Annotated in this window: 108 protein-coding genes, 5 tRNA genes and 1 other RNA gene; 85 read left to right on the plus strand and 29 right to left on the minus strand. The window is 48.5% G+C overall.

Annotated elements, in window-relative coordinates:
- Positions 1-74 precede the first annotated feature (74 nt).
- Both H6570_18140 and H6570_18145 read left to right on the plus strand, forming a co-directional pair.
- Entirely contained in the window at positions 75-1,898 is a 1,824-nt protein-coding gene (locus H6570_18140) for a right-handed parallel beta-helix repeat-containing protein (protein ID MCB9321210.1), read from the plus strand.
- Positions 1,899-2,001: 103 nt separating this feature from the next.
- A complete protein-coding gene (locus H6570_18145; GenBank protein MCB9321211.1) occupies positions 2,002-5,427 on the plus strand; it encodes a HEAT repeat domain-containing protein in 3,426 nt (1,141 codons plus the stop codon).
- A gap of 813 nt (positions 5,428-6,240) precedes the next feature.
- Here the strand turns inward: H6570_18145 and H6570_18150 are convergent.
- Positions 6,241-8,283, minus strand: coding sequence for a carbohydrate binding family 9 domain-containing protein (locus H6570_18150; GenBank protein MCB9321212.1), 2,043 nt, complete (start codon positions 8,281-8,283; stop codon positions 6,241-6,243).
- Between the two features lie 734 nt (positions 8,284-9,017).
- Between H6570_18150 and H6570_18155 the strand changes: the two genes are divergently transcribed.
- Positions 9,018-9,413, plus strand: a complete 396-nt coding sequence (locus H6570_18155; GenBank protein MCB9321213.1) for a hypothetical protein — start codon at positions 9,018-9,020, stop codon at positions 9,411-9,413.
- A gap of 1 nt (position 9,414) precedes the next feature.
- Here H6570_18155 and H6570_18160 read toward each other — a convergent pair whose 3' ends face one another.
- A complete protein-coding gene (locus H6570_18160; GenBank protein MCB9321214.1) occupies positions 9,415-10,092 on the minus strand; it encodes a hypothetical protein in 678 nt (225 codons plus the stop codon).
- A gap of 115 nt (positions 10,093-10,207) precedes the next feature.
- Here H6570_18160 and H6570_18165 point away from each other — a divergent pair, with 115 nt between their 5' ends.
- From H6570_18165 to H6570_18190, 6 genes are all read left to right on the plus strand, one after another.
- Entirely contained in the window at positions 10,208-11,407 is a 1,200-nt protein-coding gene (locus tag H6570_18165; protein MCB9321215.1) for an MFS transporter, read from the plus strand.
- Between the two features lie 63 nt (positions 11,408-11,470).
- Positions 11,471-11,818 carry a hypothetical protein gene (locus tag H6570_18170; GenBank protein MCB9321216.1) on the plus strand — a complete coding sequence of 116 codons (348 nt, stop codon included), beginning with the start codon at positions 11,471-11,473 and terminating at the stop codon, positions 11,816-11,818.
- 63 nt (positions 11,819-11,881) lie between these two features.
- Positions 11,882-12,679, plus strand: coding sequence for a hypothetical protein (locus H6570_18175; GenBank protein MCB9321217.1), 798 nt, complete (start codon positions 11,882-11,884; stop codon positions 12,677-12,679).
- A gap of 3 nt (positions 12,680-12,682) precedes the next feature.
- Entirely contained in the window at positions 12,683-14,515 is a 1,833-nt protein-coding gene (locus H6570_18180; protein MCB9321218.1) for a hypothetical protein, read from the plus strand.
- A 29-nt stretch (positions 14,516-14,544) separates the two neighbouring features.
- Entirely contained in the window at positions 14,545-14,694 is a 150-nt protein-coding gene (locus H6570_18185) for a hypothetical protein (protein MCB9321219.1), read from the plus strand.
- Positions 14,695-14,704: 10 nt separating this feature from the next.
- Entirely contained in the window at positions 14,705-15,070 is a 366-nt protein-coding gene (locus H6570_18190; GenBank protein MCB9321220.1) for a hypothetical protein, read from the plus strand.
- Between the two features lie 22 nt (positions 15,071-15,092).
- Here H6570_18190 and H6570_18195 read toward each other — a convergent pair whose 3' ends face one another.
- The 4 genes from H6570_18195 to H6570_18210 form a co-directional block, all read right to left on the minus strand.
- Positions 15,093-16,478 (minus strand): oxidoreductase, encoded by a 1,386-nt coding sequence (locus tag H6570_18195; protein ID MCB9321221.1) that lies wholly within the window; start codon positions 16,476-16,478, stop codon positions 15,093-15,095.
- A gap of 162 nt (positions 16,479-16,640) precedes the next feature.
- Positions 16,641-18,014, minus strand: coding sequence for a Gfo/Idh/MocA family oxidoreductase (locus H6570_18200; protein MCB9321222.1), 1,374 nt, complete (start codon positions 18,012-18,014; stop codon positions 16,641-16,643).
- 40 nt (positions 18,015-18,054) lie between these two features.
- Positions 18,055-18,918 carry a ThuA domain-containing protein gene (locus H6570_18205; protein ID MCB9321223.1) on the minus strand — a complete coding sequence of 288 codons (864 nt, stop codon included), beginning with the start codon at positions 18,916-18,918 and terminating at the stop codon, positions 18,055-18,057.
- Positions 18,919-19,013: 95 nt separating this feature from the next.
- Positions 19,014-19,553: a hypothetical protein gene (locus H6570_18210; protein MCB9321224.1), complete on the minus strand. Its 540-nt coding sequence runs from the start codon at positions 19,551-19,553 to the stop codon at positions 19,014-19,016.
- A 176-nt stretch (positions 19,554-19,729) separates the two neighbouring features.
- On the opposite strand from H6570_18210, the gene H6570_18215 reads away from it, so the two are divergent.
- Together H6570_18215 and H6570_18220 are read left to right on the plus strand one after the other, a co-directional pair.
- Positions 19,730-21,274, plus strand: a complete 1,545-nt coding sequence (locus tag H6570_18215) for a GNAT family N-acetyltransferase (protein ID MCB9321225.1) — start codon at positions 19,730-19,732, stop codon at positions 21,272-21,274.
- Positions 21,271-22,044: a 1-acyl-sn-glycerol-3-phosphate acyltransferase gene (locus H6570_18220; protein MCB9321226.1), complete on the plus strand. Its 774-nt coding sequence runs from the start codon at positions 21,271-21,273 to the stop codon at positions 22,042-22,044. The genes H6570_18215 and H6570_18220 overlap by 4 nt, the downstream gene beginning before the upstream one ends.
- On the opposite strand, the gene H6570_18225 is transcribed toward H6570_18220, so the two are convergent.
- From H6570_18225 to H6570_18235, 3 genes are read right to left on the minus strand one after another with little or no spacing between them, the layout of a single operon-like run.
- Entirely contained in the window at positions 22,041-22,664 is a 624-nt protein-coding gene (locus H6570_18225) for a LysE family transporter (protein ID MCB9321227.1), read from the minus strand. The genes H6570_18220 and H6570_18225 overlap by 4 nt on opposite strands.
- Complete coding sequence (locus H6570_18230; GenBank protein MCB9321228.1) at positions 22,661-23,746, minus strand: hypothetical protein; 1,086 nt, start codon at positions 23,744-23,746, stop codon at positions 22,661-22,663. The genes H6570_18225 and H6570_18230 overlap by 4 nt, the downstream gene beginning before the upstream one ends.
- Positions 23,724-24,254, minus strand: coding sequence for a hypothetical protein (locus tag H6570_18235; protein MCB9321229.1), 531 nt, complete (start codon positions 24,252-24,254; stop codon positions 23,724-23,726). Before H6570_18235 ends, H6570_18230 begins: the two co-directional genes overlap by 23 nt.
- Before the next feature lie 174 nt (positions 24,255-24,428).
- On the opposite strand from H6570_18235, the gene H6570_18240 reads away from it, so the two are divergent.
- Positions 24,429-25,589: a C40 family peptidase gene (locus tag H6570_18240; protein MCB9321230.1), complete on the plus strand. Its 1,161-nt coding sequence runs from the start codon at positions 24,429-24,431 to the stop codon at positions 25,587-25,589.
- A gap of 137 nt (positions 25,590-25,726) precedes the next feature.
- On the opposite strand, the gene H6570_18245 is transcribed toward H6570_18240, so the two are convergent.
- Positions 25,727-27,211 (minus strand): sodium:solute symporter, encoded by a 1,485-nt coding sequence (locus H6570_18245; protein ID MCB9321231.1) that lies wholly within the window; start codon positions 27,209-27,211, stop codon positions 25,727-25,729.
- 264 nt (positions 27,212-27,475) lie between these two features.
- Here H6570_18245 and H6570_18250 point away from each other — a divergent pair, with 264 nt between their 5' ends.
- From H6570_18250 to H6570_18330, 17 genes are all read left to right on the plus strand, one after another.
- Positions 27,476-28,351 (plus strand): tyrosine-type recombinase/integrase, encoded by an 876-nt coding sequence (locus H6570_18250; protein ID MCB9321232.1) that lies wholly within the window; start codon positions 27,476-27,478, stop codon positions 28,349-28,351.
- A gap of 156 nt (positions 28,352-28,507) precedes the next feature.
- Positions 28,508-28,810, plus strand: coding sequence for a ribosome-associated translation inhibitor RaiA (gene raiA, locus H6570_18255; GenBank protein ID MCB9321233.1), 303 nt, complete (start codon positions 28,508-28,510; stop codon positions 28,808-28,810).
- Between the two features lie 285 nt (positions 28,811-29,095).
- Positions 29,096-29,168, plus strand: a tRNA-Thr gene (locus H6570_18260).
- 26 nt (positions 29,169-29,194) lie between these two features.
- Positions 29,195-29,280: transfer RNA gene (locus H6570_18265), tRNA-Tyr, on the plus strand.
- A 32-nt stretch (positions 29,281-29,312) separates the two neighbouring features.
- Positions 29,313-29,385 (plus strand) — tRNA-Gly (locus tag H6570_18270).
- Between the two features lie 171 nt (positions 29,386-29,556).
- Positions 29,557-29,628 (plus strand) — tRNA-Thr (locus H6570_18275).
- Between the two features lie 51 nt (positions 29,629-29,679).
- Entirely contained in the window at positions 29,680-30,876 is a 1,197-nt protein-coding gene (gene tuf / locus H6570_18280; protein MCB9321234.1) for an elongation factor Tu, read from the plus strand.
- A 108-nt stretch (positions 30,877-30,984) separates the two neighbouring features.
- Positions 30,985-31,057 (plus strand) — tRNA-Trp (locus H6570_18285).
- A gap of 14 nt (positions 31,058-31,071) precedes the next feature.
- Positions 31,072-31,260, plus strand: a complete 189-nt coding sequence (secE, locus tag H6570_18290) for a preprotein translocase subunit SecE (GenBank protein ID MCB9321235.1) — start codon at positions 31,072-31,074, stop codon at positions 31,258-31,260.
- Between the two features lie 30 nt (positions 31,261-31,290).
- A complete protein-coding gene (gene nusG, locus H6570_18295) occupies positions 31,291-31,839 on the plus strand; it encodes a transcription termination/antitermination factor NusG (protein MCB9321236.1) in 549 nt (182 codons plus the stop codon).
- Positions 31,840-31,863: 24 nt separating this feature from the next.
- Entirely contained in the window at positions 31,864-32,304 is a 441-nt protein-coding gene (gene rplK / locus H6570_18300) for a 50S ribosomal protein L11 (protein MCB9321237.1), read from the plus strand.
- A 61-nt stretch (positions 32,305-32,365) separates the two neighbouring features.
- Complete coding sequence (locus H6570_18305) at positions 32,366-33,058, plus strand: 50S ribosomal protein L1 (protein ID MCB9321238.1); 693 nt, start codon at positions 32,366-32,368, stop codon at positions 33,056-33,058.
- A 32-nt stretch (positions 33,059-33,090) separates the two neighbouring features.
- The gene (locus H6570_18310) at positions 33,091-33,615 is read left to right on the plus strand and encodes a 50S ribosomal protein L10 (protein ID MCB9321239.1); all 525 of its coding nucleotides are present in this window, start codon (positions 33,091-33,093) and stop codon (positions 33,613-33,615) included.
- A gap of 69 nt (positions 33,616-33,684) precedes the next feature.
- The gene (gene rplL / locus H6570_18315; protein MCB9321240.1) at positions 33,685-34,068 is read left to right on the plus strand and encodes a 50S ribosomal protein L7/L12; all 384 of its coding nucleotides are present in this window, start codon (positions 33,685-33,687) and stop codon (positions 34,066-34,068) included.
- Between the two features lie 152 nt (positions 34,069-34,220).
- A complete protein-coding gene (gene rpoB, locus H6570_18320; protein MCB9321241.1) occupies positions 34,221-38,042 on the plus strand; it encodes a DNA-directed RNA polymerase subunit beta in 3,822 nt (1,273 codons plus the stop codon).
- 36 nt (positions 38,043-38,078) lie between these two features.
- On the plus strand, positions 38,079-42,362 hold the full coding sequence (gene rpoC, locus H6570_18325) for a DNA-directed RNA polymerase subunit beta' (GenBank protein ID MCB9321242.1): 4,284 nt from the start codon (positions 38,079-38,081) through the stop codon (positions 42,360-42,362).
- A gap of 452 nt (positions 42,363-42,814) precedes the next feature.
- Positions 42,815-44,008, plus strand: a complete 1,194-nt coding sequence (locus tag H6570_18330; protein ID MCB9321243.1) for an ROK family protein — start codon at positions 42,815-42,817, stop codon at positions 44,006-44,008.
- Positions 44,009-44,023: 15 nt separating this feature from the next.
- Here the strand turns inward: H6570_18330 and H6570_18335 are convergent, their stop codons facing one another.
- The 4 genes from H6570_18335 to H6570_18350 all read right to left on the minus strand — a co-directional run bounded on the left by H6570_18335 (position 44,024) and on the right by H6570_18350 (position 50,475).
- The gene (locus tag H6570_18335; protein MCB9321244.1) at positions 44,024-44,638 is read right to left on the minus strand and encodes a riboflavin synthase; all 615 of its coding nucleotides are present in this window, start codon (positions 44,636-44,638) and stop codon (positions 44,024-44,026) included.
- A 1-nt stretch (position 44,639) separates the two neighbouring features.
- Complete coding sequence (locus H6570_18340) at positions 44,640-47,369, minus strand: gliding motility-associated C-terminal domain-containing protein (GenBank protein MCB9321245.1); 2,730 nt, start codon at positions 47,367-47,369, stop codon at positions 44,640-44,642.
- A gap of 72 nt (positions 47,370-47,441) precedes the next feature.
- A complete protein-coding gene (locus H6570_18345; protein ID MCB9321246.1) occupies positions 47,442-48,674 on the minus strand; it encodes an RtcB family protein in 1,233 nt (410 codons plus the stop codon).
- Complete coding sequence (locus H6570_18350) at positions 48,664-50,475, minus strand: hypothetical protein (GenBank protein ID MCB9321247.1); 1,812 nt, start codon at positions 50,473-50,475, stop codon at positions 48,664-48,666. The genes H6570_18345 and H6570_18350 overlap by 11 nt, the downstream gene beginning before the upstream one ends.
- A gap of 145 nt (positions 50,476-50,620) precedes the next feature.
- On the opposite strand from H6570_18350, the gene H6570_18355 reads away from it, so the two are divergent.
- Positions 50,621-51,349, plus strand: a complete 729-nt coding sequence (locus H6570_18355; GenBank protein ID MCB9321248.1) for a glycosyltransferase family 2 protein — start codon at positions 50,621-50,623, stop codon at positions 51,347-51,349.
- 105 nt (positions 51,350-51,454) lie between these two features.
- Here the strand turns inward: H6570_18355 and H6570_18360 are convergent, their stop codons facing one another.
- Together H6570_18360 and H6570_18365 are read right to left on the minus strand one after the other, a co-directional pair.
- Positions 51,455-53,704 (minus strand): M56 family metallopeptidase, encoded by a 2,250-nt coding sequence (locus H6570_18360; protein MCB9321249.1) that lies wholly within the window; start codon positions 53,702-53,704, stop codon positions 51,455-51,457.
- Between the two features lie 6 nt (positions 53,705-53,710).
- Positions 53,711-54,067: a BlaI/MecI/CopY family transcriptional regulator gene (locus H6570_18365; protein ID MCB9321250.1), complete on the minus strand. Its 357-nt coding sequence runs from the start codon at positions 54,065-54,067 to the stop codon at positions 53,711-53,713.
- Positions 54,068-54,235: 168 nt separating this feature from the next.
- Between H6570_18365 and H6570_18370 the strand changes: the two genes are divergently transcribed.
- Positions 54,236-54,958: a YebC/PmpR family DNA-binding transcriptional regulator gene (locus H6570_18370; protein ID MCB9321251.1), complete on the plus strand. Its 723-nt coding sequence runs from the start codon at positions 54,236-54,238 to the stop codon at positions 54,956-54,958.
- A gap of 41 nt (positions 54,959-54,999) precedes the next feature.
- Here H6570_18370 and H6570_18375 read toward each other — a convergent pair whose 3' ends face one another.
- Positions 55,000-55,380: a hypothetical protein gene (locus H6570_18375; protein ID MCB9321252.1), complete on the minus strand. Its 381-nt coding sequence runs from the start codon at positions 55,378-55,380 to the stop codon at positions 55,000-55,002.
- A gap of 188 nt (positions 55,381-55,568) precedes the next feature.
- Between H6570_18375 and H6570_18380 the strand changes: the two genes are divergently transcribed.
- Complete coding sequence (locus H6570_18380) at positions 55,569-56,630, plus strand: DUF3089 domain-containing protein (GenBank protein ID MCB9321253.1); 1,062 nt, start codon at positions 55,569-55,571, stop codon at positions 56,628-56,630.
- Here H6570_18380 and H6570_18385 read toward each other — a convergent pair whose 3' ends face one another.
- Complete coding sequence (locus H6570_18385) at positions 56,631-58,016, minus strand: phosphatase PAP2 family protein (GenBank protein MCB9321254.1); 1,386 nt, start codon at positions 58,014-58,016, stop codon at positions 56,631-56,633.
- Positions 58,009-58,533, minus strand: a complete 525-nt coding sequence (locus H6570_18390) for a hypothetical protein (protein MCB9321255.1) — start codon at positions 58,531-58,533, stop codon at positions 58,009-58,011. Before H6570_18390 ends, H6570_18385 begins: the two co-directional genes overlap by 8 nt.
- 128 nt (positions 58,534-58,661) lie before the next feature.
- On the opposite strand from H6570_18390, the gene H6570_18395 reads away from it, so the two are divergent.
- Both H6570_18395 and H6570_18400 read left to right on the plus strand, forming a co-directional pair.
- The gene (locus H6570_18395; protein ID MCB9321256.1) at positions 58,662-60,017 is read left to right on the plus strand and encodes a Gfo/Idh/MocA family oxidoreductase; all 1,356 of its coding nucleotides are present in this window, start codon (positions 58,662-58,664) and stop codon (positions 60,015-60,017) included.
- A gap of 81 nt (positions 60,018-60,098) precedes the next feature.
- Positions 60,099-61,193, plus strand: coding sequence for a hypothetical protein (locus tag H6570_18400; protein ID MCB9321257.1), 1,095 nt, complete (start codon positions 60,099-60,101; stop codon positions 61,191-61,193).
- Between the two features lie 76 nt (positions 61,194-61,269).
- Here H6570_18400 and H6570_18405 read toward each other — a convergent pair whose 3' ends face one another.
- The gene (locus H6570_18405) at positions 61,270-62,172 is read right to left on the minus strand and encodes a dihydrodipicolinate synthase family protein (protein MCB9321258.1); all 903 of its coding nucleotides are present in this window, start codon (positions 62,170-62,172) and stop codon (positions 61,270-61,272) included.
- Positions 62,173-62,350: 178 nt separating this feature from the next.
- Between H6570_18405 and H6570_18410 the strand changes: the two genes are divergently transcribed.
- Together H6570_18410 and H6570_18415 are read left to right on the plus strand one after the other, a co-directional pair.
- Positions 62,351-63,280 carry a hypothetical protein gene (locus H6570_18410; GenBank protein MCB9321259.1) on the plus strand — a complete coding sequence of 310 codons (930 nt, stop codon included), beginning with the start codon at positions 62,351-62,353 and terminating at the stop codon, positions 63,278-63,280.
- Between the two features lie 64 nt (positions 63,281-63,344).
- Positions 63,345-64,859 (plus strand): alpha-amylase, encoded by a 1,515-nt coding sequence (locus H6570_18415; protein MCB9321260.1) that lies wholly within the window; start codon positions 63,345-63,347, stop codon positions 64,857-64,859.
- A gap of 38 nt (positions 64,860-64,897) precedes the next feature.
- On the opposite strand, the gene H6570_18420 is transcribed toward H6570_18415, so the two are convergent.
- Positions 64,898-65,551, minus strand: a complete 654-nt coding sequence (locus H6570_18420; GenBank protein ID MCB9321261.1) for an outer membrane beta-barrel protein — start codon at positions 65,549-65,551, stop codon at positions 64,898-64,900.
- Between the two features lie 151 nt (positions 65,552-65,702).
- Positions 65,703-66,062 carry a hypothetical protein gene (locus H6570_18425; GenBank protein MCB9321262.1) on the minus strand — a complete coding sequence of 120 codons (360 nt, stop codon included), beginning with the start codon at positions 66,060-66,062 and terminating at the stop codon, positions 65,703-65,705.
- A 176-nt stretch (positions 66,063-66,238) separates the two neighbouring features.
- Here H6570_18425 and ssb point away from each other — a divergent pair, with 176 nt between their 5' ends.
- The 3 genes from ssb to H6570_18440 all read left to right on the plus strand — a co-directional run bounded on the left by ssb (position 66,239) and on the right by H6570_18440 (position 68,466).
- Entirely contained in the window at positions 66,239-66,583 is a 345-nt protein-coding gene (gene ssb / locus H6570_18430; protein ID MCB9321263.1) for a single-stranded DNA-binding protein, read from the plus strand.
- A gap of 225 nt (positions 66,584-66,808) precedes the next feature.
- Positions 66,809-67,804: a trypsin-like peptidase domain-containing protein gene (locus H6570_18435; protein ID MCB9321264.1), complete on the plus strand. Its 996-nt coding sequence runs from the start codon at positions 66,809-66,811 to the stop codon at positions 67,802-67,804.
- 134 nt (positions 67,805-67,938) lie between these two features.
- Complete coding sequence (locus H6570_18440) at positions 67,939-68,466, plus strand: Smr/MutS family protein (protein ID MCB9321265.1); 528 nt, start codon at positions 67,939-67,941, stop codon at positions 68,464-68,466.
- A 75-nt stretch (positions 68,467-68,541) separates the two neighbouring features.
- Here H6570_18440 and H6570_18445 read toward each other — a convergent pair whose 3' ends face one another.
- On the minus strand, positions 68,542-70,263 hold the full coding sequence (locus H6570_18445; GenBank protein ID MCB9321266.1) for an amidohydrolase: 1,722 nt from the start codon (positions 70,261-70,263) through the stop codon (positions 68,542-68,544).
- A 112-nt stretch (positions 70,264-70,375) separates the two neighbouring features.
- Here H6570_18445 and H6570_18450 point away from each other — a divergent pair, with 112 nt between their 5' ends.
- Entirely contained in the window at positions 70,376-71,365 is a 990-nt protein-coding gene (locus tag H6570_18450) for a polyprenyl synthetase family protein (GenBank protein MCB9321267.1), read from the plus strand.
- Positions 71,366-71,384: 19 nt separating this feature from the next.
- Here H6570_18450 and H6570_18455 read toward each other — a convergent pair whose 3' ends face one another.
- The gene (locus tag H6570_18455) at positions 71,385-71,852 is read right to left on the minus strand and encodes a GNAT family N-acetyltransferase (GenBank protein MCB9321268.1); all 468 of its coding nucleotides are present in this window, start codon (positions 71,850-71,852) and stop codon (positions 71,385-71,387) included.
- Between the two features lie 144 nt (positions 71,853-71,996).
- Between H6570_18455 and H6570_18460 the strand changes: the two genes are divergently transcribed.
- The 37 genes from H6570_18460 (at position 71,997) to sucD (ending at position 94,229) form a co-directional block, all read left to right on the plus strand.
- Positions 71,997-72,371 (plus strand): 30S ribosomal protein S12, encoded by a 375-nt coding sequence (locus tag H6570_18460; GenBank protein ID MCB9321269.1) that lies wholly within the window; start codon positions 71,997-71,999, stop codon positions 72,369-72,371.
- Between the two features lie 27 nt (positions 72,372-72,398).
- Positions 72,399-72,866 carry a 30S ribosomal protein S7 gene (rpsG, locus tag H6570_18465; protein MCB9321270.1) on the plus strand — a complete coding sequence of 156 codons (468 nt, stop codon included), beginning with the start codon at positions 72,399-72,401 and terminating at the stop codon, positions 72,864-72,866.
- Positions 72,867-72,906: 40 nt separating this feature from the next.
- On the plus strand, positions 72,907-75,042 hold the full coding sequence (gene fusA, locus H6570_18470) for an elongation factor G (protein MCB9321271.1): 2,136 nt from the start codon (positions 72,907-72,909) through the stop codon (positions 75,040-75,042).
- Positions 75,043-75,078: 36 nt separating this feature from the next.
- Positions 75,079-75,387, plus strand: a complete 309-nt coding sequence (rpsJ, locus tag H6570_18475; GenBank protein MCB9321272.1) for a 30S ribosomal protein S10 — start codon at positions 75,079-75,081, stop codon at positions 75,385-75,387.
- Between the two features lie 90 nt (positions 75,388-75,477).
- Positions 75,478-76,101 (plus strand): 50S ribosomal protein L3, encoded by a 624-nt coding sequence (gene rplC / locus H6570_18480; protein MCB9321273.1) that lies wholly within the window; start codon positions 75,478-75,480, stop codon positions 76,099-76,101.
- A gap of 2 nt (positions 76,102-76,103) precedes the next feature.
- On the plus strand, positions 76,104-76,730 hold the full coding sequence (rplD, locus tag H6570_18485; GenBank protein MCB9321274.1) for a 50S ribosomal protein L4: 627 nt from the start codon (positions 76,104-76,106) through the stop codon (positions 76,728-76,730).
- A gap of 19 nt (positions 76,731-76,749) precedes the next feature.
- Positions 76,750-77,046 carry a 50S ribosomal protein L23 gene (rplW, locus tag H6570_18490; protein ID MCB9321275.1) on the plus strand — a complete coding sequence of 99 codons (297 nt, stop codon included), beginning with the start codon at positions 76,750-76,752 and terminating at the stop codon, positions 77,044-77,046.
- A 38-nt stretch (positions 77,047-77,084) separates the two neighbouring features.
- A complete protein-coding gene (gene rplB / locus H6570_18495; protein ID MCB9321276.1) occupies positions 77,085-77,912 on the plus strand; it encodes a 50S ribosomal protein L2 in 828 nt (275 codons plus the stop codon).
- Between the two features lie 24 nt (positions 77,913-77,936).
- Complete coding sequence (rpsS, locus tag H6570_18500) at positions 77,937-78,206, plus strand: 30S ribosomal protein S19 (protein MCB9321277.1); 270 nt, start codon at positions 77,937-77,939, stop codon at positions 78,204-78,206.
- 34 nt (positions 78,207-78,240) lie between these two features.
- Positions 78,241-78,630 (plus strand): 50S ribosomal protein L22, encoded by a 390-nt coding sequence (rplV, locus tag H6570_18505; protein ID MCB9321278.1) that lies wholly within the window; start codon positions 78,241-78,243, stop codon positions 78,628-78,630.
- Positions 78,631-78,660: 30 nt separating this feature from the next.
- Positions 78,661-79,422 carry a 30S ribosomal protein S3 gene (gene rpsC, locus H6570_18510; protein ID MCB9321279.1) on the plus strand — a complete coding sequence of 254 codons (762 nt, stop codon included), beginning with the start codon at positions 78,661-78,663 and terminating at the stop codon, positions 79,420-79,422.
- A gap of 72 nt (positions 79,423-79,494) precedes the next feature.
- On the plus strand, positions 79,495-79,914 hold the full coding sequence (gene rplP, locus H6570_18515) for a 50S ribosomal protein L16 (GenBank protein MCB9321280.1): 420 nt from the start codon (positions 79,495-79,497) through the stop codon (positions 79,912-79,914).
- A gap of 36 nt (positions 79,915-79,950) precedes the next feature.
- Positions 79,951-80,181, plus strand: coding sequence for a 50S ribosomal protein L29 (gene rpmC, locus H6570_18520; protein ID MCB9321281.1), 231 nt, complete (start codon positions 79,951-79,953; stop codon positions 80,179-80,181).
- Between the two features lie 55 nt (positions 80,182-80,236).
- On the plus strand, positions 80,237-80,494 hold the full coding sequence (gene rpsQ / locus H6570_18525) for a 30S ribosomal protein S17 (GenBank protein ID MCB9321282.1): 258 nt from the start codon (positions 80,237-80,239) through the stop codon (positions 80,492-80,494).
- A 36-nt stretch (positions 80,495-80,530) separates the two neighbouring features.
- Positions 80,531-80,896 carry a 50S ribosomal protein L14 gene (gene rplN, locus H6570_18530; protein MCB9321283.1) on the plus strand — a complete coding sequence of 122 codons (366 nt, stop codon included), beginning with the start codon at positions 80,531-80,533 and terminating at the stop codon, positions 80,894-80,896.
- An 18-nt stretch (positions 80,897-80,914) separates the two neighbouring features.
- Positions 80,915-81,256 (plus strand): 50S ribosomal protein L24, encoded by a 342-nt coding sequence (gene rplX / locus H6570_18535; protein ID MCB9321284.1) that lies wholly within the window; start codon positions 80,915-80,917, stop codon positions 81,254-81,256.
- Positions 81,256-81,816 carry a 50S ribosomal protein L5 gene (gene rplE / locus H6570_18540; GenBank protein ID MCB9321285.1) on the plus strand — a complete coding sequence of 187 codons (561 nt, stop codon included), beginning with the start codon at positions 81,256-81,258 and terminating at the stop codon, positions 81,814-81,816. Before rplX ends, rplE begins: the two co-directional genes overlap by 1 nt.
- Positions 81,817-81,827: 11 nt before the next feature.
- Positions 81,828-82,097, plus strand: a complete 270-nt coding sequence (gene rpsN, locus H6570_18545) for a 30S ribosomal protein S14 (GenBank protein MCB9321286.1) — start codon at positions 81,828-81,830, stop codon at positions 82,095-82,097.
- Positions 82,098-82,118: 21 nt separating this feature from the next.
- The gene (gene rpsH, locus H6570_18550) at positions 82,119-82,526 is read left to right on the plus strand and encodes a 30S ribosomal protein S8 (GenBank protein ID MCB9321287.1); all 408 of its coding nucleotides are present in this window, start codon (positions 82,119-82,121) and stop codon (positions 82,524-82,526) included.
- 19 nt (positions 82,527-82,545) lie between these two features.
- Positions 82,546-83,100, plus strand: coding sequence for a 50S ribosomal protein L6 (gene rplF / locus H6570_18555; protein ID MCB9321288.1), 555 nt, complete (start codon positions 82,546-82,548; stop codon positions 83,098-83,100).
- Between the two features lie 32 nt (positions 83,101-83,132).
- Entirely contained in the window at positions 83,133-83,486 is a 354-nt protein-coding gene (gene rplR / locus H6570_18560) for a 50S ribosomal protein L18 (GenBank protein ID MCB9321289.1), read from the plus strand.
- Between the two features lie 24 nt (positions 83,487-83,510).
- Positions 83,511-84,029 carry a 30S ribosomal protein S5 gene (gene rpsE, locus H6570_18565; protein MCB9321290.1) on the plus strand — a complete coding sequence of 173 codons (519 nt, stop codon included), beginning with the start codon at positions 83,511-83,513 and terminating at the stop codon, positions 84,027-84,029.
- A gap of 15 nt (positions 84,030-84,044) precedes the next feature.
- Positions 84,045-84,224 carry a 50S ribosomal protein L30 gene (gene rpmD / locus H6570_18570; GenBank protein MCB9321291.1) on the plus strand — a complete coding sequence of 60 codons (180 nt, stop codon included), beginning with the start codon at positions 84,045-84,047 and terminating at the stop codon, positions 84,222-84,224.
- Between the two features lie 23 nt (positions 84,225-84,247).
- Positions 84,248-84,694: a 50S ribosomal protein L15 gene (gene rplO / locus H6570_18575; GenBank protein MCB9321292.1), complete on the plus strand. Its 447-nt coding sequence runs from the start codon at positions 84,248-84,250 to the stop codon at positions 84,692-84,694.
- A 9-nt stretch (positions 84,695-84,703) separates the two neighbouring features.
- Positions 84,704-86,077 (plus strand): preprotein translocase subunit SecY, encoded by a 1,374-nt coding sequence (gene secY, locus H6570_18580; protein ID MCB9321293.1) that lies wholly within the window; start codon positions 84,704-84,706, stop codon positions 86,075-86,077.
- A 17-nt stretch (positions 86,078-86,094) separates the two neighbouring features.
- Positions 86,095-86,904 carry a type I methionyl aminopeptidase gene (map, locus tag H6570_18585; GenBank protein MCB9321294.1) on the plus strand — a complete coding sequence of 270 codons (810 nt, stop codon included), beginning with the start codon at positions 86,095-86,097 and terminating at the stop codon, positions 86,902-86,904.
- Positions 86,905-86,931: 27 nt separating this feature from the next.
- Positions 86,932-87,153: a translation initiation factor IF-1 gene (gene infA / locus H6570_18590; GenBank protein MCB9321295.1), complete on the plus strand. Its 222-nt coding sequence runs from the start codon at positions 86,932-86,934 to the stop codon at positions 87,151-87,153.
- 4 nt (positions 87,154-87,157) lie between these two features.
- The gene (gene rpmJ, locus H6570_18595) at positions 87,158-87,274 is read left to right on the plus strand and encodes a 50S ribosomal protein L36 (protein MCB9321296.1); all 117 of its coding nucleotides are present in this window, start codon (positions 87,158-87,160) and stop codon (positions 87,272-87,274) included.
- Between the two features lie 29 nt (positions 87,275-87,303).
- Complete coding sequence (gene rpsM, locus H6570_18600; GenBank protein ID MCB9321297.1) at positions 87,304-87,681, plus strand: 30S ribosomal protein S13; 378 nt, start codon at positions 87,304-87,306, stop codon at positions 87,679-87,681.
- A gap of 36 nt (positions 87,682-87,717) precedes the next feature.
- Complete coding sequence (rpsK, locus tag H6570_18605; GenBank protein ID MCB9321298.1) at positions 87,718-88,104, plus strand: 30S ribosomal protein S11; 387 nt, start codon at positions 87,718-87,720, stop codon at positions 88,102-88,104.
- Positions 88,105-88,131: 27 nt separating this feature from the next.
- Positions 88,132-88,743: a 30S ribosomal protein S4 gene (gene rpsD, locus H6570_18610; protein MCB9321299.1), complete on the plus strand. Its 612-nt coding sequence runs from the start codon at positions 88,132-88,134 to the stop codon at positions 88,741-88,743.
- 51 nt (positions 88,744-88,794) lie between these two features.
- Positions 88,795-89,793, plus strand: coding sequence for a DNA-directed RNA polymerase subunit alpha (locus tag H6570_18615; protein MCB9321300.1), 999 nt, complete (start codon positions 88,795-88,797; stop codon positions 89,791-89,793).
- A 110-nt stretch (positions 89,794-89,903) separates the two neighbouring features.
- A complete protein-coding gene (gene rplQ / locus H6570_18620) occupies positions 89,904-90,383 on the plus strand; it encodes a 50S ribosomal protein L17 (GenBank protein ID MCB9321301.1) in 480 nt (159 codons plus the stop codon).
- Between the two features lie 123 nt (positions 90,384-90,506).
- Entirely contained in the window at positions 90,507-91,616 is a 1,110-nt protein-coding gene (carA, locus tag H6570_18625; protein MCB9321302.1) for a glutamine-hydrolyzing carbamoyl-phosphate synthase small subunit, read from the plus strand.
- Between the two features lie 11 nt (positions 91,617-91,627).
- Positions 91,628-92,914 (plus strand): phosphopyruvate hydratase, encoded by a 1,287-nt coding sequence (gene eno / locus H6570_18630; GenBank protein MCB9321303.1) that lies wholly within the window; start codon positions 91,628-91,630, stop codon positions 92,912-92,914.
- 104 nt (positions 92,915-93,018) lie between these two features.
- The gene (locus H6570_18635) at positions 93,019-93,363 is read left to right on the plus strand and encodes a hypothetical protein (protein MCB9321304.1); all 345 of its coding nucleotides are present in this window, start codon (positions 93,019-93,021) and stop codon (positions 93,361-93,363) included.
- Positions 93,360-94,229 (plus strand): succinate--CoA ligase subunit alpha, encoded by an 870-nt coding sequence (gene sucD, locus H6570_18640; GenBank protein ID MCB9321305.1) that lies wholly within the window; start codon positions 93,360-93,362, stop codon positions 94,227-94,229. The genes H6570_18635 and sucD overlap by 4 nt, the downstream gene beginning before the upstream one ends.
- 65 nt (positions 94,230-94,294) lie before the next feature.
- Here the strand turns inward: sucD and H6570_18645 are convergent, their stop codons facing one another.
- Positions 94,295-97,426, minus strand: coding sequence for a hypothetical protein (locus tag H6570_18645; protein MCB9321306.1), 3,132 nt, complete (start codon positions 97,424-97,426; stop codon positions 94,295-94,297).
- 209 nt (positions 97,427-97,635) lie between these two features.
- Here H6570_18645 and rnpB point away from each other — a divergent pair.
- An RNA gene (rnpB, locus tag H6570_18650) (RNase P RNA component class A) lies at positions 97,636-98,006 on the plus strand.
- 62 nt (positions 98,007-98,068) lie between these two features.
- On the opposite strand, the gene porV is transcribed toward rnpB, so the two are convergent.
- The gene (porV, locus tag H6570_18655) at positions 98,069-99,229 is read right to left on the minus strand and encodes a type IX secretion system outer membrane channel protein PorV (protein MCB9321307.1); all 1,161 of its coding nucleotides are present in this window, start codon (positions 99,227-99,229) and stop codon (positions 98,069-98,071) included.
- Between the two features lie 110 nt (positions 99,230-99,339).
- A complete protein-coding gene (porU, locus tag H6570_18660) occupies positions 99,340-102,822 on the minus strand; it encodes a type IX secretion system sortase PorU (protein ID MCB9321308.1) in 3,483 nt (1,160 codons plus the stop codon).
- A gap of 142 nt (positions 102,823-102,964) precedes the next feature.
- Between porU and H6570_18665 the strand changes: the two genes are divergently transcribed.
- The 3 genes from H6570_18665 (at position 102,965) to H6570_18675 (ending at position 106,891) form a co-directional block, all read left to right on the plus strand.
- Positions 102,965-103,960, plus strand: a complete 996-nt coding sequence (locus H6570_18665) for a type IX secretion system membrane protein PorP/SprF (protein ID MCB9321309.1) — start codon at positions 102,965-102,967, stop codon at positions 103,958-103,960.
- 75 nt (positions 103,961-104,035) lie between these two features.
- The gene (locus H6570_18670; protein MCB9321310.1) at positions 104,036-105,532 is read left to right on the plus strand and encodes an SUMF1/EgtB/PvdO family nonheme iron enzyme; all 1,497 of its coding nucleotides are present in this window, start codon (positions 104,036-104,038) and stop codon (positions 105,530-105,532) included.
- A gap of 84 nt (positions 105,533-105,616) precedes the next feature.
- On the plus strand, positions 105,617-106,891 hold the full coding sequence (locus tag H6570_18675; GenBank protein ID MCB9321311.1) for a UDP-N-acetylmuramoyl-tripeptide--D-alanyl-D-alanine ligase: 1,275 nt from the start codon (positions 105,617-105,619) through the stop codon (positions 106,889-106,891).
- A 99-nt stretch (positions 106,892-106,990) separates the two neighbouring features.
- Here the strand turns inward: H6570_18675 and H6570_18680 are convergent, their stop codons facing one another.
- Entirely contained in the window at positions 106,991-108,046 is a 1,056-nt protein-coding gene (locus tag H6570_18680) for a hypothetical protein (GenBank protein MCB9321312.1), read from the minus strand.
- A 209-nt stretch (positions 108,047-108,255) separates the two neighbouring features.
- Between H6570_18680 and H6570_18685 the strand changes: the two genes are divergently transcribed.
- The gene (locus H6570_18685; GenBank protein MCB9321313.1) at positions 108,256-109,995 is read left to right on the plus strand and encodes an OmpA family protein; all 1,740 of its coding nucleotides are present in this window, start codon (positions 108,256-108,258) and stop codon (positions 109,993-109,995) included.
- A gap of 122 nt (positions 109,996-110,117) precedes the next feature.
- On the opposite strand, the gene H6570_18690 is transcribed toward H6570_18685, so the two are convergent.
- Positions 110,118-111,374 (minus strand): pyruvate dehydrogenase complex dihydrolipoamide acetyltransferase, encoded by a 1,257-nt coding sequence (locus H6570_18690; GenBank protein MCB9321314.1) that lies wholly within the window; start codon positions 111,372-111,374, stop codon positions 110,118-110,120.
- Positions 111,375-111,504: 130 nt separating this feature from the next.
- Between H6570_18690 and recR the strand changes: the two genes are divergently transcribed.
- From recR to H6570_18705, 3 genes are read left to right on the plus strand one after another with little or no spacing between them, the layout of a single operon-like run.
- Entirely contained in the window at positions 111,505-112,119 is a 615-nt protein-coding gene (gene recR, locus H6570_18695; protein ID MCB9321315.1) for a recombination protein RecR, read from the plus strand.
- A 3-nt stretch (positions 112,120-112,122) separates the two neighbouring features.
- Positions 112,123-114,069: a glycosyltransferase gene (locus H6570_18700; protein MCB9321316.1), complete on the plus strand. Its 1,947-nt coding sequence runs from the start codon at positions 112,123-112,125 to the stop codon at positions 114,067-114,069.
- Positions 114,062-115,267 carry an amidohydrolase gene (locus H6570_18705; GenBank protein ID MCB9321317.1) on the plus strand — a complete coding sequence of 402 codons (1,206 nt, stop codon included), beginning with the start codon at positions 114,062-114,064 and terminating at the stop codon, positions 115,265-115,267. The genes H6570_18700 and H6570_18705 overlap by 8 nt, the downstream gene beginning before the upstream one ends.
- Positions 115,268-115,343 lie beyond the last annotated feature (76 nt).

The following is a 115,343-nucleotide window of genomic DNA, read 5'->3' on the forward strand; positions in this document are numbered from 1 at the left end:
TGGCGAATCGACCGGGTATTTCCTACATTGTAAGAATGAGAAAGGGTACACTTTTTTATTCATTGATATCCCTAATGATCTTGCCGGGATGGTGGCTGGGAAGTCTGGGATGCGTAAGATCGGAGACCGCTCAAATGCCGGGAGAGATCTATGTTTCGCCGGAAGGTGATGACAGGCATGCCGGTACAGAATCGCGACCGGTGGCATCGCCCCGGCGGGCCCTGGAACTGGCCAGTTCGTTACCATCAGGAACTGCTGCAACCCTGTGGCTGGGTGATGGACGTTACCAGTTGAAAGGGAGTTTAGAACTCTTCGCTCAGCAGAATGCAGAATCGCAAGGCAGTATAACCTTGGCAGCGATGCCCGGCGCGCATCCAGTGATCAGTGGGGCAGTGGCCGTGACCGGGTGGCAGGAAGAGCCGGATGGCCTCTGGTCAGCTCCGGTTCCGGCAGAAATTCATTCCGGATTCCGGGCATTGTATATCAATGATCATCGTGCCGTACGGGCCAGGTGGCCGGATGCGAGCTACCTGAGAATGGAGGCAGCAGGGGAGGATAACCGGACAAATTTTTATTTTTCAGCCGGTGACATTCCTCGCTTTAAAGATACCGATCAACTTGAATTGGTTTTCCTCGACGACTGGTCCATCAGCAGGATTCCGGTGGCGTCCATAGACTGGGAGCGCCGGCACCTGGTAGCCCGGGATACCATCGGAACCCGTTCCCTGGATTTTTTTACCCTGACCGGCTGGGAGCCGCATCCACGCTATTACCTCGAGAACGCAATCGAATTTCTGGATCAACCCGGAGAATGGTATTGTGACCAGGTACAAAAGCGCATTTATTATCGACCGTTGCCCGGGGAGCAGCTGGCAGAAATGGTGGGTTGGGTGCCGCAGCTGACCACCCTGGTGCGTATTCGCGGCGGACGCGACATATATTTTCAGGGCATAACCTTCGAGCATTCCGCATGGGAATTACCGGAAAGAGGATACCCGGGCATCCAAGCCTGCATGTATGACGACCGGACCTCCACTGCCAGGCATTGGGCCAGTGTGCCGGCAGCCATCGAGTTGGATTTGGCCAGTGACGTTTCTTTTAGACAGTGTACCATCCGGCATACCGGTGGTTCGGGCTTGTGGATACGGCAGAATTGCCACCATATTACCGTGGACAGCTGCTACATCCATGCTATTGCCGGTAACGGCATCGACATCGGCGAAGGACAGGATCGCCAGGTTGATGGGCAGCCCTGGTGGCAGTCAGCGGCTCATGAGGTGAGTACTGATAACCAGATTACCCATTGTCGGATCGAAGATTGTGGCACGGAGTTTTTTGGTGCAGTCGGAATCTGGGGAGGCTTGGTAGCACGGACTACCATTGCCCATAATGAAGTGAGCAACCTGCCTTATACGGGGATCTCCATCGGGTGGATGTGGGATACCATCACCACCCCTTGCCGTGAGAATTCCATTACAGATAATCACATCCACCATGTCATGCGCATCCTCAGTGACGGGGGAGGGGTTTACAGCCTGGGCAGGCAGCCAGGCAGCCGCATAACCGGTAATATCATTCATGAAGTTTCGATCAATGCCGGACGCGCTGAGAGTAACGGCATGTTTCTCGATGAAGGTACCAAGGAGCTGGAAGTCGTCGATAATGTGATATACCACATCGCCATGGCACCTCTGCGTTTTCACCGGGCCGCATCCGCCCGCGTAGCAGATAACCTCCTGTCCTGCAATGTCGACATCCCCCCAATCCGGTACAATCGTACCCCGGAAGATAATATTAGTAAAATTAATAATGTGATTATCAGCGATACCAGCAAGGCGGATCAACTCGAGCGGGATGAACGGATCAGGCAGCTGCGTACACGTTGGGATCGTCGATAAGATCACCCCGGTAGTCCATGGAATCAGTCTGATGAATGGATTTTGGATAATAGGGATGGACCTGCTCGAATGAAATGTGTAGATTTAACACATAATTCTGGTTATGAAAGTTTGTTTTTCTATTTCACGCCTGGCGCTTGCCGGGTTTGCCTTCTGGATTTTATCGTGCAACACCCCACAAGAAGCGCCTCCCACCTCTCAGGAAGAAATTATATCCAAGCAACTGACCGCCGACAGTGCCAAGGCCATCGCTAGCCGGATCCAGTCTTCACTGGCGCTGGAAATAGCTGACGGACTGCAGTTTACGCTGTGGGCCTCCGACTCGTTGGCTCCGGATCCCATTGCCATGACAATGGACGATCAGGGTACGCTCTACCTTACGCGCACCAACCGTCAGAAGCATTCGGAATTTGATATCCGCGGACATCAGGACTGGATGACGGCATCCATCCGCATGCAGTCGGTGGAGGACCGCCGTGCTTTCCTCCATGAGACATTTGCCCCGGAAAAGAGTGAGCAAAATGCCTGGCTGGAAGACCTGAACCATGACAGCATCCACGACTGGCGCGACCTGGCTGTAGAGCGCGATGAAGTGTGGCGTCTGGAAGACCGCGACCAGGATGGACTGGCTGATGTGTCCACACGTGTAGTCAATGACTTTCATGAAGAAGTGACCGACGTGATGAATGCCGTGCTGTACTATGATAAGGATTTATTCGTCGGCATCGGACCTGACCTGTGGAAGCTGGAGGACACCGACGGTGATGGTATACCGGATAAAAAGACGTCACTGAGCCACGGATTTAATGTCCACATTGGCTTTGGAGGGCATGGCATGTCTGGCCTGATCGTCGGACCCGACGGTAAGATCTACTGGGGTATCGGCGATCCGGGAGCCAACATCACCGCACCGGATGGAAAGCACTACATGTATCCGAATCAGGGTGTCATTGTACGTTGCAATCCCGACGGCAGCGACTTCGAAGTGGTCGCCCACGGATTGCGGAACACCCACGAATTTGTTTTCGATGCCTACGGCAACCTGATAAGCTCCGATAACGATGGGGATCACCGGGGTGAGAGCGAGCGATTGGTTCACCTCATCGACGGCTCCGATTCAGGATGGCGGATCAACTGGCAGTTTGGCAAGTACACCGATCCCAAGAATAACGGCTATAAGGTATGGATGGATGAGAAGATGTTTACGCCCCATTGGGATGGACAAGCGGCTTATTTCCTGCCTCCCATTCAGAATTACCACAACGGACCTACCGGTATGTTGTTCAACCCCGGTACCGCCCTTGGCAAGGCCTGGCAGAACAAGTTTTTCCTGGTCGAGTTTACCGGAACACCAGCCCGCTCACCGATCTGGTCATTCAGTCTGAAGCCGAAGGGAGCATCGTTTGAGCTGGCCGAAGAGCAAGCTATCGTGAGAGGAATTTTGCCTACCGACATTCAATTTGGTCCTGACGGTGCGATGTATGTTGCCGACTGGATCAACGGCTGGGATACCAAGAACTACGGCCGGGTCTGGAAGCTGGATGTGACGCCGGAAACGGACGATCTGAAAGCTGAGCGTGCGGAGACGGCGCAACTGATGCGTCTCGACTATGCGGCACAGGAAGATGCCCGGCTCCTGGAATTGCTGGGCAACGGTGATATGCGGATACGCATGAAAGCTCAGTTTGCCCTGGCTGCCAAAGGCAATGGAAGCGCAGCTATCTTTAAGCAGGCCACCGATCAAACTACCAATCAACTGGAACGTGTTCACGGCATCTGGGGCATTGGGCAGCTGGCTCGTAAGGATGCCACACAGGCTCAGGCTTTATTGCCGTTGCTGCAGGATGCAGACGCAGAAATAGCCACCCAGGCTATCGACGTCCTGGGTGATATCCGCTATAAGGAGGCCGCAGCTCAGATCATTCCCTTTTTAACCCATGAAAGTCCCCGGGTACGTATGAAAGCAGCTCAGGCTCTAGGGCGGATGCAGGTCGCAGATGCTACGGAACCGATCCTGGCCATGCTGGAAGCCAATAACGATCAGGACCTGTGGTTGCGTCATGCCGGGATGATCGCACTGGCAAGGATCGGTGATGCCGATAAACTGGCTGGACTCACCGGCAACCCAAGTGTTGCTGTCCGTACTGCTGCCGTGGTTGCCTTACGTCAGATGCAAAGCCCGAAAGTAGCTGGTTTCCTGGCCGACAAGGATGAATTTGTCGTTGCGGAAGCAGCACGTGCCATTAACGACGATTGGTCCATTCCGGATGCCATGCCGGCACTGGCAGCCATCCTGAATACCACAAAATTTCATTCGGAGGCATTGCTTCGCAGAAGTATGAATGCCTGTCTGCGGGTAGGTCAAAAGGAGCAGGTCGATGAGCTGATCCATTTTGCAACCAGAAATGATGTTACTGCGGCCATGCGGGCTGAAGCACTGCATATCCTGGCCAGCTGGTCCGAGCCGTCGGTCCTGGACCGGGTGGATGGACGTTACCGGGGTGAGATGAAGCATGACGCGGCTCCTGCCGTGGCAGCGGTACAACCTCACCTGGAGGATCTGTTTAAATCCAAAGATCCTGAAGTCCTGATTGCTGCATCGCAGGTGGTTTCCGGATTAAGCTTGTCTTCCTTTGAGGATAAACTGAAAGACCTGCAGGGTGGAAGTAAAAATGCAGAAGTACGTTCAGCCATGCTGACAGCGCTGGCTGCACTCAAGGTGCCCGACATGGAGGCCCTGGTCCAGAAGGGAATGGCGGATAAAGATGCGGGTGTGCGCAGTACGGCGGTTGGCTTGCTGAGTCAGCTGGATATTGCCAAAGAAAAATTACCGGGTATCGTAGACCCCATCTTCTCGCTGGGCAGCACACGTGAACAGCAGGCGGTGCTCCGGGCCCTGGCGGACATGCCGGCGGACAAGACCACACCGGTACTCAGCACCCTGATGAACAAACTGAAAAATGACAAGCTGTCCAAAGAGGTCCAGCTGGACCTCTTCGAGGCGGTAGAAAAGAATGGTAACCAGGCATTAACCGCTCAGGTTGAAGCTATGCATGCCAACCAGGAAGACCCGCTGGCCGCCTATGCGGAGGCCCTCTACGGAGGAGACCGCCGTGCAGGATGGTGGCTATTCAATACGAACCCGACCGCTCAGTGTGTACGTTGTCATGCCATCAATGGACAAGGTGGTGAAGTAGGTCCTGACCTGACGGCCATCGGCGCCAAGCTGACGCGGGAGCAGATCCTGCAGGCGCTGGTAGATCCCAGTGCGCGCATCGCTCCGGGCTATGGCGTGGTTTCCCTGACTCTGTCCGATGGACAGACGGTTACGGGTATCCTGATGGAGGAGACCCCTAAAGAGCTCACGCTGAAGACCAGCGCTGCCGAGCCCCTCGAGGTAGAGGTCAGCCGCATCACCAAGCGCGACAACATGCCTTCCAGCATGCCTAACCAGGGACTATTGCTGAATAAGCGGGAGATCCGGAACCTGGTGGAATTCCTGGTCAACCAGAAGGGCGACGCGATGTAAGGGACCGGCTAGTACACAAAGGGCCGCAGAGGAGACACAGAGGTTCACAGAGAGGAAATAAAATGCTGAATGTTGAGTGTTGAAGGTTGAATGGGGCAGGAACTTCGGTGGATTAAAAAGGGAACCACAGAGGTACACAGAGTCCTGCACCGAGGTTCACAGAGGGGAAATAAAAAATGTTGAATGTTGAGTGTTGAAGGTTGAATGGGGCAGGAACTTCGGTGGATTAAAAAAGGAACCACAGAGGTACGCGGAGCACTGACGCTCGTACCTCGGTCAGCACTTCATTTGGCACAGAGGTTCACAGAGGGGAAATAAAAAATGTTGAATGTTGAGTGTTGAAGGTTGAATGGGGTGGAACTTCGGTGGATTAAAAAGGGAACCACAGAGGTACACGGAGTCTTGCACAGAGGTTCACAGAGGTGAAATAGAATGTTGAGTGTTTAGTGTTGAAGGTTGAATGGGGCAGGAACTTCGTTGGATTAAAAAAGGAACCACAGCGATAAGCGGAGCACTGACGCTCGTACCTCGGTCAGCACTTCATTTGGCACAGAGGTTCACAGAGGAGAAATAAATGCTGAATGTTGAGTGTTGAAGGTTGAATGGGGTGGAACCGCAATTTCGAGGGAAGGAAACCTCAGAGGTATGCAAAGTACTGACGCTGTGGTCAGCACACAAAGTAGAGAGAGCGTTTGTTATTATATCTTCTCATTCAAAATTCAACACTCAACATTTAACCTTCCTCCGTGTCCCTCTGTGCCGAATCTTGTGTCCCTCCGTGGTTCCCTTCTCCCTTCTCCTTTCTCCTTTCTCCTACTTGATTACATCAAAAACCCGGGAGTATTTAATAATAAAGCTGCGGTTATCGATTTCGCCGAAGTCGCCCTTGTTGTAGTTCAGCACTACAAATAGTCCGGTGTTGGCTTGCTGCAGCCAGCCAAAGCGGATGTTCGCGGACCAGAGGTCGATGACACTGTTGTACTGAACCAGACTCTGGATATAGGTCCTGGGTGTAAAGGAGTATGCGAAGCGGCCGATAAAAATGTTGGTGTTGAAATCACCATAGGGCAGCTTAATATCGTTTCTGCTCAGACCGACTGAGGAATTGAATTTATCGCCGGCAAGTATGCTTAGCGTGACCGTATTGTTGTAACGTTTGCCACCGAAAAACCCGCCTGAGACCGAGCGGATGTTCACGCTGAGTGGTTTGCTTGGATTGGTAAAGAATACCAGTTGAGCTTCTTTGTGCTTGTAGGTGCCGGCGGGAACAATGACGCCTTCTGCAATCTCAAAATCCTGGACCACGCCTTCTGTAGTTATGTTAAAACCCGTATGCGCTTCCATGCCGTTGACAAACTCCCAGTGATTGTCCATATGCAGGAAGCTGGTCTCCAGGAAGTTGTCAAAATTCCAGTAGCTGCGATAGGATATGTGCGGGCGCAATTCGAGCAGTCCAAATTTGTTGTTCATGCGGATGCGTTGCAGGACCAGAAATTCCGGTTTGCGGAATGCCTGGCGCAGCAGGAAGCCTACTTCGGGATTAAATCCTGCACCCACTTCGGTATAGGCCAGATTGACTTCCAGGCCATTCCATTCATAGCGGGATTGGAATTTCAGGGCGTGGTCCCCGTCATCGATGCCGGGAGTAGAGCTCTTGCTGTAGAAACCGGACAATTGCGCTTTTTTACCCAGTCCCAGGCGACCATCCATGGCGTAAACGCGGTTGAAATCGCCGCTCTCATCGCCGATACCCTGGCGGCCAATGTAGGCGGCGCCGATGGCGGACCGGCCGACTTCGTGGTTGACCCGGGCAACGGTGAAATTATTGCGCTGTATGTTATTCTCTGGGACGGGATCGGTAAACATGGTGAGCAGGCCGATATTGGTCTTATTGACTTTGCCGGACAGACGTGCACCACCGGTGATGGGTACCTGGTTGCCATCGCCGTCAATACCGATGCGCCGGCTGAAGAAGAGGTCCACTTCACCCGGGCTGCCCACACTGAACTGGCCGGCATTCTCCAGGAAGAAAGGCCTTTTCTCCGGAAAAAAGAGGTTGAAGCGGTCCAGATTGACCTGCTGGTCGTCCACTTCCACCTGGGCAAAGTCGGTATTATAGGTCAGGTCCAGGGTGAGGCTGGGCGTGATGCTGTATTTTACGTCAGCGCCTACCTCGGGATCGAGTTTTACTTTATCGTCGGCATCCACTTTGTTCTGGTGCATATTGACCAGGGCGTAGGGTATGATCTTCAGGTTGCCCGGGCTTTTGAGGTCGAGGCCTTCCAGCGTGCCTTCCAGGGAAAGCCGTTTCAGGTCAAACTGGATGGGCAGCGGAGCCCAGTAAGCAACCTCATTGGTCTTGCGGATGTTGCGCTGAAAGTTGATACCCCAGGTTACATCATCACCGGACTTAAATCGCAGGGTGCGGAAAGGAATGGCAAATTCAGCGGTCCAACCATAGTCGGTCACCTGTGCTTTCACATCCCAGGAGGCATCCCAGTTGAGGTTAAATCCACCTACGGTACCTCCCTGCTGCCGGTTGGTGTTCTGGTTGCCCTGGCCTTCCTTATCGACCTGGGCATCGTACTCGACACCGAGGGAGTTGGTGCCAAATACGAATCCGTTCTGACCATCGTGATAAGTGTCCAGGATGAACAGAAATGCGTCGGTACCATCGAGCGGTGCATCACGCCGGGCATCCGAGACAACGAGGTGCTGCGGCTGGGCATCGAAACAGATGACACTGAGGTAGAAGACCTCGTCGGTATATCCGATACGGATGTCGGTGTTTTCCGTAGCGGGATGGCCGGCATAGGGCCGCGCTTGCCTCAGATTACCAAAGGACGGAATGTTCATCCAGGCAGAGTCCTCCATGATCCTGCCGTCGATGACCGGCGCTTTATCCAGGAAATAGGCCTGCGTTGCCGGACGGTCGGAGTAGTTCTCTCCGCTATCCTGATCACTTTGAGCCAATACGGGTACCTGAAAAAGGATTGCCATCAAATACATCACGCCAAATCCGAAGCCTCTACGATTCATAGTAAAACTGAGTTTTAACACACTTAATCCGTAGGATAAAAATACCATTTCAATTGGTTTCACCACGTTTATCTCCTACCCCATTCGGTGTATTTTTCAGACAATTGTTAAGGAACCAATGACCTTACCATTATTATGGTATTGGGAGTGAATCACGACCATGGCATCCTGCACCCTGGCCATCACACGTTCTCCTCATCACAGGATCCTATCCGGGGGTGATCCGTTGAGGCAATAATCTGATCGGTTAAAAAAGGAGGTTAGTCGATAAATGAAAGCAGTGGAAATACACTTTCACAAGCTCGAATAAGGATTTTGGCTGAAGTTGATATTTATGGGCCAGTCATCATTTAACATCTGTTAAGTATTAGATAATCAAATGATTACATATTAAATAATTGGCATGTAGGTTAAGGTTTGGAAAGTATAATACCATTCCCCGGAAACCTGCGTTTAACATCAATTAACCAACCTATTAAGTTTTTTTTAGGAAGGTGGTGCAACCTTAGACCCTTTAACACCGTCTATCCTATATACTAAACAATCTGACTATGTTGTCCTCGTTAAATGAAATAGAAACACCAATGATGGAACATCCCAGAAGCCATGCTGCCATTAAAGCTTTGATCAATAGTTACGATCTGATCCGACTTCCGCGGCAGAAGGAAGACTTTCTGCCATACATGCTGGTACGCGAGGAATATGACCTGCATCTGACGCTGATCCGTCCGATCATGACCGGGCTGGGTCAACTCGATTTCTTTGAAATGGGAGGCCGTCTGGCCGAGGAAGATGTTTATGGTTACATGGCTATCCGCAGAACCGGCAAGTCGCATTGCATCTATCTGATCCTCTCCCGCCCGAACGGATTCGGCAAACATTTGCTGGAAGCATTCCAGAGCGCCGTCAACCATATGTTTTACCTTGATGCTGCCCAGGTTCAGTAATTCACTGTTCCAATTCCAGACCCACGTACCAATACGCCTGCAACTTCTCAGAAAAACTCCAACGCTTGAAAAAACGATCACCCGCAACCACCGGCAACGGATGCCGGAAGAGGGGACCGTCGTACACGTAGGTGTAAAATTCACCATTGCGTCCGCAGGGATCCACGCCCTGGGGTAACATCTGAATAAAATCTTCATTGTATTCGAGGCCTACCAGGTCTCCATCCAGCCAGGAGGCATTCACAGTGCAGACCAGCGCTTTAAATCCTGCCACCAAGGCACGATTTGCCAGCCGTGCAGATTCCAGTCCGGCAAGCGGATTCAGGAATTGCATGCCACCCTGAGCATGCATCAGGCTGCCGGGCGTGCCATTGCGTACCAACCATTCGATGCCTACGGATTGACGGTATGGATTGATGACCTCCTTCCATCTTTCCAGCTTCTCGGACGTATCCGCCCCATCGGAGTGGAAGATTGCCTGGAAAGGAATGCCCATGCTCATGGCTTGCCGTTCGATCAGGTGAGCTGCCAGTCCGTGGGTGGCCATCTGATTCGCCGGTTGGGCGATAGGTGTAAGCAAAGTCACCGGATGCATGTTGTGCTGGCGCTTGGCATCATAAAGTGCCAATGCCGACAGGATATCTCCATTCCATTCGACCAGTGCCTGCTTTCGTTTCATGTTTATTACAACGATGGGACGGCCAGGTAAGTTTTTATCTCGCCTTCAGGGATGCTTATGGCCCATAATTTTTGGATTTCTCCCTTATCTTGCTTTCCAACAGAAGAATAGGCCAATGACCCGGACAGATGGTGGTGGAACGACCAAACTGACGCTGCTTTTGGTGAGCAGCCTGACCATCATGTCGATCATTACCATCTCTCCGGTACTTCCCCAGATGACTCAGGCTTTTTCAAGGCACCCTGACGCGCCCATGCTGGTCCGGTTGATCCTGACCATTCCGGCACTGTTTATCGCCATCACGGCACCGGTCGCGGGTCGGCTCATCGACCGGTTTGGCCGGTTGCCTTTATTGAGCGGCGCTCTGGTACTCTATGCCCTGGCCGGTTCTGCGGGGATGTATTTACAGGAGATCTATGCATTTCTGATCGCCCGAGCCCTGCTGGGTGTTGCTGTGGGGATATCCATGACCATCGTTGTAACCCTGGTGGCCGATTACTATACGGGACCGGAACGACAGCGTTTCGTGGGTATTCAGATAGCCTTCATGTCCATCGGAGGTATCCTATTCCTGACGATGAGTGGTGTTTTGGCGGACATGGGCTGGCGGTACCCCTTTCTGCTGTATCTGGTGGCATTGATCATCCTGCCGCTCACCTGGCGCTACTTACACGAGCCGGAAATCAACAGGCCATCGGTGCATGCCACAACGACCCGGATCAAGGCCCCGGCCTTCCTTTATTTTTTATTTCTGAACACGCTGCTGATGTGGATTGCCTTCTTTCTTGTGCCGGTCCAGATTCCATTTCACCTGGTTGGATTGGGTGTAAAGCACAATGCGCTGATCGGCCTGGCAATAGCTACCAGCACCGCTTCTTCGGCGGTATCCTCCTATTTCTACCATCGCATCAAAGGACAGCGGTCTCACCTGACAGTTTTTGCAATAGGTTACCTGCTGATGGGATGCGGCTTTAGTTTGCTGGCCCTGACCGCCTCCTATGGTTTGGCGGTGCTGGCCTTGTTTTTCCTGGGACTGGGTATCGGGATAATGATGCCCAATACCAATATGTGGGTGATGCAGCTGGCGCCACCGGCCATCCGTGGGCAGGAAATCGGCAAGCTGACCACCTTCTGGTTTATGGGCCAGTTTCTGTCACCAATCCTCCTCCAGCCCATTGTAAAGCAGGCCGGGACTTCCGGAGCTTTTACCTTGATGGCCATCCTGCTACCTGTGATAGCATTGGCCTTTGTCCTACTGAACCGGATGGGATCCATCCGGAGATACGATGGTGACCTGGCTCCTGCCGGTAAATGATGGCAGGAAATTTTATTTTGTGCAATTGACAGTACATGACCATTCAAATGATGCCGCAAGCATATGGATCGCTGGATCAAAATAAGCTTCTACTTTATTGCCATCGCGGTTGTTCAGGAGTTACTTTTTCGCATCTGTTTTCCGCTCCCGGAAATTAAAAACCTGAACCGGATCGATCTGGATGTAAATGTGCTGCAAGAGACTCACAGAATTTATCAGCGAGATCAGGATTGGTATTGGCAGTCCGCTTTGGATACGGAAGCCCTATTTGTCCACCGAATGAATCAATATGGATTCAGAGACCAGGAGTGGTGTGTGACCAAGCCTCATGATGTTCGCCGGATACTGATGATCGGCGATAGTTTTGTGGAAGGAGTCATGGCCAGTCAGGATCAGACCATACCCGCATAACTGCATCAACTGTCGAGTTCAGATCAACTTGAAGTATTTAATTGCGGGCTGACCGGCCGGGGATTGTCGGAGTATCTGCAGGTTTTCGCAGATCTGATACCCATTTACCGTCCTGACATGGTATTTGTATGCATCTATGCCAACGACCTTGGAACATCCATGCCGTTGATTCCGGAGCGTTATTTACAACCAGATTATTTTAATCCTTTTGTTCCCAGAATTTGGGAATTAATACAACAGGCCAGGACCTATGGTCCGGTCCATTTTCGCTGGTTTAATACGCCTCGTTCTTTTTTTAGTGAGGTTGCGGATCAATACGACCCTCCTTACGGCCCGACATCAGCTGGACGGCTGTTTTCCGGGATTGCGGATGCGGTGCATGCAGGTACCTTTAACCCATTTCGCATTAATGCGTTTAGCAAAGAATTGAAAGCACTGCCATCCGAGCCCGAACTGGGCGAGTTCCTACCATTTATAAAATACTTTGGCGACAAATTTGGGACCCAGGTGGTTATCGTCTACCTCCCAAGCCGCAATCAGATTACCCGCCACTACTATCCTTATGAACGAGAACTATGTACAGAAGATTTGCCGGATAGTCTCGATTTAACCACAAATGCCTATCAAATTCGCCAGCTGATCTTGTTGAAGCAATGCAGTGAACTGGGTATAAAATTCCTTGATTTGACCATGCCTTTACGCAGCAAGGAGGAAGAGGGCGTACACCTCTACTGGAATTACGATGAACACATGCGATCGGTAGGGTACCGGACGGTGGCCGGATTACTATGGAAATGGATGCAGCAAAATCCGGATTGGGATAATTTGGACTCCGGTCATATAAAGGACAAGGGCAAATAGGCGATGAAAAAGATCCTGGGTATTTCAGCGTTCTATCACGACTCAGCGGCAGCTCTGGTCGTTGGAGACCAGATCGTGGCGGCTGCCCAGGAAGAACGGTTCAACCGGATAAAACACAGCGCTGCATTCCCGGTACAGGCCATCCGTTATTGCCTGGAGGAGGCCGGGCTGACGCTTCAAGATTTGGATGCCGTTGTCTTTTACGAGAAACCACTGTTGAAATTTGAGCGGCTATTACAGACCTACTATGGTTTTTCTCCCCGGGGCATCCGTTCATTCGTTAGAGCAATTCCCCATTGGATCAATGAGAAATTATTTCTGAAGCGCCTTATTTATCGCGGTCTGGGCGAGGTGGGCGACTTCCATAGAACGGAATTAAGACTTTTGTTCTCCGGGCATCATTTATCCCATGCCTCCAGTGCATTTTATGTTTCTCCTTTTGAAAAAGCAGCCATTCTTACCCTGGATGGCGTAGGTGAATGGTCGACAGCGACGCTGGCATTGGGGGAGGGTAACCGGATTACCATGCTCAAAGAGCTTCGATTTCCTCACTCCGTTGGATTACTATATTCCGCCTTTACCGATCACCTGGGGTTCAGGGTCAACTCGGGAGAATACAAATTGATGGGGTTGGCACCCTATGGTCAGGCAAGTCACCCGGAGACGGCAAGATTTACAAAACTTATCAAGCAGGAGCTGGTCTCCATCAAGGATGACGGATCCATCTGGCTGAATCAAAGCTATTTTGATTATTCGACCGGGTTAAAAATGACCCGTCGTCGCCGGTGGGAAGCCTTATTTGGATTTCCCTGCCGAAAACCGGAGGAAGCTATTGAACAGCATCACTGCAACCTGGCTTATGCGATCCAATCGGTGACCGAAGAGATCATCCTGAAAATGGCCGGGGAGGCCAAAAAATCAACGAAAGCCAATGAACTGTGCCTGGCAGGCGGGGTGGCACTGAATGGTGTAGCGAACGGTAAGCTTCACCGCGCTCGACTATTCGACAGCCTGTTTATTCAGCCGGCGGCGGGTGATGCGGGCGGCGCCCTGGGGGCAGCTTTGGCGGTTAAATACCTCTATTTTGGTGATCCCAGAAAGGTGCTAAACACGGATGCCTTGCAAGGGGCTTTGCTGGGTCCCCAATTCCCGGAATCCGCAGCGATTAAAATGGCTGATACTTACGGGGCTGTTTATCAGCGTTTTGAGGACTTTGGTTTGTTAGCAGAGGCAGTTGCCGATCAGATTCAACAAGGGCATATTATCGGATGGTTTCAGGGCAGGATGGAATTTGGTCCGCGGTCGTTGGGAAACCGGTCCATCCTGGCTGATCCCAGAGATCCGGATATGCACCGAAAAATTAATATTGAAATCAAGGGAAGGGAGACCTTCCGGCCTTTTGCGCCCTCGGTGCTGGCTGAATTTGCCAGGGACTATTTTGATCTGGAAGGTCCTTCTCCTTATATGCTTCTGGTGGCGCCGGTTAAAGATGAAATCAGGCATCCATTGCCGCCGGATTTTGAATTGCTTACCTTAGAGGAGAAACTGAGGGTGGCGGTGAGCGCAATCCCGGCAGTTACACACATTGATTATTCGGCTCGGATCCAAACTGTAGACCGGGTGATGAATCACCATTATTGGACGCTGTTGGATGCATTTAGAAGAATGACCGGATGTGCAGTCCTCCTGAATACCAGTTTTAATGTAGCCGGTGAGCCGATTGTCTGCAGTCCTGAAGATGCTTATCGATGTTTTAGAAATACTGCCATGGATGTGCTGGTAATTGGTAATTTGTTGTTTCTAAAAAAGGACCAGCCTAATGATGTTGCCTATTAGAGCCATTTAAGTTGGTTAAGCGAATGCCAATGGAAAGTATTTTAGATTTGTTTCGTTTTATTAAGGAGCGTAAAAAATATTGGCTGATCCCGATCATCGTGATTCTGCTATTGCTTGGGCTGTTCATCGTGATCGGAGGAAGTGGTCCTCTTGCCCCATTCATTTACAGCATCTTTTAGATGAAGGCTAATGGTTCCAGCTAAGAAACCATGGATAACGGTTTTAGTCCTGACGTTGGCCGGTCTGGCACTTTTTGCCCTCCGAAGGGAAAGGTATTTTTTATGGTTATCGGTTTCAATCGGTTTGGTGGGACTGTTATCCCGTCAAGCAGCAGGCTGGATCCATGTCGGGTGGATGTTTCTAGCGAAAGTGCTGAACCGTATTGTACCTCCCATTTTACTGGGGATCGTGTTTGTGTTTGTATTGGTACCTATAGCCTCCGTGCAAAAATTATTGACTAAGGGTGATCCGCTGCTGTTAAAAAATCCACCATCCTCGACATTTCATGAGATGGATGAGCCTATCGACCCGGAATATTTTACCAGACCCTGGTGAAGGCATTGAAGCTAAGTTAACCCTACCGACTCATCGCATACCCCTTCGTCGTCACCCAGTACTTCGTCAGCATATTGGGTACTTCCCAGTCGGGTAGTTTGCCTGTGGAGAGGTAATCCAGAAAATGCTCCGTCACCTGACCAAAGTGCGCTTCGTGGCCGACGTCGTAGGAATCCGGGATGGTGATCTGCCAGCCGTCCCCGAGGTCCGATGGTTCGAAGCCGATGCCGGGATACACACTTTGCAGGCTGGTAATGGCTGCGACCAGCGGCGCTTCCAGGAGGTGGGCGCTGGAGCCGTCGATCGGTTCGACGTACAGCATCGGGTGGTAGTGTTGAGCGGCTCCCTGCCGGATGACCAGGTTGGCTTTGGATCCGCGCATGATGGAATAGTGGGTGTCTTTAGCGCCTTCCGGAGCCTCATAATTCCAGGTCACCGAGACTTTAGCCTGGATGCCTTTGACGGCAAAATGGATGGCGCCATTCGCATATACCGACAGGATCGAATCTTTGACCAGGTCTTTTTGCAGATAATCCGGGTAATCGTTCAATCCGGTAACGCGGCGGAATTGTGCCAGGGTAAGCTCGGTAGCCCAGCGGGTCCCTTTTTCTACCTGGACCTCCGTGGTGTCTATGGCCTGGTCCGGGAAACATTCCCACAAGACCAGGTCGACCAGATGGGTAGACACATCCACGATACCCTCGCCCTGCTGGTCCACATCGAAAAACCAGGCAGGACGGATCAGGGGCACTCCTGAGACATACTTAAAATAATGGTGCACACTCTCCTTGGTGATGGCCGGATTGTCGATGGTGCCCTGTTCCATGGTCCCGAAGAGGCCGGGAATATGGGAGAGCGCTTTTTGCAATTGCGTGGTGATCTCATAACGCTCGGTCATGATGTCGTACAGTAAGACTCCTTTTTCTTCAGCTGTGGCAAAGGCATGCTCAAGCACCGGATAATCCTCCGGGCGGATGGCCATGGGTTTGTCGGCCAGTACATTAAATCCGGCGCCGATGGACTGATCGATGTATTGCGCTTTTTTGGCATTGTTGCCACTGATCACTACGACATTGCCAGCCTTTTCGGCCAGCATTTTCTCCAGAAAATCCGGTCCGGTATAGACCACTTCTTCCCAGTGCGTCGGCTGCTCAGTCCGGGTGTTGTAGCTGTTTATGCGTGCCAGGTGGTCATCCAGCTCGGGTCCTCCCGGGGCATAGACATGGACCACCGGATCGACCTGGTCATACATGAATTTCTGGACCAGCCCGGCATGGAAATGGCCGGGATCAAGCGTGATCAGATGGACTTTACCGGCGTCTTTCATCGGCTTCGATTCTTTGGTTTGGCAAGCCACCAGGCTAATGAGGAGTAAAACAATAATTCCCGGACGGATCATGATTTTCATTTAAGGACAAAATAAAATTGATCAACAATATTGAAGTGATCAATTGAATTTAATAACCACCCTCGACTTCGCCTTTAATTAAATCTTGTCAAACCGGGCGGAGTCGAAGCCATGTCAAGCTGAGCGGAGCCGAAGCCATGTCAAGCTGAGCGGAGTCGAAGCCTAAATGGTTATGGCGTATTTTGGACGCTGGGGTCTGGACAACATCGCATTCGCTTCATCGTCATTACGGAAACGTTCGTGCACCGGATCCCAGTACAATTTGCGGTTGAGTTTCATACCGATGTGGATGACCAGACAGGCGCTGCAGGAGCGGTGTGCTATCTCTGCCGGAGCCACCGGCTGCTGACGGCTGATGATGCAGTCCAGCCAGTTGCCGTGTTGCTCAGGACTATTGTAGAGATGGATCTCATCGGGACCGATCACCGACTGCAGTATACGCGGATCGCTGGCATTGAATGCATCGGAGTTCTGCGCACTGCCCGGATCACTGGCGGTAACGCCTACATTGCCCCGGCTTACAAAGATCCAGCCCTCGGATCCCTCAAAACGGACCCCGTTCGGATAGTCACCACTGACGTACATCGTCACGCCATTCGCATATTTGGCAGTGGCAATGAAGTCGCCATGGACATTCCATAATCCACTGGTGGGGAACTTGGCTTCGGCCTGTACTTCGATCGGCCCGGTGTATTCGGTGTTCATACCCCAGTGTGCCGTATCGATGTGGTGGGCGCCCCATCCGGTGATCATTCCGGCTCCGAATTGCTCACAGCGCAACCAGCCTGGCCGGGAGAAATCAGCTTGAGGGTGGACCCTGGCTTCGGTATAATAAACTTCCGGCGTGGTCCCAAGCCACATGTCGTAATTCAGGTTGGAAGGGACCGGCATGACCGGCTCATCGGGTCCGCCCGGGTCACCTGGTAATCCGATCTTGACCGTATGCAGCTCGCCGATGCGGCCATTTCGAACCAGTTCGCAAGCCCGCTTAAATTGGGGCCACGGATCCTGGGAGCGCTGTTGGCTTCCAATCTGGAAGATACGTCCGGTGCGATGCATCGTATCGCTCATCAGGCGACCCTCCTCGATCGTCAGTGATGCCGGCTTTTGCAGATAGATGTCTTTTCCTGCCAATGCAGCATCAATGGCCGGTTTGGCATGCCAGTGATCGGGGGTGCTGATGATGACGGCATCGATGTCCTTATCCATCAGCATTTCCCGGTAATCACCATAGACTTTTACGTCTACATAGTTGGGTTTGCCTTTTTTTTCGGCATAAAATTTTTCAATGTATTCTTTCCCTTTCTGGCCGCGGACACTGTCCAGTTCGGCCACGGCCACCACCCGTGCTACATCGTACTTCAGTGTCTCCGCCAGGTCGTGCTCGCGGGCGATGCGTCCACAGCCGATCTGACCGATGTTGATTTTATTACTGGGCGCCGATTTTCCAAAAACGGACGCCGGCACGATGGTAGGCGCAGTGATGATGCCGGTGGTGGCGAATAGCGAGGTCTTCAGGTATTTTCTTCGATTCATGGTTAGGATTTACAGTTCATTCAAACAAGAGTCCTTTGGTTTATTCGCTGATCAGTTTAGTTGTTACTTTCGAATAGTCGAGATCCTTCACCTGGTTCATGACCCACTGAATCCCTCCTGAGAGGTGTTTGCGAAATAGGGGAAGGCTGTAATACTCAATCTTATGTCCTAGGGCGGTGTAAAATTCATGCCCGCCGTCATAATGATGGCACCAGGATAAGGGGAAGTAATTTCCAAAGACCACATCGGGGTACTCGGACTGTTGGTCGTCTTCCACGGTGCGTAAATCAGCAGCCAGCAAGATGTGATTATCGGGATTGAGGTGATCCAGATAATAACATTCGTCTTCCCACTTCCAAACCTCGCCCAGCATCGCCGTGGCAGGGTGCACCGGATCGATCACCTGTATGTCGAAAGGCTGTAATGGCGGATGACGACGAAATTTTCCACCCAGCATCTTCCAGAACCAGGGCCATTGCCGCTCGGAGCCGCTGGCGGAATGGATCCCTACAAAACCACCGCCAGCCTGGATATAACGCTGGAAGGCCAGCTTCTGGTCGTCGGAGTCAAAGGTCTCGTTGTTGGTATTGGAAAAGATCAGGACCTGATACAGTTTCAGATTGTCATCGGTAAATATGGCTGGATCATCGGTGATATCCGTGGCCAGACCCAAATCTGCACAAATTTCCTGTAGGGCTTCAATACTGGCGCTGATGTTATCATGGACGTATCCATTACCATTTTTGGTATAGATCAAGGCCCGGTGTTCCGGGGTAATTGGTTGTATAACAGCAATGGCATCCGGCCTGGGTTGATCCCTGGAATCATCCGTCGTATTCCAGGTTGGTCGCCATGAACTGCTTAGGAGCAAACAGCAGCAGAGGATCGGCTTGATGTAATACATGATATCGTAGTTGATATGATTGTCCCGCTGGCGGGCACCTAAATTAATCTTTTTCAACCCAACCACCAAAGGTGGCAAAGGTATAACGGGATGGCTCAAAAGAGGACCTGGACACCGACCAGCAATATAGCTCCATGTCCTACTTCCCGACCTTCCGTTTTAACATTCAGCTCTGCACCGAAAGCTACGTTTGGCCGGAATTGTACGGGCCCGAAATCCCAGGCAAAGCCAGCCAGGGCAGTGGGCTGGAGGACAAAGATCTTGCTTGTTCCCCGCACTTCCTGAGGGGTGCCCACCTGATCCTTCCATTTGATCGTATTCCGCCAGAGGTCGGCTCTGCCGCCTACAAATAAACCACGGCCATAGTCTTTCAGGAAATAGAAATAGGCAAGACTGCCCCCAAATCCGCCACCACGTTCATCATCCTGAACGCCCAGATCCCGGTGGTTAACCAGATTATAACCGAACCGGATATTCAATGCATCGTGAAAGGAAGCATGCTCGATCGCAATAGTGGGAATGACTCCGGTTGGGTAGACCTGGACTTCCGGGCCCCAGTGAAAGCTTTGGGCGGTAAGGCCACTGCCAAACAGCATGACTGCCAGCAAAGCTGAAAATTGAATTATCGCTCTCATAGGTATTCTATTCTTAATGGAACAAGTTAGGCAAATCCGGACAGTTGCGTTTGGTGAATGTGACGCCTGCATGTTTGATTGAAGGCTGAGCGACAAATGGCTTCATTCTTTCGGCTAATTACATGCTGGGCCCACTCAATTTTAGTTACTTTGACGCAAATTGAACCAACCCCAACGTGACTGCGACGGACAAGAATGCCAAGCTGACCAAATACCTGGAATACCGGTTGAATGCGCTGGATGTCGAAGTTCGTATCCATCAGGGAGACTGGAAACCCAAAGCTTATCGTGAGCCGTGCCTGTGGTTAACTACCTGTCTGGATAGCCAGCTTGATCCTTTTCTGCTGGCCTTTCTGCTGGCCCGCACCAGTCATCCGTTTACCATTATTCTTCCAGGAGAAACCTGGCCCCGCAATAAACGAAAGGACTGGAAGAGCCTGTCTCCCGACACCCTTTCCGAATCTTCGATTTTACAGACCAACAAGCAGTGGCGCAAAACCCTCAAAGGACAGTTGCATGCCGGCCGTCATCTGGGGTTTTCATTAAAATATTATTCCGGTATCCGTGGCATTCCTTCTCTGAATCAGGAAATTAAACTTCTGGATGCGGCCCGGACGATTGGTATACCGATCGTGCCGGTCAGTCTGCGTTATTTACCCGGTCAGGAGAAGCGGGTCGTCATCATTCGCATTGGTCACGTGTTACCGGCCAGCAAGCTGCAGGAGTTTTCCCAGACTTTGCGGATGAAACGGTATTTGCAAGCCAAGATCCAGGCTTTGGGCTCTGCGCTTGAAGTGCTGCCATTTTTCACGGTGCCGGAGACCAATCATGCAGATATAATCCCGCCACTACCGGCAGATGAGTTGGAAACCGAAATTGCCGCTCTGGAGTTTGAAAACCTCATGTCAGAACGTGGGAAATTTCAGGTCTACATCGCAGAGATATGGCAGATCCCACAGGTGATGCGTGAGATCGGTAGATTGCGGGAGACGACTTTCCGTGCCGTGGGAGAGGGAACCGGCCATGCCCTGGATGTCGATGAATTCGACCTGTATTACCATCAGCTTTTTATTTGGGATAAGGAGGCGCGCTGTGTAGTAGGCGGTTACCGTATTGGCAAAGGTGATGACATCTTCGCCAAATTCGGTCCTGCCGGATTTTACATTCATCAATTTTTTAAGATTCAGGAGGGATTTTACCCGATCATGCAGCAAGCAGTGGAGCTGGGCCGGAGTTTTGTGATCCAGTCGTACCAGAAACAACCACTTCCGTTGTTCCTTTTATGGCAGGGTATCCTGTTTTTTTTGCTCAAATATCCCAACCTGCGATACATATACGGTCCGGTGAGCATCTCCAAGTTTTATTCGCATTTGTCCAAAAGCCTCATTGTTGAATTCATTAAGGTTAATTATTACGATGAGGAATTGGCAAAATTTCTTTCTCCCAGGACTCCGTTTAAGCCCGACCTGGCTGGTATCGATGTCGCTTCAATCCTGCGGAATCTCGGTTCTGACCTGGCTAATCTGGATAAATTTATTGAGGAGATTGAACCGGCGCACATCCGTATTCCGGTTTTATTAAAGCAATACATCAAACAAAATGCGAAATTCATCAGCTTTAACCTGGATCCTAATTTTTCAGATGTACTGGATGGATTCATGATCCTGGATCTCAAACATTTGCCGCTGGCAACGATCGAGGCGTTAAAAAAAGAGACATGATCATGGGATATGTGCTGAGCTTTATCCGTTTGTTGGTTTTCGCGCTGATCCTGTCGGCCTTCATGCTTCGTCTGGCGGTCGTTTCTATGTTATTGGGATTTGATGAAAACAGGTCCTTGCGCCATCGAAGGCAATTTATCCGGACAATGATGCCGCTGCTGGGGATTCGTCTGCATGTCACAGGTTCCCTCCCGGAGGCTCCGGGGACGGCGCTCTATGTGAGTAATCACCGGTCCTACCTGGATCCGATCGTGGTGATGCACGATGCCCTGGCCTATCCGGTCGCCAAGGCTGAGGTGCGCTCCTGGCCACTGATCGCCCAGGGTGTAAAGATGACCGGAATCATCTTTGTACAGCGGGATGAGCAGGGATCACGTGTGGCAGCCCGGAATGCGATCGAAAAAAGTTTCCAGGAGCACAAATCCATATTTATTTGTCCGGAAGGGACAACGCACATGTATCGCAGGACCATCGAATTTCGCAAGGCGGCTTTTTACATCGCAGCGGAGCAGGGTATCCCGGTTTATCCCGCAGCAGTCGAATATGCCGACCGTACGGCTGCTTTCATTGATCAGGATCAGTTTTTACCCCACTTCCTGAGGCTCTTCGGCCGGTGGCGCATTCCGATATACGTGTCTTATGGACCGGAACTGCGCGATCAGGATGGCGGTCGACTGATGGCTTCAACACAAGAATGGATCGACGAAGCCTGCAAACAACTGCAATCCAGTTACCACCTCAACTGGCTGAAAGAAAACCCCTCCGCTTAATTCCACAGGTTATGGTATAGCTGGATGGCTCCCAGGGTAAAAACCATCAGGGCAAAAAACCGGGTCGCATAAACGGCAAAATGCTCACTGCGGCCAATAAGCCAGACGCTGAACCGGGCATAGCAGTAGAACAATGCCCACGCACCAAGGGTGATGCCGGCACTGAATGACAAGGAATCCGCCCAGGAGGTGCTCATCCACCCCTGGTTGATGAGAAAAGTGGAATAGAAAACCCAATAAGGATAAACAATGACATTAAAGACAGCCATTCCTACACCTTTTATAAAATAGTGATGGTCGGCCTGTGGTGGTTCCTGGTTGGTTTTGACCGGCTGATTTTTGGACAGCAGAAAGTACAGGCCCAGGCTGAAGAAGATGATGACCGCTGCCCAATCGATGTAGATACGAAGGGTGCTGCCGGCGATAAACCATTGGGCGAATCGTATGGCTAACAACGACTGGCCATACTCCAGCAAAGCCGCCCCCGCCGCGAACAGTAATGCAGGACGCATGCCTTTACGCATCCCAAGGTCTGCCACCGTAAGATTTAACATGCCGAACGGAAGCGATCCGACAAAACTCAAACCAAAGCCGATCCACAAAAGCCAAAATGTCATCATGATGCCTGGCTTGCCCACTTTTTATATGCAAAATATTGCCGCACCTGTTGCCATCCTTCCCTTACCGGCATCGGAGGCACTCCCTGACGCAGCTGTTGCCGGTGAATCAGGAAAATGATGCGCCAGTGGGCTGCTATGTCTTTATAAGCCTGCCACAGTGAATAACCCGGATGGTAAATATGGGCAGGCTCGGCCGAGACCCCGTTGTATTCCAGAATTTTGAAAGTGTCTCCCTGTTTTATAGCTTCAATGCTGCTACAGCGGAGATCAAACCGTCCGTAAAAAATGCCGTTACTTCCCTGGGATACCCGGTCAAAGGCCTTATTTAATGCTTCATCGATATGGGCATTGCCGTTCAGGAACATGGCTCCCCGACAATGATTCCCGATGGGCATCAGGGTCTTATTCTGATCGGCTGGCAGGACATTTTCCATTTCGTCTTTCCATCGTTCTTCCATCACCTCCCATTGTAATTTGGCTCGCGGATAATCCAGGATCAATTCCCGCAGGGTACGTTTGCCGTCGCCGGTTACCGCCAGCATCTCTTTGATACACACCGATGTGACTTTCCCTTCGGGAGTATGGGGTAAACGGTGGTACATGACGGAAAGTTCTACCGGGTGCGTCACATATTCCTGAATCAGCAGGTCGACATGGGGCCTATCCAGGAGATAATGTTCAAGTGTATGGTAATCATCTATGCGCTCCACCCGGAAGCCACGCTCACCGATATTTGGCTTCAGAATAAATGGATAGGTGATACCCAATTCACCGGCATGACTCAGAATAGCCTCTGTGGTGATATCCTGAGCACGGATCAAGGCTGTTTTAGGCAGATAGTTTTCCGGAAGATGCTGGTAGATGTTGTGTTTTGATTCGCCCATAAATCCGCCATTTTCAATGACGGGGTTGGTATTGCTGAAAAAGAAGGGATGACGGGCCCGGATGGCATAATAGAGCCAGATGAATCCCACCGGGATATTGACGACCTGCATGGGCCAGTATTCCCAGTTTGACCACCGGATCCACCAGGATGACTGACGCCATCGTGTCCACCGCTTACTGGACGACGACTTGCTCATCCTGCTGTTGAGCTTGCTGGTATTTGATGGTTGATGGTGCAACCCCGAAATGATGCGGTAATTCAAGGTCCGGATAGATCAGTTTCAGGCCGACCTTGATCAATGCCAGGTGATGAATGGTATGTTCGATGTTATACATTAATTCCCGCTCCAGAGAAGTTGGTATAAGGATGCCTTTCGGCTGTCCCAAACCATAATCGGCCTCAATGGAGCACTCCTTCGTCCAATCCTCATGTTGCAGTTCGAGCATAATCTCAATGATTTGCTGTGCGGCAACTCCCGGATCCTCCTCGATGCTTTTATCGCGTTTACGCAGGTCGTAATTGATGCATCCTGGTTCAGACTGACTTATCAGACACTGATAAAATTCAATGAAATGACGTGTGTGCTGACCAATGGTTGAATTTGAAAGCAAAGAGATGGGTTGGGAATAGGTGTGGCGGTCAATTTGGCGTAAATAGATCAATGCATCCTGTAAAACAGCCTGGGCCGCCTGAACGATTTTCATTTTATGGCAAATTTTGCGATGGTAAAGATATTGAAAAATCCTGCGCCTTGAATGTCGTAAAGGTTACATTCTCGATACAGGCACGGCATGGATGGATGGAATGATGAGATGGTCAGACCAGAGATAGGGGAGAATGCGTACCTTTCACGGAATTTCTGTAATTAATTTGCTGTCATGCATCGATATCTCGTGGTCTTATTGCTCCTGGCTGGTTGCCGGGGAGAAGCCAAGTTAAAACCAAATAATGCCATTGAGCAATTCCGTTCGGCTTTTGCTCCTGATCATCGTACGGATTGGTTTGACCTGACCATGGAAAAAAAAGGTGATGCATATGTATTGACCGGGGAAACCACGTTGTCGGAGGCCAAGGATTCGCTGGTGAGATACCTGCAATCCCAAGGTCCGGTGGTGGATGAAGTTCGTGTACTGCCCGACTCCACCGTATTGCCTTATCGCTGGGGTGTGGTCACCATTTCGGTTGCAAACATCCGGAGCAAGCCGGGTCATTCCCAGGAATTAGCCACTCAGGCATTACTGGGTACACCACTGGAAATCTTAAAGAAAGAAGATAACTGGAATCTGGTCCGTACTCCGGACCGCTATCTGGGATTTCTGGAAGATGGTGCTTTTGCACCGATGCAACAACCTGATTTTGAGCGTTGGGATCAATCCTCCAAGATCATGTATACGGCCGAAATGGGCCTGGTGTACCAGCAGGCCGATCCGACTGCATTGCCGGTATCAGATGTCGTGGCCGGTTGTATTTTCCAGCAGGGGCTTTCCCGGGATGGGTTTCTGGAAGTTGGATTTCCGGATGGACGTTCCGGTTACATTCCTGAAGGCAGCTATCTGGATTATAAGACATGGCAGGCTACCCGTGACCCCAGCATACCAAATATCATCCGCACCGCACATTTGTTTATGGGCCGGCCATACCTGTGGGGAGGTACTTCCGGAAAAGCCATGGATTGCAGCGGATTTACCAAAATGGTTTTTTATTTGAACGGCCTGGTCCTTCCGCGGGATGCTTCCCAGCAAGCCCTGGTTGGCACAAAAATAAAAACCGGTTCAGACCTGGAAAATTGCCAGCCCGGTGATCTCTTGTTTTTTGGCTACCCGCCCGATGGAAAACGCGACGAACGCATAACCCATGTAGCCATCTACCTGGGCAATGGAAAATTTATCAATTCGGCCGAAGGCCGCGTCCAGATCCAGTCCCTGCGGGAAGGAGATGCTGATTTTGCTGCTCAGCGCCTGCAGACCTGGCGCCAGGCAAGGAGAATGCTGGACCATCCTGGGGAGGGGGATATCCCGTGGGTGAAGGATGTGTATTGATGTGCATTGACGTGTTTAGGTGTTGTCGAGATTTTAGCATTTGAGTTGCAAACCAATATCACCCCGAGTTATTTCAGAATAGCGATTTGTGATTTAAGATTTTAAGTTGCGAACCACGGATATCCGGATACCCTGACTCAAGCTACCAGCCCTATAACCAAATACAGGATGGCGGTGATCCCTCCGGCAATCAAGGCGTAGGGAGCCTGGGTCCGAACGTGGTCTATGTGGTCGGTTGCAGCAGCCATACTGGATAGAATGGTGGTATCGGATATTGGTGAACAGTGATCACCGAAAACGCCTCCGCCCATCACGGCGGCGACCGTCATGAGGAGAGGAGCATCCATGGCTACAGCGATGGGGATGGCAATATGCATCATGATGCCAAAGGTCCCGAAAGAGGTTCCGGTGGAGAAGGCGATAAAGCAGGATATCACAAAAACCAGGAAAGGCAACAGAGCGGGGCTCAGCCAGCCTCTGGTCACCTCGGCGATGTATAATCCGGTTTCCAGGTTCTTACAGACATTGCCGATCGCAAAGGCAAAAAGCATCAGTAAAGCCAGCGGCATCATCTCGGAAATGCCCTTCAGGATCATGTCCACCGTTTCTTTGAGTGAAAACATGCGCTGACTTGAATAAAGAACGATGGACACCATGATGGAGGTCAGAACCGACACCAGGACGGAAGTGGAGCCGGAACCCTGTCCGATGGCCCGGCCAATTCGCAGCAGTCCGGTGGCTTCCGGAAACTCAGCCAGGGCATCCTGCCATCCGGTAAATGCCAGCATGAAGGGCATCATCAGGACCATAACCGCGATCGGGATCAGCATGTTCCGCATGCGGGGTGTGATACCTGGCTTCACATCCACCGCCGTCAGTTCTTCACTCACCATGGGCTGGGCGCCGGGATTTAGCAGTTCTCCGGTGGTATTCACCCGTATTTCAGCCTCCTTCATAGGTCCCAGGTCCTTTCCGCGCAGTATGACGATAAGTACAATGCCTAATGCCAGTACCGGGTAGAAGTTGAAGGCCACCGACTCAAAGAGGGTGAGAAAGGGTTGACTGATACCTTCGGCGACTAACAGGCTCATAATGAATGCTCCCCAGGCATTAAATGGAAAAATAATGCAGGATGGAGCCGAACTGGAATCAGCAATAAAAGCCAGTTTTTCGCGGGATATCTTTAGTTTATCGAACATGGGCCGGTAAATGGTGCCTACAGTGAGGACGGAAATCGATGATTCGACGAAGATGATCAGTCCGGTGACCCAGGCCATGAACTGCACGAGAACCCGGTTCCGGCCTTCTTTCTCGGCAGACAGTTTCTCGATGCGGTGGGAGAGAAACCGGATGAACCCTTCCACGCCTCCGGATCGCTGGACAAAAACGATCAGTGCCCCTACCAGGGCTGAAAATAAAATCGTCCGGGTCGATCCTTTGTCCTGGAATACGTCCACCAATGCTTCAATGGTGTCGAGACTGCCCTGCAGCGGGTTGAATCCGGCAATGATCAGATAACCGAGCCAGATTCCGAATAAGAGGGAAACAAAAACCTGGCGGGTCCAGATAGCCAGGGCGATGGCTACGACCGGTGGCAGCAGGGAGAGAAAACCATATTCCATATGCAGTTGGCTTTATGGGTAAATGTAAGCAATCGTAAACTGATTTATGGTTCGATGGTGAAAGAGGTGTGGATCATTTGACACATTATAAAAATATTTTATATGTTTGAGAAAATAAAGCGTGATCTTGATAAAGTAGGACGCAATCCGTATATTATATCATCTTAATGAAGACTCGCGACAAAAGGCCATGATGCGACCAATGGATAACAGGATTCCGATCAACCTGCCGCCGGCACATTTCAAGCACTAACATTAACCTGCATGTATTTGACTTCCTTTTTGAAATACCTGGAGTTCGAAAAGCGCTATTCTCCACATACTGTCGAATCGTACCGTAATGATATCCAGCAATTTGAGCACTTCCTGGAAAAACAATTTGAGACGGTTGAATGGGCCGGTGTAAGCCCCGCTATGGTGCGCTCCTGGATGGTTAGCCTGGCCGAATCAGGCCTCACCAATCGATCCATCAACCGTAAAATATCGGCTCTCCAGACCTTTGTCAAATACCTCATGCGCCGTGGATTCCTGCAGAAGAATCCGTTGAGGAAGGTGGTTGCTCCGAAAGTAGGTAAACGGTTGCCGGTGTATGTGCAGGAGTCGCAGATGCAGTCCTTGCTGGCAGAAATGAAATTTTCTGAAGATTTCGTGGGTATTCGTGACCGTTTGATCATTGAATTGTTTTATACTACAGGGATGCGGCGCAGCGAGTTGTTTGGTTTAAAGGATGAAGACATTGATCTGGACAAACTAACCGTCAAGGTGATGGGAAAAGGATCCAAAGAACGGATAATCCCGATAGGGCCTGAAACCAGGGAATTGGTCCTGCGGTACCGTCGGTTGCGGGAAGAGATAACAGGTACCGGTCATTTTTGGATTACCGGGGAGGGGAAGCCCATTTACCCTAAACTTATCTACAACATCGTGCGTAAATATTTATCAATGGTCAGTACTGTGGAGAAGAGAAGTCCCCATGTCCTGCGACATAGTTTTGCGACCCATCTGGCAAACGAGGGTGCAGAGCTTAACGCGATCAAAGAGTTACTTGGCCATGCCAATTTGAGCGCGACCCAGGTGTATACCCACAATTCCATTGAGCAACTGCGCAAAGTTTACGAAGCTGCTCATCCTAAAAGTTAACCGACATTTCGAAAATCATGAACGCTGTTGGACAGACCGGAAGACCGTCAAACTGTGGTCGGATCGCTGATCAGGCACGATCGTTGACAATGGTAATTGGTATGCCAGCAGGTACAAAGAATATTTTATTTACTTACTTAAATTAATTGTAGGGTTATGAAGATTCAAATAGAATCCGTGCATTTTGATGCCGACGTCAAACTGACTGATTTTATCCAATCCAAGTTGGACAAGCTGGAAGTATTTTTTGACCGCATCATTGATGGCAGGGTGGTACTCCGGTTGGAACAGAACGGGCAAGTCCAGGACAAGATTGCTGAACTGATCCTCCGTGTCCCCGGCGAGTTATTGGTAAGTAAAGCCAATCAAAAATCGTTTGAAGCTGCTGTTGATGGAGCTACCGAGTCCATGCGCAGGCAATTGATCCGCTATAAGGAACGAATACGGGCTTCCCATTAAGCGCATAAAGTGAGATTCTTTTGGATCCCGGCCTGCATGAGACCGGGATTTTTTGTTTCTTTGCCCCTCTTTTAGGGTTTTAGACCGGAAAACAGGCTGAAAGTGCGCCAAAAGGGCGGGAAAATGTCGGCAAAAAGCGAGAAAAATATTTCATATTGTTAGAATAGTTCGTAAATTTGTCCGCACTTTTAAAAAGCCAGTCGGTTTCATAGTGTTGGAATCCTTAGCGGGGATTCTTTTTAATTTGAAAAGGGGGCAAAAATTGCGAAAGTTACACGCTAATAGGCCAGTGTAGCTCAGCTGGTAGAGCAGCTGATTTGTAATCAGCTGGTCGGGGGTTCGAGTCCCTCCACTGGCTCGGCTTTTATTTAGTGAATGTATCATGGGGGCGCGCCGGAGTGGGAGAGCCGGGCCAGACTGTAAATCTGGTGACTCTGTCTGAATAGGTTCGAATCCTATCACCCCCACCACTTCGCTATGCAGACGAAGAGCAAAAAATTATGCGGGCGTAGCTCAGTTGGTAGAGCATCAGCCTTCCAAGCTGAGGGTCGAGGGTTCGAGTCTCTTCGCCCGCTCTTTTTTTCACCTGGTTGAGAATCTTCCGGGTGATTTTGGCGTTCATCGGAAGGATGATCGCAACAATTGAAAGTTAGCTAATGGAGAATGGAATTACCGGGCTATGCATTGGTAGCGCTGTTATCCTGGACATGCCCTTGGGTACCTGTCCGAATCCGATGAAGTTTGAGGCCAATGTAGCTCAGGGGTAGAGCACTTCCATGGTAAGGAAGGGGTCAAGGGTTCAATTCCCTTCATTGGCTCAAGTTTTTATAAACAGATTTTTTATTTATCGAAATTAAAATCAAAATTCGATGGCAAAGGAAACCTTTGAACGTACGAAACCTCACATTAACGTAGGAACTATCGGGCACGTTGACCACGGTAAAACGACCCTCACTTCGGCTATTACCTTTGTTTTGTCACAGTCAGGTTTGGCAAAACGGATGGATTATGATTCAATCGATGCTGCACCCGAAGAAAAAGAAAGAGGTATCACCATCAATACCGCACACGTAGAATACGAAACCGCCAAGCGCCACTATGCACACGTGGATTGCCCTGGACACGCCGACTATGTAAAAAACATGGTAACGGGTGCTGCCCAGATGGACGGTGCTATTCTGGTAGTTGCTGCTACTGATGGTCCGATGCCACAAACCCGTGAACACATCCTGCTTGCTCGTCAGGTAGGTGTGCCAAAAATCGTCGTGTTCATGAATAAAGTGGATCTCGTTGACGACGAAGAAATGCTGGAACTGGTCGAAATGGAAGTTCGTGAACTGCTGGATCAGTATGAATTTGGTGGTGATGACGCAAAGATCATTAAAGGTTCTGCTCTGAAAGCACTGGAAGGTGATGCCGGAGCCATGGATGCGATTAAAGAATTGATGGATGCCGTTGACTCTGAAATTCCTGAGCCGGTACGTCTGGTTGATCAGCCTTTCCTGATGCCGATCGAAGACGTATTCTCCATCACCGGTCGTGGTACTGTTGCAACCGGTCGTATCGAGCGTGGTGTTATCAAAACGGGTGATCCGGTAGAAATCATCGGTATGATGAGAGAAGGTGAAAAGACCCTGACCTCAACCGTAACCGGTGTGGAAATGTTCCGTAAGATCCTCGACCGTGGTGAAGCTGGTGACAACGCCGGTCTGTTGCTGCGTGGTATCGATAAAGATCAGATCCGTCGTGGACAGGTTATCTGTGCTCCTAAATCTGTTACTCCACACAAACACTTTAAGTGTGAAGTTTACGTACTGAGCAAAGAAGAAGGTGGTCGTCATACCCCATTCTTCAACGGATACCGCCCTCAGTTCTATTTCCGTACAACCGACGTTACCGGTGACGTAACATTGCCTGCAGGTGTAGAAATGGTTATGCCGGGCGATAACGTCAGCCTTGAAGTTAAATTGATCAACACCATCGCCATGGAAAAAGGTTTGCGTTTTGCAATCCGTGAAGGTGGACGTACCGTAGGTGCTGGTCAGGTGACTGAAATTTTAGATTAATCCACTGCCGCGGCGGCATATAACCGCCAAGCAGTTTAATTAAAATATTTAGCGTATGAAAGATTAAGTGAGGCGTTTTGCTTCCTTAATCTTTTGTACACTATAAAAACGGGCATAGCTCAAGTGGTAGAGCGACGGTCTCCAAAACCGTAGGCTGAGGGTTCGAGTCCTTCTGCCCGTGCAAAGCAAGCAGCCATGGATAAAATTCGATTATACTTACAGGAAAGCTATAATGAGCTTCTCAATAAAGTGACCTGGCCTACCTGGCCAAACCTGATGAGTAGTGCCACGGTGGTGCTGGTTGCTTCTGCAATCATCGCCCTGCTGGTATTTGCCATGGACGCCGTATCCAATCAGGTAACTCAATTTTTCTACAGCTTCTAAAATAACGTCTTCAGACGACAATCCAAGGTAATGGGTCAAGAAAAAAAATGGTATTCTCTCCGGGTTATAAGTGGCAAGGAAAAAGCCATCAAGGAGCGTCTGGAACTGGAAGTAAAACGGTCCGGATGGGAGGATATCGTTTTTCAGATCCTGGTTCCTTCGGAAAAAGTATATAAGATACGCAACGGGAAAAAAGTAGTCATGGAGCGGAATATCCTGCCTGGTTACCTGCTCGTTGAAGCAGATCCCGATAAGCTGGTAGGTGAAGTAGTGCAATCTCTGGCAAATGTGCCTAATGTCATCCACTTTCTTGGAAAAAATGCACCAATCCCCATGCAACCTGCGGAAGCAAACCGGATGCTGGGTAAGGTAGATGAATCCCTGGATGAAGGCGAATCACTGATCGAGCCATTCCTGGTTGGGGAGACCGTCAAGATCATCGATGGTCCGTTTAACGAGTTTGTCGGTGATATCAAAGAAGTGAACGAAGAAAAGAAAAAGCTGAAGGTCATTGTGAAGATTTTCGGTCGCGGTACCGAAGTGGAACTGAACTTCATGCAAATAGAAAAACAATCGTAAACCCTGTTATAAAGAATTTCAATTATGGCAAAAGAAGTCGATGCAATGATCAAGTTGCAGGTGAAAGGAGGCCAGGCGAATCCTGCACCTCCGGTAGGACCGGCACTTGGTTCCAAAGGGGTGAATATCATGGAGTTCTGCAAACGTTTCAATGCACGTACGCAGGAACAACAAGGTAAAATTCTTCCCGTGGTGATTTCGGTCTTCAAAGACAAGTCTTTTGACTTCATCATCAAGACACCACCTGCCGCAGTACAATTGTTGGAAGCAGCCAAGATCAAATCCGGCTCCCCGGAATCCAACCGTAAAAAAGTTGGTTCGGTGACCTGGGATCAGGTCAAAGCAATTGCCGAAGACAAAATGACGGACCTGAACGCATTTACCGTGGAGTCAGCCATGCGTATGGTGGCTGGTACCGCCCGTAGCATGGGTCTGAATGTAACCGGCACACCTCCCTGGGAATAAGAATTGCCCAGGCAGCCGAACTAAAAGTAAATTCAATTATTTCATAAACTCGTGGAAGAACATGGCTAAAATCAGCAAGAAACGCAAAGAAGCCAATGCCAAAGTCGATAACACCAAGGTGTACGAACTGGCAGAGGCGATGCAGAAGGTTAAGGAAGTAAACCTGACCAAATTCAATGCGTCCGTTGACGTTCATGTTCGCCTCGGAATTGACCCCAGGAAAGCCGATCAGGCTATCCGCGGGACAGTATCCTTACCACATGGTACCGGTAAAACCAAGTCCGTTCTGGTCTTGTGTACACCGGACAAAGTCGATGAAGCCACGCAAGCAGGAGCAGATTACGCCGGCTTGGATGAGTACATCACCAAGATCCAGAATGGCTGGACCGATGTGGATGTAATCATAGCCATGCCTACCGTAATGGCACAGGTCGGTAAAGTAGGCCGTATCCTGGGCCCCCGTGGACTCATGCCTAACCCAAAAACCGGAACGGTCACTATGGACATTTCGGGAGCGGTTGCGGACGTCAAACAAGGTAAGATCTCATTCCGGGCGGACAAATACGGCATCGTACACAGCACCGTAGGTCGGGTGTCCTTTTCACCGGAACAACTCCAGGCAAACGCCGAAGAGTTGCTGCATACCTTACAGAAAATGAAACCGGCTACGGCTAAAGGGATTTATATGAAATCCATTACCGTTGCCAGTACGATGAGTCCCGGTATTAAAGTGGATACCAAAGCGGTCCGCTAAACCCTTTTTGCAAGCTTATAAAATTCGACTCCATGACGAGAGCAGATAAAACAGCTGAAATTGCAAGGCTGAAAGAAAAATTTGAACAAAGTACTTTCTTCTACCTGACGGACTCATCCGCGCTGACAGTAGAACAAATCAACCGTTTTCGCCGGCTGTGTTTCCAGAAAGACATCGAGGTCTTTGTGGCTAAAAATACGCTGGTAAAGAAAGCACTTGAAGCATCAGAAGGTGAAAAAGGGTATGCACCGCTTTTTGACATACTGCGGGGCCCCACCACCCTGATGTTTTCCGACAATGCCAAATTGCCGGCACAGGTTCTCGAAGAATTCCGCAAAGAATTTGACAAACCGGTGCTCAAGGCAGCATACATTGATTCGGACGTTTTCATCGGAGATGATCAAATCAAGGCACTGGTCCAACTTAAGACCAAAGAAGAAGTGATTGCCGAGATCATCGCTATGCTCGAATCCCCGATGCAGGGTGTTCTGGGCAGCTTGAATTCCGGTGCAAACACCATTTACGGCTTGCTGGATGCCATTGAAGCAAAAGGCTAAGCCAATCGGATTATGGCTTCCAAGTTACGATCGCGCTATATTTTTAAATCGATTTAAACACATTTCAACATGGCAGATTTGAAAGCTTTAGCAGAACAATTGGTGAATTTGACTGTTAAAGAGGTTAACGAATTGAAAAGCATCCTGAAAGATGACTACGGAATTGAGCCGGCTGCTGCTGCTGTCGCTATTGCTGCTCCTGCAGCAGGCGGTGCAGGTGAAGCTGCTGCTGCTCCTGAAAAAACCGAATTCAATATCGAACTTACTTCAGCTGGCGCCAACAAGCTGAAAGTTGTAAAAGAAGTAAAAGAACTGTTGGGCTTAGGCTTGAAAGAAGCCAAAGACCTGGTTGATGCTGCTCCTTCCGTACTGAAAGAAGGCGTTGCTAAAGATGAGGCTGAGAAAATCAAAGCTCAACTGGAAGCTACTGGCGCTCAAGTAGAATTGAAATAAGCTATTTGAACGCAGCAAGCTTATATGCTTTTGCAAGAAATAGCCATTCATTGGTGAAAAGGCTTAGTGGATTGTGTATCACATTCCACTAAGCCTCTCTTTGTTTATACCTTTTTGAGGGACGCCTCATATCATCTGACAAAATCATAGCTATGGCAGCCAATGGCATCCAAGTTCAAACCAAAAAAGAACGGGTAAACTTCGGAAAGATCAAACTGGCCTCGGCCCATCCGGATTTGCTCGAAATTCAACTTCAGTCGTTCCAGGAGTTTTTTCAACTGGAAACGACACCTGAAAACCGGATCAATGAAGGTCTTTATCGCGTTTTTCAGGAAAACTTTCCCATTTCTGACGCCCGTAACGTCTTTACGCTGGAATTTCTGGATTACTTCATCGACCCGCCCCGCTATACCATCGAAGAATGTGTATTGCGCGGACTGACCTATGCAGTACCCCTGAAAGCCAAATTGCGTCTTTCCTGTAACGATGAGGAACACATCGATTTTGAAACCATCGTACAGGATGTATTCCTGGGTAATATTCCCTACATGACCCCTAAAGGTACCTTTGTTATCAACGGCGCCGAAAGGGTTATCGTATCCCAGCTGCACCGTTCTCCCGGGGTATTCTTTAGCCAGAGTTACCACCCGAACGGAACCAAGATATATTCTGCCCGGGTCATACCTTTTAAAGGTGCCTGGATGGAATTCGCTACCGACATCAATACGGTGATGTATGCCTACATCGACCGGAAGAAGAAGTTCCCGGTAACAACCCTGCTCAGAGCAATCGGATTCGATTCTGACAAAGACATCCTGAATATCTTCAACCTGGCTGAAGAAGTATCCGCTTCTCCGGCGACGTTGTCCAAGGCCGTGGGTCGTAAACTTGCCGCACGTGTCCTGCGCAAATGGACTGAAGACTTCGTGGACGAAGATACCGGTGAAGTCGTTACCATCGAACGGAATGAAATCATCCTCGAACGGGATGTTATTCTTGACGAAGAAAACATCAACCTTATTCTGGAGACCGGCATTGAAACAGTCATTCTGCAGAAAGAAGATATCGAGGAAGACTATTCCATCATATACAATACCTTACAGAAGGACCCGTCCTCATCCGAGTTGGAGGCAGTACAAACCATTTACCGCCAGTTGCGCGGTACCGACCCCCCGGATGAAGAGACTGCCCGTGGTATCATCGACAAACTCTTCTTTTCCGATAAGCGTTACAGCCTCGGTGAAGTAGGACGATATAAAATCAATCGCAAACTGGGCATTACGATCGATCCCAAGACGGAGGTACTGACCAAGGAGGACATCATTCACATCGTAATGTACCTGGTCAGCCTGATCAACCAGAAGGCCGAGCTGGACGATATCGACCATTTAAGCAATCGCCGGGTTCGTACGGTTGGAGAACAGCTGTATGCCCAATTCGGTGTAGGTTTGGCCAGGATGGCACGGACCATCCGTGAGCGGATGAACGTACGGGACAATGAGGTGTTTACACCTATTGACCTGATCAATGCCCGGACGTTATCTTCCGTCATCAACTCATTCTTCGGAACGAGCCAGCTTTCGCAGTTTCTGGATCAGACCAATCCACTGTCCGAGATCACGCACAAGCGCCGGATCTCTGCACTCGGTCCTGGTGGTCTCTCTCGCGAAAGGGCCGGCTTCGAGGTTCGGGACGTTCACTATTCACACTATGGCCGCCTCTGTACCATTGAAACCCCGGAAGGACCAAACATCGGTTTGATCTCTACGCTGTGCGTGCATGCCAAGGTCAATAAAATGGGCTTCCTGGAGACACCTTACCGTCGCGTGGAAGAAGGACAGGTGATCCTCCGTGATGACGTCGAATACCTTTCCGCTGAAGGGGAAGACTTCAAGAAGATTGCACAGGCTAACTCGGTAATCAACGAAGCCGGAGCCTTTGTCAATGACCGAATCCGCTGCCGTGAACACGGTGAATTCCCGGTACTGGGCCCGGAAGAGATCGAATACATGGACGTTGCTCCCAACCAGATCGTTGGGGTTTCGGCATCCCTGATTCCATTTCTCGAGAACGACGACGCCAACCGTGCCCTGATGGGATCAAACATGCAGCGTCAGGCTGTGCCGCTGATCCGTCCGAGTTCACCCGTCGTAGGGACCGGACTGGAAGGCAAAGTGGCCATGGACTCCCGGATGATGATCAACGCCGAAGGAGATGGCGTAGTCGAATACGTTGACGCCAGTGAAATCGTGATCCGTTACGACCGCACGGAGGAGGAACAAATGGTATCCTTTGAAGATAATATTAAGTCGTATAGCCTGACTAAGTTCCAGCGGACAAACCAGGGAACCTGTATCAACCTGAAGCCAATCGTGCGTAAAGGTGCACGTGTTTCCCGTGGTACAGTCCTCTGTGACGGTTATGCTACCGACCGCGGTGAGCTGGCCCTGGGTCAGAACCTTAAAGTGGCCTTCATGCCCTGGAAAGGTTACAACTTTGAGGACGCCATCGTAATCAACGAGCGGGTTGTACGGGAAGATATCTTTACCTCCATCCATATCGAACACTTCGAACTGGATGTTCGGGACACCAAACTGGGTGAAGAAGAATTGACCAACGACATCCCCAACGTGAGCGAAGATGCCACCAAAGATCTGGATGAGAATGGGATCATCCGCGTTGGAGCCTGGATCGAAGAAGGTGATATCCTCATCGGAAAGATCACTCCGAAAGGGGAATCGGATCCGACTCCGGAAGAGAAATTGTTGCGTGCCATCTTTGGTGACAAAGCCGGTGATGTGAAGGATGCTTCACTGAAAGCACCCCCCTCCACCGACGGTATCATCATTGGCAAGCAGCTCTTTGCCCGTGCCAAGAAGGACAAATTCCAGAAAGCACAGGAAAAAGACCTTCTGGCCAAACTGGAAGACCGCCACGCCATTTCTTTGAATGAGCTGAAAACCATTCTAATAGACAAATTGCTGGTCCTGGTCCGGGAACAGGTTTCCCAGGGTATCAAAAATACTTTCCAGGAAGAGGTGATGCCGAAAGGTTCCAAATTCACCAAGCAAATATTGAACAAGGTGGACTTTGCCGTCATCGAATACACCAATTGGACCGGTGACAGTAAGACCAATGAACAAATTGCCCGTTTGCTGCACAACTATTCGATCAAATACAGCGAAGAAGTTGGCCGCTACAAACGTGAGAAATACAACATCAGCATCGGAGACGAATTGCCGGCAGGTGTATTGAAACTTGCCAAAGTTTATGTTGCCAAAAAACGTAAGCTGAAAGTAGGTGACAAATTAGCAGGTCGTCACGGTAACAAAGGTATTGTTTCCAAGATCGTGCGGATGGAAGACATGCCATTCCTCGAAGACGGAACACCAGTGGATATCGTCCTGAATCCGCTGGGTGTACCAAGCCGGATGAACCTGGGACAGATCTTTGAATCGGTTCTGGGTTGGGCTGGAGAAAAACTGAATACCAAATTTGCCACTCCGATTTTTGATGGTGCCAGTTTGCAGGAGATAGAGAATTACATCGAACAGGCTAATCTGCCCTCGCTGGGTCAGACCTTCCTGTATGACGGTGAAACCGGTGATCGGTTCCATCAGCAGGCAACCGTTGGGGTTATCTACATGCTGAAACTGTATCACATGGTTGACGACAAGATGCACGCCCGTTCCATCGGTCCTTACTCACTCATTACGCAGCAGCCGCTGGGTGGTAAAGCACAGTTTGGTGGTCAGCGTTTTGGTGAGATGGAGGTATGGGCACTGGAAGCATTCGGAGCATCCAATATCCTGCAGGAACTGCTTACCATCAAATCCGATGACATCGTCGGCCGCGCCAAAGCATACGAAGCGATTGTGAAAGGAGATAATCTCCCTGAACCGAACATTCCCGAATCATTCAATGTTTTGATTCATGAATTGCGCGGTTTGGCCCTGGATGTAAAATTTGATTGAGCACTATCATTCTCTAAATAGCTAAGCATTTGACCTATGCCTTTTAAGAAAAAAATCAGTAAACAACCAAAAGGATTCAGTTCGATCACCATTAGCCTTTGTTCTCCGGATGACATTCTGGAGCGGTCATATGGTGAAGTACTGAAGCCGGAAACCATCAACTACCGTTCCTACAAACCGGAACGTGATGGTCTCTTTTGTGAGCGGATCTTTGGTCCGGTCAAGGACTACGAATGCTATTGCGGGAAGTACAAGCGTATCCGTTATAAAGGGATCGTTTGTGACCGGTGTGGGGTTGAAGTGACGGAGAAAAAAGTGCGTCGCGAGCGCATGGGACACATCAAACTGGTCGTTCCGGTAGTGCATATCTGGTTTTTCAAATCTTTGCCAAACAAAATCGGTTACCTCCTCGGACTGTCATCCAAGAAGCTGGAATCCATCATCTATTATGAGCGCTACGTGGTCATCAACCCGGGTGTGGCAACTGCCAATGGAGTAGGCGAACTGGATTTGCTCAGCGAGGAAGAATACTTCGAAGTATTGGAGAGTCTGCCAAAAGATAATCATCTGCTGGATGACTCCGATCCCAATAAGTTTATCGCTAAAATGGGTGCTGAAGCGGTGAAAACCATGCTTGAGCGCCTGGACCTGGCTCAACTGTCCTACGACCTGCGCCATAAGGCAGCCAGCGAAACCTCACAGCAGCGGAAGAGCGAAGCTTTGAAGCGTCTGCGGGTAATCGAGGCCTTCCGGGACAGCAACCACGTATTTGAAAACCGTCCGGAGTGGTCGGTTATTCAGTACCTGCCGGTGATTCCGCCAGAATTGCGTCCCCTGGTACCACTGGATGGTGGACGATTTGCCAGCTCTGACCTGAATGACCTGTATCGCCGGGTGATCATTCGTAACAACCGTCTGAAGCGTCTGCTGGAGATCAAAGCTCCTGAGGTGATCCTTCGTAACGAAAAACGGATGCTCCAGGAAGCCGTAGACTCACTGTTTGACAACTCAAGAAAGTCAAATGCGGTCAAGGCAGAAGGTGGACGGGCATTAAAATCACTGAGTGATATCCTCAAAGGGAAACAAGGCCGTTTCCGTCAAAACCTGTTGGGTAAACGGGTGGACTACTCCGGTCGTTCGGTGATCGTCGTCGGTCCTAACCTGAAACTGCATGAATGCGGTATTCCCAAAGCAATGGCTGCAGAATTGTTTAAGCCGTTCATTATCCGTAAGCTCATCGAGCGCGGGATCGTCAAAACGGTAAAATCTGCTAAAAAGCTGGTCGACCGGAAGGATCCGGTGATCTGGGAGATCCTCGAGAATATCTTGAAAGGGCACCCGGTCATGCTGAACCGGGCTCCGACGCTGCACCGGTTATCCATCCAGGCATTCCAGCCGATCATGGTGGAAGGTAAAGCCATCCAACTGCACCCTCTGGTGTGCGGTGCATTCAACGCGGACTTTGACGGTGACCAGATGGCCGTACACGTGCCACTGAGCCATGCTGCCATTCTGGAAGCCCAGTTGCTTATGCTGGCTTCACACAACATGTTGAACCCGCAGGACGGATCACCCATCACCCTGCCTTCACAGGATATGGTACTTGGACTGTATTACCTGACCAAGGAACGCCATTCTTCAGAATCCCTGAAAGTGAAGGGAGAAGGCATGAGCTTTTATTCTCCGGAGGAAGTCATCATCGCATACAATGAAAAGCGGGTGGATCTGCATGCCGGAGTCAATGTACGGGTTCGTACCGAAGGCGCGGGAGGCGATCTGACCTCTAACCGTGTAAAAACGACGGTTGGCCGGATTATCTTCAACCGGAGTGTTCCCGAAAAAGTACCGTATATCAATGAATTGCTTACCAAGAAGAGCTTGAAGAAGATCATTGGAGGCATTATTGAGCGTACAGATATTCCAACAACCGCCACATTCCTGGATGACATCAAAGAAATGGGATTCTCCTGGTCCTTCCGGGGCGGATTGTCCTTTAACCTGGGAGACCTGATCACGCCCAGCGTCAAACAACGGACGCTGACGATGGCTCAGGAAGAGGTGGATGAAGTTTGGGAGAACTACAACATGGGTCTGATAACCAACAATGAGCGGTACAACCAGATCATTGACAAGTGGACCTATGCCGACAATAAGATCACGGACAACCTGATGAAGGAATTGTCTGAGCATAAAGGAGGGTTTAATTCGGTGTACATGATGCTCCATTCCGGAGCCCGTGGTTCCAAACAGCAGATCAAACAGCTGTGTGGATTGCGGGGTCTGATGGCCAAGCCACGGAAATCAGGAGATACCGGAGCTGCGATCATCGAAAACCCAATCCTTTCGAACTTCCTCGAAGGCTTGAGCGTACAGGAATATTTTATTTCGACGCACGGTGCCCGGAAAGGTTTGGCGGATACGGCTTTGAAAACGGCTGATGCCGGTTACCTGACCCGTCGTCTTGTGGATGTCGCTCAGGATGTGATCATTCATGAAGAAGATTGTAATACGCTGCGTGGTATCGAAACCAGTGCATTGAAAGACAATGAGAAGATCATTGAATCACTGGCATCACGTATCCAGGGCCGATATTCATTGCATAACATTTACAACCCGGTCACAGACGAAATCATCCTCGAAGGCGGAGATTACATCTCTCCAAAGAAAGCCGAGGAGATCGAAGATGCCGGTATTGAAGTGGTAACCATCCGCTCGGTACTTACCTGCGAATCTGTGAAAGGGGTGTGCAACAAATGTTACGGCAAGAATCTGGCTACCGGCCGGATCGCTGAAAAAGGAGATGCCGTTGGTATCATTGCTGCCCAGAGCATCGGTGAACCTGGTACTCAGCTGACATTGCGTACCTTCCACGTGGGTGGTGTCGCCGCAGTTTCCAAATCAGAATCCGAACTGGTATCCAAATTTGACGGTAAACTCGAGTTTGACAGCATGCGCTTTACGCAGGGCCAGAATGAGACCGTTGTACTTTCCCGTTCGGGAGAAATACGGATCGTTGATCCAAAAGGCGGAAAGATCTACGTCAACCACCATATCCCTTACGGCGCCACCCTGTTTGTCAAAGACGGTCAGGAGGTTAAACGTGGTGATGTGATCTGCGAATGGGACCCATTCAATGCAGTCATCGCCAGTGAATTTGGTGGTATCGCCCGTTTTGATGATGTAGAAGAAGGTATAACCTTCCGCATTGAACGGGATGATCAGACCGGATATGCCGAGAAAGTGGTCATCGAACCAAAGAATAAGAAGAAAATTCCGGTAATTACCATCATCAGCCCGGAAGGCGAAGAACTCAAGAGCTATAACCTGCCGGTAGGCAGTTACATCTCTATTGATGATGGCCAGGAAGTGAAAGCCGGTGACAAGATCGTCAAGATCCCGCGTCGTCTGGGTAAGATCCAGGATATCACGGGTGGTCTGCCACGGGTAACTGAATTGTTTGAAGCCCGGAATCCTTCCAACCCGGCAGTGGTAGCTGAAATCGATGGTATTGTCGCATTTGGCAAGATCAAGCGTGGTAACCGGGAAGTATTTGTCGAAGATGAGAAATCAGGCCAGCGCCGTAAGTACCTCATCGGAATGTCCAAGCATTTGCTCGTACAGGAAGGTGACTTCGTTCGGGCAGGTATGGCTCTGTCTGATGGCGCCATTGCTCCTGTTGACATCCTGAATATCAAAGGTCCATTTGCCGTACAATCGTACCTGGTCAATGGTGTACAGGAGGTTTACCGGTCGCAGGGTATCAGCATCAATGACAAACACATCGAGGTGATCGTCCGTCAGATGATGAAACGTGTGAATATTGAAGACCCGGGAGATACCAACTTCCTGGAGGCAGAAGCAGTTGAAAAACATGATGTATTGACTGCCAATGACTGGATCTTTGATAAGAAGTTTATTGTTGACGCGGGAGATTCACAGAAATACAAAGCTGGCCAGTTGATCACCATCCGTCAGTTACGCGAAGAGAATTCGATCCTTAAGCGTAACGATCAGCGGTTGATGGAATACAGGGATGCCATGCCGGCTACCTCCAGCTCCATCCTGCAGGGGATAACCCGTGCTTCATTGGGTACGGAAAGCTGGATCTCTGCCGCTTCCTTCCAGGAGACTACCAAAGTCCTTTCCCGTGCAGCCATGCAAGCCAGAAGGGATGACCTGAATGGACTCAAGGAAAACGTTATCGTTGGAAAACGTATCCCGGCAGGTACCGGTATGCGTGAATTCGAGCAATTATTGGTTACGCATAAAGATGTGCAGGAGATGCACGAATACCAGGAAGAACTCGAGTACGAAGACTAGAAAGAATTTTGTCAAGAATAGAAAGCAGCTTGTCACCGACAAGCTGCTTTTTTTTTGCCATCTCTAAAACATTACCCCGGAAATCTCTGAAGTTTTAAAAATTTGACCTAACTTTAAAAATGGTTAAAAAAGTATATAACTCGCTACGGTAAGGAACAGTGAGCGGTGACAAGAATACATCTTAACTCCTTCTTATTTATACAGCAACATGCTCATCAGAATGATTCCGGTCATCAAGCCGGGATCATTCTATGATGGCTATTAACCTGGTACCGGAGATAAAATGCCAGTCGATCGGATGATGATTATGTGAGAGAATTAGATCTGAAGTAGGTACGTAACCTCATCGCAAAGTGATTACGTTTTTGATGGAATGGTCTGTACAGCTTGTTATACATATTTTCAAATTGAATACGTAGATTTACTTTGCGCCAATATAAATTGGTTTTATTATGTATAAGGAACAGATAATAAAACAATTGTACTATAGTGATCGGCTTTCCTGTACTGATCTGAGCCGATTGATCCACAAGAGCATACCATTCACCTCGGCAACAGTTAATGAACTGATTGATGATAATGTACTGCTTGAAGAAGGACTTGCTACTTCGACCGGAGGTAGGAAACCGCATGTGTTCTCTCTGAAGCCGGATTACTTTTACATTTTCGCCATCGCCATCAATCAGTTGAATACCCGAATGGCCATCTTCGACCTTACAGGCACCAGCATAGTGCCCATTCAGTCGATCTCGGTTCCTCTGGCAGGGAACCCCGGTGCATTGGAGACCATCACCCAGCATGCCAAACAAATGTTGATGTCAAGCAATATTGACACCTCCAAAGTATTGGCCGCAGGAGTGGGTATGCCCGGATTTATTAACCTGAAAAAGGGTATCAATCACTCCTTCCTGAAAGTTAAATCAGGCAACATCAACCAGTACATGGAATCTGTATTGGGCATACCGGTGATCATTGATAATGATTCCAGTCTGGTAGCTTTAGCTGAATTGGGTAAGGGACTGGCTCAGGGCAAAAAGAATGCACTGGCCATCAATATCGGATGGGGAGTTGGTCTGGGAATATTGCTCAATGGTGAATTGTTTCGGGGCGAAAACGGATATGCAGGCGAGTTCAGTCATATGGCATTGTTCAACAACAATAAAGTATGCAGCTGCGGAAAGATAGGATGTCTGGAAACGGAGACTTCGATCAAAGTGCTCCTGGACAAAGCCAGAGAAGGTATGGCAAAAGGGAAATTTACCACGTTGCCCAATCCACTTCCCGAAGAGAAAATAGAAGCGGTCCAGGATATATTTAATGCCATGGCTCAGGGCGATCAGTTTTCGATCGGCTTACTTAGTGAGATTGGTTATAACATCGGCCGAGGCATTTCCATCCTTATTCACTTGCTGAATCCGAGTTTAATCATCCTGAGTGGGATCGGGGCAGGAGCCGGCAAATTATGGCTTGCGCCCATCCAGCAGGCGGTCAATGAACTGAGCATCCCCAAACTCGCGGAGAACACCGAGATAAAAATTTCAGAGCTGGCCGGTGACGCGGAATTGGTTGGTGCCGGAGCCCTGGTGATCGATCACCTGGAAAATTTCGATCTGAGCAAGGTACAACTGATGTTGCGTGAAAAGTGACTGTAAGCTTACCGGTTATACTTGCCGGAGTTTTTCGCGCCAGCCTTCAACTTCCAGCTGACGCAAGAAATATTTACCGATTACATCAAATTCGAGATTGACGGAGTCACCGGGCTCAATCCTTCCCATGCGGGTATGCTCATAGGTATAGGGAATGATCGCCACCCGGAAATTGTCCAGTCCGGGATCGATGACAGTAAGAGATGTACCGTCAATGCTCACTGAACCTTTCTGAACAAGCAGTCCTGCAAATTCGGAAGGGAACTGGAAGGTAAATTCCCAGCTTCCATTTTGGGCCAGTAAGGAGGTACATATACCCACGGCATCCACATGACCCTGGACGAGGTGGCCGTCCAAGAGTGTTGCCGGAGTTATGGAGCGTTCCAGATTGACGGTGTCACCTGGTTTCCATGTTCCCAGTGTGGTTTTTGACAGTGTTTCCCTGATGGCTACAACCTGATGCGATTCCTGGTCATGGGCTATGACGGTAAGACAGACGCCGTTGTGGCTGATGCTCTGATCAATTTGCAATTCGGGTGCTAACCGGGAGGCAATGATGAATCGCAAGTTGCTGCCTTCCGATCGAATTTCTGTGATAATACCTGTAGCCTCAATGATTCCTGAAAACATGTTATTCGCCTCGAATTAAGTGAATGTATCCGGTGAGTACTTCCGTTTTATCCGGATTGGTACTGGTAGCGGTATCAAAAACCCGGCAAGTGTAATAGTAGACACCTTCTGCCAGGTCGCGGCCGTTCAATCCTGTGCCATCCCAGTTGATTTGGGGATCGGTGGTTTCAAAAACGAGCCCGCCCCAGCGATTGAAGATCTTCATTTCAATATGGGTAATAAACCGGTGGGTGATGGGTATGTAATAATCGTTGTGTCCATCACCGTTCGGGGTGAATGCATTGGGAAGCAGAAAATCCGGACAATTGTCGACACACTGGATCACGCTGAATTCGCTTTCATTACCGGCACTGTCCACTGAGGTTACGGCATAGCACCCGGCAATACCTGTTTCCGGTTTGTGTTTAAATTCCAGTTTATTGGATGCCGGCACTTCTCCGATCAATGTAAAATCCGAGATTTTGTTTGCCGCGAAATAGATGCGGTAGGCTGCAAAATCCCGTTCGCGGTCACACCCGGACAGCGGTACCTGCCAGGTAATGGTATTGATAAATTCCTCAGCTGGTGTGCCTGGTAATGCCTGTGAACAGAGATTCTCCACGCTCACCTGTGGTGGACAGGGCGCAATCGAGTCAAACGGTACTGCGCAGCTTATCTGGGAATAATTCTCAAGAACGGGTGGGAATCCCGATATGCCATAGGTGCCTAAAGCACGGACGGCATAGCAGTAGTTTTCACCATTATTGATGCCATTCTGGTCGGTATAGGATGTTGTAGTGACCGTCGTTATGGAGTCAAACGTCTGACCCTGCATCTTATAGACCACGTATTGGTAATTACTCCACGGGACCCTGTAATTCCAGGACAGCTCATTGGACTTGTCTTTGCCAACCACCTGTAAAAATACCGAAGAAGCCGGCTGGCTTTCTCCATACGAAACGACATTACCCTGGGTATAAAAAAGGATCTTGTACGTATATGCTAGTGTGGTATTCAGATTTTGATCCTGCCAAACCGTGTCCTTGAATGAACCAAGAAAAGTTGACGTCCAGCGGTTGATCAGGGAGAAATTGGTGCCGCCGATACCATCTGCGCGCATGAGATCAAATGCATAGGGCCCTGGATGGGTAACCGTGTCCAGGTCTGCACCCACCGGTTTGGTCCAGCGGAGATATATTTCGCCCTGGCTTGGATCGGTATTTTCAACACTGACATTAAGGATAAAAGGAACATCCCGCACCAGTTGGGCACAGACCTCTTCCGATGGCAGGCTGGGCGTCCGGTTGAAGGTGTAACCTCCATTGGACAGGTAGGCGAATTCAGCCTGAATACGGTAGCAATAGGTCTTCCCTTTCTCCAGGTCCTGATCGAGGAATGTGTATCGACCATTCTCCATCGTAAGAACATCAAACCCGATCTGGGTGTAGCCAAGCCCAGCCAAACCCGGCGAGCAGGTATCCGGCTCAAACGTGACGGAATTCACTTTCCGCCAGATGGAAAATCCCCGGAAATAATCTTTAAAGGTCAGGTCACAGGCATAGGGTTTTTCCCAGCTGAGCAGTAATCCGCTGGATTGGGGTTCGATCTCCAGATCCTGGGGAGCCGGAGCGATTACCCGGATGCGCACCGATTTAAGGTTGGCCAGTCCAGTGGTATCCAGATCATCATCCACCGCACGGAAAACGACTGTATAATCACGGTTGGACACATGGTCACAGAGGGTTGGCCACACAAATGTTGCTTGCAACGGTTGGTTTACATATCCGGTAGGGCCTTCCATATAAGCCGGACTTACGTCCTGTATGAAAGGACCACCAAGGGCAGTAAGTTGCACTTTATCCGTTTTGTTCGGATCCGTAACCGTGACCGGAATGCGTACGGTATCTCCGGCAATGACACAAAGATCTTCAGTGGTCTCTATTTCCGGTGGTTGATTGTTGCAGTCCTGTACAAAGATCTGCATGTCCCGGATGGTCGTATTGATCAGTACACCTTCCCGGTATTCATAAATCTTGATGGCGATGTTGTATTCTCCTACCCGCTGGGGGGCATCCCAGATAAAATCACCAGTTACTTCGTTGATGTCAATTTGATTTTCGGGTCCTGGCGAGATTTCATTGGGGAATTTATAATTCGGAACTTCCATGTCCGGCCCGGCTAAAGGAACGATCAGCTCATAAGCGAGACTGTCCTTGTCAGGGTCGAAGGCATTGGGATTATGAATAAATCGCTCATTAAGACAAGCATAATCGATCGGAGGCTGAAGGAGACGCGGTGAGCTGTTGTATCCCTGAAACTGGGTGCTCAACAGCGTGAAAGTGGTCTGCAAGGCAAAAGGTACATTGACCGAGTTGGGCGGATCGACGTTCAGGATGCCAGCGGTACGGTTGGGGTCCAGGGTCAAAAGTGTATAGGTGCCGGGCCCCGGATAGGTATGTTCTCCGATGTAAATGTTCTTTTTTACGTTGTTGGCGAGTTCTTCACCTTGTCCTATAGGACCATTGACCCTGCGCAGTGAATCCAGTTTTCCATCCCCCCAGTAAAGCCCCAACTGCGGTCGGTCTACTTCGGCACCACGGATACGGGTATAGGTCACGATAGTGACCCGTATGGTCAGGTCGCTGATTTGCTCATAGGTGATCTCACCTGCCCGGTTATGCGTAGCCAGCAGGCTGTGTGGTACGAACAATCCCAGGAGTAAGAGAAGTAATATGGTTGCTTTGAAATTCAATCAGACCGATTCCAATCCTAAAGTTAATCCTTTCTATTTTAAACGTACAATGTGCTGATTTAGTCGATCCCGTTAATCTTTATACGGATCATATACTTCCGCTCCGGCCATGATGACCCCGACCGGGCGCAGGCGGTACAAGATGCGAATGGTTTTGGCATGATAAGAAAGGACTTCCTGAAGTGATTTGTAGCATTCAGGGCTTTCATCTGCCCCGCCACCCCGCAGCTCAACACCAGCGGAGCGTGCTGCAGATTGTGTCCTTCTGAAATCAACTTTGCCAGGTGCAACCTGGACCAAACGGCGCGTACCGTCCGGATTTTTTTGCCACTTGATCTTACCGGCTGCCTGACGCCGTGACATGACTCTGCCAGCACCATGCACGGTAGAATAAAGACTATCCCTGGCCTCGGGAGATTCCACACCTTCTACAATCACCGACTCATCCAGCATGGTGGATCCGATAAATCCCTGCTGCCCGGGAAAGGCAGGGGTACATCCTTTACGAACCACCCAATATGCTTCTTCAAAATGGGTTTCCTTCCAGGCAAAATTGTGATGGTTGTGTACTTCGTAATTCGTATGGGTCTGCAGGATCTGTAATATGCGGTTGACTACCCAATCCCTTCCGGCATAGGCATATTCACCCGCTATATCAAGTGCCTCAAGGTAAGCCTGTCCTGTGGGTGAGTCCTGATGAAAGAGGATTGGTGGAGCGTCCATCGATCCCTCCTGCACACGATCGCCGAAAGCTTTACCCTGGGCCAGAGCGATAAAACCCATGGTCAGGGAGTGACCGAAACCACGAGATCCAAAGTGAACGCCTATCCAAAGCTTACCTGCATCATCCGTAAAAAGATCCACAAAATGATTGCCGGCTCCTACAGTACCCAGCTGGGTGACAGCTTTCTCACGCAGGCTATTCTTTTGCGAAGCAGGGATACCCAGGTCCAGACGGGCAATGCGGTCGAGGACCGGATGATCCACCCGCTCCTGATTTTTACGTCCGATGCCGAATGAAATCACGCGTTCGATCTCATCCATGAGCTTCACAATGTCAATGTCCGCGACATCAACCATGGTGCGAACCGCCTTATTGCCGCAGGCGATGTCAAACCCGACACCTGATAAGGATACCTGGTCCCGATAGGCTACAACACCACCTATCGGATGGCTGTAACCATAATGCGCGTCTGCCGTCAGGGCGGCATAAGAGCCTGACCGGGCGCAGGTATTGATCTGCCGGATAGTAGCTTCATCGATCAGCGGCTCACCAAAAATGTGCAGGTGGGACTTATTGGGCATTGAACGTTTCTACCTTTATATCATCCAACAACAGCTGCCGGTCACTGTTTACGTTCCAGAAGAGAAAACTCATCCGGTTGAAATCACCTCGTGGCAGTTTCACATCCATGAAGAGGAGCGCTGCCTGCTGATCATTCAGAAAGCGGTGTACCCGGATGTAATTTTCTTTGACCTTCTGATCATTGCGGTAAAAACGGACGATCAGTTGAGTCATTTTCCAGAGATCCCATTCTTTGTGGGGAGCCATGGCCTTAAAGGTGATCCGAATCCAGGTGGCATCTCCCGGCAACAACTGGACCGAATATTCATCGCTGTAGGGATGTTCCTGGTCCAGGCAAAGCGACCGGTTGCCATCCAGAGGAGGAAAATCACAGGTGTGGATCGTCGTGTCGGCTTCAAAGTCAAAATGGGCTATTTCATGTACGTCCTTCCGGATACCATCAAAATATTCATCGGTATCCATGAGTTTCTTATAATCTTCCGGCTGATGGTAGCGGCCCAGCACCTTCCAGAAGTAGGCCTTGGTCATGTTTTCCGGATCCAGCAATCCACCTTTATGCGCCTGGTGGGTAAGCCAAAGATTGTAATAGGTAAATAGCGTGATCACGCCTGCGGCAATCCACTGGGTCCATGACCGCCAGGTTTTGATCTGTGTCACCATCGCCGCCAGAGGGATGGTTAATACGGCATAGCTCTGCACCATAGCCCGTTGTCCCAGGCTTCCTCCGTACCACCAGATGTCCCAGGCAAAGGTGATGTAAATGAATGCCATGGCAAAAGTCAGCGTAGCCCAGAACAAGGAGCGCCAGTGTTGCCAGAGATAATAAAAACCAATCAATGCCAGCGCCATCATCGGGGTATAAACCAGCCACCCCTTTTTATAACTGAAGAGGCCATTGCCGAGATGCGGATGCAACCAGCTGAAGCCCTGATCCTGATAGCTGTACACCAAAAATTCACCCGCTACCCATTTCCAATAGATGATCTGAATGGATCCGATCGCTGCCATGACTCCGATGGCCAGGATCAGATACCGTCGCTGTTCCCACCAGTATTGCAGGCGTGCCGGCAATTTTCGAATGTCGGTCAGGCCCCACAGAAGTGGGATTCCCCCGGCTATGATCTCCGTAGGCCTGGTCAGGGCAGCCAATCCGAGACATGCCCCGATCGCGAACGAATCGAACCAGGAAGGCTGCCGGTACCAGCGGTCGGTGAACCAGAGCAGCATGGCGTAAAGCGTGAACAGGTAGTTGTGGGTCATCGCTCCATCGATGGCTGAATAGTTCAGGTAATTCGTGCCGATGACCAATAAGAGCAGTGTGATAGCCACCACCGAATCGCTGAAATAGTTCAATAACAACCTCCGGATAAACCACAACCCCAGGCAGGCCATAAATATGCTGCCGAATGATAGCATGAACTGGTATGGTGGTGAAAAGCCGTCTGCCGGAAAGTGTGTCAGTTGCGCTATCCCGTGGGCGATCAAAAACCAGGGCAGGTATTGTACTGCCATACCGGCTGCGTACTTCATCACTTTGACGCCGGAGGGATGGTCAAATGCCTGGTATTGGGTGCTGGCAGGATAATATTTCTGCTGGATCGAATCCGACCAGGCCAGGTGTTTGATGTCATGGTATATGAAAAGGGCAGGCAGGTAATAGTAATATCCCGAGACATCCCAGCTGATGGTGGCCTCAGTGCGTGATTTATTCCATTTGGGGTAATAGAAAAATCCGACGATCCAGATCCACAGACAACACAGGACCAGCACCCACATACTCCAGGAGCGATCACGATTCATGAGGCGTGTTTTTATCCGATCCGGAAGTAAGTTGTGAAGGATGTTCAGGAGGACAGGCCATATGTATGAAATTGGAGGGCATAGCTGTGTTTCTCGGTGTTTTGCCTACTTTTGTTACTGTGCTGAAGATACTTAAATTCATGGCATGCAACCAATCAAAACACTTTCCATCATCATACCGGCTTACAACGAAGGACCCACCATCCGGCTGATCCTGGATAAGGTACGCGATGTAGAGCTCATTGCCGGCATCCGGAAGGAGATCATCATCGTGAACGACTGCAGCCGGGATAATACCGAGGATGTGATCAGGGAGTACCTGGAGGAATACCCGGATCAGGGGTTTCGGTATCTGGCCCATGAAGTGAATCAGGGCAAAGGTGCCGCGCTGCATACCGGCATAAAGCATGCTACCGGCGAATACCTGGTGATTCAGGATGCAGATTTGGAGTACGATCCGGAGGAATACAATATCCTCTTAAAACCGGTCATCCAGGGATTTGCCGATGTGGTTTATGGCAGCCGGTTTATGGGTGGCAATCCACACCGGATCCTTTTTTACTGGCATTCCATCGGCAACAGGTTTTTGACCAGTTTGTCCAATATGTTCACCAATCTGAACCTTACCGATATGGAGACATGCTACAAGTTATTCCGGTCGGACATCATCCAATCGTTGCCGCTGCGTGAGAAGCGTTTTGGTTTTGAGCCCGAAGTCACCGCCCGGGTGAGTCGGGTACCGAAGGTGCGGATTTACGAAGTCGGCATATCGTACTACGGGCGTACTTATGCCGAAGGCAAAAAGATCGGCTGGCGAGATGGTTTCCGCGCCATCTGGTGTATCATGAAGTATAATTTGTGGGCGAAGAGGTAGAAGGTAAAAAAAGGTAAAAAAGGTAAAAAAAGTAAAAAAGGTAACAGAGGTAAAAGAGGTAGCAAAGGTAAAAGAGGTAATAGAGGTTTAATGCTTATCTGCGGATTATTGAAAAACTTTTGCGATCATTTCCTGTAATTTTTGTGGATCATTTGAAAAGTCCGGTCTGGTAATGTCCGGTTTGAATGAAATTTGAAAAGCACTGCTGCCAAGGGAGGTACCGTTTTGATGTAGTGCAACCCTCGTAATATTGAAAAATTCATCAATCAGGTATTGCGATTTCATTGCTGCCAGGTCTTCCTGTCCTGATATTATTTTTTTACGGTTAAGGTCGTAGACCAGGTGACGGGTGACCGGAACTTCCTGCCTTCGGATGTGGTATATGTCCAGGTAGAGGGTGTCTGTCTTGCTGCGATTGTTCTGATTTAATGCAGGTATTTTACGCAGCATTTTTTCAAACGCTTTGGGTTTGATGTGATAATTTCCAATTTTACAAGTTCCGTCCAGACAGAAATTTAATTTTCCCCATTCCAGGGACAATGGTGAATTTTTGTATTTAATTGCAACCGGAGCAGCAACCTGAATGATCGGATCTGTCAGTAAGTCAAAAAAATGATTATTGGACAGAGTAGTCACCGGATTTTCAGTAAGGTTCGGTGTGAGGGAAAACGAAGCCATGTAAAAACCCTGATCCACCTGAATGCTGGCAATGCAACCAATGGCATTGGAAAATTTATCAGCTGGAAATTCCGGAAAAGACAAAATGGTGTCCGGATAAAAGATTACCCAACGTTCCATTTTTGTTGGTGCTATTTTTCCATTATGAATAAAATTTCCATGGTTGTTGACATTGAGGAATAATTCCCGGGGTAATGAAAAATTATGGATTGACCTGGAAGCTATCCGGGATAACGGAATTTCACGGTCACTTACCTGGAGGAAAGCTTCTGAATCATTTTGTGGGAGATTGGCATAGAGATAAATACGGACTTCGACCTCTTCACCGAATAAATTCAGAGAAAGATAGGTATCGGCACCCGGAGCTGCATGGATGATTTTTGCAACGGTTGATAAATCCGTATAATTTATGTTGTTTCTTTTGCCAAAATTAAAATCGCGCCAGATGCTGGTATCCTGGATTTTTTGATTAAAGCTGATAAATCCTGAATTAAAACCTGACCCTATCCGGTAGTTGCGATTTTTGTAGCGCAGGACTGGTTTATCCTTTAACAATTCCAACAGGGTTTGGATATTGGTAAGCTGGTTGCTATTAGACAGCAAAAGCAGTGGTTTATATTTCTGTTTTCCGGTTGATTCATTGATGTTTATTACCTCGAGATGTGGCTGTAGCAGGAATTGCGCATTTCCCCACTGTAATACGAAAGCTGAGTCATCCAGGCCAGTGGTATGATCCGCATATTGAAATATGGGACGCTCGCTCCAACCCATCAAATGTGCTCTTGAAGAATCATTTTTGAAAGCGGAGAGCAGCAGGACTGAAATGGTTACAATAATGGCAGCAGAAATTATTATTAACCGGGTTTGTTTTGTTTTCTTTTTTAGGATCATATAGCTGATCCGCTGTTCCAGATAGGAGGCAAACCCGGTGGTCAAAGGATGGTACAATTCCTTTTGATATCTCATAAGAAGTTTAAGATATTCCGCCGGAGCTATTTTTTGAATAAGCAATTGATCTACTTTTAACTCATGCACCAGTTGTATTTCACGTTGGAAGTAATAGGCTGCCGGGTGAAACCAGAAGATGGTTTTTAAAAATGCCAGGACAAAATTGTCCAGGACATGATGTAACTTTTGATGAGCCATTTCGTGCTCAAGAACAACCTGGTCTTTGGGATCAAATACCGGTGAATGCCAAAAAAGGAATTTCCCAAATGAAGCGGCCCGAGGCAATTTGGGATGGTACAGACAATGTCGATAAGGTGCATTTACTACGGGCTGCGCAGTGCTTAAGTACGTAAAGATCCGGCGTAATTTCAGCATGAGAAGTAGTGCGGCTATCAGGAAGCCCAGGACCCAGATCCCTATGGCTGCCTCATCCAATGAAAGAGAGTAGGGTGTTCCCGGTGGTGCCCAGGGTATGATCCCCTGCATTATGGGTTCAGGCGAGCTGACGGGAATATTAATTATTGGTGTGGCCAGGCCTGTGGTGGACCTTGCACCGGAAGGTAGCGGGATGCGCAAAAAGGGAATTATGAATGTAAGACCCATGCTGGCCAGAATCGCGGTGCGGTTGAAGGCGGGGGCGGGTACCGGTTTGAGAAAGAGCTGGTAAATCAGTTGAAAAAGGAATAGCCAGGCAGAGGCTATGGTGAGGCAGGAGAACAGGGCTGACATGGGAATTTATTTTTTGAGTTTGCGGATAATTTCTTCCAGTTTTTCCTGATCAAGAGACTCTTCATCCAAAAAGAAAGACATCAATGCTTCCGGTGACCGGTCAAAGTAATGATTGAACAACCGTTCAAAAGACCATTTACGGTATTGTTTTTTCTGTAAGACCGGATGGTATTGATGCGTATTGCCATAGACAGTGTGGCCGATCAGCCCTTCCGTCTCCAGTTTCCGTACGATTGAAGAGACGGTGTTGTACGGGGGGGCGGGAGGATCCATTTCCGCAAGGATGTCTTTGACAAATGCCTTCTGTAATTTCCACAGGATGCGCATAACTTCTTCTTCGCGTGGATTGAGAATGGTGTGCATAGGAGGTGAACTTTATAAGGTAACGCTTCTAATTTAACGAATATTTCGTTAAGCAACTAAAAATTAGTTAGTAAAAATACCGAACAGCCGGACACCCGCAGTATTTAGCAACCCAGTGGTTATTTCTCCTGAAAATCCCTAATTTTGCCCCGCTAAAGGAAACCTTATATGGGACGTATATTCGAAGTTCGCAAGCACTCCATGTTTGCCCGTTATGACCGGATGGCCAAGCAGTTTACCCGCATTGGCAAAGAAATCGCCATCGCAGTAAAAGCTGGGGGACCGGAACCGGACTCCAATCCCGCTTTGCGCCGGGTGATGCAAAATGCCAAAGGGGTCAATATGCCCAAGGATAAAGTGGAATCAGCCATCAAACGGGCCATGGGCAGGGATATGTCCGACTACGAAGAAGTGCTTTACGAAGGATACGCACCCCACGGCGTCGCAGTTCTGATCGAAACGGCCACGGATAACATTACCCGGACCGTAGCCAACGTGCGGGCCATATTCAATAAATTCAACGGTAGCCTCAGTACCTCGGGAAGCGTGAGCTTTCAGTTTAAGAAAATGGGCGTCTTCAAGCTGGACCCCAGCGGACTGGACCCCGAAGAGCTGGAACTGGAATTGATCGATAACGGCCTGGAGGAGATGGGAGAAGGAACCGGTGAAAACGATGAAGAACTGCTGGTCATCCGGGTTCCCTTTGTTGAATTTGGCAATATGCAGCATGCCCTGGAAGAGAAAGGGCTTAAAGTGATCAGCTCCGAACTGGAATGGATTCCCCTCAACCTGGTCAAGCTGGGAGAAGAGGAAGAACAGGAAGTTCTCAAACTCATCGGAAAGATGGAAGAGGACGAGGATGTCCAAAAAGTGTTTTACAACCTGGAGTAATCCCGTGCAGGAAATAAACGGAGATTTTGAAATATGAAATCCTATTTCCGCACGCCGGTTGCATTGCAGCTATCCGATTGTGAATCCAGTGATACGTCAAAGTTTATTTCCAGTGCATCACCATTTAAAGAACCAGATCCGGAGAAGGTAATGCCATCCAATATTTGCTCTTCAATGGTGAGGGTATTGCCGCTAACACGTGCGGAGGCACTTTCTCCCCAGTTGTACAAATTGTAAATAACAATGGACTGGGCGTCTCTGCCGGATTCCCAGATGACCAGATCATAGCTGTCATCACCCAGGCCACAAGTTTCCGACATGGTATACGCGCCTAGAAATTTCACATTTTCCCTGATCTCTTCTTTCGTACAACGAATGGTCAACATACAAATCACTAAAAAGAGAATGCCTGGTAGTTTCATGATTAGGTCATTTTATTACGGTCAATGGTAAGTTAAAAAAACATGTTCCGTGCCAATCTGTAATTCTTATACTGTTGCCTTAACCGGGATGGACAAAAATGGGTTTCTATTGTTGGGTGTTTAAGATGCTAACAATATGATATTTATTTTTGTCATTTAATAGACACATTGTCATTTAAGCTGCGCCTATGAAGTATTGGAGTTTGCTGTTTCTTATTGTCATCGGGACCTCATGCCGGGTAATCCCTCAAGGGGTATTTGCCGATCAGAAGATGGGCATCGCCCCGGACTACAGTTTGCTGGCGAATTGGGCAGCCCATCCGGACAAGGCAGACGCCGCAGATAGCATTCCAAATCAGCCGTCCGCTAATGAAAGTGATCTTCCGGCAGATATCTTTTTTATTTATCCGACGACCTACATTGGTAAAAAGGGAGAAAACCAATGGAATGCCTGTATCGATGATGCCACACTTAATGCCCGGACAGATGAAACGGCGATCCTTTTTCAGGCCAGTCTTTTCAATCAGGCCGGCCGGGTATTTGCGCCACGCTACCGGCAGGCGCATTACCAGGCTTATTTCACCCGCGATGATTCTTCTGCCACCAGGGCGTTCAAATTGGCTTATCAGGACGTTGATGCGGCATTCAGCTATTACCTGGAACACTGGAATAATGGCCGGCCCATCATAATAGCCAGTCATAGTCAGGGTACCACCCATGCGATTCCATTGATCCGGAAATATTTTGATGGCAAGGAGTTACAGCACCAGTTGGTGGCAGCTTACCTGGTGGGCATGCCTGTGTCCCGGGACGATTTCAAATTCTTACCACCCTGTACTACGCCGGATCAGACCGGCTGCATATGTTCCTGGAGGACCTTTCAGACCGGTTATGAAGCCCACTTCAGACATCCTTACCTCGCCAGCAGGTTTGCTCCGAGGCCTCAGACGATCGTAACCAATCCATTGTCGTGGACAACCGATACACTTTACGTGCCTCGTCAGGAAAACCAGGGCTCACTGTTGTTTAAATTCAATGAGGTGATGCCGAATCTGGTAGATGCTCAGGTCGTTCAGGACATGCTATGGGTTACCAAGCCTAAATTTCCGGGGAGCTTGTTCATCCGTACCAAGAACTACCACATAGCCGATTACAACTTCTTTTATTTTAATGTCAGATCCAATGCTGCCGGTAGGGTACAGGCATACCTTCAGGAAAACCCGGGAGGGGCATCCCGGATAGGGAATTAATTATTTTTTCCACGGCAACCGGTTCACTTTGCGGCCGATCTGATAACCCAGTTTGAGGCCTGCCTCTGCATCCATCCTGAAATGGACCCCCAGCGGAATACGCGAATAGGCATTTTCTTCCGCCATTTCATAGAAGCTTTGAAAGGACCTGGGCGTCGAGATAAATTCCGTCCGCCCTTCATGGCATCGATCGGTCATAGCCGTCGAGATCCCAAATACATCGGTGAGGACTTCGGCAGCGGCAGCGCCAAATGTGGCATGTCCCGACGGATAAGCAGGAAAAGGAGGCGTGAAGTAATTACCCGAGCCGTCCGGGCACATCACGGTATTCCATTCGGTATCGCCCATCATCTGCCGGATATAGTCCACAGGCCGCAAATAATTGTATTTGTACTTCTCATTCCAGCAACGGACACCGGAATCACTGAGAGCCATGCACACTTTCGCATAAGCATACACGGCTTCATCCAGTGATGATTTCTTCGTCGAAATCAGCTGGTTGGTGACAGCGATCCAGCGGCCCGATGGTGTGAAAGTCAGAATAGGACAATCGTCGCTCCAGAAGTTTGCAATCCAGCGGTCTTCATAATTTTGACCACCCTTGATCAGATTGACCAGGTTCTTTACCTCCTTGGCCTGGACATAGATTTGGGAGGTCGGGTCGGTACTGAAGGGAAGAGGTTGCGGGGCATTGTCATCGGAACTGGCCACGAAAGTCCGGACCTGGCCCCAGTAGGGCAATAGAGCCTGAGAATAATCGGGGTATGTAGGCTGCCAGGAACCAGCGAAATTTGGCGGCTGGTAACTGGGGTCGGTGTTGTGCAAATAGGCCTCGTGGCCACTGGCATCGGTCTTTGACCAATTGTACACGGCATTGGCGACGGCAGTGCCAAAGTCACTGGAACGCTTATAGACGTCTGCAGGCACGGTTTGCCCGAACTCAATGTTGAATTTTTGTTTTAAGGCGAATAACTTCTGCTGCATGCTGGCCGGAGCCGTCGGGAAGAATGCGGAAAAGATGCTGCTGTAGGCGGCATGCAATGCGGTAGGCCAGTGGTATTCCTGTCCGGATTCAGCTTCCGGAAGCTTCATAGCAGGAAAAGTGGATTGCAGGGAATTGTAAGATTCAGCCATCCCGGGTACAACAGCCTGATAAGCAGCCAGACAAATGTAGGCTGAAGCCCTGGCCGAAACAGGTGGGCGATATCCGGGCGTATAGCGTTCAATCTCAAGATAAAACTGCATCCATTCCAATGCGACTTCATTGTCAAAATCAGCCGTTTTAGGTAGTTCATCCGGCAATAGGACGGGACTTTCTTTCTGGCATGCGAACACACCGAACATCAGCAGGAGTACAATGATTGCATTGGTAAATTTGTTATTCATATAGTATTGAATGAGGTTGATCGTTAAGGTGTTCTGACCGGGGGCAGGGTTCGTTCATTTGATTACGGATATCCGGCAACAATGCGGGCCACTTCGATGAGACAGATACCAGGATGCTGTCCAGCCAGAAATCCATCTTTTCGACGGAGTCCATCGTTTCCCGTGTCCTTTGTGCCAGAAGCGAATCTTCGATCCCTGCCTCGCGGATGATTTTTTTGGTAGGATCGTCCAGCAGATCGTAGACTTCAAACATTTCGATCAGTGGTGCATTCCTCACCGCAAGTAAATGAGTGCGTTCCTCAGCAGGTATCGATACGGGTAGTTGATGGTCCATCAATGCATTGACAGAATCCCAGAGGGTCGAAGTTTCAAAGTGAAGTGAATCCATGCGGCAAATAAGCCGTTGGCGGTCTGAGATTTTGTTTTGAATCATCTCAAGCTCTGGTTGTTGATTACAACCGATAACACCAAGCAAAAACACTGAACCAATAGCCAATTGCTTAAAGACAATTTTCATAAAACAGATTTCGACTTTAGCTCCTGTAAAGAGATCCGATAAATAGACTGAAGAATGGACGAAGGTAACTGAGAAATTCGAAGAAATCAATCTCAAATGGTATCTTAAGATCCGTAAAAATGAGGAATATGAAAGCTATAGAAAGGCGCAAATTCATTCGCCAATCAGCAACCATTGCTGGCGTGCTCGGAGCAGCTCCGTTATTACCCCTTGAAGCAACAGAACGTAAACGCAACATACCCGCTTCCGATAAGATGCGTATGGGCGTGATAGGATGTAATGGTATGGGGTGGGCGGACATGCGTTCACTCTTATCCATGCAGGAAGTTGATTGTGTTGGGGTATGCGATGTGGATCAATCGGTGCTTGACCGTCGCAGTGAGGATGTCATGAAGCTGAGGGGCACCAAGGCTGCTCAATACAAGGATTACCGGAAATTACTGGACGATAAGACCATTGATGCGGTGGTGATAGGTACGCCCGATCACTGGCATCCGCGCATCTTTGTTGATGCCCTTGCAGCGGGTAAGCACATCTACTGTGAGAAGCCGATCGCTAATTCAATCGGTGAAGCCCAGTGGATGTTGTCAGCGGCGGAAAAATCGGATAGGATGGTTCAAATCGGGCAATGGCAGCGCAGTGGCCCGCATTACGAACAGGCCATCAAAATCGTACGTTCCGGCGATTTGGGAAACATCCGGCTGGTTAAGGTTTGGGCTTACCAGGGATGGATGAAGCCCATGGAGAAGCAACCGGATGGCATGGTACCCGACGGAGTGGATTACACCATGTGGTTGGGACCTGCTCCCACCCGTCCTTTTAACCCCAATCGCTTTCATTTTAACTTCCGCTGGTTCTGGGATTATGCGGGAGGACTGATGACCGACTGGGGTGTACACGAAATCGACATTGCATTGTATGCCATGAATGCCACGGCTCCAAAGTCCATTGTGGCTTCCGGAGGCAAATTAGCCTATCCTGATGATCCGGCTGAAACACCGGACACCCTCCAGGCGGTCTTCGAATACGATCATTTCAATATGTTGTGGGAACATGCCACTGGAATCGACGGAGGAAATTACGGCCGGACGGAAGGTATTGCCTTCATTGGTAATAATGCCACATTGGTTGTGAACCGTGGTGGATGGGAGATCATTCCGGAGACGCAGTACGATGGGGATAAAGGCATGACGGTGTATAAATACCCGGCTGTTCCTGAATATAACAAGCCAGGTAATCTCAATTATCTGGATCTCCATACCCAGAATTTCATCCAGGCGATTAAAAACAACGACCCGGGAAGTCTGAAGTGCGGTATCAGGACCGGCAGTGTTGCTGCCATCAATGCCCATATGGGCAATATTGCATTCAAGACCGGAAGAAAGATCTATTGGGATAGTACAAAGAATCAATTTAAAAATGATGCAGAAGCGACGGCTCTTATCCAGCCGACGTATCACAACGGCTGGAAATACGAAGGGTAGTTTTGTTTTCCAGTATCGCTTATTCCAAAGGTCAGATGATCTGGGAACAGGGCATAATTCGTAACTTTTACCAGAAAACCAATCAAGATGAAAAAACGGCTGTTGTCGATTGACGTCATGCGTGGCATGACCATTTTTTTCATGATCATTGTCAATGATCCGGGATCGTGGCAACATATCTATGCCCCACTGGAACATTCAAAGTGGAATGGATGCACACCAACCGACCTTGTATTTCCTTTCTTCGTTTTTATCGTGGGTCTGTCCATGTCGTTTTCATTTCTTAAATACGAGCACAAAGACCGCTCAGCCTGGATCAGGAAAGTGTTGAGACGTACGGCTTTGATCTTTTTGGTGGGCTTGTTACTGAATTGGTTTCCATTTTACAATAAATCGATCGCAGATCTTCGCATTCTGGGTGTATTACAGCGAATTGCCCTGGCCTATGGCATTGGAGCATTGATCGTCATCTATGTACGTCAGAAGTGGCTGATCTATGTCCTGGCTGCAATCCTCCTGGGATATTGGGGGTTAATGCTGGTTTTGGGTGGGCCCAATCCATTGTCACTGGAAGATAATATCGTTCGAACCATAGATCTATGGTTATTTGGTGAACGCCATATTTATCACGGTTACGGCATCCCCTTCGATCCGGAGGGATTGTTCAGCACCATACCCACGGTCGGTACGGTCCTGGTAGGCTATCTGATTGGTAAGACCATGCAAAAGGTCGAAATGCCTATGCAGAAGATCATTCGGATCTTACCCTGGGGTATAGGTTTGGTGCTTGGCGGAGTTGCCTGGAATTTTCTGGGATTTCCGATCAATAAACCCATCTGGTCCAGTTCTTACGTATTGTATGCCGGAGGATTGGCTACGCTACTGTTGAGTCTGCTGATCTGGATTATTGATGTGCAGGGGTGGAAAAAATGGGCCTATGTATTCCGGGTGTTTGGACTAAATCCATTGGCGTCCTATGCATTATCCGGGCTGGTGATCCGCATATTCGGGATGATCAAGATCGGAGACCAGGGTTTGTACGGGTGGCTGTATTCGCATCTCTTCCAGCATGCCGGCGACCAGTTGGGATCATTATTACAGGCGATAACCTATGCCATGTTTATCTGGCTTTTCGCCTGGTGGTTGTATAAGAATAAAAAGGTTATCAAGCTGTGAGGAACGGGATTTGGTGTTTATCCAATTCCCTGTTCACGGATTGAGCTGGGCTGAAACAAAACATTACCTCAATAAATCAACTTTCTGACACAGCAGTAAACCGCTCAACTACCTGCCGGGCCACATCGTCCGGTACCAGGGCATTGGGAGGGCGCACATGGAGCCACTGCTGGTTGCCGGTAGTGAAAGCCAGGTATTGCTTCAGGATGGAAACGAAAGGCAGGCCTTCAAAGATCTGCCGTTGTGCACTGGCTTCAGCCTGAAGCTGGTCAGCCTCCGGTTGCTGCCAATGACGGAATACCTCAGCACATTTTTGAACTGTGACATTGGCGGTAGCGGAGATGCATCCGGACCCGCCTGCCCGCAAAATGTCAAGCAGGTATTTTTCGGTACCCGCATAGAGCTTAAATCCCGGAAAATGGGAGGCGATCATTTTGCCATGTTCAAGATCTCCGCTGGAATCCTTCATGCCTACGATTTGACCGGGATAGGATTGGAGCAGTTTTTCGAGCAAAGGAATGGAGAAATCAAGTCCGGTTATTTTAGGGAAATGGTACAGATAGATCTCCAACTGGTCAGCAGCTACGCCTTCGATCACCCTTTGGAAATAGGAGAACAAACCATCATCAGAGACTTGTTTATAATAAAACGGAGGGAGCATGAGGATGCTTTTGATCCCGGACCGAACGGCGTGTTTGGTCAGCACTATCGTGTCTGTCAGGGCACAACATCCCGTTCCAACCATCAACCGATCCGCAGGAATACCGTTTTCGACCACTGCGGTGATCAGATCCATGCGCTCCTGGAGGCTGAATGAGTTGGCTTCACCGGTAGTACCCAGCAGGGCGATACCCTGGGCCCCTTTATTAATCAAATGCCTTAAATGACTGATTAGTAATGGGATATCAGGAAGTAAGTCCGGTGTCATTGGCGTTAGATTGGCAACATAAACGCCGGGTTGGAGGATGGTCTGGTTCATTGTCTGAAACTCTGTTGGATGAAAGGATGAAGATAGTATGAATTGTAAAATTGGCGGCTATAACACATGGTCTGGATGTGTTATGCTAGCAATTCTGCGGCGATAGCTGGTCACCCTATAATTTACCGGATCACTTCTGCAGTAAATGGGTAACTTCCGGACTAAGCAATCTTTCTTAATGGTAGAGATAAGCCCTGAAACACTGGACTGGCTGCTTACAGGAGATCCTGTTATTCTGCACTGGGTGCATCGGGACTTAATGCACAGCCAGCCAGCTACGATCGAGCAGGCCCGGAGAGCCATTGCCAGAGAGGGATGGGGCAAGGCATTACTTGACAGTCAGGATCCTTCCGACACCTGGGGACATGGCCTGTATTCACCAAAATGGACTTCTACTTTTTATACCTGTTTGTTGCTGAAGCGGTTTGATTTACCTCCGGTACCGGCCGTTTTGCATGGATTGGAGATACTTCTTGAATCAAACAAGGCCCTTGACGGAGGATGGGGGCCACAGAAGACCTGGAATCCCTCCGATACATGTGTCAATGGCATGTTACTGTCCATGTTGGCTTATTGGGAAATACAACCCAGGTTTCAAAAGTCTCTGGTAGATCATTTGCTCCAGGTAACTATGAAGGATGGCGGCTGGAACTGCCGTTTGCACAAGGGAGCGCATCATAGTTCCTTTCATTCAACCCTTTCTGTTCTGGAAGGTTTATCGACTTTTCAGTTGCGGCAGAAACAGCCGGACATACATATTGACCGGGTTATCAGGGCAGGCATTACATTCATGCTGGAACATAAGCTTTATCAGTCCCACCGTACCGGTGAAATTGTGGATCCAAAGATGACTAGGCTTTCATTTCCTACTCGCTGGAGGTATGATATATTGAAGATGCTGGATTACTTTCAATGGATCAATGCTCCACACGATGAACGGATGGAACCTGCTATTGAGCTTTTGAATTTGAAAAAAGACATTCAGGGAAGATGGCCTCTACAGCAAAATCATGCCGGCCGGGTTTTCTTCCATCTGGAGAAGGTGGGACAGCCCAGCCGTATCAATACTGTTCGGGCGTTGCGGGTATTACAATGGTGGAATGCATGAAGCTTGGAAGATAAAATTTAGCAGTTCACAGTTTAACCTCGAAAAGACTATCTTTTATATTGCAATGATCAAAGAATTACACTCCATGCTCAAGAACCCATTGCTTTATGAGATAAATACCCGGCCGTGGCTCCGTCTTTTTGGTGCAAAATCCACTTTGAGTGATGTGCCCGGTTCGTATTGGGACTACCTGAAAGACCAGGGCATCGGTCAGGTTTGGCTGATGGGGGTATGGCAAACCGCAGTAGTTGATGCCCGGATACGCCGTGAATTTCCCGAGCGCGTTCTGGATTACCATCCTGATGAGCGATATCCACCGTTTGAATATCATATTGGGGCTTCACCGTACGCTATTGCCCGCTATCAACCGAATGAAAATGTCGGTACCTGGGATGACATCGCCCGGATACGCGAAACATTGCACACACGAGGCATGCAATTGATTCTGGACTTCGTCCCCAATCATTTTAGTGTGGAATCTCCCTGGATCGATCAGTTTCCGGAGTATTTTATCCAGGGTGATGAAGCAGCTATTCGTCAAAATCCCACTGAATATTTCCGTCATGGTAACCTGATTTTTGCTCATGGCCGGGATCCTTATTTTCCGGGCTGGCGTGACACGGTCCAGGTCAATTATTTTAATCCGGATGCCAGGCAATGGATGGAGGACCAATTATCGAATCTGGCAGAAGTGTGTGACGGTGTCCGTTGCGACATGGCTATGCTGCTGGTAAACCGTATATTCAATAAGACGTGGCAACATCATTTTTCTACAACCCATTCTCCATCCATCTCTGAGTTTTGGTCAACGGCAATCCAGGTCATCAAGGCCAGGCACCCTGAATTCCAGCTGATGGCCGAGGTGTATTGGGATATGGAATGGGAGTTGCAACAGCAGGGATTTGATTTTACCTATGATAAACGGTTGCTGGATCGGTTGGTTGGGAATGAACGACAGGGGGTCCGGGAACACCTCCTGGCCGATGATGACTACCAAAGTAAACTGGTAAGATTTCTTGAAAATCACGATGAAGAAAGGGCCCTGTCCCATTTTGGTAAAGAACGCAGTTTCGCCGCTGCCATTGCTACCTATACTTTGCCAGGCATGCGTTTTTTCTACGATGGACAATGGGAAGGAAGCTTAAGGAAAGTTCCGGTGCAAATGATGGAATTTCCTCCTGAAATACCGTGTTCCTGTGGTTCCCTGATGGTTAAGGATAACCCAGCCAGCGTCTATTGTTCCGATACCTGGTTCTTTTATCAAAAGCTGCTTTATCTGCTCAGGAAGGATGTTTTTCAGGGAACCTGGAGTCAGATTAACCTGCAAGGGAATCAGCAGGATCAGTTTTTTGCATGGCAATGGGAACACAAAAGTGGTCGGACATTGATCGTGATTAACTACGATGGTTCACCTGGCACGGCTTACATCCATTTGCCGGATCAAAAAGGAAATGATCCTGTCGGGCTGTGGTCTGCAAGTGAAGAACTGGCCTTTCAATGGGAAGGGGATTATTTGTTGATCCCGTTACGGCCATATCAGTATCAGGTTTTTAATCTTTCGTTGGTAACTGTCAGCTAATTGTCAAATCAGGTTATAGACATCAACCGTGGTTCCGACTAAAATACCGCGCAGCGGATCCCAGCCTGAAGGGTTGAATAACGGGGCTGAATCGTATCGGAAGTTGCTCCGGTTTCATCGGGATAAGGAACCACGGCATGTTTGTCCAAACCCATCAGACAGCGGGCAAAGAAACCAATCGGACCGAACTGCCATTCCCAACTGACGACAACCCCATAATCCTGCTGTTCAGGTAAGTTAGGCTGAGGTGAATTGGATTTTGGATCAGATTCGGAGGAAAGCGGCCATTCTTTGAAGGCGCCCAGTCGCCAGCAGAAATTTTTTGATTGAAAGGCTATGGTCATCGGTACGGTAAGGTGGTGCAGGTACCGGTTCACCTTTATGTCCTGCTGACGGTCGGCATTAAAATAGACATCATCCGGATACCGGTAAATACGTTGCGTCCAGCCAGCTTCAACCTGAAGTCCGACATGTGAAGTAATTCTCCATTGCTTAAACAGGTAAACATGGTAACCCGGCAATGTCTGCATTTCATTGAAAGTTTTATCCGATGATTGCAGGATAAGATGATGCGAGTATCCAGCCTCAAAACCTGCCTGGGATCGCAGACCTTCTTTGCGTTGCCCCAGCAAGCATTGAGGCAATATAAAGACGAAGGTCCAAATGACGTATTGCAATCGGTTTCGGGACATGGAGTACTGTTTTTGGTGCTATTGCAAACGCCCTAAATGGACCAATCATTATGCCAGAAACATTGAATTAACATATTAATTTGTTTTAATATGTAAACAACCCGGAAAATGAACCGGAAGGCTAATTAATTCATTAGAAACTCACCTGGGTCTAATCAACATAATCTTGTCGTTCGACCAGCGTGCAGTAATCATCATCCCAAACGACGTATCCCTGATCATAACAGAATGTGTAGGTATGTCCGTTTTTCGTCGTGAACGTATTGGTGTGGTAGGAAAACTTAAATCCCTGATCCAACAGGGTGTTTTTGTGGACACGACTCTTTCCGTTTGGATTTAAAGTCCTTAAAATCTGATGATTTCGTTTCAAGATCTGATTGATACGGCGGATAACGCCGGAGCTATCCTTCTGCTTTTGGTAATGATAAGTAGCCCGGCATTGGTCTGAACAAAATTTTTTATCAGCCCGACCGAAAAATGTGTTGCCGCAGTGAAGACAAGAATTACTCATAATTAGTGGTTATAGCCGTAAGTAAACGTTTGCTAAACGTATAGATACGAATTTAAACGTTTAATAGATGGTATCCAAAATCCAACCGCTTTTACTTTGTTGCTGTCGTTCGACATATGGTAAAACGACTTGTGCGCACAAGGATTTATTAAGTAATCCTGTTAAAAATTTAAGTTATGAATTCCTTACGTAATCAAGTACAATTAATCGGACATCTGGGTCGCGATCCTGAAATGGTAGCATTGAATAATGGTACGAAACTGGTCAAGTGCACCATCGCGACCAATGAAGTATATCGCGATGCCCAGGGAAATTCCAAGGAAAATACCCAATGGCATAATCTGGTCGCCTGGGGACGGACTGCCGAATTGATGACCCAGTTGCTTCGCAAGGGCACGGAGGTGACCATCCAGGGACAACTTCAACACCGGGAATATGAAAAAGATGGTGTCAGGAAGACCTTCACAGAAGTAAAGGTGGACCAGTTCATCAAAAATACCAGAGAGCAAAAGCCTTTCTAATGTTCTTGCCAGGTTCTCCGGCTGCCCTTTGGTCTTACGGGCGGCCGGAATCCTGTTTTAGTTCTTTGAAATCTTGTTTTGCAAAAGTTGGAGATGAGGTCTGCATTCGCCGGAAGCAGAAGACAGGCCTGTCAAAATGGCTCAGACGTGATAGGCAAGATGACATTTTTTCCATATTACGGCATTTGGTATCATTCTCGATGGACTGCTCTCAAATCGCATCCTATGATTTCAACCATTCAATCAGATCTCGCTTCCCATCTTGAATCGTCTCCGGTATCTGGTACCAGGGATCAGGTTTTACTCGACGCTTACTCCAGAACCATCACCGGAGTTGCAGCCAATGCAAGTCCGGCAATTGTACAGTTGATCGTATATAAAAACAAAACCCGAAACCCAGCCACAGGCTCTGGGTTTTTGATCAGCAGCGATGGCCTGCTGGTAACCAATAGTCATGTGGTGAAAGAAGGCGCAAAGATCCAGGTTAATCTGTACGACGGGAGATCGGTTCAGGGAACCTTAATGGGGCAGGACCAGGCCACCGATATTGCGCTGATCCAAATACCAGCTGAAAAAACCGGACACCTCAAATTTGGGAATTCCGATGCCTTGCAGGTGGGTCAGATTGCCATCGCTATGGGCAATCCCTATGGATTTCAATATACCCTCACTGCTGGGGTCGTCAGTGCTTTAGGAAGAACTTTGAGAGCTGAAAACGGTCGGCTGATCGATGATGTGATTCAGACAGATGCCGCCCTGAATCCTGGCAACTCAGGTGGACCCTTACTCGATTCGCAGGGTCAGGTCATTGGCGTCAATACAGCGGTGATCCGCTCTGCCCAGGGATTGGCTTTTGCAGTTTCTTCGAATCTCACCGAATATGTTGTGAGTAGGTTGATCAGGGAAGGCAAAGTCCGGCGGGCCTTTATTGGTATTGCCGGGCAAAACATTCAGCTTCCGGCTCGCCTTACCGCCGCACTCAAGCTCACGCAAACGACAGGAATCTTGGTTCATCAAATTGAAAAGCACCAGCCGGCTGCCTTCAGCGCGATGCTGGAACGCGATGTAATCGTAGCCATGGATGGGGAAGTGATCCGGTCAATTGATGATCTGCACAAGAAACTGGACGAGACCAAAGTAGACCGTATAGTCTGCATTTCTGTTATCCGCAATGGGGTTTTGGAACAAGTTTTTGTTACACCGGGAGAATTGAAAACCTGAATACTGGTAGGATGGGGTTCATGTAGTAGCGACGGAATGTTCATTTGCTGTTTACCCGTCAGAAGCCGTCATCATGGGTATAATAATTTGCAAGCCTCGGTCTTATTTCAAATCACAGTAGTTTATTTTGCAGTATGAGTGTCGATATCAAAACCCTTTGGGTTGGCGATTTGGTGTGGGTGAAATCGTTGCAACAACGCGGGACGGTTCGCGGGCGCCATGGTTCTAACCAGGCAATTGTACAAATCGGTGAAACCAGACTCCATGTAAATGGCAGTGACCTTGAGCTGATACCTGACCAGTCTGACCAATCGATTGACCCTTTTCTTTTGGAACTGACGAAAGAAGTTCCTCGCCGACATCCGGAATGGCTGGATTTTCCACGAAACCTGGACTTGCACCTGGAGGTGTTGAATCCGGAATTGGCACACGCTTCACCATCAAGGGCATTGACTTTTCAGATAGCACAGGCTAAAAAATACCTGGATCAGGCCATCCGCCTGAAGTTACCCAGCGTGGTAATTATCCACGGTAAGGGAACCGGTGTGTTGAAAATGGAACTTGAGCATTTATTGGGCGCATTTCCTGCCATCAGACATTTTCACGCGATCAATGAAGGTGGCGCTCTGGAAATATGGTTTGATCATCATCGAAATTCCTGAAACCATCCAGGATGCATGGATGACAGGTACATCCGGGCCATAACATACTTCAGGAACTGGTCTTACAGTCTAAAGCTATTCCTTTTGATATTTGATCTTGCCGCCAACGATCGTATACAATACTTTGGTGTTTAAAATAGCCTCGTCTGCACAAGTCAATAAGTTGGTATCCAGGATAGTGATATCTGCAAATCGTCCCGGGGTTAAAGAACCTTTCTCATTTTCTTCAAATGCAGCATAAGCATTATTACGGGTATAGGAGATCAATGCTTCTTTTCTGGTCAGACACTGTTCCGGATAAAAGGTGAAACCATTGTCCGCTCGCCTCCGGGTCACGGTAGCGTAATAACTTTGAATGGGATCAACATCTTCCACCGGTGCATCGGTTCCATTGGCAATTATGGCACCAGCATCCCACAGCGATCGCCAGGGATAAGATTCGTATTTGGCTCTGAAAGCACCCAGACGTTTTTCAACAAAGGGCGCATCTGAGGTGCAATGGATACCCTGCATGGCCGCAATAATGCCCAACTGGTGAAAACGGGGAATATCTGCTGTATCGATGTGTTGTGCATGTTCAATACGCCAGCGAAGGTCATGCTGATCCGGATGTGCCTCAAAAGTACGCTGGTACATGTCAATCACCTCCCGGTTTGCACGATCACCTATGGCATGGATGCAATACTGCAGGTTGTTGTCAATACAAAGATTAGCCATTCGCTCGAGGTCCTCAATTTTGGTGGTATTCTGGCCGACAAATCCAGGTTTATCCGCATAGGGGGCCAATAACCAGGCCCCGAAAGAACCCAGAGCGCCGTCAATGTATGCTTTTACAGCCCGAACAGTCAAATAATGCTGACCGCCGATGTTTAATTTGGGATATTGGCCAGCAACATCGGATATGTGGTCGTAACTGTCGTTGATCATCATCCAGAGTCGAAGGTTAAGGTCCTGGTGGTCAGCAAGATTGATAAAATCCTGCAGTTCCGCCACCGTGGTGCCAGCATCTTCAAAGGAGGTTATGCCTTTTCTCAGGCAATCTTCTTCAGCGAGACGAACACTTTTTAACCATTTGGCTGCCTTTTCCTCATCACTGATGCCATCAAGGTATTTTTGATAGGGCTCCTGGAAGAGGGATTGGGCCCGTTCCTCAAACACACCAATGGCTTTGCCGGATGCATCCCGGACGATCTCCCCTCCGTAAGGGTTGGGCGTTTCATCGGAAATGCCGGCCAGGTCCATGGCCTTTTTATTGGCGAATAAAGAATGGCCGCTGGCATGATCCAGCAAGACCGGATTATCCGGAGAGACCTGACTCAGCTGATCGTGATAGGGGTAACCCAGGACACTTTTTTCCAGAGGTTCAGTCCATTTCTCCTGATGCCAGCCCCGCCCGATGATCCAATCACCTGGTTTGGATTTTTGTACCGCCGAATCAACCATGGCTACGATGGCATCCCAGCTTTTAACCTTCAGGAAGTTGAGTTCTATCAGACTGTTACCCAGACCTGAGAAATGACCGTGACCTTCAATGAATCCAGGCATAACAAAAGCACCCTTCACATCCATCACTCTGGTGGAGTCGCCGATCAATGATTGCATGGAACCGGCATCACCCACCGCAATAATGTGATCTCCCTTAACCGCGATGGCCTCCGCCATGGAAAATGTGCTGTCAACCGTAGCAACCTGTGCATGGGTGATCACCAGATCAGCTTTGGTTTCAGCCGGTTGGGAACAGCCCATCAGGGTAGCCAGAATTAAATAGCATGTCGCAGGTATCAGGAACAACCGCATAATTTCAAATTATTTGGCAATGAAAGTACAAAAACGTTACGCTTCCGTAAGGACTAACCTTACTTTTGGACCCGGGTGACGAAATTTGAATTGATCACGAACAGGTTTTTTTATGCTTCCATACTTTGAGGAATTTCGCGAACAGTTTGATCCATTTCTGGAAAAACAGTTTTCCGGTTTGATTCCCGGTACGCTCTATCAGCCTGTACAATACCTGATGAACCTGGGAGGTAAACGACTCAGGCCTTATGCCTTGTGGCTCGCTACCCATTGTTACGATCGTTCCCGGAGGCAAATGGCCATACCGGCAGCCTATGCTTTGGAGTTGTTCCATGCTTTTACCCTGGTGCATGACGATATTATGGATGAAGCTCCACTGAGGCGTGGAAAGGCGACGGTTCACGCTGCGTTTAATACCAATGCCGCCATATTAAGCGGCGATGCCATGATGGTGCATTGTATGGATTATTTGTTGAATGGTTATGTGGATACACTGGCTCTTGGGTTGAGCCGGGAGCTGGCCAGAACGGCAATTGGGGTTTGCCAGGGTCAGCAGATGGACATGGATTATGCCGATCGGCACCAGATTACGGTAGCGGAGTATCTGCAAATGATTGAGGCCAAGACAGCCATATTGTTGGGCTCTGCTTTCCGCATGGGCGCAATGATTGGCGGGGCTGGAGAATCCGACCTGGATGCACTTTACAGGTATGGCAAACAAACCGGCCTGGCATTCCAGATCCAGGACGACTATCTGGATGCCTACGGTGGAGATGCTTTTGGCAAGCAGGAGGGGGGAGATATCCTGCAGAACAAAAAGACCTTCTTATACCTGAAGGGCATCGAATTGTGTCCGCCGGAAAAACTACCGGACTACCTGGATGCCTATAACCGGATGACCACGAACGATTCGGATGCCAGGGAGAAAGTGAACGCAATTAAGTCCTGCTGGGAAGACTGGGGCGTTGCGAAAGCTACCATAAGTTATTTAAGGTCATTGGAAGATTCAGCTTCTGAAGCATTGGATCGTGTCCTTCTCCCGGTGGAGAACACCCAGTTATTACGTGAATTGGGTGATGCGCTGGTTTGGCGGTTGACCTGACGATACTTGATTAATCGGATTAGTTGGGATTGCCGGGACTGGTAAAGAGGATTTTAACGTTCCACCAGTCCGTATCAAAGGTTACATCGTATTTTTTATAAAAGCCAATAGCAGGTTCGTTCCAGTCCAATACCTGCCAGCGCATGAGTTTTACCTCCTGCTTTTTGGCTTCTACAATGACAGCATCAAATAGCTGTTTGCCAATTCCTTTTCCGCGTTGTTCCTCCGTTACGATAAAGTCTTCCAGATGAAGCATTTTTCCTTTCCAGGTGGAGAATGTCATATAGTATAGGGCCATGCCGACGATGATGCCTTCCTGCTCCGCTACCAGCGCGTCAAAGACGGAACGAAAACACTTCTCGTAATCATCGATCGTGACCCAAACCTCCTCTGGCGCTCTCTCATAGTGGGCAAGTTCTTTCACCAACTCCAGGATATGCGGCAAATCTGCCTGCTCTGCATAGCGAATCGTCAGGTTTTCGGCCATATTTCTTCTGATATTTTTTTCAGGGGGCTTTTGTAAACCACAAAATAGTAATATCTTTGCATTCGCTTTTCAAAAAAGGAAGCTAGAATCGACTGAAAGTCAAGTATCTAGAAAAAACTTAACATTTTAAACAAGACGTAGATTATGCCTACGATAAATCAATTGGTTAGAAAAGGCCGCGAACAGGTCATCACAAAGAGCAAGAGCCGGGCTTTAAATGCATGTCCGCAGAAGCGGGGCGTCTGTACTCGTGTATATACCACTACACCTAAAAAGCCTAACTCTGCACTGCGGAAAGTGGCTAAAGTGCGCCTGACCAACCAAATTGAAGTGATTGCTTACATCCCTGGTGAAGGGCATAATCTCCAGGAACACTCCATCGTGTTGATCCGCGGTGGCCGTGTAAAAGACTTGCCTGGTGTTCGTTACACCATCGTGCGTGGCGCCCTGGATACCGCCGGAGTGAACGATCGTAAGAAAAGCCGCTCCAAATACGGAACCAAACGTCCTAAGAAATAATTATTCGATCCTGATCAGTCAGACATCATGAGAAAAAGAAAACCAAAAATTCGCGTTATAGCTCCGGATCCCCGCTACCAGGATCAGATGGTAACCAAGTTTGTCAATAACATTATGCGCCGTGGTAAGAAGAATACGGCCTATAAGTTATTTTATGACTCCATGGAAATCGTTAAGTCCCGTTCCAATGATAACGAACACGAGATCTGGCAGAGAGCATTGAGCAATGTAACGCCACAGGTTGAAGTACGGAGCCGCCGGATTGGAGGTGCTACATTCCAGATTCCAACGGAAATCCATCCAAGCCGGAAACTTTCCATTGGTATGAAATGGCTGATCAAGTTTGCTTCCCAGCGCAGTGGCAAAGGAATGGCAGAAAAATTGGCTGCAGAAGTTATTGCTGCAGCAAAAGGGGAAGGAGCTGCGGTTAAGAAGAAAGAAGATACACACCGTATGGCTGAAGCCAACAAAGCATTTGCTCATTTTAAAGTTTAATCTCTTTAGTATTTAATACCAGAATAAGTAGCACACCGCCATGTCTAAAAAACTTGCATTCACCCGGAATATTGGTATCGCCGCCCACATCGACGCGGGTAAGACGACTACCACCGAGCGCATTCTCTATTATACCGGTCTGACCCATAAGATCGGAGAGGTACACGAAGGCGCCGCTACCATGGACCACATGGAGCAGGAGCAAGAGCGGGGTATTACCATTACCTCTGCTGCAACCAAGGTGTCCTGGAAATACAAAGAGGAACCCTATACCATCAACATCATCGACACTCCGGGTCACGTTGACTTCACCGTGGAGGTTGAGCGCTCACTGCGTGTACTCGACGGTGCTGTAGCCCTATTCTGTGCTGTATCCGGTGTGGAGCCACAATCGGAAACAGTTTGGCGTCAGGCCGACCGTTATAAAGTCCCTCGTCTTGCTTTTGTGAATAAAATGGACCGTGCCGGTGCCGATTTCTTCGAAGTTGTAACGGACATTCGGGAGAAACTCGGAGCTAACGCGATTCCAATGCAGGTTCCCATTGGTTCTGAAGAAACTTTCCGTGGAGTGATCGACCTGGTATTGAACCAGGCCATCATCTGGAATGAAGAAGACCAGGGTATGACCTATAAAGTGATACCCATTCCTGCCGATCTGCAAAGCACGGTTGATGAATATCGTGAAAAATTGTTGGAAGCAGTTGCCTCGTACGACGAGAGCCTGATGGAAAAATATTTCGATGATCCGAATTCAATTACTGAAGCCGAGATCAAGAAAGCCATCCGTATGGCAGTTATCGATATGAGCATTACTCCGGTATTTTGCGGAACTGCTTTTAAAAATAAGGGTGTTCAGGCCGTTTTGGATGCCGTCTGTGCTTATCTGCCGGCCCCTACGGACGTTGAAGCCATCCGCGGCATCAATCCGGATACCGAAAAAGAAGAAATACGTAAGCCAAATGTGGATGAACCATTTTCAGCTTTGGCTTTTAAGATTACGACTGACCCCTATGTAGGAAAACTCTGTTTCTTACGCGTTTATTCTGGCACACTGGATGCCGGGTCGTATGTACTGAATACCCGGACTGGTGCAAAAGAGCGGATCTCCCGCTTGTATCAGATGCATGCCAACAAGCAAAATCCGATCGACAAGGTTGAAGCCGGGGATATTGCTGCCGCCGTAGGATTCAAAGATATACGTACCGGTGATACCTTATGTGTATTGGATCATCCCATCGTGCTGGAATCCATGAGTTTCCCTGAGCCGGTGATCGGTGTGGCCATTGAGCCGAAAACCCAAAAAGATCTGGATAAACTGGGTATGGCTTTGGCCAAATTGGCTGAAGAAGACCCAACTTTCCGTGTTCGCTACGATGACGAAACCAATCAAACCGTGATCTCCGGTATGGGTGAATTGCACCTGGAAATCATCGTGGACCGTCTTCGTCGTGAATTCAAAGTAGAATGTAACCAGGGAGCTCCCCAGGTGAACTATAAAGAAGCTCTTACCACAAAAGTAGAACACCGCGAACGTCTGAAAAAACAGACCGGTGGATCCGGTTTGTTTGCAGATATTGCCTTTGAAATCGGCCCTGCAGATCAGGAATTCCTGGATTCGGAAGATTTCAAAGCTGGTAAGGTAAGAATGCAATTTGTCAACAACATCGTTGGTGGTTCTATTCCAAGAGAACTGATCCCATCGGTGGTCAAAGGTTTCAATGCCTGCATGGACAATGGACCGCTGGCAGGTTATGGCCTGGATAGCATGAAAGTACGGATCTTCGACGGTTCGACCCACCCGGTTGACTCCAAGCCGATTGCTTTCGAACTTTGTGCTAAAGAAGGTTACCGCGCCGCAGCTGGCAAAACCAGTCCGGTCATCCTGGAGCCGATCATGAAACTTGAAGTGGTTTGTCCTGAAGAATATACCGGATCTGTAATCGGTGACCTGAACCGTCGCCGCGGTCTGCCGAAAGGACAGGAAACACGTGCCGGAGGCGCAATTGCCATCCAGGCTGACGTGCCACTTTCCGAAATGTTCGGTTATGTAACACAATTGAGAACAATAACTTCCGGTAGAGCTAGTTCTACCATGGAGTTTTCACACTTCGCACCCGTACCCAAGAGCATCGCAGATGATGTGATCGAGAAGGCAAAAGGTGCAGTAAAGGTTTGATTTTAGTATTTGTAGAGATATTTCATAAACTGGGTTATGAATCAAAAAATTCGCATTAAACTTCGTTCTTACGACCACAATCTGGTTGATAAATCAACGGAGAAGATCGTGAAGACGGTGCGTTCGAGTGGAGCGGTGGTTACCGGTCCGATTCCTCTGCCCACGGATAAGGAAATATTCACAGTTTTGCGCTCTCCGCATGTGAATAAGAAATCCCGTGAGCAGTTTCAACTCCGCACGCACAAGCGTCTTATCGAGATTTATACACCTACACCCAAGACGGTAGACGCTTTGTCCAAACTAGAACTGCCATCCGGTGTAGATATTCAGGTTAAGCTGACTTAACCGTACCGAACGTAGGGATTTTTAGATGCATACGTGGCTATGGGCTTGTAAGCATCTGTTATTCAGTCAATAATTGAAAAACATTTTACCGTGAACGGAATAATCGGTCGTAAAATCGGTATGACCAGCATCTATGACACCGCCGGCAAAAACGTCGCCTGTACGATAGTCGAGGCAGGACCTAATGTGGTGTCCCAGGTCAAAACCGAAGACTCAGAAGGTTATAATGCCTTACAGTTGGCATTTGGTGAGCGTAAAGCTAAAAACACACCTAATCCGATGATTGGGCATTTCGAAAAAGCCAGCACCACACCGAAATCCTATGTAAGGGAATTCCGCAATCATCCCTTGCAAAAAGAATTGGGTGAGACCATTACGGTTTCCGAAGTTCTGAATGAAGGAGATAAAGTAAGTGCGGTTGGTACCAGCAAAGGTAAGGGCTTTCAGGGTGTTGTCAAACGGCATGGCTTTAGCGGTGTCGGTCAGCGTACCCACGGTCAGCACAACCGTGAAAGAGCACCGGGTTCCATCGGCGCTTCTTCGTATCCTTCAAAGGTTGTTAAAGGAATGCGGATGGCCGGCCGGATGGGCGGTGACTCCGTTAAAATGCGCAACCTCAGAGTAGTGAAAATATTCCCTGAGCAGAATATCGTCCTGATCAAAGGCGCCATTCCTGGTCATAAGGGCTCATTCGTAATCATCGAAAAGAAATAGCCATGAAAGTAGATGTGCTCAGCATAAAAGGTGAGAAGACGGGCAAGACCGTGGAACTTCCCGGCGAGATCTTTGGGATTGAACCCAATGAGCATGCCGTTTACCTTTCAGTAAAACAATACCTGGCTAATCAACGCCAGGGTACGCATAAAGCAAAAGAGCGTAGTGACATCTCCGGTAGTACCCGTAAGCTTAAGAAGCAGAAGGGAACCGGTACCGCACGCGCAGGTTCCATCAAGAACATTGAGTTTCGTGGTGGGCCACGGGCATTCGGACCTCGTCCCCGTACCTATGGCATCCAGCTGAATAAAAAAGTAAAATCACTGGCCCGCAGATCCGCGTTATCTGCAAAGGCTGCTGCCGGTCAGGTATTTGTCATCGAGGATTTTACGTTCGATGCACCAAAGACGAACGAATACGTTAATATCCTGCGCAATCTCAAAGTAGATGCTCAGAAATCAATCCTTGTGACCAACGAGCATGACAACGTATTGTACCGGTCAAGCCGCAATGTTCCCCACTCCATGGTGGTTGTTGCCGGCGACCTGAATGCTTACGACGTATTGAATGCTGATCAGCTGGTTTTTGTAGAAAGTTCCATCAACACCATTAAGCAACTGTTTGCTTAAGCCGCAAAAGGATTAAATCATGGGAAAACAAATCATCATCAAACCGATCATTTCCGAAAAAGCTGAAAAACTTTCGGAAAAACGTGGACACTACACGTTCATGGTGGATCGGGGAGCTAACAAAGTTGAGATCCGCAAGGAAGTTGAGAAGATCTACAATGTCAATGTAGATTCAGTAAACACCCTCGTGGTACCAGGAAAATCCAAGCGCCGGAACACCCGGGGTGGCATGGTTCAGGGCAGAAAACCTGCCTATAAGAAAGCAATCATCACCTTGGTCGCAGGCGAGGAGATCGATTTCTTCGGAGATATTTAAATCTGAATTCGCATCATAATATTTAAAAGCAATTAGAGATGCCAGTTAAAAAGTTTAATCCAATCACACCAGGAACACGTTTCCGTGTCGGTAATGCCTTTGTCGAAGTATCGACAGACAAGCCGGAGAAAAGCCTGGTGAAAGGGATTACCTCTACCGGTGGCCGTAACCGGACCGGTAAAATGACCGTGCGTAATGTCGGAGGAGGCCATAAAAAACGTTATCGCGCCATTGATTTTAAGCGGAATAAGGACGGCATTCCAGCGACGGTTAAGTCCATCGAATACGATCCGAACCGCAGTGCTTATATCGCCTTATTGGCTTATGCAGATGGCGAGAAAAGATACATCCTGGCTCCTGATAAGCTTGCCGTAGGAAATGTATTGCTTTCAGGCAAAGATGCCGGACCGCAAATCGGAAATGCCATGTTCCTTTCAGACATTCCATTGGGTTCTGAAATTCATGCTATCGAGTTGTATCCGGGTAAAGGGGCTTCTCTGGCACGCAGCGCAGGCACGTACGGTGTATTGATGGGACGGGAAGACCGTTATGCAGTGATCAAACTACCCTCCGGAGAAGTGCGTCGTATCCTGTTGACCTGCAGAGCGACTTACGGAAAGACTTCCAATCCGGATCATGGATTGCAGGTGTACGGTAAAGCAGGTCGCAAACGTTGGGTAGGTAAACGTCCTCGTGTACGGGGTGTAGCCATGAACCCGGTAGATCACCCGATGGGTGGTGGTGAAGGGCGTGCTTCAGGAGGACACCCAAGATCAAGAACCGGTATTATGGCTAAAGGTGAAAAGACCAGATCACCTCATAAGCATTCGGATCGTCTGATCATATCCAAGAGAAAAACTAAATAAATAGCTTAAGATAAAGTAGTAGTCATGGCTCGTTCTGTAAAAAAAGGACCATACGTTTTCAACAAATTGCTGAAGAAAGTAGAGCTGACCAGATCATCCGGTAAGAAATCGGTGATCAAAACCTGGTCCCGGGCCTCTATGATCATCCCGGATATGGTAGGTCTTACCATCGCCGTCCATAACGGCAAGACCTTCGTACCGGTATTTGTAACCGAAAACATGGTGGGGCACAAACTGGGAGAGTTTGCACCCACCCGGACATTCCGCGGTCACTCTGGTAACCGTAAGAAATAAGCTTATTTCCTATTAATATTGAATAGTAGCAAGCATGGAAGCTGTAGCGAAACTGAAAAATTGCCCAATGTCCGCACGGAAAATGCGGATGGTGGTGGATACCATTCGGGGAAAACGCGTTGAAGACGCCTTGAATATCCTCAAATTCACCAATCGGGAAGCAGCCGTTTGGGTTGAGAAAGTATTGTTGTCCGCCATCGCCAACTGGGAGAACAAATCCGGGTCCCTGAGTGCAGAGGATTACAAATTGATTGTTTCCCGTGCCCTGGTGGATGATGGTATGATCCTGAAGCGGTTCCGTCCGGCTCCTCATGGCCGTGCGCACCGGATTCGTAAGCGGACCAATCACATCACGCTGGCTGTAGCTAATAAAGTGGCTATCAATGCGGATATGTTGCCGGGAGCACATGATGAAGAAGAATAATCATATAGAAAAACATTATAATTCCAACTAATGGGACAAAAGACAAATCCAGTAGGCAATCGTTTAGGCATCATCCGGGGATGGGAATCCAACTGGTATGGTGGTCGCGATATGGCTGAAAAAGTAGTGGAAGACCAGAAAATACGCAATTACCTGGACGCTCGTATCCAGAAAGGCGGTATCGCCCGGGTTATCATCGAGCGTACCCTGAAGCGTGTTACGGTTACCATCCATACGTCTCGTCCAGGTATCATCATCGGAAAGGGTGGATCCGAAGTGGATCAGATCCGTGAAGAGTTGAAGAAGCTGACTGGTAAAGATGTCCAGATAAATATCATTGAAATCCGTAAGCCTGAATTGGATGCAGCTATCGTTGCTGAATCCATTGCCAAGCAGATCGAATCGCGGATAAATTATCGCCGTGCCATCAAAATGGCGATCCAGTCTACGATGCGTGCCGGTGCTGAGGGTATCAAGATCCGCATCTCAGGTCGTCTGAATGGTGCAGAAATGGCCCGGTCGGAAGAATACAAAGACGGCCGTACACCGTTGCATACTTTCCGTGCCGATATTGATTATTCACTGAAAGAAGCTCAAACGGTTTACGGTAAGATCGGAATCAAGTGCTGGATCTGTAAGGGTGAAGTACTGGGCAAGAGGGATTTGTCCCCCAATGCAGGCCTGGCTACCTCACCACAACAGCGCGGTGGCGGAGGAGATCGTGACAGAGACCGTGACCGCGATCGCGATCGTGGACGCGGAGGTCGTAAAAGAAATCCGAAGCGCGGTTAGAATGTTACATTAATTTCTAGTACCTTTGCCGAACTTTTGCAAAAAGAATAGTAATCTCTAAAAATATAGATCATGTTACAGCCCAAAAGAATGAAATATCGCAAGCTACAGAAAGGAGGTATCCGAGCTGTTGCGAAAAGAGGAACGACGATTGCATTCGGTTCTTTTGGACTTAAGACATTGGATGGAGGCCGGTTAACCAGCCGTCAGATCGAATCTGCACGTATCGCCATGACCCGTCATATGAAAAGGGAAGGTAACGTCTGGATTCGCATTTTCCCGGACAAGCCGATAACCAAAAAGCCTCAGGAAGTGCGGATGGGTAAAGGTAAAGGTCCGCTTGACCACTACGTAGCAGTGATTGAACCAGGTCGCATATTGTTCGAGCTGGATGGGGTTCCGGAGGACGTGGCACGTGAGGCATTGCGCCTGGCAGCACAGAAACTTCCGGTCCTTACGAAGACAGTTGTACGCAGAGATTTTGAAGAATAAAAAGCATACAGAGGTATCATATAAAATCATCAGACCATGCCTAGTAAGAAATATTTGCAATTGCAAGACTTCTCTGATCAGGATTTAGCCACAGAACTGGCTGATACAGAGGTGCAATTTCAAAAATTGCGATTCGATCATACGATCAAAGGATTGGATAATCCTTTGCGCCTGCGCGAAATCCGTCGTGATGTCGCCCGTATCAAGACCGAAATGCGTCGTCGTGAATTAGCAGCATTGTCTAATGATACGCCTGGCCGCAGTTAACAGAAAACGAACAGTTATTATACACAAATATTTAAAGTACGCTAAGTAAGATCATATGTCACATACCAAACAGCGGAAAACCCGGGTAGGCGTAGTCACCAGCGATAAAATGGATAAATCGGTGACGGTATCCATCGTTCGTCGTTTGCAGCACCCGATCTATGGCAAATACGTCATGCATACCAAAAAATTCATGGCCCATGATGAAAAGAATGATTGCCATGTAGGAGATACCGTGCGTATCATGGAAACTCGTCCGCTGAGCAGACTGAAGCGTTGGCGTGTAGTCGAGATCGTAGAACGTGCTAAGTAATTGTTTTTGCGAATATTATATTAATCGGAATTAGCGATGATCCAGCAAGAATCAAGATTAAAAGTAGCAGACAATAGCGGTGCCAAAGAAGTATTGTGCATCCGTGTCCTGGGAGGTTCAAAACGCCGCTATGCCTCAATCGGGGATAAAATTGTGGTGTCCGTGAAATCTGCCAGCCCAGGCGGGATAAAGAAGGGAACGGTATCCAAAGCTGTTGTCGTGCGTACCAAAAAGGAGATCCGTCGCAAGGATGGTTCTTACATCCGTTTCGATGATAACGCGGTCGTGCTGCTGAATGCAGCCGATGAACCCCGGGGTACCCGTATCTTCGGTCCGGTAGCCCGTGAGTTGCGCGAACGTGATTTCATGCGTATCGTTTCCCTTGCACCTGAAGTATTATAATTTATAAAGATTGGGACCATGCCAAAGAAAATAAACAGTCATATCACCCAAAAGCTCCACATTCGCAAAGGCGATACCGTCCTGGTGAATTCTGGAGCCTATAAGGGAACAAAAGGGGAAGTTTTACAGGTATTTCCCAAAAAATATACTGCCATTGTAGACGGAGTGAACGCGGCGAAAAAACACATGAAGCCTACCAACGACAATCCGGGTGGTATCCATGAAATCAATCGTCCGATCCATTTATCCAATCTTTCGGTTCTGGACCCTAAATCCGGTGAACCCACGCGGGTTGGACGGAAAATGGTCGGTGATAAAATGGTCCGTTATTCTAAAAAATCTGGTGAAATAATTAAGTGATGAGCTATCAACCCAGACTTAAAACATTATACCGCGAGGAAATCGTAAAAAAACTGATGGATCAGTTTCAATACAAATCCATCATGCAGGTACCTCGTCTGATCAAAATCAGCATCAACCAGGGGGTAGGTGTTGCAACCCAGGACAAGAAACTGGTGGACGTCGCGATCGATGAAATGACAACCATTGCCGGTCAGAAAGCAGTGGTTACGAAAGCCAAGAAATCCGTGTCCAACTTTAAGTTGCGTGAAAACATGCCGATTGGTGCACGGGTCACCCTGCGTCACGACCGCATGTTTGAATTCCTGGATCGCCTGGTCACAGTTGCCCTGCCTCGTGTAAGGGACTTTCAGGGAATCAGCGACAAAAGCTTTGACGGTAATGGAAACTATACCCTCGGCGTAACGGAACAGATCATTTTTCCGGAGATCGACCTGGATAAAGTAAACCGTATCGCCGGTATGGACATAACCATTGTCACCAGCGCAAAAACCGATAAAGAAGCTCTAGAATTGCTTAAATACCTAGGATTACCATTTAAAAATCAACAACGCAATTAACCAAATTCGTTATGTCAAAAAAATCTATCATAGCTCGTCAGCAAAAGCGTGAACGCATGGTGGCAAAGTATGCCGCTCTGCGTAACAAACTGAAAGAAGAAGGACGTTGGGACGAATTGGATCAATTGCCACGTAACGGATCCTCAGTCCGGTTGAAAAACCGTTGCAAACTGACCGGTAGACCTAAAGGGTACATTCGCCGGTTTGGACTTTGTCGTGTCCAGTTTCGGGATATGGCTTTGGACGGAAAGATCCCTGGTGTAACGAAAGCAAGTTGGTAATCCAGTTAAATTATTGAAACAATGGCAGTAACAGATCCTATAGCAGATTATTTGACGCGGATTCGCAATGCGCAGCAAGCCGGTCACCGGATCGTAGAGATCCCGGCAAGTAATATGAAAAAACACATTACGGAAATCCTGTACGATCAGGGTTATATCCTGAAATACATGTTTGACGGTGAACCTGGCAAGAAAGGGGAAGTCATCAAAATCGCCCTTAAATACGATCCGGCAACCAAATTGCCTGTGATTCGCAATCTGCAACGCATCTCCCGGCCTGGTCTGCGTAAATATTCCAGCGCAACGGACTTGCCTCGAATCATCAATGGATTGGGGATCGCAATAGTATCGACCTCCAAAGGGTTGATGACCAGTAAGCAGGCGAAGGCGCTCAACATGGGCGGTGAATTGATTTGTTACGTTTATTAATAGTATAAAAACAACCATCATGTCAAGGATAGGAAAAGCAATTGTTACCATACCAGCCGGAGTGACTGTCGATGTCGCCAAAAACAACCTGGTTACGGTAAAAGGACCGAAAGGAACGCTTTCCCAGAAAATTGATGTTGATCTGCAAGTCGAGTTGGACGGGAATGAACTTAGTGTGAAACGGCCAACGAACCAAAAGAGACATCGTGAGGTGCACGGATTGACCCGCGCCCTTATTGCCAACATGGTTAAAGGCGTTTCCGATGGATTCACCAAAAACCTGGAGTTGGTAGGGGTCGGATACCGGGCAGCCAATACCGGTAATTTGATCGAATTTGCAGTCGGTTATTCTCACCCGATCTACTTCTATGTGCCGGATGAACTGAAAGTGGAAACAGCCACTGAAAAAGGTAAGGCACCGGTGATCAAATTGAGTGGACCGGATAAACAATTATTGGGTCAGGTAGCAGCTAAGATCCGTTCTTACCGTAAACCGGAACCATACAAAGGAAAAGGTATCAAATTCTCGGATGAGATCATCCGTCGTAAAGCTGGTAAGACAGCTGGTAAATAATTTTTGATCAGATAGTAAAGAGTCTTTAAACGATGAAATTCTCTAAAGCAAATCGTCGTCGCAAAATACACTACGGCATCCGCAACAAGATCAGCGGTACTTCAAGTCGCCCGCGCTTATCGGTCTACCGAAGCAATCGTTTTATCTATTGCCAGATCGTAGATGACCTGGCAGGGGTAACATTGGCATCTGCTTCGTCCCGGGAAGAGAATATCTCCCAGAATGGCAACAAAGCCGACCAGGCTAAACTTGTCGGTAAGTTGATCGGTGAACGTGCAAAGCAACACGACATTGAATCCATCGTCTTCGACCGTGGCGGGTATCTGTATCACGGCAGAGTAAAAGCATTAGCTGACGGCGCAAGAGAAGCCGGCCTGAAATTTTAATACATCTAAGAAAGAATTCCAATCATGGCAAAAGTTGTAATGGAACGCGTCAGACCGACGGATACAGAACTGAAAGAAAAGCTGGTGAACCTGAACCGGGTTGCAAAGGTGACCAAGGGTGGACGTACCTTTAGCTTTTCCGCCGTTGTTGTGGTCGGTGATGGCAACGGTATCGTTGGTCACGGCTTGGGTAAAGCCCGTGACGTTTCTGAGGCGATCTCCAAAGCGGTGGATGATGCTAAGAAAAACCTGATCAAAGTGCCCATCCACAAAGGAACCATACCCCATGCTCAAAATGGGAAATATGGTGCCGGACGGGTATTGATAAAGCCTGCTTCGGATGGTACCGGAGTTATCGCTGGTGGTGCCATGCGTGCCGTATTGGAAATTGCCGGGGTACACAACGTATTGGCAAAGTCCCATGGTTCTTCTAACCCACACAACGTGGTTAAGGCAACCATTGACGCGCTAACCCGTCTGCGTAATCCGATGTCTATCGCCAAACAGCGTAGCATCAAAGTTGAGAAATTGTTTAACGGATAATATAAATTTCAAGTGATGGCCAAAGTACGCATCACCCAGGTAAAAAGTGGTATCGACCGGTCTAACCGGCAAAAGGCAACCCTCCACGCACTCGGTTTGCGCAAAATGCATCAAAGTGTAGAACACGAAGCTACACCGCAGATCAAGGGGATGGTAGACCGTGTTAAGCATTTAGTTAATGTAGAAGAGCTTTAATCAAGCCGGCAAAATTTGTAAACATGAACTTGCATTCACTTAAACCAAGTCAGGGAGCTGTAAAAAAGCGTAAGCGCATAGCCCGTGGTCCCGGATCTGGACACGGAGGTACAGCAACCCGTGGACATAAAGGTGCTAAATCCCGCTCAGGCTTTAAAAGCAAACGGCATTTTGAAGGTGGCCAGATGCCGATTCAGATGCGTTTGCCTAAAAGAGGTTTCAAAAACCCTAACCGGGTGGAATATAAAGCCATCAGTCTGAGCCAATTGGACAGCTGGGCAGAAAAATACGGAGTGACCGTCTTCGACGAAGCATTCTACCAGGCGCACAATGTCTATAAGAAAACCGAATTGATCAAAATTCTGGCCGACGGTGAACCTTCCAAAGCGTTTACTGTCTCAGCTCATGCATTTTCCGCTACCGCTAAGGCTGCTATTGAAGCTAAAGGTGGAAGTGTTCAAGCATTATAATCGGATCACATGAAAAAATTGATCGAGACCCTCAAGAATATTTGGAAAATTCAGGAACTCCGTAAACGGATTCTATATACACTGGGACTGATCCTCGTTTATCGATTTGGTAAATACGTGGTCATTCCTGGCGTTAATGCCACCATCATGCAGAGTGCCATCAATCAGGCACAAGGCAAGGATCTTCTGGGTTTGATCAACAACTTCACCGGAGGCGCTTTTTCATCGGCTTCGGTTTTTGCATTGGGTATTATGCCCTATATCACGGCATCCATTATCGTTCAATTGCTGGGCTTTGCAGTGCCTTATTTTCAGCGGTTGCAGCAACATGAGGGAGAGTCCGGGAGGAAAAAACTAAATCAGATCACCCGCCTGCTTACCGTGGCAATTACCCTGGTTCAGGGGGGAGGCTATCTTACCCTGGTTAAAAATATGGGTGCTGTTGACCCGAATATTGCACCCGGCCTGTTCTGGTTTAGTGGTATTATCATCCTTTCCAGTGGTACCATCTTCGCGATGTGGTTGGGTGAAAAGATTACCGACCGCGGTATTGGAAACGGTATCTCCATGCTGATTATGATCGGGATTATTGCCAACATCCCGAGCGCCTTACTGTTTGAATTCTCAAGTAGGGTAGAGGCAGGCGGAGCATTACTTTTTGTTCTGGAACTGGCACTGTTCTTCCTGGTTATCGTAGCTACGATCCTGATTGTACAGGGCGTGCGTAAGATTCCGATCCAGTTTGCCAAACGGATGGTAGGCCGTGGAAACATCAATATGCCGGTCAGCGGAAACCGTGATTACATTCCTCTGAAAGTGAATGCTGCCGGTGTAATGCCTATCATCTTTGCCCAGGCCATCATGTTTTTACCGGCTACCATTGCTGGCTGGTTATCCAACAACGATTCTTCCATTATGGCGAGTGGATTTATGCAGCAGCTGACCAATCCATTCTCCTTCTTGTCCAGCGTATTCGCATTCCTGCTGGTTGTGGTATTTACCTTCGTGTATACCGCTCTGATCGTTAATCCCAAGCAGTATTCCGAATACCTGAAACGTCAAAATGCATTTATTCCTGGTGTCAAGCCGGGTAAAGATACCGCTGATTTCATCGATGAAATTACGACCAGAGTGACTTTGCCGGGGTCAATCTTCCTTGGATTGATCACCATCATCCCGGCTATCGCATTTGCTTTCGGTGTCAGTCAGCGCTTTGCACATTACTTCGGAGGTACCTCCTTGCTTATCCTGGTCGCAGTAGTCCTGGATACCTTGCAGCAAATCGAGAGTTACCTGCTTATGCGTAAATACGATGGACTGGTTAAATCCGGCCGGATCAAAGGAAGAAGTGGCAGCGGAATGCAGATCGGCGCCAGCATGTAAATCTTCCTTACACAACTATGGTTACGTATAAGACAGACGAAGAAATTGAACTCATCCGCAAAAGCTGCCTGTTGGTTTGTGACGCACTGGCAGAGGTTGCTACCCTGCTGAAGCCCGGAATCACCGGGCAGGAGATCGATTCTGCCGCCGAACAAGTCATACGTGACCATGGTGCCAAGCCCGGATTCAAAGGATATCGTGGTTTTCCGGCCACCCTCTGTGTCTCCAGAAATGAAGAAGTAGTCCATGGTATACCCAATACACAGCCCTTCAAGGCCGGTGATATCGTGTCGGTAGATTGTGGCGTGCTTATGAATGGGTTCTATGGAGATGCCGCATATACTTTCGCCATAGGTGATGTCCCTGAAAAAACCATGGAACTACTTCGGGTCACTAGGCGTTCACTCTACCTGGCGATAGAACAAGCGAAATCAGGACAGCGTATCGGAGACATCAGCTTTGCCGTACAAAATTATTGCGAAGTGGAGAACCATTACGGTGTCGTTCGGGAGCTGGTTGGACATGGTGTGGGTAAGAATCTGCACGAAAGCCCGGATGTCCCGAACTTTGGAAAACGGGGCAGAGGATTAAAACTGAGGTCTGGACTGGTCATTGCCATCGAACCGATGGTCAATCTGGGCGACAAAAGAGTAGCTCAGTCACAGGACGGATGGACGATATATGCAAGGGATCACGCCCCATCCGCGCACTATGAACATACCATTGCAATCCGTGATGATGGTGCTGATATCCTGTCGGATCACGTACGAATCGAAGAGGCGATTAAAAATAACGCAGAACTTAAGGAAATTTCAAATAAAAATTAGATATTTGCACTCCGAATTTTGAACCAGGTGGCTAAGAAAAACTTAATTAAGCAAGACGGTGTGATTGAAGAAGCCCTCTCCAATGCGATGTTCCGCGTGCGTTTGGAGAACGGCCATCAGATCATAGCCACGATATCTGGTAAAATGCGAATGAATTACATTAGGATCCTTCCCGGTGACAAAGTTTCGGTGGAAATGTCTCCATACGATCTGAGTCGGGGACGGATCATATTTAGATATAAATCCTAGCGATATGAAAGTTCGAGCTTCCGTGAAGAAGCGTACGGCAGATTGTAAGATCGTACGACGTAAAGGACGGGTATACATTATTAACAAAAAGAACCCTAAGCTGAAGCAGCGTCAGGGTTAATATTTTATAAAGCGAAAATACATCAACGTATGGCTCGTATAGCAGGTATAGACCTCCCAAGACATAAACGTGGCGTCATCGGATTGACCTATATCTTTGGCATTGGCAAGACCACTGCCGGTAAGATACTGGATAAGGCTAACATCAGCCATGACACCAAGGTGGAAGGCTGGTCGGATGAAAACGTTCGTACCATATCCCGTATCATCCAGGAAGATCTCAAAGTAGAAGGTGAATTGCGTTCTGAAGTGCAGTTGAATATCAAGCGCCTCATGGATATCGCCTGTTACCGTGGGTTGCGTCACCGTAAAGGTCTGCCGGTGCGTGGTCAGAGAACGAAAACAAATGCACGGACCCGTAAGGGAAGAAGAAAGACCGTTGCAAATAAGAAGAAAGCAACTAAATAAAACATAATCACTCCATAGTCCGATTAATCCTATAGTATGGCTAAAGCGAAAAAGGTTAAAAAAAGGAAAGTGCATGTTGACCATGACGGATACGTGTACATCCTGGCAAGTTTTAATAACCTGATTGTGACGCTGACCAACAAACAAGGTCAGGTGATCTCCTGGGCATCCGCCGGTAAGGCTGGTTTCCGTGGATCGAAGAAGAATACTCCTTATGCAGCGCAGGTTGCGGCTACTTCTGCTGCCAATACGGCCTATGAAGCGGGTATGCGTTCAGCGGAGGTCTATGTAAAAGGACCGGGCTCCGGACGAGAGGCAGCAATCCGTGCTATTGATGGTATCGGGATCCGCGTTAACCGGATATTGGATACCACTCCAATACCGCATAACGGTTGCCGTCCTCCCAAGAAAAGAAGAGTATAATTTCAATCCTAAGAAGAATCGATAATTATGGCGCGTTATACTGGACCTAGAACGAAAAAAGCCAGAACGTTTGGTGAACCCATTTTCGGACCGGACAATTCGTTTGAAAAACGTAAATACCCTGCCGGACAACACGGGTTGACCCGCAAAAGAAAGACCAAGTCAGACTATGCTCTCCAGCTGATGGAGAAGCAGAAAGCTAAATATACCTATGGTGTCCTGGAACGCCAGTTTCGCAATCTTTTCGATCATGCGAACCGGAAGAAAGGGGTTACCGGTGAAATCCTGCTCCAATTTCTGGAAGCACGGCTGGACAATACAGTGTTCCGCCTTGGTATCTCACCTACCCGTCGCGGTGCCAGACAACTCGTGTCACACAAACACATCGTGGTTAATGGCGTTGTTACCAACATCCCGTCCTTTCAGCTGAAACCGGGTGATGTCATTCAGGTACGTGGAAAATCCCAACACCTGGATGCAATCCACCATTCCGTACATGCGAAATCAGAAATCCGCAAATTTGGCTGGCTGGAGTTTAATCCGGAAAAAATGGAAGGTAAATTCCTGGCTTATCCGGAACGTGAAAACATACCCGAAAAGATCAACGAACAGTTGATTGTGGAATTGTATTCCAAGTAATCTGCTTGGCTGGTTATTTTGATATTGAACTAATTCTAAGTTTGCTAGCAAATGAATATTCTTAATTTTCAGAAACCAGATAAAATCATTCTCCAAAAGGCTACTGAGTTTGAAGGTGTCTTCGAATTTAAGCCGCTGGAGCCTGGTTTTGGTCAGACCATCGGCAACAGCCTGCGGAGGGTATTGCTCTCTTCATTGGAAGGTTTTGCCATTTCCGCCGTACGTATCGGTGGTGTTGACCACGAATTTGCCACCATCCGTGGTGTGGTTGAGGATGTAGTCGACATCATCCTGAACCTGAAGCAGGTCCGGTTAAAGAATGTGCTGAATGACGATAGTGTAAAAGAAGAGACCATCTACCTGACCATCAGCGGAAAAGATGTATTTACTGCCGGTGACATTGAATCTTTTACCAACGTGTTTAAGATCATGAACCCCGAGCTGGTCATCTGCCACATGGAAAACTTCGTTAACATCGAAATGGAGTTAACGGTGACCAAAGGCAGAGGTTACGTACCTGCAGATGAGAACCTGAATAAGGAGGCTCCGATCGGAGTTATTCCATTGGATGCCATCTTTACGCCGATCAAAAATGTTTCATACGCTGTATCCAATACCCGTGTAGGGCAACGGACAGACTATGAGAAACTCACGATTGAGGTGACAACAGACGGAACCATCCATCCGGAAGATGCCGTTAAGCAGGCTTCACGGATCCTGATCCAGCACCTGATGCTGATCACCGATGAGAACATCACCTTTGATGATGATTCCCGCCGTGAAGATCAGATCGTGGATGAGCACATCCTGCATATGCGCAAATTGCTAAAGACTTCGCTGGAAGATCTTGATCTGTCCGTTCGGGCATACAATTGCCTCAAAGCAGCCAAGATCAATACCCTCGGAGAATTGGTAAAATACGATACGCACGAACTGCTTAAGTTCCGCAACTTTGGTAAGAAGTCCTTGGTTGAAATCGAAGAATTGTTGCAGACCAAGAACCTCACCTTTGGCATGGATTTGTCAAAATATAAACTGGACGAAGAATAATTCCTGCCGTACTGAGGGAATCGTCCGGACTTAAATAAAACTGCAATTACGGATCGGGGATAAAGACGGAATACATCCTCAGCGTGTTGCGAAGTTCATAAAATGGTAAAATGAATCACGGGAACAAACAAAACCATCTCGGTAGAAAAAAGGGCCATCGCGACGCTTTGTTGAGCAACCTGGCCATCGCATTGATCAAGCATAAGCGGATCAGCACCACACTGGCTAAAGCGAAAGCATTGCGTCAGTATGTAGAGCCTCTGGTGACCAAAGGAAAGGAAAATACCACGCACTCACGCCGCGTAGTTTTCAGCTATCTCAATAATAAAGAAGCGGTAACTGAGCTTTTCAGCACAGTAGCTGAGCGTGTAGCAAGTCGCCCCGGTGGTTATACCCGTGTGATCAGAACCGGCTTCCGTCTGGGTGACGGGGCTGAAACTGCCATGATTGAACTGGTCGATTTTAATGATGTGCTCACCAAAAGCACCTCTCCTGCAAAAGCCACTAAAAAGCGGACTCGCCGTGGTAGCAAACCAAAAGCAGCTGAAACCGTGGCACCTCCGGTATCGGCTAAACAAGAAGAAGAATAAAGTGCATAGCCATTTAGCATATGAATCCCTAATCGGTCGTCCGGTTAGGGATTTTTTTTGCAATAACACCCAACACCGGCCTGGCAATCGGTATATTTGCGAAAACTCAGAAAAGTCATTTCAATGGATTCCATCGGAAGCCGCCCGGCAGTATTGGTCTTAGAGGACGGAACAGTTTTTCATGGTAAAGCCGCAGGTGCCATCGGTACGACAAGCGGTGAAATATGTTTCAATACCGGTATGACCGGATACCAGGAAATATTTACCGATCCCTCGTATTTCGGCCAGATCCTCGTCGCTACCAATGCCCACATCGGCAATTATGGTATTAAGGAAGAAGAAGTCGAATCCGACTCCATCAAGATATCTGGATTTATTTGCAAGAATTTCACCGATCGGGGTTATTCAAGACAATTGGCCGACCTTTCTATCCAGGATTATTTTGAGCGGGAACAACTTGTCGCCATTCAGGATGTCGATACAAGGGCTATCGTCAGGCATATCCGTACCAAAGGGGCAATGAATGCCATAATTTCCTCCGAAGAACTGGACATCGAAAAATTAATGCAGCAACTCAATCAAACTCCTTCCATGGATGGATTGGAGCTGGCTACCAGGGTTACCACCCAGGAGGCTTATTTCCTAGGGAATCCAAATGCCAGGTGGAAGGTTGCTGTTCTGGATTTTGGTACCAAACGGAACATCCTGAACTGTTTCATCGAGCGTGATTGCTTCCTTCGGGTATTTCCGGCTACCACTACATTTGCTGAAATCAAGAAATGGGAACCGGATGGTTATTTCCTTTCCAATGGTCCCGGTGATCCGGCGCCCATGGAATATGCCATTGTAACCATTCGCGAAATAATCAAGGAAGGAAAACCGACCTTTGGTATCTGTCTGGGACACCAGCTGCTTGCCTTGGCTATGGGTATTTCTACCTTTAAAATGCACCATGGGCACCGGGGTATCAATCATCCGGTTAAGAACCTGATCACCGGCTCCTGCGAGATCACCAGCCAGAATCATGGCTTTGGTGTAGATCCCGCTGATCTTGAGAAACATACCGATCTGGTAGAGATTACCCACCGGAACCTGAATGATCAGAGCATCGAAGGCATCCGGCTCAGGAAAGCACCGGCTTTTTCGGTGCAGTACCATCCGGAAGCAGCACCCGGTCCTCACGATGCCCGCTACCTGTTTGATCAGTTTATTCAATTAATGGAAAAACAATAAAATACATTACCATGAGTACAATCGTTGACTTGCGTGCCCGGGAGATATTAGACTCCAGGGGGAATCCTACCGTTGAAGTGGAGGTATTGACTGAAGACGGCATTTTGGGGCGCGCCGCGGTGCCTTCTGGTGCTTCCACCGGCAAATACGAAGCAGTCGAATTGCGTGATAACGATAAAAAGCGATTCGGTGGCAAAGGGGTATTAAAGGCATGCGAACACGTCAATGAGAAAATCAGCGAAGCTCTGATTGGTATCAGTGTCTTCGAACAGCGCCTGATCGATCAGGTTATGATTGAACTGGATGGCACCACCAATAAAGCAAAACTGGGAGCCAATGCAATCCTGGGCGTATCTCTGGCAGTTAGTAAAGCAGCTGCCCTTTCCAGTAGCCAATCCCTGTTCAGATACGTGGGAGGAGTTAATGCATTTACCCTGCCGGTTCCCCTGATGAACATCCTGAATGGAGGAAGCCATGCCGATAACAACATCGATTTTCAGGAATTTATGATCGTTCCGGTAGGTGGTGAGTCTTTTTCAGAAGCATTGCGCATGGGCGTTGAGGTCTTCCACCAGCTGAAATCCGTGCTTAAGAAGAAAGGCCTGTCCACCAATGTTGGTGATGAGGGAGGATTTGCTCCGAGCCTGACTTCCAACGAAGAAGCCATCAATACCGTAATCCAGGCCATTGAGACAGCTGGATTCCGCCCGGGCGAAGATGTCTTTATAGCAATGGATGCAGCGGCAAGCGAATTTTACGATGAGGAAGCCAAAGTCTACCATTTCCATAAAAGCAAAGGTGAAAAACTAACTTCCGCCGAGATGGTCAGTTATTGGGTGGACTGGTGCAAAAAATACCCCATCATCTCCATTGAAGACGGACTGCATGAAGATGACTGGAGTGGCTGGGCAGAGCTGACTAAAGCTCTTGGCAATAAGGTGCAATTGGTGGGTGATGACCTGTTTGTTACCAATGTCTCCAAGTTGCAGCGGGGTATCGAAGAGAAAGTCGCCAACTCCATTTTGGTCAAAGTAAACCAGATTGGCACCCTGAGTGAAACCATCGATGCGGTTCAGCTTGCAACACGGAATGGGTATACATCCATCATGAGCCACCGTTCAGGAGAAACCGAAGACAGTACCATCTCTGATCTGGCAGTAGCATTGAATACCGGACAAATCAAGACAGGGTCGGGTTCAAGGTCTGACCGTATGGCGAAATACAACCAGTTATTGCGGATCGAAGAGGAATTGGCTGAGACTGCTTATTTCCCTGGCCGTAAAGCTTTTAAACAATAAACAATTTTCCGATACCGGACAAATTTGGATGGTAGTCTTCCTGGTGTATCGTTTTTAAAAGGTGAATTAAATCGTATCTTGCAGCCAGACTAAAGGCTCAAAATATGCAGGTAAAAAGTATCCTGGAAAAATGGCCGTTTCCACCGGTCAAATGGCGGAAACTGGTGTTGAACAAATACGCCATAACACTACTGGCATTTCTGATTTGGATGATCTTTTTCGATCAGAGCAGGGTGACCCGTCAGTGGATGCTTTCGGAAACCGTTTCAAATCTTGAACAAGAAAAAGAAGACTACCAGGACCGCATCGAAGAGGTGAAGGGCGACATCTATGACCTCGAGCGGAACAAAGAAAAATTTGCCCGCGAAAAATATTTCCTGCACCTGAAAGGCGAGGAAGTGTTTATAATGAAAGACGAACAAAAAAAGGAGAAAACGCAATCTCAATGAGTGTATTGGTCAATAAGAACTCGAAGATCATTGTGCAGGGATTTACCGGCAAGGAAGGCACTTTTCATGCCGAGCAAATGATAGAATATGGCACTCCGGTGGTAGGAGGGGTGACACCTGGTAAAGGAGGAACACTTCACCTGGATCGACCCGTGTTTAACACCGTCGCCGATGCAGTTGAACAGGCAGGGGCAGATACTTCCGTCATCTTTGTACCGCCTGCATTTGCAGCGGACGCCATCATGGAAGCCGCTGATTCGGGTATTAAAGTTATCGTTTGCATCACCGAAGGCATTCCGGTACAGGATATGGTCAAAGTGAAGGCTTATATCAGTGACCGTGATTGCCGGTTGATTGGGCCGAATTGCCCTGGTATCATCACCCCAGGTGAAGCGAAAGTGGGCATTATGCCCGGCTTTATTCACCGGAAGGGGCACGTGGGCATTGTGTCCCGGTCTGGTACATTGACTTATGAAGCCGTGGACCAGGTGACCAAGACCGGTATGGGACAGTCCACTTGTATCGGTATCGGTGGTGATCCCATCGTAGGTACCACAACCAAGGAAGCGGTCGAATTGTTGATGAATGACCCGGACACCCACGGCATCATCATGATCGGTGAGATCGGTGGAGGTATGGAGGCTGAAGCTGCCGAATATATTAAAGCCCACGGGACCAAACCAGTAGTCGGATTTATTGCTGGCCAAACGGCTCCTAAAGGCCGAAAAATGGGACATGCCGGAGCCATTATTGGCGGAAAAGATGATACCGCTGAAGCAAAAATGAAAATTATGACCGCATGTGGCATTCATGTGGTGCAATCTCCAGCTGAAATTGGACAGACCATGTACGATCTATTGAAGTGATCGCAATACTATATGGGCAAAACGAAACCAAATAGCTCGTGCCTCCTGGCATGGGCTTTTTTGTTTTAAAGAGTTACCCGCTCCGTGATCATGTAGTTATCCTTCATATGCATGAGCGGAAGGTCAATGATGAAGGTTGTTCCTTTATTAAGCTCGGTCTTGAAGTAGATTTTGCCATTAAAGGATTCGATGATATTGTGGGAAATGGCCAGGCCAAGACCGGTCCCTGAGCTCTTGGTAGTAAAGTTGGGATAGAAGACCTTGTCCTTCATGTTGTCCGGAATGCCGATACCGTTGTCTTCCACTTCTATGCGCGCATGGTCACCTTCTTTGTATAACCGGATCATGATTTTACCACGGCGTGATTTCGGAATGCATTGAGTCGCATTCTTGACCAGATTGTTCAATACGCGTAGTAGGTGGTTCTTGTCCGCAAAGACATAGATCTCATCGATCGGCACATAGAGACTGATGTCCATGTCTTCCCGCTTACGGAACAGGTCATGCACATTAGCCACAATCTCATTGAGGATAACCTTTTCATTCTCCGGCTGGGGCATTTTTGCAAAATTGGAAAACTCCGAAGCAATCTGGGAAAGGTTGTCAATCTGCTCAACCAGGGTATGCGATACGCGGTCCACGACCTGCTGGATTTCTTCAGGCCGTGAGCGGATAGCCATTTGCATGTGCTGGATGCTCAATTTCATCGGAGTCAGCGGGTTTTTGATCTCGTGGGCCACCTGTTTGGCCATCTCCCGCCAGGCCATCTCCCGTTCCGTATGTGCCAGAAATTGAGCGCTGTCCTCCAATTTCTGGATCATTTCATTGTAATTGTTGATCAGTTCTCCGACCTCATCCATATTATCCCAATGGAGTTTTTTATTGGGTTGTCCTAATTTGATCTGCTTCAGGTTTTCACCCAGCGCAAAGAGTGGCCGGGTAATGGAGTTGGCAACCGCGATGGCCACGGATCCTGCCAGCAACAACAGGAAAATGTACACATTCAATAATGTGCCAATAAAGTCGTTGACGTTTTGCTGCAATAATTTGCTGCTATCCAGATCCGGAATGCTGATGAATCCGGCAAGACGGGTAGGCGTATATATGGGTGCGAAAAAGGTCGTTCCGTAATCCGACTGGATATCGAGATAGGTTACATCACCATCTCTGTTTGCTGCAAACTGCCGGTAGATATGGTACGGTACCCACTCATTGTAAACCTGTGGTTGCATACCATTGGCAGAAAAGGACCTGAGCCGGTGGCCATATTGATCAAAGAGCTCCAGATTGGTCTTGTTAATATTGGCGAAGTCCTTGAGTTGTACATTTATCCGATCGAGATTGGTTAATCCGGGGGATGTAGCTGTCATAGTCAACTCAATGGATTGGATCGCAGCTGACAGTTTGGACCGCAATTGGCTGTATTGTGCTGCTTCAGAAGAGTTCTTGAAATAAAACACGGTAATCACGGCAATGATCAGAAAGGAGGCCATGATCACAGCGATGACTGATAGCTGAATCCTGTTCCGGAGGGATTGGCTGTTACTCAAATCAATCTGTAGCGAGTTGGGTATGAACCGTCCGTAGGTGTTGGATAGAACCAGCAGGATAAAGCAGATCAGGAATAAAATGAACACATAGCTGAATGCCGAAATGGGCTTGATCATACCCATGAGCGGCTTACCGATCACCGCGATATTCCGTGGGTTCAGCCATACGAGCAACTCGGATCTCCCATCCTGGATAATTTCCTGATACCCCTGCTCTCCCGATATTTGAAATGGGAAGTTGATAGGATAGATATCCGGAGCATTCGTGGGATCGAGTACTCCGTCACGATAAAGCGCTACACTGTAATTTTCTACATTTTCGGGTGGATTGGTAAGCAATTCATATCCAATCTGTTTGCGTAGTTCGAGATCTTCCAGCCAGTTGAATTTGAATAATATGATGGCTGTAAACCCGGAGAAAAGAATCAGCCAGGTGATCAGCCAGGTGATCGAAGGTCGTACAGCTTCGAGAAACAACTCAAACAGGATGATGTATATCGCTGCGAACAGGAAGAAAAAGGTCCATGAAAATGCAATCGACAACAACCAGTAAACCGGTAACGATATAAAGGAAGCGGCCAGGTATCCAATTAACCGGACTTTGCGGTCCACATCGCGTTCGATGATTTCGGTAAGTAAACGATGATGAAGTACAAATAATGCTATGCACAGGATAATCAGGCAAACCAGGGCAACCAGGCTGATAATTTGACTGGCAAAGAAATTATCCAGCTCCAGGGGTATGCGCAGATTTAAGACAAAAGTCTGAGCGATACGGGCGAGGATCAAAAAACTGACAATGATAAAGATGTAGGTTAACCCGGTTAAAGGGATATCACCCAGTTTTTTCTTGCGCAGGTAAATGAAAAAACGATCACTTTGCCGGTGCAGGTAGAAAACCATACCCAACAGCAGCACACTTATTAGCGTATAGCCAGCCAGTTTTGAGGATATGGAACCATCGGCGAACATGGGCATGACGCTCAATGGAATGGATACAGCCAATAATAGGTTGCCAATGCCCCAGGCAGTATAGGTCTTCCATGGTTTCCAATCTGCATGCCGGCTGAGGAGTATGTATAACCCAAGAAACAGAATGATCCATAAGGTCACCGCCAGGATGATCAGCATGGTATTCTGGCTCTTGAGTTGACGCTCGATATTGATGGCAACAGGCAGCTGGTCAGGATTCAGCTCTATCCAGGATTTGCCTTCAGGCCAATGGACCTGGAGCATGTCCTCCACCTGGAAAAGGTAATTACCGATATCTTCCAGTGACGATAGACTGACCGCTTCGGTCGTGAGGGTTTTTTGTTTGTAAAACAGATAATGTTTTGTCCCGATCTGGATGATGCCGTCCCGGATGGGTAATGCAAGCAGGCTGTCCAGTGCATCTACCGGAATCTTATTACCTGCCCAAAAGGTCCAGTTTGTTCTTTCTTTGACATAAAACTGTTGGTAGGGCAGAAATTGAGACGCATCGCACACATTGGTTCCGCTGGAATCTATGCAGTCACGCAACTGATACTGCATACTTTCGCTCACGTTGCGAACTTCCTGCTGGTATTCGGTGAATAAGTTATTCTCCTGTAAGCCCAAAGTGGAACAGGAGGACCAGATGCCAGTCAGCAACAAGCATATTCCCAAGTTCCATAGACTTGTGTATGGAGCATGCGACTTCATCAAACAAAATTATTATTTATTTTCATAATGTATAACTTTCATTATATGAATGTTAAATAAGTAATAAATTAATCTAATGCGTAACTGATTCAAATTTTGGTGCTTACGATGAGCCAGGTCGCTGCCATTGGAATATCCGGTCGTACATTGGGCAGGAAGTGTTATTTTTGAGGTCGGCTGGCCACTCTGTCGCTCTACCTGGGTAGGGAGGAAAGTCCGGACAACGCAGAGCACCACACCACCTAACGGGTGGGGCTTCCCGGTAGGGGGAGGTACAGAGCGTGTCACAGAAAATTACCGCCTAAGCAGGGTTTCCTGCCGGTAAGGGTGAAAACGTGCGGTAAGAGCGCACGGCGTCTTCCAGCAATGGATGGGGCGGATAAACCTTGTGGGTTGCAATGTCACGTACATCCTGATGGTATTATCCTGCAGGTTGCTCGCCTGCATTGGCTTCGGCCAGGTCAGGAGGGGTAGACAGCTTAGATAAATGACAGAGACGGAATATTTTTCCGGACAGAATCCGGCTTACAGGCCAGTTATCCTACCAAATAAAAAAGCCCTGGAGAGCAATCACCAGGGCTTTATATATTTTTAGTTTGAAACGTACTATTCGCCACCAAAATCAAACACCAGACCAAACCTCAGGGTATTGTCCAGCGGGTTGCGCTGATTGGATGTGGGCACCAGGTAGGACAAGTTCAGACCAAATACATTGTATTTGACGCCAAGCCCTACAGTGAGGTAGTTCCGGGCTCCTTTTGTAGGGTGCTCGTAGAAGTACCCCAGGCGGACAGCAAATTGTTTATCATACCAATATTCTGCCCCGATCGAGTAATTGATCTCATGGAGTTCTTCACTGAAATCGATACCGTCTCCAAAAGAACTGAACCAGGAACTGACTACAGATTGCTTTTTATAATCCGTGCTACCGCTGTACGGCGGAGTAGGAACCATCAACTTGTTCATATCAACTGCGACGGTCAGTGAGTTGTAATCATCCAGATCGATGTCATAGGCAAAGCCCAACCCGAAATTGGCAGGGATGAAGTCGTTGACATCCTGGGTATAGGATATTTTGGTTCCTAAATTACGGAGGGCAAGACCTGCCCGGATGGTACCATTATCAACCGGAGAGATGTACGAGAAGGACAAGTCTGCAGCTCCGGCCAATCCTGCTTTGATGTCCCTTCCTTCGACAACCTGATTGGCAGCAAGGTTGGAATAAATGAACTTCATGGTCAGTCCGGCCGAGAATTTTTCAGATAATTTGCGGGCATAGGCAGCAGAGAGCTCAAACTCATTTGGCTGACCCTGACCGGCAGGTTCACCATTCTCATCCGTAAAGTCAATGTCACCAAGTGAGAAGAAACGCAGGCTGGCGCCGACACTCTGCAGCTCATTGATTTTTTTATAACCGCTTAAATAGGCCATGTATACATCGCGTAATCCCAGGGCACGAAGCCAGGGAGAATAGGTTGCTGATAAACTGGAACTTTCATCTACAAAAGCAAGCTTTGAAGAGTTGAATGCCATGGAGTTGGCATCCGGAGAGATGGCAATCCCTACATCACCCATAGCGCCTGATCGGGCATCCGGAGTGATCATCAGAAATGGGACAGCCGTGATGATGGCATTAGGACACGGTGATCCATCCGGCAGGATATATCCCAAACTTGGATTGGCAGGATCCCGAGGAATGCATTGACCATAAACCTGAGAACCGGTCAACAGAATTCCTAAAAAAACGAACAGTAATTGCTTCATCATAAATATTGGTTCAGATAAATTTTCGCAAATATAGCAATAGCCATGCGGATTATGGAATTACCAATCTTTAAAGGTTGGATGCTGCTTTTTTATTGTATTAAGGTCAGAATTTAACGCGCGATGACCAATTTTTGAAGATCGCTTTTTGCGACTTTGGTTTGGTCCCCATTCGCCTGTGAAAGGACGATCTGATAAAAGTAAATCCCACTTGACAGAGGAGGAAATGCCTCGTCAAGATTGCCCCAAACGACTACCTCGGTCCGGTACCCCGGATCGGCTACCTGACCCTGAAGTTGGGCTACTTTTTGACCCAGCGTATTGTAGAGGTAGACTTCAGCTTGTAAAAGACCGGAGCCTCCATTGTGGGCAACGACAAAATGAACCTCATTCTGAGCAGGATTGGGGTATGCCGAGATGGACTTGATTTGCAGCTGCTGTCCCGCCACCACGACAAAATCAATGGTCGCCTCACTGTTATTGTTATAAATGTCCCAGGCCTTAACCCGGATCTGATGAGGCCCCGGAGTCAGACCGGAATAGGGATATTTGACAGTCCCGGCATTAAAGCCGGCAGGGGAGGCCTCGTAGAATGAATTCAGATTGACCCGGTTACGTGTATCTCCGTCCAGGATGGCTTCCAGGTCGTGGCCGATGCTGTTTCCTGATACGTTGATGCCGCTTTCATCTTCCAGGTTCACGAGGAGGATGGGATTCTCATCGGTGATGCCGTTATTCAGGAAAAGCGTATTGTTCATATAGAGATTGATCACCGGGCCTTCCGTATCGGCATTGGACTCCGGATTGGTGCCACCGATGACAATGTTCTCGTAAACGCCCCAGGCATCTCTGTCCTGTGCCTGGGCATAATAGCTGATCTTGCCGGGGCCATAGGTGTAATTGATGTCTTTGGGTACGATGAACTCCACGCTGAATTGGCCTTGATTAACAGCCGTTTTGCCCTTGTACAGGATGTTCTTTTGAATTTCAAATTCGATCTGCGGGCTGCCGGCATTTTGTTGTAGTGTGCTGACTTTAGAGGCCTTGTCGTAAATGGTAATGAAGAGGTCCCCGTTGAAGTCAGACGATAGTTCACCTGCTGGTGTCAGGACTTCTCCCTGGATGGTCACACGCTGTAATGCCCGGATGGTATCAGTCAATTCAGATACTGGTACGGTATTGATGGATTTGGTAGTCACCTGGTACGGAGGAATGGCCAGTTTAAGTGCAGGATCTCCGATCAGTGTAAATTTTCGGGCATTTTCATCACTCGGTCCCTGGGTTGATTTTGCTCGCATCAAGATCTCTCCGATGGTCCGGTAACCAGTGGAATCCCGCTGAAATAACTCTTCAAACACAGCCAGTGTAAGCTGGTAGTTTGAACTGAGATATACGGATCGTACGGTGGTAAAAAGCCCGATTCCACCGCCATTGGGATTGGTCAGGCACAACTCTCCGCCTGAGGTGGTTGAAGGGTCATCGTAAGCTGTAAATGAGCATGTAGCCGTGACAAAGAGCGGCAGCCTGTCCTTATTGCGCAGATTGTTGATATCGTTGATTTCCAAAACCCGCTCATCGGCCCATCCGCCAGGTCCTCCATGTCCAAGGTAGTTGATGACCAGTAATCCCTTGAAGAGTTCATTGGTCAGGGCGGTTTTTACAGTCGGATATCGTTCGCTGGAAGGTGTGATCTCCTGGACGAATGCATCGAAATAGATTTTTTCCAGATTGAACAGTGACAGATTGCTGAGCTTTTCTTTAGCGAGTCCTTCATTCTGTATGACGAATGCGCCGTCCTGTTCATCATCGGCCACCATGCCGATGCGTAATTTCCAGTCTCCGTAAGTGGCCGGATCGGTGTCGTAGCCTATGATTTTATCGACAACCTGCTCAGCTGTGGTGGCATTGTCAACCGGTAACCGCCCGATTGCAATATCCAGGGTGCCACGCAGTGGGTTTGCGTACCGGTCATCCGAATCATCCAGCAAGCCGAAATAATCGTCTGTTGGATAGGCGAAGATCGGTTCAAGGGAGCCAACCGTCTCATAGGTGGGGATAAAGTTTTGATCGGGCTGATTGGTGTCCAGATGCCGGTAATCGTAGGAAGCATCCCCAAACAGCAGCAGGTAACGGAATTCAGGATCCCGTTCATGCAGCATGCGGGCAAAGTCCCGGATCGCAGTAGGATCCGTTTTTCCGGCTGAAAATTCATGATACACCTGGTCGATGTTTACGGAGCTGACCCGCAGATGGCTAAATTTCCGCCGGTGTTCAGCCAGACGATTCGCTGCATCCTGATAATCGGGATGGTACAGGATAACCATATCGGTACCCTCGATCCCATGTAAATTCTGATTTGCAATGCTGCCGGCGACCTGCGGTGTACGGTGTACATCAGCCGGGTCAAAAGCCAGATATTCCTGCAATATTGCACTGTTATCGGTTGCATTGATTTGATCGCCTGCGCGCTGAGTGGATATCGCCTGCGGAATCAGCGGATCGGTTATGTTCCAGACTTGTACATTCTTAGCGGAATGGATCCGGTAAGTTGTCACAGGATTTTCGGTCGAAGCATACCACCGGAATGTAAAGGCAGAATCCGGATAAATCAGTTTACTTGTTGCATGCATTTCCAGATAGTCCAGCCACCCTTCCGTGTTGCTCCCGGCGATCGAAGGGTAGGTTACGACAACTTCGAGATTATTGCTCGTCGGCGTTATGACCTGGTTGACAATGCGTTGTCGTGCGTAGGTCGCTTCCACATCGCCTACATCGGTCCAGGCAATACTGCCGGCAAGGGAATCCTTATTGACACGGACGTAATAGGTGGAGGGTACTTCGCCGCGACCGGCAAAATTGGCAATCACCCGTAAGGGTGACCCTGCTACCCGGTTGGGCATTTGAAACCAGCCGGAATAATTTTTTGTCCTGGTATTGCTTAAATTATCACCAAACCATTGCTGCCCGGACCCGATGGTTGGTCCATATCTGGACAACAGGTTGACCTTATCTTCTTCATAATGAATATGCTGATCGAATACATCGGTCACCGATCCGGCGTCCATGACAGCCTGGGTCTGGACCCGGGCTCCCGGTCCTCCGTCGATGCGCAAATACACATAGCTGTACCTGCTAAACGGATTCATTTTAAAGTGATCCAGTCCGTCACTGGGATCGTACCTCCAGGCAGAAGGTCCTTCGGCATAGATCAATACAAAATCCTGCGCATCAAATTTGCCATCCTCCTCGCCACTGACCCATACCGGGATCTCCTGAAGATCATCTGTCCGTTCTGCATAAACTGACGTAGGCAGAGGACCTCCCCGGTGTCCATAAAATTTCAACACCTTTGGATTGATCTGATCGATGTTGATCTTTAATTCGGATTTGAAAAAATTGTAGTCCAGGCGGTAGATCCCATCGTTGGCTATCTGAATCTGGTACCATTCACCCGTGGATAATACCGATTGGGTAACAAAGTTATCCAACGGGCCGTTCAGGAAAAAATTGGCAGTATTTTGGTGGGCTTTAGGCGCAGGATACCAGGACAGCATAAACAGAAATCCAGGTAAAAGCATTATCCGGCGCAGATTCATGTCAAAATTTGTTTAAGATATTATTCATTCAAACGAAAGATAAAGCCGATACGTTACATACCAGGACGAGAACCAATGTAAAATTACGGACATTAACATCACCAACAAGCGCATTGCACGTATTTTGAACCAAGTTGTACGCATGGTCGGATGGGCCGGGATGATTATCTGGTCCCTGGGAGTGAAAGCACAGGATCCTGTGTACAGTCAGTTTTATATGGCACCCCTGCAACTCAATCCGGCCTTCACCGGAAGCACGCATGCACCTAAATTTTCAATGAACTACCGCAACCAGTGGCCCTCTCTTAACCATGCCTACACCACCTATTCTGCAAGCTATGATCAGTTTTTTAAAGACTTCAATAGCGGACTTGGTGCCAGCATCCTGGATGATGACGCAGGCAATGGACTGATCAAAACCACAAAAATTTCAGGATTTTATGCTTACCGTGTTCAGGTGACGCGGGATTTTTATGCGAAATTCGGAGTGCAGGCATCTTTTGTACAAAGCGCTTACAACTGGGAGAAGTTCGTTTTCCCGGATCAGATTGACCCCGTCACGGGTCCGGTTTCTCCCGGAGGCACCCCCTGGCCTACAGATGAGACAACACCTCCGGATTTACGCAATCAATACCTGGATGTCTCCTTCGGCTTGCTGGCCTTTACGAAAATATGGTATGGTGGATTTTCGGTGGAACACATCAACCGCCCTTCCCAAACATTGATTGCCGGCTATGAGAACAATATCGACGGTCTGCCAATCCGGATAAGCCTCCATGCAGGGGGTGAAATTGGTTTGTTTGAACATGCTGGATGGCTGGACCGGGTGTATATTTCTCCGCAGGTCATGGTCTCACGCCAAGGGCCTTTTAACCAGTTGCTGGGCGGCGCTTTCTTTGGCTTTGACCCTTTTTTCTTAGGGGTTTGGGCAAGGATGACCAGTCAGAACCCGGATGCAGCAATTATCTCAGCTGGCATGCGTACCGGTATCTTGAAACTTGCTTACAGCTATGACCTGACCGTATCCAGACTAGGGCTGGGGACCGGAGGCACCCATGAAATAGGAATCTTACTCAATTTGGACAAACTTTATCCTGAAGAGTCCAAATACATGGATTGTTTTCAAATGTTTCGCTGAATTTAGTATTTGATTTAGGCACGATATTTGAATATTTGTCGTTAGATAGTTGAATTATTCGAAAAATCGTAGATAATGACAAGAAGGTTTGTTCTGTTTGCTTTAGTAGCACTTTCTTTTGCCGCTGTGTCTTGTAAGCGGTCTACCAGCCGTTCGGCAAGCACCGGTTGGAAATACAACGATCAGAAGTGGGGTGGATTCGAGAAATTGGATTATGCCGGTCAGATTACCGGACCCAATCTGGTGCCCATCGAGGGTGGAACATTCGTCATGGGATTGACAGAAGAAGATGTCAATTACGAATGGGATAACGTACCCCGCCGTGTGACCGTTTCATCATTCTATATGGATGAGACAGAGGTTGCCAACATTGATTACCGCGAATATATATTCTGGCTAAAACGCGTCTACGGTGAGAACAGCCCAGAGGTTGCTAAAAAAGCACTTCCGGATACGCTGGTTTGGCGTGAAGAACTGGCCTACAATGAGCCTTTGATCTATAATTATTTCCGCCATCCGGCGTATGACAATTATCCGGTAGTGGGCGTTTCCTGGGTACAGGCGAATGATTACTGCAAATGGCGGACAAACCGGGTTAACGAAATGCTTTTGATTGAAAAAGGCATTTTGAATCCAAGCCCTGATCAGAAGGGTTCGGAAAGCTTTGACACTAAAGCCTACCTGGTCGGTCAGTATCAGGGTGACGTCAATAAAAACATGAAGGACATGACCACCGGTGGAGAACGTCCGGTGCGCTACGAGGATGGAATCATGTTACCTTCTTATCGCCTGCCTACTGAAGCCGAATGGGAATATGCTGCACTGGCACTGCAGGGTAAGAAATTACCAAACGATGAGGTCATTACCGATCGTCGCCTCTATCCCTGGGACGGATCTTCTGTACGCTACAAAAAACACAATAAATACCAGGGTACCATGTTGGCTAACTTCAAGCGCGGACGTGGTGACTACATGGGTATGGCCGGAAAACTGAATGACCATGCCAATATCCCGGCAGAAGTCCGCTCTTATCTGCCTAATGACTTCGGTCTTTACAACATGGCAGGCAACGTCAGCGAATGGGTCGAAGATGTATATCGGCCGACTACCAGCCTGACGCTACGTGACGAAGAAAACCAGGACCTGAACCCATTCCGTGGTAACGAATTCAAACGGCTTAAGCTGGATGAAAACGGTAATCTGGTACCAAAAGACAGCATGGGTTATCTGGTTTATGAACTGGAGGACAGTGCAAGTACCTCACATCGTGACAACTACCGGGTAGCGGATGCGAAAGATTATGAAGACGATGACGATGAATTTATCTACTACGAATTCGGAGTGCACAGTCTGATCAACGATGAGTCACGCGTATACAAAGGTGGCTCCTGGGCAGACCGCGCTTACTGGCTGTCACCTGGTACACGCCGCTACAAGCAGCAAGATCAGGCAGATCGCACGATTGGCTTCCGTTGTGCAATGGATCGGGTAGGTAACCAGTCCGGTAATAGCGATAATCCAATAGTTGACTTTGGAGCTACCAAAAAATCCAAAGTGAAAAGGAGATATTAATTTCGATCAATTAGGAATCAAAGTCCCTGCATCCGTTGATGTGGGGATTTTTTATTTTAGGCCCAGAGGAAATTACCGGAAACCATGGATTTGACCACCCTGTACACGCTTTACCGAGAATCCAAAGGCATCAATACCGATACACGGACCATTGAACCGGGAATGTTGTTTTTTGCCCTTAGCGGGGACCGGTTTGATGGGCATGATTATGTAAAGCTGGCATTGGAAAAGGGCGCGATCGCTGCAGTGGTTTCCCGCCGCATCCCAGGATTAAGAGACCAGATTGTCGTGGCAGATGTCCTTGATACTATGCAGTCACTGGCTCACCATCATCGCTGGCAGTTTGACATCCCGGTGCTGGGTATCACCGGATCCAATGGAAAAACCACAACCAAAGAGCTGATCGTCCGTGTCCTTGCTTCCAGATATCGCGTTCACTATACGAAAGGCAACCTCAATAACCACATCGGTGTTCCCATCACCTTGTTGGCTATGGCCCCGGACACAGAATTTGCTGTTATTGAAATGGGAACCAACAATCCGGGTGAGATAGCGATGCTGAGCCGGATTGCTGCTCCTGATTATGGATTGATAACCAATATTGGCAAGGCACACCTGGAAGGATTAGGATCGCTGGAAGGGGTTCAGCGGGAAAAAAGGGCTCTGTTTGACCAGGTAGCTTCAGTACATGGTTTGCTTTTTATCAATGAGGATGACCAACGGCTGCGGGACTATCCGTATGATCGTGTCCTGCGGTATGGCACCGCGGAGACGGCGGATTTTCGGTATACGGTAACTGGTTCAGAGCCTTACATTTCGATCCGCTATGAGAACCCGGTAGGGACAGTGGACCTGGATAGCTCCTTTTATGGAAGCTATAATGCCCCGAATCTGATGGCTGCGGCCACAGTAGGTGCATACTTCGGGATACCGTGGGAGGATATTCGTGCCGGCCTGAAACATTACAAGCCCGCCAATCAACGATCACAGGAGTTGGAATGGCAGGGCCATCATGTTTTATTGGATGCCTATAATGCCAATCCGAGCAGCATGCGGGTCGCTGTGGAGCATTTTGCCCAACGGCCCCGGATGCCTAAAGTGCTTATTCTGGGTGATATGCTTGAATTGGGAAGTGTGGCTGCAGAAGAACACCGCCTCATCCTGGATTTGATTCATGCTCATCATTGGTCGCAAGTCTTTCTGGTCGGAACACTATTCAGTGAACTGGCTGAAGATTATCAGGCGTTCATTTCCGTCCCTGAAATGCAAAAGACCTCATGGAAAGAATCTCTGCAACCCGGATCCTGGATTCTGGTCAAAGGATCACGCGGCATTGGACTGGAGAAATTGCTGGAATGATCTGCTTATAGGCAGACCATGTACAGCAAGGATGCTGCACCAATTGATCATCATGCGATCTAATCGCGGCAACCCGTATTTCGTTTTGAAAAATGGGTCCTATCCGTACCGCTCAAAGGCATAGAGCAGGCGGTCCGAGACCTCATCAGAACAGGCCTGAGCATAGTCGTCATAACTGCAGGGAATGAACCGGTCGATCATTTGATTTTCGATGTCAATTTGCACCTTTAGCCACCAGCGGCCACTTTTCGTACTCTTGAGGAATTTTAGCGGCCTGCCGTGTTTTGACAGATCGACCACATATTCGATCATTGAAGACTCCTGGATGGGATAGTCTTGTTTTCGATTGGCAAAACCCTCCATGAAATACCAGATCATCTGGCTGATAAGCACGGTCGTTTGGGCAAATTGCTCATGTTCCGGGTTGTATCCGGTTATGGTCAATGCGGACAGTCGGTCGCTCAGTCCGGCATACCTGGTAAGCTGGGAAGCTTCCTCCGAATAGAGTCCGCTGGGATTGTTGCCAAATTTGCCCGGGGCATCAGAGGCGCGCATGGCTGCCAGGTTGAAGTAGAGGAAATCAGCATCACGCACCGCGGGCTCAATGCTTTCTTTGTATTGCCGGATCTTTCCTAACCGGATGGTATCCAGGAAGTAATGTTCAGAATTAATAAATCCGGGATGGGCGAGATGCATTTGCACAGCCAGCCAGGAGATGTGAAAACAATTTAATGGCGAAGACTCCACAAACGAGGTGGTAGCAAAGCTCTGATCGTCCTCCAGTCTGATGCGTTCGTCAACCAGAACGGGGTTGAAAAATGGACGGGCATGCTGGTGAGCCTTGAACAAAAGAGCTGCCGGAACTTCAGCTCCGACAATCACGGCGATGATGCCACCATCCTGCAATTCCTGGATGAGGGGCAGGACAAATTCAACGGTAGGTTTGCGGACCATACCAAGCTGAACCACCTGTAGCTGAAATGGAAAATGGTAGGACTCCAGTTCTTCCAGAATAGTGTAAAAGCTATCATCCCAACCGATCAGTGCGACTTTGGCTTTCTCCAAACAATTGGGGTCCCGGTGGTAATCCTGAATGGTTTGATGGTGTTTTGACTTCAAATCCAGTTGCAGAGGGCGAATCCAGTTTTCCAGCATAACGTTGTCTTTGTGACAAATTTATACATAATTAATAATTGTAATATATTTTTCAAATAAATTTTAGTCGCAATATTTTGACTTACTGGCATTCATTCTCTAATTTTAACATGTATTCGCCATTTGAAGAATAGACTAAAAGCCCTAAATTTAACCTGCACGATCTTGGCATTCTAGCAATATAAATTACTCAGATAAACACCTCATTTATGCAACATCGAATCATATTCTTTTTGTTTGGATTCTTGATTTTTGGAAGCCTGAATGCGCAGGATGATGCCTTTACCAAGCCAATGATCAACGATGACATGACTGTTGATCCGGATCAGAATCACAAATGGAAGATGGGTGAAGCCGGTTATTCTGCCAAACCGAAGGATATGTGGGAATTGGGAATTCATGCTGGCAGTTATTTTATAAATGGCGATGTGGATACCCATTGGCCAAATCTCGGATTAGGCCTGCATCTTAGAAAAGCAATCCATTATGCTTTCTCAGTCCGCGGAGATTTGTTTTATGGTGTCGCTACCGGCCTCGATCCGCAGCGTTCTTCGGATGCCGTTATGAATATTGATCTCATCCCGGCAGTTCGGGATAAAGTGAGTGACCTATACCGCAACTACAAGACAAAATATTTCTATGGCTCCATCCAGGGTGTACTGAATATCGGTAACATCCTGTTTCACCAGGAGCGCAACAAATGGAATACCTACATGTTTTTGGGAATCGGATTGGATAACAACGTCACCAAAATCGATGCTTTGAACGGGAACTCTGCCTACAATTGGTCCGGAGTCAGTGGTGATGTAGACACCAAAGCCGGAAGAAAACAGATTAAAAAGGATGTAAGAGCAATACTGGATGGAGATTACGAAACAGATGCCCGGGAGAAAAAAGCTATTTTCCGTCTCAATGACAAGACCAATATCCATCCGATGTTCCAGGCTGGTGTTGGAATTTCACGTAAAATCAACAAACGGCTGAACATTGGTATTGAACACCAGGTCATGCTGAGTGACAACGATCTGCTTGACGGTTTTGAGTACCGTTCTATTTACGATCAGTCCAATAACAACGACGTTTCACATTATACCAATATTCGTCTGGGGATCAACCTGGGCTCATTTGACAAGCGGACGGAACCCTTGTACTGGTTGAACCCGATAGACGGTGCATTGAATGACATTGCTGAACTGAAACAGCGTCCTGTCCTGGATCTGACGGATTCCGATGGAGACGGTGTGATCGATATGCTGGATCAGGAGCCAAATACCGTTGCCGGCGCCCCGGTTGATGTACGTGGTATTGCCCTGGATAGTGATGGTGATGGTGTTCCGGATTATCAGGACAAAGAGCCTTATTCACCTCCGGGCTATGATGTAGATGCAAATGGAGTTGCCAAGATCGACGGTCCGTGGGTTACCGAAGATGAGGTTGCCGATATGATCAATTCACGGATCGCCAATATTAAAACCGAATGGTTCCTGCCCATGATTCACTTTGATCTGGACAAATACTATATCAAACCGGAATTTTATGGCCAATTGCACCATGTTGCCACAGTAATGAAAGAACATCCGGAGATCAAAGTGGTTGCTGACGGCTTCGCGGACGTGCGTAATACCGCAGAGTATAACAATGTATTGTCCTATAAGCGGGCTAAAGCGTCAATCGATTATCTGGTTGAGAAATACGGGATTCCGCGTGATCGCTTCATTCTGCAGTATGGCGGTGAAAATGAAGAGATCGTGAATGATCTGCCCGACAATCACAGAACAACGACGGAGCAGGAGCGGATGCAATACATGAACCGTCGAGTAGAATTCAGGGTGGCTAAACCTGGTGATCAGGAGATGGCCATGCCAGAAGGACCCGATGCCGGTAAAAACACTCCGGGCTCTTCCCGCCCAGGTGTTAAGTACAGCGGAAATCGTAATTCAGGATACTAACTAAGAATTGAAATCATAAATGCAAAAGAGTCAGGCTCCTAAAGTTTGACTCTTTTTTTATGCCCATAAAAAAAGGGATGTGAAATGGTTTCCACATCCCTTTATTAATTTCTGTCCGGGATTTAAACCAACATCATCATTGGCTCTTCCAGGTATTGTTTTACGGTTTGGAGGAATTGGGCGCCAGTAGCTCCATCGACCACCCGGTGGTCACACGAGAGGGTTACTTTCATCATCTTGCCGGCTACCACAGCGCCATTCTGGATAATGGGTTTATCGATAATAGCACCTATCGCCAGGATGCACGCGTCCGGAGGATTGATGATAGCAGTGAATTCCTCAATTCCAAACATGCCAAGGTTGGATATGGTAAACGTATTACCCTGCATCTCTTCCGGTTGGAGTTTTTTGTCTTTGGCTTTGGCAGCCAATGCTTTGACTTCCGTATTGATTTGCGTCATGGACTTCAGATCGGTATGGCGGATCACAGGCACAAGCAGTCCTTCACTTACGGCTACGGCGACACCTACGTGTACATGGTGATTCCGGCGGATCTTGTCACCCATCCAGGATGAGTTGACGGCAGGATGTTTGCGTAAAGCCATGGCGCACGCCTTGACGACCATATCGTTGAAGGATACCTTCTCCCCACTCATATCCAGGATGCGCTGGCGGGCATCGCTGGCCCGGCCCATATTGATTTCCAGGGTAAGGTAAAAATGCGGTGCGGAAAACTTGCTTTCGGCCAGACGGCGGGCGATGGTCTTCCGCATTTGACTGACGTTGATCTCTTCAAAAGATTCTTGTCCGAAAACGGGTGTCACTGCCGCAGCAGGCGCGGTTCCGCCCGTTTCAATGGCAGCTTCCACATCCCTGCGTACGATCCGTCCCTGATCTCCTGTTCCTTTGATGGAGGCGATGTCGATGCCTGACTCCTTGGCCATGGCTTTCGCCAGCGGCGATGCTTTCAGCCGGTCGGTGTCGGCATCCGTTGCCGGAGCGGTAGCTGATGGTTTAGCGGCTGTAGCAGATGCGGGTGCAGGACTTTCAGATGATTTGGATGAGGCGGTGCTATCAGCAGGTGCGCTGGCTTCGGGAACTCCATTGCCGGCATTGGCCAGAGCGGCTTTAAAGTCTTCTCCTTTTTTGCCGATGACCGCAATGATGCCATCAATGGGAATGGCTTCACCTTCCTTGGCGCCAATGTGCAGCAAGGTACCCTCCCACAGGGATTCAAAATCCATGGTCGCCTTGTCGGTTTCAATTTCTGCGAGCAAATCACCGGTCTTCACCTGGTCACCTTCTTTCTTCAACCAGGATACGATGACACCTTCTTCCATGGTGTCACTCATTCTCGGCATACGAATTACCTCAGCCATACGATGTTTATTTACCGTGTTAAGAAAGCAAAAATACTCCCTGAAGCGTATTACTTAAAATAATACGCCTTTTAATTTCCCGTAATATCCCATTGGCAGCGGGCTGTGAATAATTTTCTAATTTTGTTGTATGCACTTACCATCGAAACTCATGCAGCAGGCTGTTGATGCCTTTGCGACATTACCAGGGATTGGTAGGAAAACCGCGTTACGTATGGTTTTACACCTGCTGAAGCAGGATCCTGAGATGGTCAGACGCTTTACCGATGACATTCGTGCTGCTCGCGAAGAGATCCGTGAATGTACAACTTGCTTTAACCTCTCCGACGATACGGTCTGCTCGATATGCGCTGACCCCAGAAGGGACCATCAGGTCATCTGCGTGGTGGAAGGGATCCGGGATGTATTGGCCATCGAAGAGACACACCAATACCGGGGCATGTACCATGTTTTGGGTGGAGTTATATCTCCCATTGACGGGATAGGTCCGGAAAATCTCCACATCGGTGAATTGGTCGAGAGGCTGTACCGCGATGAAGTCCGTGAGGTGATCATGGCCGTAAGCCCAACGATCGAGGGTGAAACGACGATCTACTACCTGTCCAAGTTATTACAGCCAACAGGTGTTCGCGTAAGTACCATTGCCCGTGGCGTTTCCTTCGGAGGAGAACTCGAATATGCCGATGAAGTTACCCTCGGCAGGTCTATTTTAGCCAGAGTTCCCTATTCGGTGACCGAAGATTAAGTCATGGAGGTTCCAGTCCTTAGCATTGTTATTGTCAATTACAATGTCCGGTATTTCCTGGAACAATGCCTCAATTCAGTTATCGCGGCATCCCAAAACTTAACCACTGAGATCATTGTAGTCGATAATGCTTCTTCGGATGACTCGATGGCTATGGTTCACGCCAGGTTTCCACAGGTTCAATGCATCGCCAACACTGAAAATGCAGGATTTGCCCGCGCCAATAATCAGGGTATAATGGCATCGACAGGAGATTTGGTGTTGTTGCTGAATCCGGACACCGTGTTGCAGGAGAATACCCTGTACAACTGTGTTGAATTTCTCCGTTCACATCCGTCCGCCGGGGCAGTGGGCGTTCGGATGATCGATGGCTCCGGAAAATTTCTCCCGGAATCCAAACGTGGATTGCCTACGCCTTTCGTCGCTTTCTGCAGGTTTTCCGGACTGGCTTCACTATTCCCGCGATCAAAGCTGTTCAACCGCTATTACCTGGGCTACCTGGATGAGCATAAGGATCAGGAAGTGGATGTTTTGTGTGGTGCATTTATGATGGTTCGCCGTGAAGCGATCAACAAAGCTGGTTTGCTGGATGAGCGTTTTTTTATGTATGGAGAAGATATCGACTGGTCTTACCGGATTACCCAGGCCGGATTTAGCCTCCATTATCTGGCTTCGACATCCATTATTCACTATAAAGGGGAGTCGATGCGGAAAGGGAGTCTGAAATACATCCGCATCTTTTATCAGGCGATGGTGATTTTTGCCAATAAATATTTTGGACGGCAGGCGAGATGGTACGTGTGGCTGTTACGGCTGGGGATCTATTCCCAGGCCGGTTGGGCATTTATAACGCCTTATTTACGGATCATTGGCCGGGTTTTAGTGGATGCCTTCCTGCTGATGGCAGGCTTCTACCTTTTAAAGGAAGGTTGGGAGTCGATCAAATACTCTGATACCTACTATCCTGCAAGTTATAATTACATACAGGTCCCTGCATATGCGGCGCTTTTCATTCTTTACCACGCACTTTTGGGTGGATACCGCCGGATTGTGGAAATCTGGAAATGGCTGCACGGGTGGTTCTGGGCGGTCATCAGTTTGTTGATCATCTATGCACTATTGCCGGATACCTGGCGTCCATCGCGGGTTTTGCTACTGGCATCATCGGCATGGGCATTGCTTTACTGGCTGATCAAATGGATGGCTGTGAAAGGGATGCGACTGCATCCTTTGCCTCTCAGACGGATCCTGATCATTGGCAGCAAACAGACGAGCCAGCGATTACTGGACCTGCTGGAGTATCTGAAACAGCCTTTCCAGTGGGTGGGTTACATCGATCCGGAAGATCCTGATCCGGATGCGGAGAATTTTAGAGACTTATCCGTATTGCCGGACCTGTGCCGTAGCCGGCATGTCGATGAGATCATTTTCTCGTCGCCCGAAATATCTGTTTCGGCCATAACCCAATGGATGACAATCCTGGGGCCGGATATCCATTATAAAATGGCTAATGAAACTGCCTTAAGCATCATTGGCAGTTCATCCAAGGACACACGGGGAGAACTTATCACCTATGATCTGCAGCAAAACCTGCAAATTCCTCATTTCCTCGTACAGAAAAGATTGTTGGATCTGGGCGTTGCTTTACTTTTACTGGTGGTGTCCCCGGTGGTGGTTTGGAATGTTAAAAATAAGCGTGGCCTGGCAGCTAATTGGTGGCAGGTAATCCGGGGGTATAAAACCTGGGTCGGATATGCCAAGGGAGACCCCCTGATCAGGCACCTACCGCCACTCCGTCAGGGTATTCTCTCACCTACCTTCAAGTACGCAGAAAGGGCAACCCAGCCGGATACCCTGCATAAGATCAATTCACTTTATGCGAAAGAGTTCGATATTTGGATGGATATCGAAATCATTTTTCGTGGATTTCAAAATTTAGGAAATGACTGAGCACCGTCTGATACATCATATAAAAAAGGCTTCCGAACAACATCTGGAATCGGTGATTAAGGACCGGCGACACCTGCATATGCACCCTGAATTATCCTTTCAGGAACAGGCGACCGGAAGATATATCCAGGATCGGCTCCGGGACCTCGGTATACCCTTTACCGCCGGATGGGCAGAACATGGCGTTGTCGCTGAAATCCAGGGCGCTAAGCCCGGTAAAGGATTTATGGCTTTGCGGGCGGATATCGATGCCCTGCCGATCCTGGAAGAAAATGAAGTGCCCTATCGCTCTCAAAATCCAGGTGTCATGCATGCCTGCGGACATGATGTGCACACTTCTTCGCTGCTGGGTGTCGCAGCTATCCTACAGGATATCCGGGAACATTTTGCGGGCACGGTGCGCCTTATTTTTCAGCCGGCAGAAGAAAAGCTGCCAGGGGGAGCATCCCTGCTGATCAAGGAAGGTGTCCTGACCAATCCGGTCCCTCAGGGTATACTGGGGCAGCACGTGCATCCGCCGCTTGAAGCCGGAATGGTTGGTTTCCGGGAAGGTATGTATATGGCATCCTGTGATGAGATCTATATTACGCTCATAGGTAAGGGGGGACACGGTGCAGTGCCTCAGGACTGTATCGATCCGGTTCTGATGTCAGCACATGTACTCACCGGTCTTCAGCAGGTGGTGGCCCGGAAAAGTGATCCATTGGTTCCATCGGTATTATCCTTTGGTAAAATTCAGTCGGCTGGGGGTGCCAATAACATCATCCCCAATACCGTACGGCTGGAGGGGACATTTCGAACCATGAATGAGGAGTGGCGTCGTGAAGCGCACGAATGGATACGTACCACGGTGCAAAACATCTGTGCAAGCATGGGTGGCGCCTGTGATATTGATCTGCAGATAGGTTATCCGTACCTGATTAACGATGAAAAACTGACGGCGGCTTCCGTCGGATTCGCAGGTGATTTTCTCGGGAAAGATAAAGTTGTCCGGTTGGAGCCCCGGATGTCCGCAGAGGACTTTTCCTATTATTCACAGGTGATTCCCGCCTGTTTTTACCGGCTGGGTACGGGTAATAAATCCAGGAATATTACTTCTCCCGTGCATTCCACCACATTTGATGTGGATGAGAAAGCCTTTGAAATCAGCTCAGGGTTGATGGCCTATATGGCGCTGCGGCATTTGGGAAATGATTGATAATCAGCTGCGAAAGTTCCCGTCCGCGGAGTTCTGACCACTATTCTTCAAAACAGGCATAATTTTTGAATAATCT

Source organism: Lewinellaceae bacterium (assembly GCA_020636135.1).
Lineage (GTDB): Bacteria > Bacteroidota > Bacteroidia > Chitinophagales > Saprospiraceae > JAGQXC01.

Excerpts from the sequence above, each read along its gene's own strand:
- H6570_18140 (MCB9321210.1), top strand. The coding sequence starts at position 75 with ATGATCTTGCCGGGATGGTGGCTGGGAAGTCTGGGATGCGTAAGATCG.
- H6570_18145 (MCB9321211.1), top strand. The coding sequence starts at position 2,002 with ATGAAAGTTTGTTTTTCTATTTCACGCCTGGCGCTTGCCGGGTTTGCC.
- H6570_18150 (MCB9321212.1), bottom strand. The coding sequence starts at position 8,283 with ATGAACATTCCGTCCTTTGGTAATCTGAGGCAAGCGCGGCCCTATGCC.
- H6570_18155 (MCB9321213.1), top strand. The coding sequence starts at position 9,018 with ATGTTGTCCTCGTTAAATGAAATAGAAACACCAATGATGGAACATCCC.
- H6570_18160 (MCB9321214.1), bottom strand. The coding sequence starts at position 10,092 with ATGAAACGAAAGCAGGCACTGGTCGAATGGAATGGAGATATCCTGTCG.
- H6570_18165 (MCB9321215.1), top strand. The coding sequence starts at position 10,208 with ATGACCCGGACAGATGGTGGTGGAACGACCAAACTGACGCTGCTTTTG.
- H6570_18170 (MCB9321216.1), top strand. The coding sequence starts at position 11,471 with ATGGATCGCTGGATCAAAATAAGCTTCTACTTTATTGCCATCGCGGTT.
- H6570_18180 (MCB9321218.1), top strand. The coding sequence starts at position 12,683 with ATGAAAAAGATCCTGGGTATTTCAGCGTTCTATCACGACTCAGCGGCA.
- H6570_18185 (MCB9321219.1), top strand. The coding sequence starts at position 14,545 with ATGGAAAGTATTTTAGATTTGTTTCGTTTTATTAAGGAGCGTAAAAAA.
- H6570_18190 (MCB9321220.1), top strand. The coding sequence starts at position 14,705 with ATGGTTCCAGCTAAGAAACCATGGATAACGGTTTTAGTCCTGACGTTG.
- H6570_18195 (MCB9321221.1), bottom strand. The coding sequence starts at position 16,478 with ATGAAAATCATGATCCGTCCGGGAATTATTGTTTTACTCCTCATTAGC.
- H6570_18200 (MCB9321222.1), bottom strand. The coding sequence starts at position 18,014 with ATGAATCGAAGAAAATACCTGAAGACCTCGCTATTCGCCACCACCGGC.
- H6570_18205 (MCB9321223.1), bottom strand. The coding sequence starts at position 18,918 with ATGTATTACATCAAGCCGATCCTCTGCTGCTGTTTGCTCCTAAGCAGT.
- H6570_18210 (MCB9321224.1), bottom strand. The coding sequence starts at position 19,553 with ATGAGAGCGATAATTCAATTTTCAGCTTTGCTGGCAGTCATGCTGTTT.
- H6570_18220 (MCB9321226.1), top strand. The coding sequence starts at position 21,271 with ATGATCATGGGATATGTGCTGAGCTTTATCCGTTTGTTGGTTTTCGCG.
- H6570_18225 (MCB9321227.1), bottom strand. The coding sequence starts at position 22,664 with ATGATGACATTTTGGCTTTTGTGGATCGGCTTTGGTTTGAGTTTTGTC.
- H6570_18230 (MCB9321228.1), bottom strand. The coding sequence starts at position 23,746 with ATGAGCAAGTCGTCGTCCAGTAAGCGGTGGACACGATGGCGTCAGTCA.
- H6570_18235 (MCB9321229.1), bottom strand. The coding sequence starts at position 24,254 with ATGAAAATCGTTCAGGCGGCCCAGGCTGTTTTACAGGATGCATTGATC.
- H6570_18240 (MCB9321230.1), top strand. The coding sequence starts at position 24,429 with ATGCATCGATATCTCGTGGTCTTATTGCTCCTGGCTGGTTGCCGGGGA.
- H6570_18245 (MCB9321231.1), bottom strand. The coding sequence starts at position 27,211 with ATGGAATATGGTTTTCTCTCCCTGCTGCCACCGGTCGTAGCCATCGCC.
- H6570_18250 (MCB9321232.1), top strand. The coding sequence starts at position 27,476 with ATGTATTTGACTTCCTTTTTGAAATACCTGGAGTTCGAAAAGCGCTAT.
- raiA (MCB9321233.1), top strand. The coding sequence starts at position 28,508 with ATGAAGATTCAAATAGAATCCGTGCATTTTGATGCCGACGTCAAACTG.
- tuf (MCB9321234.1), top strand. The coding sequence starts at position 29,680 with ATGGCAAAGGAAACCTTTGAACGTACGAAACCTCACATTAACGTAGGA.
- secE (MCB9321235.1), top strand. The coding sequence starts at position 31,072 with ATGGATAAAATTCGATTATACTTACAGGAAAGCTATAATGAGCTTCTC.
- nusG (MCB9321236.1), top strand. The coding sequence starts at position 31,291 with ATGGGTCAAGAAAAAAAATGGTATTCTCTCCGGGTTATAAGTGGCAAG.
- rplK (MCB9321237.1), top strand. The coding sequence starts at position 31,864 with ATGGCAAAAGAAGTCGATGCAATGATCAAGTTGCAGGTGAAAGGAGGC.
- H6570_18305 (MCB9321238.1), top strand. The coding sequence starts at position 32,366 with ATGGCTAAAATCAGCAAGAAACGCAAAGAAGCCAATGCCAAAGTCGAT.
- H6570_18310 (MCB9321239.1), top strand. The coding sequence starts at position 33,091 with ATGACGAGAGCAGATAAAACAGCTGAAATTGCAAGGCTGAAAGAAAAA.
- rplL (MCB9321240.1), top strand. The coding sequence starts at position 33,685 with ATGGCAGATTTGAAAGCTTTAGCAGAACAATTGGTGAATTTGACTGTT.
- rpoB (MCB9321241.1), top strand. The coding sequence starts at position 34,221 with ATGGCAGCCAATGGCATCCAAGTTCAAACCAAAAAAGAACGGGTAAAC.
- rpoC (MCB9321242.1), top strand. The coding sequence starts at position 38,079 with ATGCCTTTTAAGAAAAAAATCAGTAAACAACCAAAAGGATTCAGTTCG.
- H6570_18330 (MCB9321243.1), top strand. The coding sequence starts at position 42,815 with ATGTATAAGGAACAGATAATAAAACAATTGTACTATAGTGATCGGCTT.
- H6570_18335 (MCB9321244.1), bottom strand. The coding sequence starts at position 44,638 with ATGTTTTCAGGAATCATTGAGGCTACAGGTATTATCACAGAAATTCGA.
- H6570_18345 (MCB9321246.1), bottom strand. The coding sequence starts at position 48,674 with ATGCCCAATAAGTCCCACCTGCACATTTTTGGTGAGCCGCTGATCGAT.
- H6570_18350 (MCB9321247.1), bottom strand. The coding sequence starts at position 50,475 with ATGAATCGTGATCGCTCCTGGAGTATGTGGGTGCTGGTCCTGTGTTGT.
- H6570_18355 (MCB9321248.1), top strand. The coding sequence starts at position 50,621 with ATGCAACCAATCAAAACACTTTCCATCATCATACCGGCTTACAACGAA.
- H6570_18360 (MCB9321249.1), bottom strand. The coding sequence starts at position 53,704 with ATGTCAGCCCTGTTCTCCTGCCTCACCATAGCCTCTGCCTGGCTATTC.
- H6570_18365 (MCB9321250.1), bottom strand. The coding sequence starts at position 54,067 with ATGCACACCATTCTCAATCCACGCGAAGAAGAAGTTATGCGCATCCTG.
- H6570_18370 (MCB9321251.1), top strand. The coding sequence starts at position 54,236 with ATGGGACGTATATTCGAAGTTCGCAAGCACTCCATGTTTGCCCGTTAT.
- H6570_18375 (MCB9321252.1), bottom strand. The coding sequence starts at position 55,380 with ATGAAACTACCAGGCATTCTCTTTTTAGTGATTTGTATGTTGACCATT.
- H6570_18380 (MCB9321253.1), top strand. The coding sequence starts at position 55,569 with ATGAAGTATTGGAGTTTGCTGTTTCTTATTGTCATCGGGACCTCATGC.
- H6570_18385 (MCB9321254.1), bottom strand. The coding sequence starts at position 58,016 with ATGAATAACAAATTTACCAATGCAATCATTGTACTCCTGCTGATGTTC.
- H6570_18390 (MCB9321255.1), bottom strand. The coding sequence starts at position 58,533 with ATGAAAATTGTCTTTAAGCAATTGGCTATTGGTTCAGTGTTTTTGCTT.
- H6570_18395 (MCB9321256.1), top strand. The coding sequence starts at position 58,662 with ATGAAAGCTATAGAAAGGCGCAAATTCATTCGCCAATCAGCAACCATT.
- H6570_18405 (MCB9321258.1), bottom strand. The coding sequence starts at position 62,172 with ATGAACCAGACCATCCTCCAACCCGGCGTTTATGTTGCCAATCTAACG.
- H6570_18410 (MCB9321259.1), top strand. The coding sequence starts at position 62,351 with ATGGTAGAGATAAGCCCTGAAACACTGGACTGGCTGCTTACAGGAGAT.
- H6570_18415 (MCB9321260.1), top strand. The coding sequence starts at position 63,345 with ATGATCAAAGAATTACACTCCATGCTCAAGAACCCATTGCTTTATGAG.
- H6570_18420 (MCB9321261.1), bottom strand. The coding sequence starts at position 65,551 with ATGTCCCGAAACCGATTGCAATACGTCATTTGGACCTTCGTCTTTATA.
- H6570_18425 (MCB9321262.1), bottom strand. The coding sequence starts at position 66,062 with ATGAGTAATTCTTGTCTTCACTGCGGCAACACATTTTTCGGTCGGGCT.
- ssb (MCB9321263.1), top strand. The coding sequence starts at position 66,239 with ATGAATTCCTTACGTAATCAAGTACAATTAATCGGACATCTGGGTCGC.
- H6570_18435 (MCB9321264.1), top strand. The coding sequence starts at position 66,809 with ATGATTTCAACCATTCAATCAGATCTCGCTTCCCATCTTGAATCGTCT.
- H6570_18440 (MCB9321265.1), top strand. The coding sequence starts at position 67,939 with ATGAGTGTCGATATCAAAACCCTTTGGGTTGGCGATTTGGTGTGGGTG.
- H6570_18445 (MCB9321266.1), bottom strand. The coding sequence starts at position 70,263 with ATGCGGTTGTTCCTGATACCTGCGACATGCTATTTAATTCTGGCTACC.
- H6570_18450 (MCB9321267.1), top strand. The coding sequence starts at position 70,376 with ATGCTTCCATACTTTGAGGAATTTCGCGAACAGTTTGATCCATTTCTG.
- H6570_18455 (MCB9321268.1), bottom strand. The coding sequence starts at position 71,852 with ATGGCCGAAAACCTGACGATTCGCTATGCAGAGCAGGCAGATTTGCCG.
- H6570_18460 (MCB9321269.1), top strand. The coding sequence starts at position 71,997 with ATGCCTACGATAAATCAATTGGTTAGAAAAGGCCGCGAACAGGTCATC.
- rpsG (MCB9321270.1), top strand. The coding sequence starts at position 72,399 with ATGAGAAAAAGAAAACCAAAAATTCGCGTTATAGCTCCGGATCCCCGC.
- fusA (MCB9321271.1), top strand. The coding sequence starts at position 72,907 with ATGTCTAAAAAACTTGCATTCACCCGGAATATTGGTATCGCCGCCCAC.
- rpsJ (MCB9321272.1), top strand. The coding sequence starts at position 75,079 with ATGAATCAAAAAATTCGCATTAAACTTCGTTCTTACGACCACAATCTG.
- rplD (MCB9321274.1), top strand. The coding sequence starts at position 76,104 with ATGAAAGTAGATGTGCTCAGCATAAAAGGTGAGAAGACGGGCAAGACC.
- rplW (MCB9321275.1), top strand. The coding sequence starts at position 76,750 with ATGGGAAAACAAATCATCATCAAACCGATCATTTCCGAAAAAGCTGAA.
- rplB (MCB9321276.1), top strand. The coding sequence starts at position 77,085 with ATGCCAGTTAAAAAGTTTAATCCAATCACACCAGGAACACGTTTCCGT.
- rpsS (MCB9321277.1), top strand. The coding sequence starts at position 77,937 with ATGGCTCGTTCTGTAAAAAAAGGACCATACGTTTTCAACAAATTGCTG.
- rplV (MCB9321278.1), top strand. The coding sequence starts at position 78,241 with ATGGAAGCTGTAGCGAAACTGAAAAATTGCCCAATGTCCGCACGGAAA.
- rpsC (MCB9321279.1), top strand. The coding sequence starts at position 78,661 with ATGGGACAAAAGACAAATCCAGTAGGCAATCGTTTAGGCATCATCCGG.
- rplP (MCB9321280.1), top strand. The coding sequence starts at position 79,495 with ATGTTACAGCCCAAAAGAATGAAATATCGCAAGCTACAGAAAGGAGGT.
- rpmC (MCB9321281.1), top strand. The coding sequence starts at position 79,951 with ATGCCTAGTAAGAAATATTTGCAATTGCAAGACTTCTCTGATCAGGAT.
- rpsQ (MCB9321282.1), top strand. The coding sequence starts at position 80,237 with ATGTCACATACCAAACAGCGGAAAACCCGGGTAGGCGTAGTCACCAGC.
- rplN (MCB9321283.1), top strand. The coding sequence starts at position 80,531 with ATGATCCAGCAAGAATCAAGATTAAAAGTAGCAGACAATAGCGGTGCC.
- rplX (MCB9321284.1), top strand. The coding sequence starts at position 80,915 with ATGCCAAAGAAAATAAACAGTCATATCACCCAAAAGCTCCACATTCGC.
- rplE (MCB9321285.1), top strand. The coding sequence starts at position 81,256 with ATGAGCTATCAACCCAGACTTAAAACATTATACCGCGAGGAAATCGTA.
- rpsN (MCB9321286.1), top strand. The coding sequence starts at position 81,828 with ATGTCAAAAAAATCTATCATAGCTCGTCAGCAAAAGCGTGAACGCATG.
- rpsH (MCB9321287.1), top strand. The coding sequence starts at position 82,119 with ATGGCAGTAACAGATCCTATAGCAGATTATTTGACGCGGATTCGCAAT.
- rplF (MCB9321288.1), top strand. The coding sequence starts at position 82,546 with ATGTCAAGGATAGGAAAAGCAATTGTTACCATACCAGCCGGAGTGACT.
- rplR (MCB9321289.1), top strand. The coding sequence starts at position 83,133 with ATGAAATTCTCTAAAGCAAATCGTCGTCGCAAAATACACTACGGCATC.
- rpsE (MCB9321290.1), top strand. The coding sequence starts at position 83,511 with ATGGCAAAAGTTGTAATGGAACGCGTCAGACCGACGGATACAGAACTG.
- rpmD (MCB9321291.1), top strand. The coding sequence starts at position 84,045 with ATGGCCAAAGTACGCATCACCCAGGTAAAAAGTGGTATCGACCGGTCT.
- rplO (MCB9321292.1), top strand. The coding sequence starts at position 84,248 with ATGAACTTGCATTCACTTAAACCAAGTCAGGGAGCTGTAAAAAAGCGT.
- secY (MCB9321293.1), top strand. The coding sequence starts at position 84,704 with ATGAAAAAATTGATCGAGACCCTCAAGAATATTTGGAAAATTCAGGAA.
- map (MCB9321294.1), top strand. The coding sequence starts at position 86,095 with ATGGTTACGTATAAGACAGACGAAGAAATTGAACTCATCCGCAAAAGC.
- rpmJ (MCB9321296.1), top strand. The coding sequence starts at position 87,158 with ATGAAAGTTCGAGCTTCCGTGAAGAAGCGTACGGCAGATTGTAAGATC.
- rpsM (MCB9321297.1), top strand. The coding sequence starts at position 87,304 with ATGGCTCGTATAGCAGGTATAGACCTCCCAAGACATAAACGTGGCGTC.
- rpsK (MCB9321298.1), top strand. The coding sequence starts at position 87,718 with ATGGCTAAAGCGAAAAAGGTTAAAAAAAGGAAAGTGCATGTTGACCAT.
- rpsD (MCB9321299.1), top strand. The coding sequence starts at position 88,132 with ATGGCGCGTTATACTGGACCTAGAACGAAAAAAGCCAGAACGTTTGGT.
- H6570_18615 (MCB9321300.1), top strand. The coding sequence starts at position 88,795 with ATGAATATTCTTAATTTTCAGAAACCAGATAAAATCATTCTCCAAAAG.
- rplQ (MCB9321301.1), top strand. The coding sequence starts at position 89,904 with ATGAATCACGGGAACAAACAAAACCATCTCGGTAGAAAAAAGGGCCAT.
- carA (MCB9321302.1), top strand. The coding sequence starts at position 90,507 with ATGGATTCCATCGGAAGCCGCCCGGCAGTATTGGTCTTAGAGGACGGA.
- eno (MCB9321303.1), top strand. The coding sequence starts at position 91,628 with ATGAGTACAATCGTTGACTTGCGTGCCCGGGAGATATTAGACTCCAGG.
- H6570_18635 (MCB9321304.1), top strand. The coding sequence starts at position 93,019 with ATGCAGGTAAAAAGTATCCTGGAAAAATGGCCGTTTCCACCGGTCAAA.
- sucD (MCB9321305.1), top strand. The coding sequence starts at position 93,360 with ATGAGTGTATTGGTCAATAAGAACTCGAAGATCATTGTGCAGGGATTT.
- porV (MCB9321307.1), bottom strand. The coding sequence starts at position 99,229 with ATGATGAAGCAATTACTGTTCGTTTTTTTAGGAATTCTGTTGACCGGT.
- porU (MCB9321308.1), bottom strand. The coding sequence starts at position 102,822 with ATGAATCTGCGCCGGATAATGCTTTTACCTGGATTTCTGTTTATGCTG.
- H6570_18665 (MCB9321309.1), top strand. The coding sequence starts at position 102,965 with ATGGTCGGATGGGCCGGGATGATTATCTGGTCCCTGGGAGTGAAAGCA.
- H6570_18670 (MCB9321310.1), top strand. The coding sequence starts at position 104,036 with ATGACAAGAAGGTTTGTTCTGTTTGCTTTAGTAGCACTTTCTTTTGCC.
- H6570_18675 (MCB9321311.1), top strand. The coding sequence starts at position 105,617 with ATGGATTTGACCACCCTGTACACGCTTTACCGAGAATCCAAAGGCATC.
- H6570_18680 (MCB9321312.1), bottom strand. The coding sequence starts at position 108,046 with ATGCTGGAAAACTGGATTCGCCCTCTGCAACTGGATTTGAAGTCAAAA.
- H6570_18685 (MCB9321313.1), top strand. The coding sequence starts at position 108,256 with ATGCAACATCGAATCATATTCTTTTTGTTTGGATTCTTGATTTTTGGA.
- H6570_18690 (MCB9321314.1), bottom strand. The coding sequence starts at position 111,374 with ATGGCTGAGGTAATTCGTATGCCGAGAATGAGTGACACCATGGAAGAA.
- recR (MCB9321315.1), top strand. The coding sequence starts at position 111,505 with ATGCACTTACCATCGAAACTCATGCAGCAGGCTGTTGATGCCTTTGCG.
- H6570_18700 (MCB9321316.1), top strand. The coding sequence starts at position 112,123 with ATGGAGGTTCCAGTCCTTAGCATTGTTATTGTCAATTACAATGTCCGG.
- H6570_18705 (MCB9321317.1), top strand. The coding sequence starts at position 114,062 with ATGACTGAGCACCGTCTGATACATCATATAAAAAAGGCTTCCGAACAA.